Source organism: Pseudomonas sp. PDM19 (genome assembly GCF_014852215.1).
Classification (GTDB): domain Bacteria; phylum Pseudomonadota; class Gammaproteobacteria; order Pseudomonadales; family Pseudomonadaceae; genus Pseudomonas.
This window is the reverse complement of the sequence record NZ_JACVBG010000001.1, coordinates 514,676-626,363: the sequence shown is the minus strand read 5'-3', so window position 1 is coordinate 626,363 and position 111,688 is coordinate 514,676. Positions and strand designations below refer to the sequence as shown.

At 67.0% G+C, this 111,688-nt stretch carries 103 protein-coding genes (2 of these 103 cut by a window edge); 48 read left to right on the top strand and 55 right to left on the bottom strand.

All coding sequences use genetic code 11. The annotated features are described in order from the left end of the window. From IB273_RS02780 to IB273_RS02770, 3 genes are all read left to right on the top strand, one after another. On the top strand, nt 1-280 hold the 3' portion of the coding sequence (locus IB273_RS02780; RefSeq protein WP_192223161.1) for an NAD(P)/FAD-dependent oxidoreductase. The gene continues 1,106 nt to the left of window position 1, outside the view; only the last 280 of its 1,386 coding nucleotides appear in the window; the start codon falls outside the window, past its left edge; its stop codon occupies nt 278-280. An 11-nt stretch (nt 281-291) separates the two neighbouring features. Next, on the top strand, nt 292-651 hold the full coding sequence (locus tag IB273_RS02775) for a cupin domain-containing protein (RefSeq protein WP_081516861.1): 360 nt from the start codon (nt 292-294) through the stop codon (nt 649-651). A gap of 289 nt (nt 652-940) precedes the next feature. Next, a complete protein-coding gene (locus IB273_RS02770; protein WP_081516860.1) occupies nt 941-1,765 on the top strand; it encodes a lytic transglycosylase domain-containing protein in 825 nt (274 codons plus the stop codon). Between the two features lie 203 nt (nt 1,766-1,968). On the opposite strand, the gene IB273_RS02765 is transcribed toward IB273_RS02770, so the two are convergent. From IB273_RS02765 to IB273_RS02740, 6 genes are all read right to left on the bottom strand, one after another. Further along, nucleotides 1,969-3,063, bottom strand: a complete 1,095-nt coding sequence (locus IB273_RS02765; protein ID WP_192223160.1) for a hypothetical protein — start codon at nt 3,061-3,063, stop codon at nt 1,969-1,971. A gap of 105 nt (nt 3,064-3,168) precedes the next feature. Beyond that, nucleotides 3,169-4,320: a M24 family metallopeptidase gene (locus tag IB273_RS02760; RefSeq protein WP_192223159.1), complete on the bottom strand. Its 1,152-nt coding sequence runs from the start codon at nt 4,318-4,320 to the stop codon at nt 3,169-3,171. Between the two features lie 88 nt (nt 4,321-4,408). After that, entirely contained in the window at nt 4,409-5,245 is an 837-nt protein-coding gene (locus IB273_RS02755; protein ID WP_139791503.1) for an ABC transporter permease, read from the bottom strand. Then, the gene (locus tag IB273_RS02750; RefSeq protein ID WP_192223158.1) at nt 5,242-6,093 is read right to left on the bottom strand and encodes an ABC transporter permease; all 852 of its coding nucleotides are present in this window, start codon (nt 6,091-6,093) and stop codon (nt 5,242-5,244) included. The genes IB273_RS02755 and IB273_RS02750 overlap by 4 nt, the downstream gene beginning before the upstream one ends. Nucleotide 6,094: 1 nt before the next feature. Further along, on the bottom strand, nt 6,095-7,228 hold the full coding sequence (locus IB273_RS02745; protein ID WP_168190476.1) for an ABC transporter substrate-binding protein: 1,134 nt from the start codon (nt 7,226-7,228) through the stop codon (nt 6,095-6,097). A 39-nt stretch (nt 7,229-7,267) separates the two neighbouring features. Next, nucleotides 7,268-8,347, bottom strand: a complete 1,080-nt coding sequence (locus IB273_RS02740; RefSeq protein WP_192223157.1) for an ABC transporter ATP-binding protein — start codon at nt 8,345-8,347, stop codon at nt 7,268-7,270. 131 nt (nt 8,348-8,478) lie between these two features. On the opposite strand from IB273_RS02740, the gene IB273_RS02735 reads away from it, so the two are divergent. Further along, nucleotides 8,479-9,372, top strand: a complete 894-nt coding sequence (locus IB273_RS02735) for a LysR substrate-binding domain-containing protein (RefSeq protein ID WP_081516854.1) — start codon at nt 8,479-8,481, stop codon at nt 9,370-9,372. A 271-nt stretch (nt 9,373-9,643) separates the two neighbouring features. Here the strand turns inward: IB273_RS02735 and IB273_RS02730 are convergent, their stop codons facing one another. The 5 genes from IB273_RS02730 to IB273_RS02710 form a co-directional block, all read right to left on the bottom strand. Continuing rightward, entirely contained in the window at nt 9,644-12,079 is a 2,436-nt protein-coding gene (locus tag IB273_RS02730; RefSeq protein ID WP_081516853.1) for an efflux RND transporter permease subunit, read from the bottom strand. Nucleotides 12,080-12,138: 59 nt separating this feature from the next. Then, the gene (locus IB273_RS02725) at nt 12,139-13,215 is read right to left on the bottom strand and encodes a WD40/YVTN/BNR-like repeat-containing protein (protein WP_192223156.1); all 1,077 of its coding nucleotides are present in this window, start codon (nt 13,213-13,215) and stop codon (nt 12,139-12,141) included. 101 nt (nt 13,216-13,316) lie between these two features. Then, complete coding sequence (locus IB273_RS02720; protein ID WP_192223155.1) at nt 13,317-14,675, bottom strand: DUF1329 domain-containing protein; 1,359 nt, start codon at nt 14,673-14,675, stop codon at nt 13,317-13,319. Between the two features lie 41 nt (nt 14,676-14,716). Next, nucleotides 14,717-16,555 carry a DUF1302 domain-containing protein gene (locus IB273_RS02715; protein ID WP_081516850.1) on the bottom strand — a complete coding sequence of 613 codons (1,839 nt, stop codon included), beginning with the start codon at nt 16,553-16,555 and terminating at the stop codon, nt 14,717-14,719. Between the two features lie 147 nt (nt 16,556-16,702). After that, complete coding sequence (locus IB273_RS02710) at nt 16,703-17,236, bottom strand: alpha/beta hydrolase (protein WP_225606139.1); 534 nt, start codon at nt 17,234-17,236, stop codon at nt 16,703-16,705. Nucleotides 17,237-17,611: 375 nt separating this feature from the next. Between IB273_RS02710 and IB273_RS02705 the strand changes: the two genes are divergently transcribed. Next, complete coding sequence (locus IB273_RS02705) at nt 17,612-18,616, top strand: AraC family transcriptional regulator (protein ID WP_081516849.1); 1,005 nt, start codon at nt 17,612-17,614, stop codon at nt 18,614-18,616. 1,145 nt (nt 18,617-19,761) lie between these two features. Here IB273_RS02705 and IB273_RS02700 read toward each other — a convergent pair. The 10 genes from IB273_RS02700 to IB273_RS02655 form a co-directional block, all read right to left on the bottom strand. Next, on the bottom strand, nt 19,762-20,772 hold the full coding sequence (locus IB273_RS02700) for a YeiH family protein (protein ID WP_081516848.1): 1,011 nt from the start codon (nt 20,770-20,772) through the stop codon (nt 19,762-19,764). Then, on the bottom strand, nt 20,769-21,095 hold the full coding sequence (locus tag IB273_RS02695; protein WP_081516847.1) for a Rieske (2Fe-2S) protein: 327 nt from the start codon (nt 21,093-21,095) through the stop codon (nt 20,769-20,771). Before IB273_RS02695 ends, IB273_RS02700 begins: the two co-directional genes overlap by 4 nt. Continuing rightward, nucleotides 21,092-21,757 carry a DsbA family protein gene (locus IB273_RS02690; protein WP_192223153.1) on the bottom strand — a complete coding sequence of 222 codons (666 nt, stop codon included), beginning with the start codon at nt 21,755-21,757 and terminating at the stop codon, nt 21,092-21,094. Before IB273_RS02690 ends, IB273_RS02695 begins: the two co-directional genes overlap by 4 nt. Continuing rightward, a complete protein-coding gene (locus tag IB273_RS02685; protein WP_081516845.1) occupies nt 21,757-23,046 on the bottom strand; it encodes an MFS transporter in 1,290 nt (429 codons plus the stop codon). Before IB273_RS02685 ends, IB273_RS02690 begins: the two co-directional genes overlap by 1 nt. Before the next feature lie 90 nt (nt 23,047-23,136). After that, on the bottom strand, nt 23,137-24,189 hold the full coding sequence (locus tag IB273_RS02680) for a 3-keto-5-aminohexanoate cleavage protein (RefSeq protein ID WP_081516844.1): 1,053 nt from the start codon (nt 24,187-24,189) through the stop codon (nt 23,137-23,139). A 44-nt stretch (nt 24,190-24,233) separates the two neighbouring features. Further along, entirely contained in the window at nt 24,234-25,082 is an 849-nt protein-coding gene (locus tag IB273_RS02675) for a TauD/TfdA dioxygenase family protein (RefSeq protein ID WP_081516843.1), read from the bottom strand. A 10-nt stretch (nt 25,083-25,092) separates the two neighbouring features. After that, a complete protein-coding gene (locus IB273_RS02670) occupies nt 25,093-26,073 on the bottom strand; it encodes a quinone oxidoreductase family protein (RefSeq protein ID WP_192223152.1) in 981 nt (326 codons plus the stop codon). Between the two features lie 231 nt (nt 26,074-26,304). After that, a complete protein-coding gene (locus IB273_RS02665) occupies nt 26,305-26,976 on the bottom strand; it encodes a DUF3313 domain-containing protein (protein ID WP_151186763.1) in 672 nt (223 codons plus the stop codon). Nucleotides 26,977-27,111: 135 nt separating this feature from the next. After that, nucleotides 27,112-28,071, bottom strand: coding sequence for an HlyD family secretion protein (locus IB273_RS02660; RefSeq protein ID WP_192223151.1), 960 nt, complete (start codon nt 28,069-28,071; stop codon nt 27,112-27,114). Between the two features lie 3 nt (nt 28,072-28,074). After that, a complete protein-coding gene (locus IB273_RS02655) occupies nt 28,075-28,443 on the bottom strand; it encodes a DUF3302 domain-containing protein (protein ID WP_081516839.1) in 369 nt (122 codons plus the stop codon). A gap of 222 nt (nt 28,444-28,665) precedes the next feature. On the opposite strand from IB273_RS02655, the gene IB273_RS02650 reads away from it, so the two are divergent. Beyond that, complete coding sequence (locus IB273_RS02650) at nt 28,666-28,851, top strand: hypothetical protein (RefSeq protein WP_192223150.1); 186 nt, start codon at nt 28,666-28,668, stop codon at nt 28,849-28,851. A gap of 27 nt (nt 28,852-28,878) precedes the next feature. Here the strand turns inward: IB273_RS02650 and IB273_RS02645 are convergent, their stop codons facing one another. Then, nucleotides 28,879-29,109: a hypothetical protein gene (locus tag IB273_RS02645; RefSeq protein ID WP_081516838.1), complete on the bottom strand. Its 231-nt coding sequence runs from the start codon at nt 29,107-29,109 to the stop codon at nt 28,879-28,881. 168 nt (nt 29,110-29,277) lie between these two features. Between IB273_RS02645 and IB273_RS02640 the strand changes: the two genes are divergently transcribed. From IB273_RS02640 to IB273_RS02615, 6 genes are all read left to right on the top strand, one after another. Continuing rightward, on the top strand, nt 29,278-30,279 hold the full coding sequence (locus tag IB273_RS02640) for an HlyD family efflux transporter periplasmic adaptor subunit (RefSeq protein ID WP_081516837.1): 1,002 nt from the start codon (nt 29,278-29,280) through the stop codon (nt 30,277-30,279). Then, entirely contained in the window at nt 30,279-32,075 is a 1,797-nt protein-coding gene (locus tag IB273_RS02635; protein WP_192223149.1) for an ATP-binding cassette domain-containing protein, read from the top strand. Before IB273_RS02640 ends, IB273_RS02635 begins: the two co-directional genes overlap by 1 nt. Continuing rightward, nucleotides 32,072-33,214, top strand: coding sequence for an ABC transporter permease (locus IB273_RS02630; protein WP_081516835.1), 1,143 nt, complete (start codon nt 32,072-32,074; stop codon nt 33,212-33,214). The genes IB273_RS02635 and IB273_RS02630 overlap by 4 nt, the downstream gene beginning before the upstream one ends. A 5-nt stretch (nt 33,215-33,219) precedes the next feature. Then, complete coding sequence (locus IB273_RS02625) at nt 33,220-34,323, top strand: ABC transporter permease (RefSeq protein ID WP_081516834.1); 1,104 nt, start codon at nt 33,220-33,222, stop codon at nt 34,321-34,323. 68 nt (nt 34,324-34,391) lie between these two features. Further along, nucleotides 34,392-34,700: a hypothetical protein gene (locus IB273_RS02620; protein WP_192223148.1), complete on the top strand. Its 309-nt coding sequence runs from the start codon at nt 34,392-34,394 to the stop codon at nt 34,698-34,700. Nucleotides 34,701-34,745: 45 nt separating this feature from the next. Further along, nucleotides 34,746-36,239, top strand: coding sequence for an efflux transporter outer membrane subunit (locus IB273_RS02615; RefSeq protein WP_192223147.1), 1,494 nt, complete (start codon nt 34,746-34,748; stop codon nt 36,237-36,239). A gap of 2 nt (nt 36,240-36,241) precedes the next feature. Here IB273_RS02615 and IB273_RS02610 read toward each other — a convergent pair whose 3' ends face one another. Further along, the gene (locus tag IB273_RS02610; RefSeq protein ID WP_192223146.1) at nt 36,242-36,862 is read right to left on the bottom strand and encodes a DUF4157 domain-containing protein; all 621 of its coding nucleotides are present in this window, start codon (nt 36,860-36,862) and stop codon (nt 36,242-36,244) included. A 272-nt stretch (nt 36,863-37,134) separates the two neighbouring features. Here IB273_RS02610 and IB273_RS02605 point away from each other — a divergent pair, with 272 nt between their 5' ends. The 8 genes from IB273_RS02605 (at nt 37,135) to IB273_RS02570 (ending at nt 48,630) form a co-directional block, all read left to right on the top strand. After that, entirely contained in the window at nt 37,135-37,551 is a 417-nt protein-coding gene (locus IB273_RS02605; protein ID WP_192223145.1) for a YybH family protein, read from the top strand. Next, on the top strand, nt 37,548-38,039 hold the full coding sequence (locus tag IB273_RS02600) for an AAA family ATPase (protein WP_081516829.1): 492 nt from the start codon (nt 37,548-37,550) through the stop codon (nt 38,037-38,039). Before IB273_RS02605 ends, IB273_RS02600 begins: the two co-directional genes overlap by 4 nt. Before the next feature lie 59 nt (nt 38,040-38,098). After that, complete coding sequence (locus IB273_RS02595) at nt 38,099-39,040, top strand: class I SAM-dependent methyltransferase (RefSeq protein WP_192223144.1); 942 nt, start codon at nt 38,099-38,101, stop codon at nt 39,038-39,040. A 265-nt stretch (nt 39,041-39,305) separates the two neighbouring features. Further along, complete coding sequence (locus IB273_RS02590; protein WP_192223143.1) at nt 39,306-40,946, top strand: VRR-NUC domain-containing protein; 1,641 nt, start codon at nt 39,306-39,308, stop codon at nt 40,944-40,946. Continuing rightward, a complete protein-coding gene (locus IB273_RS02585) occupies nt 40,943-43,258 on the top strand; it encodes an ATP-dependent DNA helicase (RefSeq protein ID WP_192223142.1) in 2,316 nt (771 codons plus the stop codon). The genes IB273_RS02590 and IB273_RS02585 overlap by 4 nt, the downstream gene beginning before the upstream one ends. A gap of 256 nt (nt 43,259-43,514) precedes the next feature. Continuing rightward, nucleotides 43,515-44,129 (top strand): translesion DNA synthesis-associated protein ImuA, encoded by a 615-nt coding sequence (gene imuA / locus IB273_RS02580; RefSeq protein ID WP_081516825.1) that lies wholly within the window; start codon nt 43,515-43,517, stop codon nt 44,127-44,129. 2 nt (nt 44,130-44,131) lie between these two features. Beyond that, nucleotides 44,132-45,547, top strand: coding sequence for a Y-family DNA polymerase (locus IB273_RS02575; RefSeq protein WP_192223141.1), 1,416 nt, complete (start codon nt 44,132-44,134; stop codon nt 45,545-45,547). Further along, the gene (locus IB273_RS02570; RefSeq protein WP_192223140.1) at nt 45,544-48,630 is read left to right on the top strand and encodes an error-prone DNA polymerase; all 3,087 of its coding nucleotides are present in this window, start codon (nt 45,544-45,546) and stop codon (nt 48,628-48,630) included. Before IB273_RS02575 ends, IB273_RS02570 begins: the two co-directional genes overlap by 4 nt. Before the next feature lie 264 nt (nt 48,631-48,894). Here IB273_RS02570 and IB273_RS02565 read toward each other — a convergent pair whose 3' ends face one another. After that, complete coding sequence (locus tag IB273_RS02565) at nt 48,895-49,269, bottom strand: hypothetical protein (protein ID WP_192223139.1); 375 nt, start codon at nt 49,267-49,269, stop codon at nt 48,895-48,897. Between the two features lie 111 nt (nt 49,270-49,380). On the opposite strand from IB273_RS02565, the gene IB273_RS02560 reads away from it, so the two are divergent. After that, complete coding sequence (locus tag IB273_RS02560; RefSeq protein ID WP_151186750.1) at nt 49,381-50,316, top strand: LysR family transcriptional regulator; 936 nt, start codon at nt 49,381-49,383, stop codon at nt 50,314-50,316. 79 nt (nt 50,317-50,395) lie between these two features. Next, entirely contained in the window at nt 50,396-51,640 is a 1,245-nt protein-coding gene (gene lysA / locus IB273_RS02555; RefSeq protein WP_192223138.1) for a diaminopimelate decarboxylase, read from the top strand. Nucleotides 51,641-51,779: 139 nt separating this feature from the next. On the opposite strand, the gene IB273_RS02550 is transcribed toward lysA, so the two are convergent. Continuing rightward, nucleotides 51,780-52,208 carry an Lrp/AsnC family transcriptional regulator gene (locus IB273_RS02550; RefSeq protein WP_081516819.1) on the bottom strand — a complete coding sequence of 143 codons (429 nt, stop codon included), beginning with the start codon at nt 52,206-52,208 and terminating at the stop codon, nt 51,780-51,782. A 225-nt stretch (nt 52,209-52,433) separates the two neighbouring features. On the opposite strand from IB273_RS02550, the gene IB273_RS02545 reads away from it, so the two are divergent. After that, entirely contained in the window at nt 52,434-54,116 is a 1,683-nt protein-coding gene (locus tag IB273_RS02545) for a flavin monoamine oxidase family protein (RefSeq protein ID WP_192223137.1), read from the top strand. A 102-nt stretch (nt 54,117-54,218) separates the two neighbouring features. Next, a complete protein-coding gene (locus IB273_RS02540) occupies nt 54,219-55,004 on the top strand; it encodes a carbon-nitrogen hydrolase family protein (protein WP_081516817.1) in 786 nt (261 codons plus the stop codon). Nucleotides 55,005-55,162: 158 nt separating this feature from the next. On the opposite strand, the gene IB273_RS02535 is transcribed toward IB273_RS02540, so the two are convergent. The 10 genes from IB273_RS02535 to IB273_RS02490 form a co-directional block, all read right to left on the bottom strand. After that, complete coding sequence (locus tag IB273_RS02535) at nt 55,163-55,534, bottom strand: cytochrome c3 family protein (RefSeq protein ID WP_192223136.1); 372 nt, start codon at nt 55,532-55,534, stop codon at nt 55,163-55,165. Continuing rightward, nucleotides 55,531-56,235, bottom strand: coding sequence for a ferric reductase-like transmembrane domain-containing protein (locus IB273_RS02530; protein ID WP_192223135.1), 705 nt, complete (start codon nt 56,233-56,235; stop codon nt 55,531-55,533). The genes IB273_RS02535 and IB273_RS02530 overlap by 4 nt, the downstream gene beginning before the upstream one ends. Before the next feature lie 240 nt (nt 56,236-56,475). Continuing rightward, nucleotides 56,476-57,426 carry a PDR/VanB family oxidoreductase gene (locus IB273_RS02525; RefSeq protein ID WP_192223134.1) on the bottom strand — a complete coding sequence of 317 codons (951 nt, stop codon included), beginning with the start codon at nt 57,424-57,426 and terminating at the stop codon, nt 56,476-56,478. Nucleotides 57,427-57,762: 336 nt separating this feature from the next. Then, the gene (locus IB273_RS02520) at nt 57,763-58,503 is read right to left on the bottom strand and encodes an SDR family NAD(P)-dependent oxidoreductase (protein ID WP_151186743.1); all 741 of its coding nucleotides are present in this window, start codon (nt 58,501-58,503) and stop codon (nt 57,763-57,765) included. A gap of 10 nt (nt 58,504-58,513) precedes the next feature. Then, on the bottom strand, nt 58,514-59,011 hold the full coding sequence (locus IB273_RS02515; RefSeq protein WP_081516812.1) for an aromatic-ring-hydroxylating dioxygenase subunit beta: 498 nt from the start codon (nt 59,009-59,011) through the stop codon (nt 58,514-58,516). Then, nucleotides 59,008-60,291 (bottom strand): aromatic ring-hydroxylating oxygenase subunit alpha, encoded by a 1,284-nt coding sequence (locus tag IB273_RS02510; RefSeq protein ID WP_192223133.1) that lies wholly within the window; start codon nt 60,289-60,291, stop codon nt 59,008-59,010. The genes IB273_RS02515 and IB273_RS02510 overlap by 4 nt, the downstream gene beginning before the upstream one ends. Nucleotides 60,292-60,301: 10 nt before the next feature. Then, complete coding sequence (locus tag IB273_RS02505; RefSeq protein WP_192223132.1) at nt 60,302-61,465, bottom strand: amidase; 1,164 nt, start codon at nt 61,463-61,465, stop codon at nt 60,302-60,304. Continuing rightward, on the bottom strand, nt 61,462-61,962 hold the full coding sequence (locus tag IB273_RS02500) for a nuclear transport factor 2 family protein (protein ID WP_412548056.1): 501 nt from the start codon (nt 61,960-61,962) through the stop codon (nt 61,462-61,464). The genes IB273_RS02505 and IB273_RS02500 overlap by 4 nt, the downstream gene beginning before the upstream one ends. 3 nt (nt 61,963-61,965) lie before the next feature. Continuing rightward, nucleotides 61,966-62,337, bottom strand: a complete 372-nt coding sequence (locus tag IB273_RS02495; protein ID WP_017516776.1) for a hypothetical protein — start codon at nt 62,335-62,337, stop codon at nt 61,966-61,968. Nucleotides 62,338-62,368: 31 nt separating this feature from the next. Continuing rightward, nucleotides 62,369-63,520: an acyl-CoA dehydrogenase family protein gene (locus tag IB273_RS02490; RefSeq protein ID WP_192223131.1), complete on the bottom strand. Its 1,152-nt coding sequence runs from the start codon at nt 63,518-63,520 to the stop codon at nt 62,369-62,371. A 226-nt stretch (nt 63,521-63,746) separates the two neighbouring features. On the opposite strand from IB273_RS02490, the gene IB273_RS02485 reads away from it, so the two are divergent. After that, nucleotides 63,747-65,222: an ATP-binding protein gene (locus IB273_RS02485; protein ID WP_192223130.1), complete on the top strand. Its 1,476-nt coding sequence runs from the start codon at nt 63,747-63,749 to the stop codon at nt 65,220-65,222. Nucleotides 65,223-65,316: 94 nt separating this feature from the next. Here IB273_RS02485 and fusA read toward each other — a convergent pair whose 3' ends face one another. Further along, the gene (fusA, locus tag IB273_RS02480; RefSeq protein ID WP_192223129.1) at nt 65,317-67,425 is read right to left on the bottom strand and encodes an elongation factor G; all 2,109 of its coding nucleotides are present in this window, start codon (nt 67,423-67,425) and stop codon (nt 65,317-65,319) included. 258 nt (nt 67,426-67,683) lie between these two features. On the opposite strand from fusA, the gene IB273_RS02475 reads away from it, so the two are divergent. The 4 genes from IB273_RS02475 (at nt 67,684) to IB273_RS02460 (ending at nt 72,577) form a co-directional block, all read left to right on the top strand. Further along, a complete protein-coding gene (locus IB273_RS02475) occupies nt 67,684-68,187 on the top strand; it encodes a sigma-70 family RNA polymerase sigma factor (protein WP_192223128.1) in 504 nt (167 codons plus the stop codon). Beyond that, nucleotides 68,187-69,122 carry a FecR domain-containing protein gene (locus IB273_RS02470; RefSeq protein ID WP_192223127.1) on the top strand — a complete coding sequence of 312 codons (936 nt, stop codon included), beginning with the start codon at nt 68,187-68,189 and terminating at the stop codon, nt 69,120-69,122. Before IB273_RS02475 ends, IB273_RS02470 begins: the two co-directional genes overlap by 1 nt. 210 nt (nt 69,123-69,332) lie before the next feature. After that, nucleotides 69,333-71,744 (top strand): TonB-dependent receptor, encoded by a 2,412-nt coding sequence (locus tag IB273_RS02465; protein ID WP_081516804.1) that lies wholly within the window; start codon nt 69,333-69,335, stop codon nt 71,742-71,744. Between the two features lie 173 nt (nt 71,745-71,917). Next, complete coding sequence (locus IB273_RS02460; protein WP_192211239.1) at nt 71,918-72,577, top strand: DsbA family oxidoreductase; 660 nt, start codon at nt 71,918-71,920, stop codon at nt 72,575-72,577. 272 nt (nt 72,578-72,849) lie between these two features. On the opposite strand, the gene IB273_RS02455 is transcribed toward IB273_RS02460, so the two are convergent. Further along, nucleotides 72,850-73,185 carry a ribonuclease E inhibitor RraB gene (locus tag IB273_RS02455; RefSeq protein WP_192223126.1) on the bottom strand — a complete coding sequence of 112 codons (336 nt, stop codon included), beginning with the start codon at nt 73,183-73,185 and terminating at the stop codon, nt 72,850-72,852. Between the two features lie 207 nt (nt 73,186-73,392). On the opposite strand from IB273_RS02455, the gene ptrC reads away from it, so the two are divergent. Continuing rightward, complete coding sequence (ptrC, locus tag IB273_RS02450; protein WP_081516802.1) at nt 73,393-73,584, top strand: type III secretion system co-regulatory protein PtrC; 192 nt, start codon at nt 73,393-73,395, stop codon at nt 73,582-73,584. 55 nt (nt 73,585-73,639) lie between these two features. Here the strand turns inward: ptrC and IB273_RS02445 are convergent, their stop codons facing one another. The 3 genes from IB273_RS02445 to IB273_RS02435 all read right to left on the bottom strand — a co-directional run bounded on the left by IB273_RS02445 (nt 73,640) and on the right by IB273_RS02435 (nt 77,813). Then, nucleotides 73,640-75,883, bottom strand: coding sequence for a xanthine dehydrogenase family protein molybdopterin-binding subunit (locus IB273_RS02445; RefSeq protein ID WP_192223125.1), 2,244 nt, complete (start codon nt 75,881-75,883; stop codon nt 73,640-73,642). 11 nt (nt 75,884-75,894) lie between these two features. Further along, a complete protein-coding gene (locus IB273_RS02440) occupies nt 75,895-76,353 on the bottom strand; it encodes a (2Fe-2S)-binding protein (RefSeq protein WP_081516800.1) in 459 nt (152 codons plus the stop codon). A 440-nt stretch (nt 76,354-76,793) separates the two neighbouring features. Then, on the bottom strand, nt 76,794-77,813 hold the full coding sequence (locus IB273_RS02435) for a zinc-dependent alcohol dehydrogenase family protein (protein ID WP_081516799.1): 1,020 nt from the start codon (nt 77,811-77,813) through the stop codon (nt 76,794-76,796). 313 nt (nt 77,814-78,126) lie between these two features. Between IB273_RS02435 and IB273_RS02430 the strand changes: the two genes are divergently transcribed. From IB273_RS02430 to IB273_RS02405, 6 genes are all read left to right on the top strand, one after another. Further along, entirely contained in the window at nt 78,127-79,041 is a 915-nt protein-coding gene (locus tag IB273_RS02430) for a LysR family transcriptional regulator (RefSeq protein ID WP_017517481.1), read from the top strand. A gap of 256 nt (nt 79,042-79,297) precedes the next feature. Continuing rightward, nucleotides 79,298-80,533, top strand: a complete 1,236-nt coding sequence (gene mexE, locus IB273_RS02425) for a multidrug efflux RND transporter periplasmic adaptor subunit MexE (RefSeq protein ID WP_192223124.1) — start codon at nt 79,298-79,300, stop codon at nt 80,531-80,533. A gap of 109 nt (nt 80,534-80,642) precedes the next feature. Beyond that, the gene (locus IB273_RS02420) at nt 80,643-83,846 is read left to right on the top strand and encodes an efflux RND transporter permease subunit (RefSeq protein WP_192223123.1); all 3,204 of its coding nucleotides are present in this window, start codon (nt 80,643-80,645) and stop codon (nt 83,844-83,846) included. Between the two features lie 5 nt (nt 83,847-83,851). Further along, nucleotides 83,852-85,279 (top strand): efflux transporter outer membrane subunit, encoded by a 1,428-nt coding sequence (locus IB273_RS02415; protein ID WP_192223122.1) that lies wholly within the window; start codon nt 83,852-83,854, stop codon nt 85,277-85,279. A gap of 265 nt (nt 85,280-85,544) precedes the next feature. Beyond that, on the top strand, nt 85,545-85,739 hold the full coding sequence (locus tag IB273_RS02410) for a hypothetical protein (RefSeq protein WP_081516796.1): 195 nt from the start codon (nt 85,545-85,547) through the stop codon (nt 85,737-85,739). A 117-nt stretch (nt 85,740-85,856) separates the two neighbouring features. Beyond that, nucleotides 85,857-86,057, top strand: a complete 201-nt coding sequence (locus IB273_RS02405; protein WP_045207810.1) for a hypothetical protein — start codon at nt 85,857-85,859, stop codon at nt 86,055-86,057. 54 nt (nt 86,058-86,111) lie between these two features. On the opposite strand, the gene IB273_RS02400 is transcribed toward IB273_RS02405, so the two are convergent. From IB273_RS02400 to IB273_RS02390, 3 genes are read right to left on the bottom strand one after another with little or no spacing between them, the layout of a single operon-like run. Continuing rightward, nucleotides 86,112-87,320 carry a CynX/NimT family MFS transporter gene (locus IB273_RS02400; RefSeq protein WP_192223793.1) on the bottom strand — a complete coding sequence of 403 codons (1,209 nt, stop codon included), beginning with the start codon at nt 87,318-87,320 and terminating at the stop codon, nt 86,112-86,114. A gap of 8 nt (nt 87,321-87,328) precedes the next feature. Next, entirely contained in the window at nt 87,329-87,784 is a 456-nt protein-coding gene (locus tag IB273_RS02395) for a nucleoside deaminase (RefSeq protein WP_192223121.1), read from the bottom strand. 25 nt (nt 87,785-87,809) lie between these two features. Next, nucleotides 87,810-88,445 (bottom strand): ankyrin repeat domain-containing protein, encoded by a 636-nt coding sequence (locus IB273_RS02390; RefSeq protein ID WP_192223120.1) that lies wholly within the window; start codon nt 88,443-88,445, stop codon nt 87,810-87,812. Nucleotides 88,446-88,554: 109 nt separating this feature from the next. On the opposite strand from IB273_RS02390, the gene IB273_RS02385 reads away from it, so the two are divergent. Beyond that, the gene (locus IB273_RS02385) at nt 88,555-89,421 is read left to right on the top strand and encodes a LysR substrate-binding domain-containing protein (RefSeq protein WP_192223119.1); all 867 of its coding nucleotides are present in this window, start codon (nt 88,555-88,557) and stop codon (nt 89,419-89,421) included. Here the strand turns inward: IB273_RS02385 and IB273_RS02380 are convergent. Continuing rightward, on the bottom strand, nt 89,405-91,468 hold the full coding sequence (locus IB273_RS02380; protein WP_192223118.1) for a putative bifunctional diguanylate cyclase/phosphodiesterase: 2,064 nt from the start codon (nt 91,466-91,468) through the stop codon (nt 89,405-89,407). The two genes, IB273_RS02385 and IB273_RS02380, sit on opposite strands and share 17 nt — an antisense overlap. 211 nt (nt 91,469-91,679) lie before the next feature. Between IB273_RS02380 and IB273_RS02375 the strand changes: the two genes are divergently transcribed. Then, a complete protein-coding gene (locus IB273_RS02375) occupies nt 91,680-92,768 on the top strand; it encodes an FUSC family protein (protein ID WP_192223117.1) in 1,089 nt (362 codons plus the stop codon). A 31-nt stretch (nt 92,769-92,799) separates the two neighbouring features. Here IB273_RS02375 and IB273_RS02370 read toward each other — a convergent pair whose 3' ends face one another. Beyond that, nucleotides 92,800-93,558 (bottom strand): 3-oxoacyl-ACP reductase family protein, encoded by a 759-nt coding sequence (locus IB273_RS02370; RefSeq protein ID WP_192223116.1) that lies wholly within the window; start codon nt 93,556-93,558, stop codon nt 92,800-92,802. Nucleotides 93,559-93,681: 123 nt separating this feature from the next. On the opposite strand from IB273_RS02370, the gene IB273_RS02365 reads away from it, so the two are divergent. Together IB273_RS02365 and IB273_RS02360 are read left to right on the top strand one after the other, a co-directional pair. Further along, a complete protein-coding gene (locus tag IB273_RS02365) occupies nt 93,682-94,605 on the top strand; it encodes a LysR family transcriptional regulator (RefSeq protein WP_192223115.1) in 924 nt (307 codons plus the stop codon). Nucleotides 94,606-94,727: 122 nt separating this feature from the next. Further along, nucleotides 94,728-94,985, top strand: coding sequence for a hypothetical protein (locus tag IB273_RS02360; protein ID WP_081516788.1), 258 nt, complete (start codon nt 94,728-94,730; stop codon nt 94,983-94,985). Nucleotides 94,986-95,052: 67 nt separating this feature from the next. Here IB273_RS02360 and IB273_RS02355 read toward each other — a convergent pair whose 3' ends face one another. Next, complete coding sequence (locus IB273_RS02355; protein ID WP_192223114.1) at nt 95,053-95,379, bottom strand: I78 family peptidase inhibitor; 327 nt, start codon at nt 95,377-95,379, stop codon at nt 95,053-95,055. A gap of 226 nt (nt 95,380-95,605) precedes the next feature. Between IB273_RS02355 and IB273_RS02350 the strand changes: the two genes are divergently transcribed. Then, nucleotides 95,606-95,992, top strand: a complete 387-nt coding sequence (locus IB273_RS02350) for a hypothetical protein (protein WP_081516786.1) — start codon at nt 95,606-95,608, stop codon at nt 95,990-95,992. Between the two features lie 48 nt (nt 95,993-96,040). Here the strand turns inward: IB273_RS02350 and IB273_RS02345 are convergent, their stop codons facing one another. Then, nucleotides 96,041-96,913, bottom strand: a complete 873-nt coding sequence (locus IB273_RS02345; RefSeq protein WP_081516785.1) for a LysR family transcriptional regulator — start codon at nt 96,911-96,913, stop codon at nt 96,041-96,043. 108 nt (nt 96,914-97,021) lie between these two features. On the opposite strand from IB273_RS02345, the gene IB273_RS02340 reads away from it, so the two are divergent. From IB273_RS02340 to IB273_RS02310, 7 genes are all read left to right on the top strand, one after another. Further along, complete coding sequence (locus IB273_RS02340; protein WP_192223113.1) at nt 97,022-97,768, top strand: CTP synthase; 747 nt, start codon at nt 97,022-97,024, stop codon at nt 97,766-97,768. After that, the gene (locus tag IB273_RS02335) at nt 97,765-98,088 is read left to right on the top strand and encodes an antibiotic biosynthesis monooxygenase family protein (protein ID WP_081516783.1); all 324 of its coding nucleotides are present in this window, start codon (nt 97,765-97,767) and stop codon (nt 98,086-98,088) included. The genes IB273_RS02340 and IB273_RS02335 overlap by 4 nt, the downstream gene beginning before the upstream one ends. A 92-nt stretch (nt 98,089-98,180) precedes the next feature. Further along, nucleotides 98,181-98,642: a hypothetical protein gene (locus IB273_RS02330; RefSeq protein WP_081516782.1), complete on the top strand. Its 462-nt coding sequence runs from the start codon at nt 98,181-98,183 to the stop codon at nt 98,640-98,642. 20 nt (nt 98,643-98,662) lie between these two features. Next, nucleotides 98,663-99,088: a VOC family protein gene (locus IB273_RS02325; RefSeq protein WP_081516781.1), complete on the top strand. Its 426-nt coding sequence runs from the start codon at nt 98,663-98,665 to the stop codon at nt 99,086-99,088. Between the two features lie 126 nt (nt 99,089-99,214). Then, a complete protein-coding gene (locus IB273_RS31710; RefSeq protein ID WP_318652459.1) occupies nt 99,215-99,877 on the top strand; it encodes a C40 family peptidase in 663 nt (220 codons plus the stop codon). 145 nt (nt 99,878-100,022) lie between these two features. Continuing rightward, nucleotides 100,023-100,619, top strand: a complete 597-nt coding sequence (locus tag IB273_RS02315) for a C40 family peptidase (protein ID WP_192223112.1) — start codon at nt 100,023-100,025, stop codon at nt 100,617-100,619. 26 nt (nt 100,620-100,645) lie between these two features. Further along, a complete protein-coding gene (locus IB273_RS02310) occupies nt 100,646-100,939 on the top strand; it encodes a hypothetical protein (RefSeq protein ID WP_151186726.1) in 294 nt (97 codons plus the stop codon). 7 nt (nt 100,940-100,946) lie between these two features. Here the strand turns inward: IB273_RS02310 and IB273_RS02305 are convergent, their stop codons facing one another. From IB273_RS02305 to IB273_RS02270, 8 genes are all read right to left on the bottom strand, one after another. Beyond that, nucleotides 100,947-102,422 carry an efflux transporter outer membrane subunit gene (locus tag IB273_RS02305; RefSeq protein ID WP_192223111.1) on the bottom strand — a complete coding sequence of 492 codons (1,476 nt, stop codon included), beginning with the start codon at nt 102,420-102,422 and terminating at the stop codon, nt 100,947-100,949. Beyond that, on the bottom strand, nt 102,419-105,535 hold the full coding sequence (locus IB273_RS02300) for a multidrug efflux RND transporter permease subunit (protein WP_192223110.1): 3,117 nt from the start codon (nt 105,533-105,535) through the stop codon (nt 102,419-102,421). The genes IB273_RS02305 and IB273_RS02300 overlap by 4 nt, the downstream gene beginning before the upstream one ends. Further along, the gene (locus IB273_RS02295; RefSeq protein ID WP_192223109.1) at nt 105,535-108,657 is read right to left on the bottom strand and encodes an MdtB/MuxB family multidrug efflux RND transporter permease subunit; all 3,123 of its coding nucleotides are present in this window, start codon (nt 108,655-108,657) and stop codon (nt 105,535-105,537) included. Before IB273_RS02295 ends, IB273_RS02300 begins: the two co-directional genes overlap by 1 nt. Further along, complete coding sequence (locus tag IB273_RS02290; protein ID WP_192223108.1) at nt 108,654-109,952, bottom strand: MdtA/MuxA family multidrug efflux RND transporter periplasmic adaptor subunit; 1,299 nt, start codon at nt 109,950-109,952, stop codon at nt 108,654-108,656. The genes IB273_RS02295 and IB273_RS02290 overlap by 4 nt, the downstream gene beginning before the upstream one ends. 216 nt (nt 109,953-110,168) lie before the next feature. Then, a complete protein-coding gene (tpx, locus tag IB273_RS02285) occupies nt 110,169-110,669 on the bottom strand; it encodes a thiol peroxidase (protein ID WP_081516774.1) in 501 nt (166 codons plus the stop codon). Between the two features lie 145 nt (nt 110,670-110,814). After that, the gene (locus tag IB273_RS02280; RefSeq protein WP_081516773.1) at nt 110,815-111,099 is read right to left on the bottom strand and encodes a hypothetical protein; all 285 of its coding nucleotides are present in this window, start codon (nt 111,097-111,099) and stop codon (nt 110,815-110,817) included. Between the two features lie 144 nt (nt 111,100-111,243). Next, entirely contained in the window at nt 111,244-111,633 is a 390-nt protein-coding gene (locus IB273_RS02275; protein WP_192223107.1) for a VOC family protein, read from the bottom strand. Between the two features lie 28 nt (nt 111,634-111,661). Then, nucleotides 111,662-111,688, bottom strand: the 3' portion of a protein-coding gene (locus tag IB273_RS02270; protein ID WP_081516771.1) for a VOC family protein. 474 nt of this gene lie beyond the right edge of the window; only the last 27 of its 501 coding nucleotides appear in the window; the start codon falls outside the window, past its right edge; it ends in the stop codon at nt 111,662-111,664.

Here is a 111,688-nt window from a genome sequence, read left to right as displayed (position 1 = left end):
GCTCGGCGGGCGCGTCGCCTATGCGCTGGGCTTCACCGGCCAGGGCGTGGCGGCCAGCCGCTTCGCTGCGCTGAACATGCTCGACCAGCTGGGCGGCGAAAGCACTGAGCGCACCCGACTGCGCATGACCTCGCAGAAGCCCTTCCCCTTCCCTCCCGAGCCGCTGCGCTACCTCGGCGTGCGCCTGGCTCAGCGTTCGCTGGCCAAGGAAGACCGCACCGGCCGCCGCGACCTGCTGCTCAAGACCTTCGATGCCTTCGGCGTCGGTTTCGATTCCTGATGGAGAACCTCATGTCCACCCTGCCCCGCCACGTCATCGATTTCGCCAACCCCGACCTCGCCCCGCAGGAGCGCGAGATCAACGACCCGGCGATCGTCGATGCGCCGTACCAGAGCCGCAGCTGGCGGCACTTCAGCGCCCCGGAAAAGAACGCCATTGCCGGTATCTGGGAAGCCGGCGTCCACCTGGAACGCTGCGAGTGTGACTACGACGAGCTGTGCCACATCCTCGAAGGCAGCGTGCGCCTGACCGACGCCGATGGCGTGGCGAAGACCTTCGGGCCGGGGGATTCCTTCGTGGTCGCGGCGGGATTCAAGGGCACCTGGGAAAACCTCACGCCGGTGCGCAAGGTGTATTTCATTCTCGGTTGAGTTCGGCGTTGCAGGTGTTCGCGAGCAAGCTCGCTCCTACAAGGGAGTGCCACACGCACTGCGTAGGAGTGAGCTTGCTCGCGAGTCTGCGGACCTGCACCCTGACCTGGAACGTCGGTAAGCCGTACGTCCCCCCAAGCTCCACAACCGTTTGAAAGGGCTATAACTAGCGAAACGAAACGGCAGGTCACCCGGGATCAACCGGCTACGACCGCCCCTGATGGCCCTTTTCCTTTACCCGGATCAGGCTTCCCCAGCCTGATCGGCGCCCGCGGCGCGGAGCGGTTTGATGAGTTCCAGAACCTGGCGATGGGCTCGCAGGAGCCTCCCTGGCTGCATCGGACTGGCACTGCTGGTCGCTCCGCTCTACGCCAACGCCCTGTTCAAATGCCAGGCCCGCGACGGGACCGTCAGCCACACCAGTCACGCCGTTGCCGGGGCGCGCTGCACGCTTCAGAACAGCAAGACAAGCCAGACCAGCAAGTCGGGCGCGACTGCCAGCGCCAGGTCGAAGGCCGCGCCAGCGAGCGAGCGCGGGGACGAGCCTGGCGCAGGGCGGGTTCGGGTTTACACCTTCGTCCACAAGGGCGTTCGCCAGTACGTGAGCCGTCGCCCGGTCGGGATCTCCGCGCGGGTCGATGTGATCGATGTGTATTACATCAAGGGCTGCTACCTGTGCATGGCGCCGAAGGATTTCAACGTCGCCACGCTGCGCCTGGACACCCGTTCCTATCGCCGCGAGATCGAGGCCGCGTCGCTGCGCTACGGTGTCGACCGAGCGCTGGTGCGCGCGGTGATCCATGCCGAATCGGCGTTCCAGCCCAACGCCATTTCCGTCGCCGGCGCGCAGGGGCTGATGCAGTTGATGCCCGACACCGCTGAGCGTTTCAATGTCAGCAACCCCTTCGATGCGCGGCAGAACATCCGTGGCGGAGTGCGCTACCTGGCCTGGCTGCTCAAGCGCTTCAACGGCAATCAGCGGCTGGCGCTGGCGAGCTACAACGCCGGTGAGATGACCGTCGACAAGTACAACGGAATACCGCCCTACGCCGAGACGCAAACCTACGTCGCCCGCGTGCAGTCGCTGACCGAGCGCTATCGCAATCATCGCTAGCCGGTTGAATGTCGAGGTCAGAGAGAGTTCGTAGGATGGCGTGGAGCGCAGCGATACCCATCCTACAAAGAGCGCAGCGGCATGCCGGCCCGACTCGTAGGGCGCATAACCTGGAACAGGTTATCCGCCGGGGCATCCGCGGCGGATAACGCTGGCGCGTTATCCGCCCTACCGGTCAGCCCGACCCTGCCAGAGCTGATGGCTCAGCCGAACTTCCACCCCGCCGTCGCCAGCCGGGTGTCCAGCGCGGCGAGGTCGGCTTCCACCCGCGCAGCCGGTTCCGGCATGTAGGCCAGCGGGTCGGGCAGCGTGGACGGCTGGCCGAGGAAGCCTTCCGTCGCGGCATGCAGGCAGTACGCGCTGTAGGCCGGGTTGTAGCCGCCCTCCTGCACCACCAGCAACCGTCCCTGGCAGAGTTCGTCGGCCAGCGCGCGGGCGCGGCGGGCCAGGCGGTTGAAGCCCTGCATGGTCACCAGCTGGCGGCCGTTGGGGTCGAACTGCGAGGCGTCCAGGCCGTTGGCGATGATCAGCAGGTCCGGCTTGAAGGCGCGCAGGGCCGGCTCGACGAAGCGGCTGAAGACCATCTCGTAGAGCTGGTCGCCCGAACCCATGGGCAGCGGCAGGTTGAGGTTGCTGCCCAGCCCCGCGCCGTAGCCGCGCTCATCGGCCGCACCGCTCTGCGGGTGGCTCGGCCCCCAGGCGCCGTGGTCCATGTGCAGGGACACGGTGAACACCGAAGGATCGTCGTAGAAGCCTTCCTGGGTGCCGTTGCCGTGGTGCACGTCCCAGTCGACGATGGCCACCCGCTCCAGCCCCGCCGCCTGCGCGGCGCGCGCGGCAACTCCGACGTTGTTGAAGAAGCAGTAGCCGTCGGCCATGGCCGGCGCGGCGTGGTGGCCCGGCGGGCGTACCAGGGCCATGGCAGGGTTGCCGGTGGCCAGCACGCTTTCCAGTGCCAGCAGGCTGGTGCCGGCGGCGGCCAACAGGCCGGCGAGGCTGCCGGCAGACATCAGCGTGGTGCTGCTGAAGCGCTTGCCCTGGGCGTCCGCCGCGAAGATGCCGCGCAGGTAATCGGCATCGTGGAAGCGCAGCAGTTCCTCTTCGCTGGCATGGCGGCCTTCGTGCCAGTTCAACGAGCTGGCGACCGGCCCGCGCTGAAGGATGGCGCGCATGTTGAGCAGCCGGGGATTGCTCTCCGGGTGCAGCAACTGCTCGGCCAGCAGGTCGCTGGGCGGCGCCTCGAACACGCCGGCAGCGGTGTCGTGGCGCAGCACGTCGTCGTGCCAGAAAATATCCATCGTGTGACTCATCAGAAACCCTCGGATTCCATCACTGCGCCCGCAGGCGCAGACACGCAACACGGATTCGCCCCCGGCAGTACACGGACCGGGGGCGAACCTCCATCAGTCGATGATCGTCAGCTCCGGCGGCAGCTCCGACAGGCTCGCCGAGCCCTTCTCGCCGCACAGCACGGTGTCGCCGAGCTTGATGCCGAAGCCTTCGTTGTACAAGGACAGGTTGGGCTCGATGGAGAACGACATGTTCGGCTGGAACACGTGGTCGTCGGCCTCGTCCACCATCATCGCTTCCAGCCAGGTCGGCGGGTAGGCCAGGCCCAGGCTGTAGCCGATGCGGTGCACGCGGGTGCGCGACAGGTCGATACGGTCGAGGATCTGGTTGCACACGCGGTTGGCCTCGCCCACCGGAGTGCCCGGCTTGGCGATGTCGATGGCCGCGTTGAAGGCTTCGGTGAGCAGGGTCGCCACTTCCTTCACCCGCGGGCTGGGTTTGCCGATCACCGCGGTGCGCATGAGTATCGCGTGGTAGCGGTTGCACACGCCGGCGTGCTCGAGGATCACCACGTCGCCGTGGCTGATGGTCTGGCGGTGCGGCATGGCGTGGGTCATGGTGCTGCGGCGGCCGGTGGCGCACATCGGGCTGATCGCCGAGTACTCGCTGCCGGCGCGACCCAGAGCGTTGGCGACGATGCCGGCCACTTCCACTTCCGAGATACCCGGACGCAGCGCTTCGAAGGCGGCCAGCATGCCCTGGTCGGCCATGCGCGCGGCGCTGCGCTGGTACTCGATTTCCTCGGCGGTCTTGATCAGGCGGTTCTCGGCGACCAGTGGGCCAGCGTCTTCGAAACGGGCTTCGGGCATATAGCCCAGCAGCGCGTTGTACTGCGCCGGGGAGAAGGTCGAGGCGGTCATTTCCAGGCCGATGCGCGCCTGGGACAGGCCGGCCTGGGCGAGCACGTCGGCGACGATCTTCAGCGGGTCCTGCTTGGCGATGTCATAGAAGATCGCCTCGTTGATGCACGACAGCTCCCAGGTGCAGGGCTCTTCGCTGGTACGGGTGAGGAACACCGGCTCCACCAGCTTCGGTGAGATGATCAGCGCCTGGTACCAGAGGAAGCCCAGGCTGTCGAAGCCGGTCAGGTAGTTGATGTTGTCCGGGTAGTTGACCACCAGGGCATCCAGGCCACGATCGGCCATGCGGCGTTTGACGGCTTCGACGCGTTGACGGTAGGTGCGCGCGGGGAAAGCGGTAAGCATGGGGATTCCCTCCTCAGGGACAGGCAGGTGCTTTGCTACAGAGTGGTTGGGGTCGCCAGCGCGGCGACCGGATGTGAGTCGGGGTGGATCAGGAAGGCGGTCGCTGTCGCTCCAGGACCATGCGCAGCAGCATCACCGCCAGGGTGAGGACGATCATCAGCGTGGACACGGCGGCAATCGCCGGGTCGAGGTTGTAGCGCAGGCCGTCCCAGATGCGCTTGGGCAGCGTCACCACGTTCAGGCCGCTGGTGAACAGGGTCACCACCACTTCTTCCCAGCTCATCACGAAGCCCATGAAGAAGCCGCCGAGAATGCCGCCGCGCACGTTGGGCAGCAGCACGTGCCAGAGCGTCGGCCAGAGCCCCGCGCCGAGCGAGCGCGAGGCCTTGTACAGGCTCTGGTCGAGCCGCGCGTAGGCCACCAGCATGGCGATCACCGAGTACGGCAGCGCCATCAGCAGATGGCCGAAGCCGACGCCCAGCAGGTTGTCGAGAATGCCCAGGCGCGCGTCGAGGTAATAGATCGACATCGCCGAGACCACCTGCGGGACGATCATCGGCAGCAGCACGATCAGCGTCAGCACGGTGCGGAAGCGCCGCTGCAGCCAGATGCCGGTGGCGAACAGGAAGGCCAGCGCGGTGGACAGCGCACCGACCACCAGCGCCAGGCCCAGGCTCTGCAGGATCGACAGCAGCCATGCGCCGTCGAACAGCGTTGCATAGTGGCGCAGCGACCAGCCGCCGTCCGGGAAGGCCAGGTAGCGCTGGTTGCCGAACGACAGCGGCACGATCACCAGGATCGGCAGCAGCAGGAACAGCGCGGACAGCACCAGTGCGGTCCAGGACAGCCAGCGCCCCAGCGCCGGGCGTGGCAGCTGCGGCTTTTTCACTGGCATGGCGGAGAGATAGGTTCCCTGCGGAGTCACAGCTCAGTCCTCCCGAGCAGGCGGCGGTAGCCGATGAGTTGTCCGAACAGCAGCGCGCAGCCCACCACCAGCAGCATCAGCACAATGCTCAGCGCCGCACCCAGGCCCCAGTTGGAGAGCTGGAACATCTGCACGTAGATGTACTCGGCGAGCATCGCGGCCTTGCCGCCGCCCAGCAGCGCCGGGGTGACGAAGCAGCCGAGGCTGAACACGAAGACGATGGCGAACGCGGCGACCACGCCCGGCAGGGTCAGCGGGATGAAGATGTCCTTGAGCGTCTGCCAGTGGCTCGCACCCAGGCTGCTGGAAGCGCGCAGCAGGCTGTCGTCCACCTGCTTCAGCGAAGACAGCAGCGGCAGCACCGCGTAAGGCACCATGAAGTGCACCATGCCGATCAGCGCGCCCAGTTCGTTGCGCACCAGCGGCGGCGGCGCGTCGAACCAGCCGGTGGCCATCAGCCCCTGGCTGACCAGCCCACCGTTGCGCAGCAGCACCAGCCAGGCGAAGGCGCGGATCAGCATCGACAGCCAGAACGGCAGCAGCACGAACAGCTCGATCAGCTGCCGGCCGCGCGGCGTCGCGAAACGCCAGCGGTAGGCGATCAGGTAGGCGATGGCGACGCTGATCGCGGTGGTCAGCAGGCAGATGCGCAGGGTGCGCCAGATCACCGCCTGCAGGTTGGCGTTGTCGGCGATGGCCGCGTAGTTCTGCGTGCCCCACTCCGGCAGGCTGAAGCTCCAGCCGAGCACGCCGAGGGTCGGCAACAGGTAGCCGACCACGACGAGCACAGGCAGGGGCAGGATCAGCAGGCCGTAGACCGGCAGCACGCCCGGTGCGAAACGTCGCATCTCAGCCACCGATCAGCGCGAGGTAGCGCTCCAGGGTTTCGCCGTAGTGTTCGGCGTGCCACTTGTTGTTCAGCGACACCTGCTTCTTCAGGTTGTCCGGTGCGGTGGGGTTGATCGCCTGCAGCTGGGCGCTGAGCAGGTCGTTGGCAGCAAGGTTCACCGGGCCCATGTTGTAGACCTCCATGAGCTTGGCCTGAACTTCAGGACGAAGGGCATAGGAGATGAAGTCCATGGCCGCCTTGGCGCCGGCCGGATTGCCCTTGGGCACCATCCACACCGAAGGCGAGACGATGCCGCCGTCGAAGCTCCAGTCGATCTTGCCGGCGGTGTCGTTCTTCACCAGCTCGGCACGGGTGTGCCACATCTGCGCCATGCTCACCTCGCCATCGCGGATCAGCTGCTGCGACTCGGCGCCGGTGGACCAGTGGGTGGCGATGTGCGGCAGCAGCTCCTCGATCTTGCGCAGCGCGCGGTCCACGTCCAGCGGGTAGAGCTGTTCCGGCGGCACGCCGTCGGCCAGCAGAGCGCATTCGAGGTTGGCGCTCATCCACTTGTAGAGGGTGCGCTTGCCCGGGTACTTCTTCACGTCCCAGAAGTCGGCCCAGGACTTGGGCGGGTTCTTGCCGAACTGCTCGTGGTCGTAGCCGATCACGTAGCTGTAGGTGTAGTTGGCGAGGCCGAAGTCATGCACGTCGCCGTAGCCGATCAGCGATTTGTCGACGATGCCGAAGTCGATGGGGGTGAGGAACTTGTCCTTGCCCAGCCGGTAGGACGAATACATCTCGCCGTCGCACACGTCCCAGCGCACCGCGCCGCTGCTCACCTGGGTCTTCAGCGCGCCCTCGGTGGGGCCGCTGCCGTCGACTTTCAGGGCCAGGCCGGAAGCCTGGTCGAAGCCGCCGAAGCTCTTCTCGAAGGCCGGCACCGCATCGCCGCCCCAGTTGGCCAGCACCAGGTTGCCGCCGGCTGCGAAGGCCCGGCCGCCGGCGCCGAACGGCAGCGCACTGGCGGCGGCGAGCAGCAGCAGGCTGCGGTTGAAATCGCGGCGGCTGATGCCGGCGCGCTCGCCCTTCTGGGCGGCGATCTCGATGGCGTCTTCGATGAAGCCTTGGCCTGCTTTTATAGAGTCGCTCATGTGATTGCTCCCCGATCGTTTGTTTTCGTTATGGGTTAGTCAGGCGGACAACAGGTGGCAGTGCTGCGGCGACCAGCTGCACCAGTAGCGCTGGCCGCTGCGCAGGCTGCCCAGCAGCGGGTGCGACACCGGCAGGCGCAGGTCGAGGCGATCGCCCTGCTCCAGGGTCAGTTCGAGATTGACGTGGGCACCCTGGTAGGTCGCGGGGCCTGCGGTGACGCAGAGGCCGTTGTCGCGGCCGGCGTCCTGCAGCGGGCGCAGGTCGATGTGTTCCGGGCGCACCGCCAGCCAGCTCTTGCCGCCCTGGCCGGCATTGGGCGTATTGGCCACGCGCAGGTGCTGGCCACGGAAATCGCAGAGCGTGGCTTCGGCCTCGCGCCGCACCACGCCGACCTCCAGCAGGTTGGTGTCGCCGAGGAAGTTGGCGACGAAGCGGCTGGCCGGGCGTTCGTAGACCTCGCGCGGGGTGCCGACCTGTTCCAGGCGGCCCTTGTTGAAAACGGCGATGCGGTCGGACAGCGCCAGGGCTTCTTCCTGGTCGTGGGTGACGAAGACGAAGGTGGTGCCGAAATCCTTGTGCATGCGCGCCAGCTCGCCTTGCATCTCCTGGCGCAGGCGGCGATCGAGGGCAGACAGCGGCTCGTCGAGCAGCAGCAATTTCGGCTTGAACACCAGCGCGCGGGCCAGCGCCACGCGCTGTTGCTGGCCGCCGGACAGTTGGCTGATGCCGCGCTCGCCCATGCCGGCCAGGCCGACGCGTTCCAGCACCTCGGCGACCCGGCGCTCGATCTCCGCGCCCGGCACCTTGCGGATGCGCAGCGGGTAAGCGACGTTCTGCGCAACGCTCATGTGCGGGAACAGCGCGTAGCCCTGGAACACCACGCCGAACTCGCGCTGGTCGGGGGACAGATGGGTGATGTCGCGGCCGTCCTGCTCGATGCGCCCTTCGCTGGGCTCGACGAAGCCGGCGAGCATCATCAGCGTGGTGCTTTTACCGGAGCCGGATGGGCCCAGAAGCGTGAGGAATTCGCCCTGGCGGATGCTCAGGCTGAGGTCGCTCAGGACCTGCAGGTTGCCGTAGCGCTTGCCCAGGCCGAGCAAGTCGACGAAATGCTGCATGGCGGATCTCCAGCCGTTTTTTCTTGTTGATCGGTGTTGGCTTGGGCTCATCTTCTGTGCAAATTTAACTAACGACAATTCAATAGATTTCCGCCTGAATCGTTAGTCAAATTCACGAAAGAAGGTCCTTCATGCGTCAGAACAGTGCGTTTCGCATGCCCTCGCTCATCGCCCTGCGCGCTTTCGAGGCGCTGGTTCGCCAGGGCAGCATCAGCCGCGCGGCGCTGGAGCTGCACGTCACCCACGGAGCGGTCAGCCACCAGGTGAAGAAGCTCGAGGAAGAACTGGGCATGGCGCTGGTGGAGCGCCAGGGCAAGGGCGTCAAGCTGACCCCGGCCGGGCGCCAGCTGAGCCAGCAGATCAGCAGTGCCTTCGACCAGCTGCGCGACATCCGCCGCGCGCTGCCCACCGAGGAGCCGGCAGGCGAGCTGCGCATCGCCTGCGCCCCGGCGCTATTGGCACGGGTGTCATCGCTGCTGGAGAAATTCCTGCGCAACTACCAGGAAGTCGCCCTGCACCTGCTGCCAATGAGCAGCGACCTGGGCCAGGTAGACATGGTGATTTCCTTCGGCGAGACGCACATCGAAGGCCAGCGCTTCGCCGCACTGGGCGATATCCGCTACTTCCCGGTGTGCAGCCCGCGACTGCTCAACACCCAGGAACACCTGCGCAAACCCCGCGACCTGGCGCGCCAGGTGCTGCTGCATGAGGACGACGGCTTCGACTGGAGCCGCTACTTTCTTGCCGCCGGCGTGCCCGGCCTGCAGGCACGGCAGAACGTCTTCCTGCCCGACGCCTACCTGACCATCCGCGCCGCCCTGGCCGGCGGCGGCGTGACCATCAGCGACCACATCCTCGCCGGCGAGGAGCTGCATCAGGGACGGTTGGTGCGCCTGTTCGACATCGACTTCCCGGCGCCCCACCCCTACTTCCTGATCATCCCGCCCCACGGCAACCAGGCGCTGGCGCGGGAGTTCGCCGACTGGCTGCTGCATGAGCTGGAGGCGATTCCGGCGTTTGATTGATGGGGTGTTGCCTTTCACAGAAGCGACAGGAGGAACACCTCGTAGGATAGCGTGGAGCGCAGCGATACCCATCGATTCCGTACGGCGACAGCATGGGTATCGCTGCGCTCCACCCATCCTACGTTCGAGGCTTGCCTGTTGCCTCTTCAGGACCGTAGGGCGGATAACGCGCCAGCGTTATCCGCCGTCGTGGGAGCGGCGGATAACCCGTTCCGAGTTATCCGCCCTACGGGGGAACCTGAGCGCGACGGTGAGCGCGCCCAAGGCTGGCTCAGAGCTTCTTCCCACCCAGCAGGAAATGCGACAACGCCGGAATCAGGATCAGCGCCCCGAGCATGTTCCACAGGAACATGAAGGTCAGCAGAATCCCCATGTCGGCCTGGAACTTGATCGGCGACCAGGCCCAGGTGATGACGCCCGCCGCCAGGGTCACGCCGACCAGCGCGACGACCTTGCCGGTGAAAGCCACGGCCTGTTTGTAAGCCACCGACAGCGGCAACCCGGCGCGCTGCATCTGTAGCTGCACACTGAGCAGGTACAACGCGTAGTCCACCCCGATCCCCACGCCCAGCGCGATCACCGGCAGCGTGGCGACCTTCACGCCAATGCCCATCATCACCATCAGCGCCTCGCAGAGGATCGAGGTGAGCACCAGCGGCAGCAGCGCCACGAGGGTTGCGCGCCAGCTGCGGAAGGTGATCAGGCAGAAGATGCCCACTGCCGCGTAGACGTAGAACAGCATGCGGTGGTTGGCCTCGCGCACCACGCGGTTGGTCGCCGCTTCGATCCCGGCGCTGCCGGCGGCCAGCAGGAACTGGCGGTCCGGCGTGCTGTTGGCGCGGGCGAAGTTCTCGGCGATGCCGGCCACTTCGTCGAGGGTCTGCGCCTTGTGGTCCTTGAGGAAGGCGATCACCGGCATCAGCGAGCATTCGGTGTTGAACAGCTCCGGCGTGTTCACCGAAGCCTGCTGGGCGGCGTAGTTGAGCACGTCCTGGTTGCGCTGCAGGCTGGCGAACTTGGGGTTGCCCTCGTAGGTGCCGGCGGTGATCTGCCGTACCGCGGTGACCAGCGAAGTGGTCGCCTGCACGCCTTCATGCTGTTGCAGCGCCCAGCCCAGGCGATCGGCGAGGATCAGCGTGCGGTAGTTCAGGCAGCCTTCCGGCGCGGTCTTCACCATCACCGCGAAGAGGTCGCTGGAGAGTGCGTAGTGGCTGGTGATGTAGGCGTTGTCACGGTTGTAGCGCGAGTCGGCGCGCAGCTCCGGAGCACCGGCGTCGAGGTCGCCGATCTGCAGGTGCTGGCTGACCAGCAGACCGCCGGCACCCAGCAGCGCGGCGATGATCAGGGTGACGCTGGCCCAGCGGCGCTCGGTGAAGCGGTCCAGCAGGTCCCACAGTTTGCCCAGGCCGGCATGCTGGTCCACCTGGCGATCCTCGCGCAGGGCACGCGCGGCGGCCTTCGGGCTGACGCCAACGTAGGACAGCGCCACCGGCATCATCAGCAGCGAGGTGAAGATCAGCACCGCCACGCCGATGCTGGCGGCGATGGCCAGGTCCTGGATCACCGGGATGTCGATCAGCATCAGCACGGCGAAACCCACGGCGTCCGACAGCAGCGCGGTGACGCCGGCCAGGAACAGGCGGCGGAAGGTGTTGCGCGCGGCCACCTGCTTGTGGGTGCCACGGCCGATGTCCTGCATGATGCCGTTCATCTTCTGGGTGGCGTGGGACACGCCGATGGCGAAGATCAGGAACGGCACGAGGATCGAATACGGGTCCAGCGCGTAGCCCAGCCAGGCCACCAGCCCGAGCTGCCAGACCACCGCCAGCAGCGAGCAGCCGATCACCAGCAGACTGCTGCGCAGGCAGCGGGTGTAGAAGAAGATGATGACGAAGGCGGTGACCACCGCCAGGCCGAAGAACAACATCACCCGCACCAGGCCGTCGATCAGGTCACCCACCAGCTTGGCGAAGCCGATCACGTGCAGGCGCACCGGACCTTTACCCTCCTCTCCGGCAGCGAAGGCGCGGGCGTCGCCCAGGTATTCGTACTTCAGCCGCAGGTCGTCGAGGGCGCGGGAGAACTCGCGGTAGTCGATGCCCTTGCCGGTGGCCGAGTCGCGGTCCAGCAGCGGCACCACCAGCATGCTCGAGCGGAAGTCGTTGCCCACCAGGCTGCCGACGATGCCGGCGCGGGCGATGTTCTGGCGCAGCTGGCCGATGGACTCGGGCTTGCCGTCGTAGCCGTCGGGCATCACCGGGCCACCCTGGAAGCCTTCCTCGGTGACCTCGGTCCAGCGTACCGCCGGCGACCACAGCGATTTCATCCAGGCACGGTCGACGCCGTGGCTGAGGAACAGCTGGTCGCTGATCTGCCGCAGGCTGTCGATATAGGCCGGGTCGAAGATGTCGCCGTTGGGGTTCTCCACCACCACCCGCACCGAGTTGCCCAGGCCGCGCAATGCGGCGCGGTTGTCCAGGTAATTGCGGATATAGGGATCGCTGTGCGGGATCATCTTCTCGAAGGCCGGACGCATCTCCAGGCGGGTCACGGCCATGTAGCCCAGCACCAGGGTGACCAGCGCGATCAGGGCGATGAACAGCGCGCGGTGGTTGAACACCAGGCGCTCCAGCAGGTTGCCGCTGTGGGTGTCAAAGTCCCGCAGTTCGCGGACTACAGGCATCTCGCCTTGCTTCAGGTCGACCATGAGGCTGTCTCTCTATCTCTTGTTCTTATGGTTCTTGAACGGGTGAAACACCGGTGCGCTCAGCGCACCGGCATCGCGTTCTCGCGTACGCCACGAGCGCCGACCAGCAGCAGGCGTCCGGGACCGGCCACTGCGCCGCTGACAGGCAGGCGCTCGGCCAGGTCCAGGGCTTTGAAGCTGGCGCCGCTGTCATCGCTGACCAGGCCCTGGCCGGCCTGGCTGAACAGGTACAGCCGGCCGTTGGCGTCGAAGCTGGCGGCGGTCAGGCTGACCGGCAGGCCCGTGTCCACGGTTTTCCAGCTTTCGCCGCCGTCGAGGCTGCGGATCGCGTGGCCGCGCAGGCCGTAGGCGAACACCAGGCCCGGCCGCGCGACCACACCGAAGAAGCTGCCGGCGTAGGGCGACTGCAGGGCGACGAAGCGCTGCTGTTGGCCCTCCTGTTGCGGGGAAAGGCGCAACAGCAGGCCCTGCTCGCCGACGACGAACAGGTCATCGCCGCTGGCCGCCATGGCGGTCAGGTGCAGTGCCTGCGGGTTGTCGATGCGGTGGTTCCAGGGCTCCCAGGTGCGCCCGCCGTCACTGGTGTGCAGGATCAGGTTGAAGGCGCCGACCACGAAGCCTTCCTTCGCGTCGCGGAACCACAGGTCGAGGAACGGCTTGTCGGCGCCCTCCTCCTGGTACCGGCGCGCCTGGTCCAGCCAGGTGGCGTTGTCCGGCTGCGGGTGGGCGGCGTAGTAGTCGAGCATCAGCTGGCCGATCTGCCGGCCGTCGAGCTGGCGCTCCCAATGCTTGCCGCCGTCGGCGCTGTGCAGCACCACGCCGTCGTGGCCCACCGCCCAACCGTCCTGCGGCGTGGGGAAGCGCACGGCGGTGAGGTCGGAGCTGACCGGCACCTCGGCCTGCAGCCAGCTGGTGCCGCCGTCATCGGAATAGAGAATGTGGCCGCGCTGGCCGACGCTCACCAGGCGCTTGTCGACGCGGGTGACGGCCAGCAGCGGCACATGGCAGGGAACGGCGCTGTGGGGCGCCGGCTGGTCGAGCACATCGACGAACTCTGCGACCGTTGCGCCGGCTTGAGCGCCGCCCGCCAGAAGCAAGGCGCCCAGGAGCATCAGGCGCTTGAAGGGGATCTGCATGGTGCTTTCCTCACATCTCTCTTCGCATCTTTTCCGGCAGCTTTCGCTGCAGGAGCCGCGGCGACCCCGCTTGGCATCAAGCCGGGCCGCCGCGCCCTTCATCAGCGAATGCCGCTACCGGCCAGCGCCTCGGGGGACCACTGGGTCTTGGCCAGCGGGTCGATGTAGCTGATGCCGCCGTACGGGCCGACGACGCCGTTGATGTTGTAGGAGCCGGCAGTCAGGTCGTAGATCATGAACGGCGTGGCGTCCGGGATGCGCTTGTCGTAGCTCTGGCTGAGGAAGGCGAAGGAGCCGCGATAGAGTTGGCCACGGGCGTCGTACTGGTCAGAGGCCACGGCCACCCAGCTGTCTTCATCGAGGTAGAAGCGACGCTTGGCGTAGATGTGCCGCGCGCCGGACTTCAGGGTGCCTTCGACGACCCACACGCGGTGCTTCTCCCAGCGCACATAGTCCGGCGACAGGTGGTTGGGCGTGACCACCGGCTTGATGTCGCTGGCGTAGGTCAGGCGGTAGGTGTTGTAGGGCACGATCATTTCCTGCTTGCCCACCAGCTTCCAGTCATAGCGGTCCAGCGCACCGTTGAAGACGAACACGTCGTCGTAGGTGCCGGCGCCGGCCATGCCGGGGTTCGGGGTGTCGTAGGCCAGGTTCGGTGCCAGCTTCACGCGGCGCTGGCCGGGCAGGTACTGCCAGGCGCGGCGCGGCTGCTGCAGCGGGTTGGCGGCGTCCTTGAGCATCATTGCCTCGCCGGCACGGCGGGCCGGGCCGCTGTAGTACAGCTTCATCTGGTAGTAGACCTCGGAGCCCTTCACCGGCTGGGTGAGGTCTTCGTACACCGGGTAGTTGATGAAGGCCTGGCCGGTGGTGGCGAGGTTGGCGCTGCCGGAGGCATCGACGTTCCAGGAGTCGTACTTGGCCTTGATGTTCACGCCCTGGTAGCGCAGCAGGAAGTTCCACATCGCCTCGGCGCCGGTCTTCGGAATCGGGAACGGCACGCCCGGCAGGGCGTTGTCGATGGCGGTGCCGCCTTCCAGGGACTGCGCGGTGACGGCGTTCTTCCTGCTGTTCTCCAGCACGGTGTCCGGCAGCGCGGCGCTGCGGTGAGTCGGGTAGACGTCGACGCGGAAGGTAGGATAACGCTTGGCCAGCTCGACGGTGGTGGCCGACAGCTGGTTCTTGTACTGGTCGACGTTCTTGCCGTCGATCACCAGCACCGGCTTGTCGCTGGCGAACGGGTCCGGACGCATGCTGTCGCCGGCCTTGAAGCTGGCCGGGGCGGTGGTCAGGCCGCCGGCATAGGCGGGAATCGCGCCATCGCTGCTGGCGGCTTTCTCGGCGCCGACCAGGGTCAGGGTGCTGCCCAGCTGGGCGGCGTCCTGCGGGGAAACGGCGGCCTGGGCCAGACCGCAGAGGGTCAGGCCGAGGGCGGTGGCGATCAGGGTGGGCTTGAAGTTCATGCTGTTTTTCTCCTGCCCCGAAGTCGAGGCCTTACGTGAAATCAGAAGGTGGCCTTCAGGGAAGCGGTAACCATGCCGCGGTCCTTCAGCAGGGGCGCGAGGCCGCCTTGCGAGGTGATCTGGCCGGGGATGCACTGGTACTGGCCGTTGGCGCCGGGGGTGTTGTTGTCGCGGCCGCTCTCGCAGGTATCGAAGGGGCCGAAGGCGTCGACGTATTTCAGGTCCAGGCGGTATTTCTGGTGGAAGTCCGCGGCCACGCCGACCGAGTAGCTGCCGGCGTCTTCGTTGCCGCCCAGCTGTACCGCCGAGTTGCCGTGCAGGCCGACGTTGTAGGCCATGGGCATGGACAGATCGACGCCCGGGAAGGCCTGGTACCAGGTCGGGGTGAAGTTGGCGGACATGGCGTAGGCGTTGGTGGTGACCTTGTCGACACCGCGGTAGCTGGAGTCACCCTTGAAGGTCTGCTCGCCTTCGGTGACGTCGATCAGGTGCGTCAGGGTGCCTTCCACGGCCAGCGACGAGGCGTCCCACAGCGGGGTGGCGCCGAAGGTCACCAGGCCGTTGAGGACGACGTGGAAGGTCTTGCCGCGGGCCAGGCCGGTGTCGCCATCGCTGGGCATCTCGCCGATCAGGTTGGCGCCGTTGACCGCGCCGCGCTTGGAGGCTGCATAGAGCGTGGAGTTGACCGTGGTGAAGTTGCTCGCCAGCGGCATGTTCTCGCGGTAGTTCAGGTCCATGCCGACGCTCACGCCGCCGATTTCCTTGGACAGGCTGATGCCATAGATGTCGATGTCGTCGGCGTAGGCGGTGACATAGTTCATCCCCTGCAGGCCGGCCAGGCCGGGCTTGTGCAGGTTCGGCGCATTCACCAGTACCGCCGGCAGGGTGTCGGAGGTATTGCGGTAGTAGAAGCCCAGGGTGCCGTCGAGCCATTCCGGGCTCCACTTGGCCATCAGGCCGAAGTCGCCGGTGTTGTCCGGCTCGCGATCATGGCCGCGCGGCGCGCCGTAGAAGGCGTTGAGCGCGGGCAGCGGCAGCCAGAAGACGTTGCCGCCGTCGTTGAGCATGTCGTAGGGGCCCATGTAGGTGCCACCTTCGGGGAAGCGCGAGTTCTCGAACTCGAGGAAATACTGCGCGGCCAGGGTCAGCTCGGGGTTGACCGTCAGCGAGGCGGACAGCTGGTTGCGCGGCATGAACAGCTCTTTGGCCTCGGTGCCGGGCACGTTGTACAGCTTGCCCAGGTCCAGGGCCGACTGGCCGTAGTTGATGCCGTTGGCGGCGCTGAACAGGGTCTCGCCCCAGTAGATGGTGTGGCGACCGAGCTTGCCGCTGAGCTGCATGTCGTCGCCGACCTGGTGGCTGGCGAAGACGAAGGCATCGAGCAGCTCCCCGGACGGGCCGTTGTAGTAGCGGTCGGCGAAGTTGCTCAGGCCGTGGGTGGCCGGTTGCGCGCCACGCGGGGCGATCACCGTGCCGTTGCGGCTGACCAGGTGGCCGGCGTTGCCCTTCTGGCCGGGGAACGGGTTGTCGGAGCCGACATCATCGTAGGCGTGGTCGTACCAGCCGGCGGCAGACAGGCGGAAGCCCATGCTGTCGCGGTAGACGAAGTCCAGTTCGCTGAGCAGGTCGAAACGCTGGGTCACCGGGGTTCCGGAGGAGAAGTTGCGGTCGCCGTCGTTGGTGTTGGCGGTGCCGGCGATCTTGCTGTTGGGCGACTCGACGCGCTGCCCGTAGCTGAGCTTGACGGTGTTGTCGAAGCGGATCGAAAAGTCCGGGTTGCCGGTGTCCAGCTCGAAGGCCTGCAGCGGTTGGCCGGCCATGGCAGCGAGGACTGCGGTCGCCAGCAGGCAGCGTTGCAGGGGGTTGCTCTGATGATGCATTCGTGTGCTCCGTTTCTTGTTGTGGTCGGGACGCTTTCCGGGCCCGTCCCGCAGCCCCTTTGGCCGTGCGCCAGGGCGCACGGGGGCCTGCCCCGGCGCGAGCGCCGGAACCGGGGGTTGCTTGGTTGAGTGAGTTGCCTGGGTGAATCAGCTATCCAGCATCTGGATCAGCGCCTCGGCCTCTGGCCAGTCGCCGAATCCCGAAGCGGGGTTGAGGTGGCCGACCCGGCCCAGCTCCACCACGCTGGCGCGCCAGTGGCGGGCCATGCGCTGGACTGCCTCGGGGCTCGCCAGCGGGTCGTTGTCGCTGCAGGCCACCAGTGTGGGGAACGGCAGCGGCTCCAGCGGTAGCGGCGACCAGCCCATCTCGGCCAGGACCGCAGGCTTGGGGTAGTGCGCCGGCCAGTCACCGTCGAGATCCGGCGGAGTAGCCAGCAACGCGCCCTTGATCGGCCGGCTGTAGCGTGCCGCCCAGTGAGCGACCATCAGTACACCGGCACTGTGGGCAACCAGGATCACCTCGCCGTCGATGCTTTCCAGCTCACGCTGGATGGCTTCGATGCGGGCATTCAGGTCCAGCTTGTTCTCGGTCAGCGGCGGTACGCTGCGCACATTGGGCAGGCGCTGCTCAAGCAGGGTCTGCCAGTGCTCGGCGACGTGGTCGCGCAAGCCGGGGACCATGAGGACGGTGGTGGAAGTCTTGTTGTTGCTCACCGGTTCACCTTTGGGTGATTTCGAACTTGTTGGACAGACAGTAGAGGTGCACCGGTGAAGGTGCTTTGCATTGAGCGTCAGGCACTTCGCATTTGATGACAGGCCCCGGCCAGCCTGCTGTCCCGCCGACTCCACGCGTGGCGGGCCTACCGGGACGTACGGTGCATTCCAGAGCGCCGCAGGCACTGGCCGAAGTGAGAACTTTCGTACACGATTGGTAACAGCTGTCGCTAGAATCTGACGTCATCGACCCAGCCAGCGTGCACTCTGGCCACAAGGCGTCCACGGACCCCTTCGGCACGGAGCAACCACAAGAACAAGAAGGCGATCGGCATGACCCCAATGGTTCGCATTGCGGCCCTCACCAACTACCTGGAAGTGGCCCGCCACCTGGGCCTCAACCCGCATCAGCAGCTGAGCGCGGTGGGCCTGTCCCAGTCCATGCTCGAGCACCCGGAGCAGCGCATCCCCGTTGCCACGGCGGTGACCCTGCTGGAGGAATCGGCGCGCATCAGCGGCTGCGAGACCTTCGGCCTGCGCATGGCCGAATCGCGGCAGCTCGCCGACTTCGGCGTGATCAGCCTGCTGCTGTCGCACCAGGCGACGCTGCGCGAGGCCATCGACACCATCATTCGCTACCGCCATCTGCTCAACGAATCCCTGGCCCTGTACATCGACCAGGAAGGCAAGCTGGCGATTCTGCGCGAAGAACTCCTCACCGTGCCGCCGATGCCCATGCGCCAGGGCCTGGAACTGGCCCTGGGCACCCTCTACCGCCTCTGCGCCGCCCTCCTCGGCCCGCACTGGCGGCCGGTCAGCGTGAACTTCAGCCACGACGCTCCGGCGGACATGCAGGTGCATCGCCGGGTGTTCGGCTGCAAGATCGAGTTCGGCAGCGAGTTCAACGGCATCGTCATCCCCGCCGCCGACCTCGACGCCGCCAACCCCATGGCCGACCCGGCCATGGCGCGGCATGCACGCAGCTTCGTCGACTCCCTGCCCGGCGCCACCGACGGCAGCACCCTGAACGAGGTGCGCAAGTCCATCTACCTGCTGCTGCCCATGGGCCGCGCGACCATCGAACAGATCGCCCAGTCGCTGGGGCTGAACGTGCGCACGCTGCAACGCCGGCTGGAAGACAACGGCGTGACCTTCTCCGACCTGATCAACGAGGTCAGGCGCGAGCTGGTGCTGCGCTACATGGAAAACCCGCGCTATTCGCTGGGGCGCATCGCCGACCTGCTGGGGTACTCGATGCCCAGCTCCTTCACCCGTTGGTTCGCGGTGCAGTTCGGCGTCTCGCCGGCGGCGTGGCGCAAGGAGCATCTGGGGCGGGAGACGGAGTGAGTTTCTCCTGAGAAGGATGGTGCCGTGCGGTTCGCGAGCAGGGACGGGCGCCCCCCTCAGTCCAACGCAAGTTTCCCTGTAGGAGCGGGCCATGGGGCGCGCCCCACAGGTTGATAGCGGCATTCCCGGCCAAGTCGAGAACCCGTCTGAAACGCCGGCCCTGCCGGCGGATCGCGGGCATGGCCCGCTCCTACAAAAGCGCGCCGCCGCGCACTCTGTTTTTTTGCCCCTGGAGACTTCCAGAGAGACATCCGCACGCGCCGAATGCCCCGTTCAGGAGGCCTCGTTGAAGCGGAGTTTCAGGGGTTGAGCGACATGGATGTCGCGAGAGCCGCGATGGGCCAGGGATGGCCCTTCGTGGGGGGACGCCTAGTTCGGGCCCCTGAAACTTCGTTTCAACGAGGGAATTTTTCGCCTAAGCGAAAAACCGGATGTCCGGGGCAAGCCTTTTGGTTACTTTTCGGGGGGCGGCCTTCCGTTGTTTGGAAAAGTGACTCGCCCGAGGGGGCGAAACCCCATACATCCGAACACACAACTGCGACGCTGAACACCAGAACTCAAAGCGTCTCGGTTGGGCGTTTCTGCGCCGCCTCGGCGTGCGCGCGAACTTCGTGTTTCGCCCCCTCGGGCGAGTCCCTTTTGTCAAACGTCGGATAGCCGCCCTCCCAAAAGGAACCAAAAAGTCTCGCCCCTACATCCGGCTTTTCGCTTCGCGAAACGTACCCTCGGTTCTTCGGAGTTCCAGGGGCCCGCGTTGACGGGCCATCCCTGGCCCGACAACGCTCTCGCGACATCCATGTCGCTCAACCCCTGAAACTCCGATCACCTTCGGCCTCCTGAAAGGGGCACTCCGGAGCGTGCGGACGTTTCTCTGGAAGACTTAAAAATACAGAGCCAGAGCCAGAGCCGGTGCCTGAACGTAGGGCGCATAACCCGGAACGGGTTATCCGCCGATACCACGTCGGCGGATAATGCTGGCGCGTTATGCGCCCTACGCACTGCCATTGGCGCACGGCTCTCGATGGGTATCGCTGCGCTCCACGCCTTCCTACGTTCGTGCGCCACCGCAATTCCGGTGGCAGCGGAAACGCCAATCGGCGCGTAGGAGCGGACTCCGTCCGCGATGGTCATCCGCAACGCACGAATCAACCGGCGAAGCGCAACATCCCCAACACCAGCACTGCGAGGAATGCGGTCTCCCCCAGCATCAGCAGGATCGGCTTGATCCCGACTGTCGCCAGCGCCCGCAGCTGGGTCTTCATGCCCAGCGCCGCGATGGCGATCACCAGGCACCACTGCGACAGCTTCCCACCCGCCTCCACCACCACTGTCGGCAGGTAGCCGGTGCTGTTCACCGCCGCCAGCAGCACGAAGCCCACGGCGAACCACGGCAGCAGCGGCGGACGCTGCTCGCCCGGTTCCACACCGCGGGCACGGGTGATCATCGCCGCGCAGAGGATCACCGGCAGCAGCATCGCCACGCGCATCAGCTTGACCACCGTGGCGCTGTCGCCGACTTCCTTGGAGATGCTGTAGCCGGCGCCGACCACCTGGGCCACGTCGTGGATGGTGCCGCCGAGGAAGATGCCCGCCTGCAACGGCGGCAGGCCCAGCGACTTGACGATCATCGGGTAGAGGATCATCGCCAGGGTCGACAGCGCCGATACGCCGAGCACGGTGAACAGCGTGGCCTTTTCCTTCTGCGTGTGCGCCGGCAATGCCGCCGCCAGGGCCAGCGCCGCAGAGGCGCCGCAGATGGCCGTGGCGCCGCCGGTGAGCAGGCCGAAGAGGAAGTTGAAGCCCATGGCGCGGGCCGCGGCGATGGAGACCAGGATGGTTACCGTCACCAGCACCACCACCATGATCACCGGCTGCCAGCCCAGCTCGGCGATCTGCCCGAAGGTGATGCGGATGCCCAGCAGCGCCACGCCCAGGCGGAGGATTTCGCGGGCAGTGAACTCGATGCCGGCCTTGCACACGCTGTCGGCCGAAAGGAAGTTCATCGCCAGGCCGAGCAGCAGCGCGAAGAGCATCACCGGCGCGCCGTAGTGCTCGGAGAGGAAGGTCGCGGCGGCCGCCACCATGGCGCTGACCAGCAGACCCGGCAGCAGGGTGCGGCTGCGGGTGCCGAGGGCGGAAAGGGTCAGCGTGGTCATGCCGGCACCTCCTGCCGGGCCAGCACCACGTAGCACTCGTTGGCGCGCCATTCGATCTCATAGCGCTGCAGGCCGAAGCCCTTGATGCCCGCCGGGCAGCCTGTAGCCAGGTCGAAGCGCAGGCCGTGGGCCGGGCACTGCAGCCAGCGGCCGTCCAGGCGGCCGCTGAATAGCGAGGCGCCGGCATGGGGGCAACGGTCGTCGATGGCATGCAGTTCGCCGTCGATATCGAACAGCAGGATGATGCCCTTCTCGTGATGCAGCAGGCTGCGGCCGCCGCGCGCCGGCAGGCGGTCGGCGGGAATACGGATCGAGCAGCTCATGCCGGGATCGCCTCGGGGTGCTGTCGATCAATCGCTCGATGGAGGGCCGCCAGCAACTGCTCGGGGCTTTGCCCGCCGAGGGCGAAGGCGCGGCCTTCGAGGAGGAACATCGGCACGCTGGAATCGGCCAGGGCCACGCGGCGGCCGATGAACTGGCGCGCGCCGTCGGCCAGGGCGTCGTCGAAGTCGGCCACGTTGAAATCACAGGCACGCAGCAGGCGGCAGAGGGTTTCGCGGTTGCCGATATCCTGGCCCAGCTGGAAGTGCGCGCGGAAGATCATCTCCAGCAACTGCTCCTTCTGGCTCTCGCTGCCCACATGCACGGCGCGCTGGAATACCCGGTGGGCATAGGTGGTATTGGGCATGGTGAGGATGCGTTCGAGGTCCAGGTCGACCCTGGCGCCCTCGGCCGCGCGACGCACTTCACCCATCCGCGCACGCACGGCGCGCTTGTCGCCCAGGCGGCGCTGGTAGAACTCGGCGAAGGGTTCGCCTTCCATGGAAATCTGCGGCAGCAGCTGCAGGCCGAGCCAGTTCACCCGCACGTCCAGTTCCGGACGCTGGCGGGCCAGCAGGCGCAGCGCGACGTCAAGGTTGCGCTTGCCGATCAGGCACCAGGGGCAGATGAAGTCAAAGGTCATGTCCAGATTGAGAGTCGGCATCAGGCGCCCTCCTCTTCGCCGCGCAGGCGGCGGATATCGCTGTGGTAGTGGCGCCGGGCGTAGAGGAAGACCAGCGCGGCGAGAATGCTCAGCAAGGGTATGAGCTGGAAGGCACGGTCCAGGCCGATGCGGTCGGCCAGCACACCGGTGAGCAGCGGGCCGGGCGCCAGGCCCAGCAGGTTGTTGGCCAGGGTCAGGGTGGCGAAGGCGGTGCCATGCACGGCCGGCGCGGTGAGGTTGGCGACCATGGCGCCGGACGGCCCGGAGGTACCGGCCGCGACCAGCATGCCGAGGGCGATCAGGCTCAGTTGCGCAGTGCCCGGCGGCAGGTGGAAGGCCACCAACAGCAGCAGGCAGCTGGCCAGGCAGAAGCCGATGGCGAGGATGATCTTGCGCGGCGGGTTGCTGCGGCCCAGGCGGTCGCAGAGGATGCCGCAGAGCACCATGCCGCTGCCGCCGACCAGTACGATCACCGCGGAGATCATCCCGGCCTTGCCGGTGTCCAGGTGGTAGTAGCGGTTCAGGTAGCTGGGAATCCACACCATCACGGCGGCGGCGACGAACAGCTGCAGGCCGCTGCCCAGGTAGGCGGCGATCACCGAGCGGCTGCCGAACAGGCTGCGCAGCGAGCGCCCGCCGGCCTGGCGCGGCGCTTCGGCAGCGGCCACCGGGGCAATGCGCTTCTCGCTCACCACCAGCGGGTAGAGCAGCGCCAGCAGCAGGCCGAACAGCGCCATGCCGGCGAACGCCCAGCGCCAGCCCAGGTGCGCGGCGAGCACGCCGCCCAGGCCCATGCCGAGCACCGAGCCGAACATGCCGCCGGCCATGAAGGCGCCGGTCAGGGTGGCGCGCAGGTGCGCCGGGAATACCGAGATGACCACGGCGATACCGACGCTGCCGTAGGCGGCCTCGCCGACGCCGACGAAGAAGCGCGCGGCGAACATCTGCGGGAAGGTCTCAGCCACGGCGCAGCCAAGCGTTGCGAGGCTCCACAGCATGGCCATCAGCGCCAGGCTGCGTACGCGCCCCCAGCGGTCGGCGAGCAGCGAGAGCGGGAAAGTCAGCAGGCCGACCATCACCGCGACGATGCCGCTGAGCAGGCCCAGCTGCGCATCGCTCAGGGCCCATTCGACCTTGAGCAGCGGGAAGACGGCATTGAGCACCTGACGCGACATGTAATCGGAGATCAGCAGGCCGAAGGTCAGAGCGAACACCACCCAGGCATAGCGGCGCGGCACGCTGGGCACGGTGGCAGGGATGTCGCCCAGGGCGACGGAGTGGATGGCCATGGTGCTAGCTCTCCAGGTGGGTCAATGGATTCTTGTTGTTCTGGGATAAAAGCCGTGGCGCGGTACTGGCAGACCGCGCCACGGAGCCTGTCACGCGCGAAGCGGAACGGACTTCTGGCCCGGCTGGCGGTTGGGCGCCATGCCGTTCATGCGCAGGGTTTCTTCCACGCTGTCGTACTGCACGCCGATCTTGTAGATGGCGCGTGCTTCCTTGCCGCTGGCGACCTCGCGGCCCAGTTCATGGGCGACGCGGACGCACTGCTGGATCTGTTCCACCGAGGTCATGCGCTGGCCGTGCTGGCCGATGATGGTGTCCTCGATGCCGCAACGCGGGTGCAGCCCCATGGCCATCGCCATCATGTTGAACGGCAGGACGTTCTTGAGCAGCGACTCGGCGGTGACGGTGGCGCCGTCCGGTGCGCGGTGCACGAAGTTCATGAAGTTGAACGGGTTGGGGCCGTCGAAGCCGCCGCCGATGCCAATCCAGGTCAGGTTCAGCGGGCCCTTGTAGACGCCCTTGCGCACCAGGCGCTCGAGGGTTTCCAGGGCATGCATGCCGGTCAGCTGGAAGTGCGGCTGGATGCCGGCGGCCTGCAGGCGCTTCAGGTGCTCCTCGACCCAGGCCGGGCCGGCCGGCACGGTCATCTCGCTGTAGGCCGCCTGGTAGAGCGGGTTCTCCAGGGAGGTACCTTTCAGATACTCCGGATAGAGCAGCTCCATGATGTTCATCTGGGTGGTGTTGATCGCCACCGTCACCTGGTCGGGCTTGGGAGTCAGCTCGGCGAGCATGTGGCGGGTGTCGTCGGACAGCCACTTGGCCGCTTCGCCGTCGCTTTCCGGGGCGAAGGAAATCGAGCCGCCGACCTGGATGATCATGTCCGGCACGGCTTCGCGCACGCCAGCGATCAGCTCGTTGAACTTGGACAGGCGCTTGGAGCCCTTGCCGTCCAGCTCGCGGACGTGCAGGTGGAGCACGGTGGCGCCAGCCTCGTAGCAGTCAACGGCCTTCTGGACCTGCTCGTCCATGGTCACCGGGATGTCTTCGGGGAAGTCCTCGGGCATCCATTCGGGGCCGTAGGGAGCGGTGGTGATGACCACCTTGTCCTGGTTCTCGGGGTGCAGCGAATCGTCGAAGAATTGCATGTCGGTCTCCGTAATTGTTCTTGTCAGAAGTCTTTCTTCAGGGATCAGAACGGCTTGTCGCCGATGATTCCGGCGCGTTCCATGCGGCGCACGCAGGGCGGGTAGTCCATCACCGCGTAGTGCTGGGTACAGCGGTTGTCCCAGATCGCCACATCGTTCTTCTTCCAGCGCCAGCGCACCTGGAATTCGGGGATGTACACCTGGCTCACCAGGTAGCGCAGCAGGTCGGCAGCGCCGGGGTTGGCGTCCTGGCCGAAGCGCACGTTCTGTGGCGTGTGGTAGTTGCTGAAGTGGGTGGTGAAGGCATTGACGAACAGCACCTTCTCGCCGGTTTCCGGGTGAGTACGCACCACCGGGTGCTCGGCGTCGGGGTACATGGCCTTGAGCGCCAGGCGCTTCTCGATGGGCATCGCCGCGCCGAAGCTGGCCTCGATGCTGTGGCGCGCGCGCAGCTTGGCGATGCGCTCCTTGATCTCGGCCGGGAGCATGTCGTAGGCCAGGGCCATGTTCGCCCACATGGTGTCGCCGCCCACCGGCGGGCACTCCACGCAGCGCAGGACGCAGCCCAGGGGCGGCACCTCGCGCCAGGTGGCGTCTGTGTGCCAGGCGTTCTCGTAGCGGTCGTTGGGCAGGTCCGGAGTCTTGTAGATGCGCACCAGGCCCGGGTGCTCCGGGTCACTGCCGGCCACGGGGTGGTCCTCCAGTTCGCCGAAGCGGCGGGCAAAAGCCACGTGCTCGGCACGGGTGATGTCCTGGTCACGCAGGAACAGCACCTTGTGCTTGAGCAGCAGCTCGCGCAGCTCGGCGAACAGGCCTTCATCGCGGGAGGCGTCGCCCAGGTTCACCCCGGATATTTCGGCGCCGATGCTGCAGGTCAGACGTTCTACGTGCATGGCGGCGCCCTCAGATGACGAAGATCGACGAGCCGGTGGTCTTGCGCGACTCGAGGTCGCGGTGGGCCTGCACGGCATCTTCCAGCGCGTAGTGCTGGTTGATCTCGATGCGGATGTCGCCGTTGCCCACGTGGGTGAACAGCTCGTCCAGCAGCGCCGCCTTTTCCGCCGGGTCGGCGATGTAGTCGGCCAGGGCCGGGCGAGTGAGGAAGAGCGAGCCCTTCATCGCCAGCAGCACCGGATCGAACGGCGGGATCGGGCCCGACGCGGTGCCGACGCAGACCATCAGGCCACGACGCTTGAGCGACTCCAGGGAGGTCATGAAGGTGTCCTTGCCGACGCTGTCGAAGACCACGTCCACACCACGGCCATCGGTCAGTTCGCGCACGCGCTCGGCGACGCCTTCCTGGCTGTAGTTGATGACGTGCTCGCAACCGTGGGCGAAGGCGATCTCGGCCTTGGCGTCGCTGGAGACGGTGCCGATCACCCGCAGGCCGAGCAGCTTGGCCCACTGCGAGACGATCAGACCGACACCGCCGGCGGCGGCGTGCAGCAGGATGCTCTGGCCCGGCTTGAAGTCGTGTATGCGACGCAGCAGGTAGGCCGAGGTCAGGCCGCGCATGGTCATGGCGGCGGCGGTCTCGAAGGCGATGTTCTCCGGCAGACGGATCAGCGGCGCCGCCGGTACCAGGCGCTCGGTGCTGTAGGCGCCGAGGGTGTTGATGAAGCCGGTGTAGGTGACTCGGTCACCGGGCACGACGTTGGTCACGCCCTCGCCCACCGCCACCACCACGCCGGCGGCTTCCACGCCCATGCCGCTGGGCATCGGAACGGCGTAGGTGCCATTGCGGAAATAGGTGTCCGCGTAGTTCAGGCCCACCGCCACATGGCGAATGCGCACTTGCCCCGGGCCGGGCTCGCCGACCTCCACGTCCTCGTAACGCAGGACTTCGGGTCCCCCTGTTTCATAGAAACGAACGGCTTTGGCCATGGCCGGAATCTCCAGTTGTCTTGTTGTCTTGGGCGCCCCGTTTGGAGCAGGCAAGCGCCCTTTGAGCGGACAATAGGCAGGGGCCGGGCGGGAAGCTTCACATCGTGCGACAGGGGCTTTTCATTTCATGACAGGCCGATGCGGCGCCACGCTGGGCGCCGCATGGAGAGCAGGTTTGTCGGTGCTGGTGCAGGTCCTGGCGGACGAGCGGGATTGCTTGAATGACGAGAACTACTTGAGTTCGCGCAACTTGCTGTAGGTCAGGCGCATGTCGCGGGCCCAGCCGTCGAGCACGCCCTTGAAGTCGCTGGCGGCCATGGCCTGGCTGTCGTTCTCCAGCGCATGCCCGGTGCCTTTGCGCACTACCTGGGCGACCACACGGCTGGAGGGGCCGTCGAGAATCGCCGCTTCGGTGGCAATCTGGGTGTCCTGGTCGCGGATGCCGGTAGCGGTGCTGACCCCGGCGGCGATCAGGGCGATCGGGATGACTTCATAGGGTTTGAGCGACTGGGTGTGGCTGCTCACCGCGGTGATCGCCGGACGTAGCACCAGGGTGCCCGGGCCGGGCTTGTCGACGACCTGCAGCACCTGGCCCAGCTCGCGGCGCAGCGCCTTGTCGTAGTAGTCGGTGATCTGCGTCATGGTCGCTTGCGAGAGCTGATCGGTGGCCTTGGGCGCCGGGTAGAACTGCGAGCGCTCGATGACGATGCTGCGGTAGTTCATCAGGTTCAGCTTGGGGTCGATCCAGGCCAGGACCTTGGTGCCCGCGGCGTTTTCCTGTTCGGTGAGACGGGAGTAGTCATACAGGAAGCCGGAGTATTCCTCCGGCTGGACCTGTTTTTCCGCGCAGCCTTGCAGAAACGGCAACAGCAGCAGGGACAACAACGCGACATAGGACTTCATAGGGTTCTCCAGTTGAGCTATCGATGTCGCCAGGTTGTACGGCAGGAGACTGCGCTTCCCCCTCCCCCGTATTGTTCGCGCGCAGACGGACGCCCACGCGCAGGCGCCCCCGTGGGGGCGCCGCAATGCCGCGAATCAGTGGAACGGGAAGATGTAGTTCATCCAGGCCGCCATGCGCAGGAGGATCTTGCGCATGATCGCCACATGGTGGAAATGCTCGCTGTAGAGCGCCGCCTGGCCGTAGGAGCCGCCGGGCATGATGCTCGCGTACTGGGCGAAATCCGGGTCGGTGATCTTGATCAACACCGGTACCCGCCCCGGCGGCGGGGAGCCGGTGTAGCTGATCAGGGTGCCGGAAGGCTGCACCTGGCCCTCGCCGATCACCGGCAGGACCTTGTCCACGGTGCCGGCGAAGACCCTGCCGGGTATGCCGTCGAAGGCGACTTCAGCCTCGTCGCCGACGGTCAGGCGCAGCTGGCTGTTCTGGCGCATCCAGGCGGTGAAATACGGGCCTTCATCCGGCACGAAGACCATCGAGGGGCGCAGCGGCAAGCGGCTGGCCATCATCCCGGGGCGTAGCGACACGTGGCTGACGAAGCCCCGCGAGGGCGCGCGCACCACGGTGTTGTCCAGGTTGAACTGGGCCAGGGCCGCCTGCGCATTGAGGTCATCGACGCGGGCGGTGGTCAGGTCCACGTCGCGTTTGTTGCCGACGTTGCGCAGCGCCAGCTCACGGGCGCGGGCCTGGTCGGCACGCGCCGAGACCAGTTGCGCCTTGAGCGAATCCAGCTTGAGCTGGAAGGGTTTGGGATCGATGCGGAACAGCACGGCTCCCTTCTCGATGATCTCGTTCCCTTTGACCGGCACCTCCACCACTTGCCCGGTGACCACCGGGATCACCGGCGTAGTGACGAAGTAGGTACGCGCCACCTCGGAATACGGGTGGTTGTAGTTCATCAGGAAGATCAGCGTACCGATCAGCACGATGCCGCCGAGCGCGGCGGTGGGCACCGTCCACTTGTTCAGCGGGATGCGGAAGATCTTGAAGATGGCGACGCAGAAGGCGGTGTAGGTGAGGATCAGCAACAGGTCCATGGCTCAGCCCTCCCCGCCCGGTTGAGTGGTCGCCGGTGCGGCAGGCGAGTTCTGGCGGCCTTCCAGCGCATCCAGGCGCTGACGCAGCTCGGCCAGCTGCTGTTCCAGGTATTGCGCCTCCTGCGCCGGCGTCTTGCCGTGATGGAAGCCCCAACCCCGGTCCTCGCGGTACAACATGGCCCAGATCCACAGGAACGGCCACAGCGCATGCAGCGTGAAAAGGCTTACCCAGCCGGCCGCGTGGATCGCGTCCTGGTGGGGATGGTTGCGGTGTACCGCAATCTCATAAGGAATGTCGTGCAGCACGATGATCCCGTAGAACAGTACCAATCCGACAAAGATCAGTACCCCCAGCGCAAAATAGTCGAGCATCCCGCCCTCCTTGTTCCCCCGAGCACAACGCCGGAGCGAGTCGCCTGAGTATGGTTGATCCATGGCAATCTGCACGATCGTAACCGCGCGAAAACAGCGGGATTTCAAGCGATTGCCAGGGAAACCGGCGGGCCGGTTGCGACGCCCCCACTCGTCCGACCGGCCGGCTCACCGGCGGGTTTTCGTTTTCACTGGAAGGACGGCTCACCAGGAGCAACCACCATGGGAAAAACCACCGTTCTACTCATGATCGGCGCGCTGGCCGTGCTGCTGGGCGGCTCGTCCTGCGGCAGCCACAACGACCACGACGCACCACGCCCGCCGCCCATGGAAGAGGGCCAGATGGGCTACCGGAACATCCCGCAGCAGCAGATGCAGCCGCAGGTGCAGTCCATTCCGCGGCGCTGAGCCGTATCGGCCCAGCACCGGTGGCTCCTACACAGGCTTCGGCCGCATCAGGATGAACCGCGCCACCACCAGCGCCAGCGCGCCGACCACAGCGAAGGCGACAATGGTCGCCACACCGCCATCGCGCTGCAGGAAGTCGGTCAACGCCGCAAGCCCCACGGCCAGGAACAGCAGCACCAGGCCGAACCATTGAATCCGCTGGGCGCGCAGGTACAAGGACGCCCGGTGCGCGCTCGTGGTGTTTTCGTCTTTGCCCATGGCGGCATCTCCATCGGGATGTCTCTCCACGCTAACAGGCGACGCCCCCAGCGACACGGCAGCTGACGAAGGGCAGGCTCTGCGACGCGGGGTAGCGGCCTGCGTCAGAGTCCTGGGGCGAATAACTGTCTATCCTTCTCCGGGCTGTCATGAATCAGGGATGGGCCGATGCCTAAGAAGCTGGTGCTGGTGGCGCTCGTTGCGCTGCTGCTGGGGGGCGGACTGTGGTGGTACCTGCAGTCCCGCGAAAGTGATGACAAACGCCTGGTGCTCTACGGCAACGTGGACATCCGTCAGGTGTCGCTGGCCTTCACCGGCAGCGAGCGCATCGCGAAGATGAATGTCGAGGAAGGCGACGTGGTGAAAGCCGGCGACGTGCTGGCCAGCCTGGACACCCGCGCCCTGCGCCTGCAGATCGACAAGGCCCGGGCACAGATTGCCGCCCAGGAGCAGAACCTGCTGCGCCTGAAGAACGGCTCGCGCCCCGAGGACATCGACCGGGCGAAAGCTCAGGACAAGGCCGCCCGCGCCCAGCTCGACCTTGCCAACACCCAGTTGCGCCGGCTGCAGAGCATCCGCGCCAACAGCCCCGGTGGCCGCGCCGTCAGCCAGCAGGATATCGACAGCGCCACCTCGCAGCAGAAGGTCGCCCAGGCCGAGCTGGAAGACCGGCAGAAATCCCTGCGCCTGGCGCAGATCGGCCCGCGCGCGGAAGACATCGCCCAGGCCGACGCCCAGCTCGCCGCCGCCCGTGCGGACGTGGCGCTGCTGCAGCACAACCTCGATGAAGCCGACCTCAAGGCGCCGCAGAACGCCACCGTGCGCTCGCGCCTGCTGGAGCCCGGCGACATGGCCTCGCCGCAGCGCCCGGTGTACTCCCTGGCGCTGACCGATCCGAAATGGATCCGCGCCTACGTCAGCGAAACCAACCTGGGCCGCATCAAGCCCGGCCTGAAGGCCCAGGTATTCACCGACAGCCACCCGGACCAGGCCATCGACGGCCACGTCGGCTTCATTTCCTCGGTGGCCGAGTTCACACCCAAGTCGGTGCAGACCGAGGAACTGCGCACCAGCCTCGTCTACGAGGTGCGCGTGCTGGTGGCCGACCCGGACAACCGCCTGCGCCTGGGCATGCCGGCCACGGTGCGCTTCGCCGACGAGCCGCGCTGATGTCTGACGCTCCAGTAATTCGCGCCGAGGGCCTAGCCAAGCACTTTCTGGTGAAAGAGTCGGGCAAGACCGTGCAGGCGCTCAAGGACATCAGTCTGGACATCCCGCGCGGCCAGCTCACCGCGCTGGTGGGCCCGGACGGCGCCGGCAAGACCACCTTCCTGCGTCTGGTCGCCGGGCTGCTGCAGGCCGACGCAGGCACGCTCACGGTGCTGGACGTGGACGTCCACGCCCACCCGCAGCAGGTGCAGGACCGTATCAGCTACATGCCGCAGCGCTTCGGCCTCTACGAGGACCTGAGCGTGCAGGAGAACCTCGACCTCTACGCCGACCTCCACGGCGTGCCGCACAAGGAGCGCCAGGAGCGCTACCAGCGCCTGCTGGAGATGACCGACCTGGCACGTTTCACCGATCGCCCGGCGGGCAAGCTCTCCGGCGGCATGAAACAGAAGCTGGGCCTGGCCTGCACCCTGGTGCGTTCGCCGGACCTGCTGCTGCTCGACGAGCCCACCGTCGGCGTCGATCCGCTGTCGCGCCGCGAGCTGTGGGAGATCATCCAGCAGCTGATCGAGCAGGAGCAGCTCAGCGTGCTGGTCTCCACCTCCTACATGGACGAAGCCGAGCGCTGCGCCGAAGTCTTCCTGCTGCACCAGGGCCAGCTGATGGCCAAGGGCGACCCGGCGTCGATCCGCGAACACGCCGACAACCTCTGTTTCATCGCCACCCCGCCCGCCGACGAGCCCGCGCGCACCCTGCAGGCGCGGCTGCTGGACGACCACCAGAACATCGTCGACGCGGTGCCGCAGTCCGGCGAGGTGCGTTTCATCCGTCAGCCGGACGCCGACCAGGGCAAGCTCGAGCAGATGCTCGACGGCGCACCGGTACGCCAGGTGGACGCGCGCCTGGAAGACGGCTTCATGTTCCTGCTGCGAGCCCGCAGCGATGCCGAAGCCGTCGACATGGAGTCGCTCAAGGCCGGCACGCACCGTCACGACGACAGCAACGAAGCGGTAATCGAAGTAAAGGACCTGGTGCGCAAGTTCGGCGACTTCACCGCCGTGGCCAGCACCAGCTTCAGCGTGCGCCGGGGGGAAATCTTCGGCCTGCTCGGGCCCAACGGCGCCGGCAAGACCACCACCTTCCGCATGCTCTGCGGACTGCTGCCGGCCACCAGCGGCACGCTGCAGGTCGCCGGGGTCAACCTGCGCCACGCGCGGGCCCAGGCGCGGCGCAAAGTCGGCTACGTGTCGCAGAAGTTCTCCCTCTACGGCAACCTCTCGGTCGCCGAGAACCTGCGCTTCTTCGGCGGCGCCTATGGCCTGGGCGGCAAGCGCCTGAGCCAGCGAATGGACGCGGTGTCCCGGCAGTTCGACCTCAGCGGCCAGGAGGACTCGCCCAGCGGCCAGCTGCCCGGCGGCTTCAAGCAGCGCCTGGCGATGGCGGTCGGGCTGCTCCACGAGCCGGAAATCCTCTTTCTCGACGAACCCACCAGCGGCGCCGATCCCCTCGCCCGCCGGGGCTTCTGGCAGCGCATCACGGCGCTGGCGGCCTCCGGCACCACCATCATCATCACCACCCACTTCATGGAAGAGGCCGAGTACTGCGACCGCATCGTCATCCAGGATGCCGGCAAGCTGCTGGCCATGGGCACCCCGCAGGAAGTCCGCGAACAGGCCGGCGGCAAGGGCAGCACGCTGAACATGGAGCAGGCTTTTGTCCAGATCGTTGAAAGCAATCGCCTTGAGAGCAATCGCGTCGAAAGCAACAGCCATCCGGCCAAGGCGGGCGCGGCATGAGCGCTGGCGGCTTCTGGCGGCGCCTCGCCTCGCTGACGCGCAAGGAAGTGCGGCAGCTGGTGCGCGACCGCAGCAACCTGCTGATCGGCATCGGCCTGCCCATCGCGCTGATCCTGATCTTCGGCTACGGCCTGTCGCTGGATGTGAAGCGCGCCATCGTCGCCATCGTCCTCGACGACCCGTCCCCCGTGGCCCGCGACGTGGCTGCCGGGATCAGCCGCACCGAGTACCTGGAGCCTCACCTGGTGCGCTCCTTCGCCGAAGGCGAGGCGCTGATGAAGGCGCGCGAGGTGGACGCGCTGGTGCAGTTCCCTGCCGATTTCACCCGCCGCCTGAACGACGGCAACGCGCAGGTCCAGGTACTCGTGCAGGGCTCGGATGCCACCCGCGCCGCCAGCGTCTCCACCTACGTCAGCAGCGCCCTGGCCGGCTATGGCGAGAAGCAGGCCGACCGCAGCGCCGGCAGCACGGCCCAATCCACGGATCAGCGCGGCGCGGTCACCATCGTCCAGCGCATGTGGTTCAACGCCGCCAACACCAGCACCTGGTACCTGGTGCCGGGGCTGATCGTGCTGATCATGACCCTGGTCGGCGCCTTTCTCACCGCGCTGGTGATGGCTCGCGAATGGGAGCGCGGCACGCTGGAGGCGCTGTTCGTCACGCCGGTGCGGCCGGTGGAAATCCTCCTGGCGAAGATCATCCCCTGCTTCGGCATCGGCATGATCGGCCTCGCCTTGTGCCTGCTCGCCGCGCGCTTCCTGTTCGACGTGCCGATCTACGGCTCCTTCGTCGTGCTGGTGATCGCCTCGATGCTCTACATGCTGGTGGCGCTGGGCATCGGCCTGCTGATCTCGGCGGTGACCAAGAACCAGTTTCTCGCCAGCCAGATCGCCCTGCTCGCCAGCTTCCTGCCGGCGATGATGCTCTCGGGCTTCATCTTCGACCTGCGCAACGTGCCCACCGCGATCCGGGTGATCGGCAACCTGCTGCCGGCAACCTACTTCATGGAGCTGGTGAAATCCCTGTTCCTGGCCGGCGACTTCTGGCCGATGATCCTCAAGAACTGCGCCATCCTCGCCGCCTACGCCGTCGCCCTGCTGGGCCTGGCGCGGATGGTGACGCGCAAGCGGCTGGACTGAATCCCATGGAATTTCTCTGGCGCATCCTCAACCTGTGGCGCAAGGAACTGCTGGTGATCCTCAAGGACCCGGCCAACCGCATCGTGCTGGTGGCGCCGGTGCTGATGCAGAGCGTGCTGTTCGGCTACGCGGTGACCTTCGACCTCAACGATGCGCCCTACGCCATCCTCGACCTGAGCCACAGCGAATCCTCCACCCGCCTCGCCTCGCGCCTGGACGGCAGCGGTATCTTCCACCGGGTGGCGACGCTGACCCGCGTGGAGGAAATCCAGACGGTGATCGACGAGCAGAAGGCCCTGCTGGTGATCCATATCCCGTCGGATTTCCAGACCCGCCTGGCGCAGGGCGACCCGGCGCCGATCCAGGTCATCCTCGACGGGCGCAACTCCAACACCGCCGGCTCCGCCGCTGCCGGGCTGGCCGTGGTGGTCGGGCAGTTCAACCAGGAACAGGGCCTGGCCTCGGCGCCCATCAGCGTGGTCAGCCGCTCCTGGTACAACCCCAACCTGGAGACCCGCTGGCCGCTGATCCCGGCGCTGATCGCCACTCTGAGCATGATGCAGACGCTGATGCTCACCGCGCTCTCGGTGGCCCGCGAACGCGAACAGGGCACCTTCGACCAGTTGCTGGTGACGCCCTACACGCCGCTGGAGATCATGCTCGGCAAGGCCATTCCGCCCCTGCTGATCGGTATGCTGCAGGCCACACTGGTGCTGCTGATGGCGCTGTTCTGGTTCCGAATACCCATGGCCGGTTCGCTGTTCAACCTCTATGCCGGGCTGGCGGTATTCACCATCGCCTGTGTCGGGCTGGGCATGTCGATCAGCGCGGTGTCGCTGAACATGCAGCAGGCAATGCTCTACACCTTCGTGCTGATCATGCCGCTGACGCTGCTCTCCGGCCTCGCCACGCCGGTGCGCAACATGCCCGAATTCCTGCAGGTGGTGACCTACGCCAACCCGCTGCGCTTCGGCATCGACCTGATCCAGCGCGTCTACCTCGAAGGCGCGACCCTGGCCGATGTCTGGCACAACCTGATTCCCATGCTGGTGGTGGCCGCCGTCACCCTGCCGCTCGCCTCGTGGCTGTTCCGCCACCGGCTTGCGTAGTCGATCACTGGAGATGGCCCCGCGATGCAATACCCTCACCCGGAACCCCACTTCAGAAGCCGCCACCCATGAGCGAAACCAGCCAGTTCATCGTCTTCGCCGTCACCCAGCTCGCCCTGCCGTTCGGGCTGGGCTACCTGTACTGCCGCCGCAAGGGCATCCCGACCGACACCTGGCGAGCCGGAGGCATCTACCTGATCGCCCTGTCGCTGGCGATGCTGTTCTTCATCGGCCTGCTCGGTCTGCCGACCCATGTGAAAAACGTCGGCATGGTCAGCAACCGCTCCATGGGCCTGACGCTGGGCCTCGTCGGTATTGCCGCAGGCCTGCTGCTGGGCTACGTCGCACGGCGTTTCGAGGGCTCGTCCGATGACTAGCGCCCAGCGAATCTGAAAAGGTGCAATTCTGAAAAGGTGCCATCGATGAACCGCACGTCTCGCCTCGTCTCCCTCGCCCTGCTCGGCACCGGCCTCGCCGGCTGCGCCGTCGGCCCCGACTACGAAGCGCCGCGAACCCAGGCGCCGGCCAGCTGGCAGGCCGCGCACTCGGGCGATGCGCAGTTGCACCCCACCCAGGGCGATGTCCACCTCAGCGAAGACTGGTGGACGCTGTTCAACGACCCGGTGCTGAACAACCTGCAACGCCGCGCCGACAAGGCCAGCCCCGACCTCAACAGCGCCGTGCTGCGCTTCGCCCAGAGCCGCATGCAGCGGCAAATGGTGGCGGCCCAGCGTGGCGTGGATGTCAACGCTTCCGGCGGCGTGACCCGCCAGCGCATGAGCGAGAACGGCGCCAACGCGCTGATGATCCAGCGCATCGCCCCCGGCGCCAGCAGCGACGAGATCAGCAAGGTGCTGGCGCAGCCCTTCACCCTTTACCAGGCCGGTTTCGACGCCTCCTGGGAGCCCGACCTGTGGGGCCGCGTGAGCCGCTCCATCGAAGCCGCCGATGCCAGCGTGGCGGCGCAGCAGGCGATGTTCGAGGAAACCCGCCTGGGCGTCTCGGCCGAACTGGCCCGCGCCTACTTCGAGCTGCGCGGCGTACAGCAGCAGATCGTCGTGGCCAACCAGGACATAGTCGCCACCGAGCAGTCCCTGCAACTGATCCAGGTGCGCGCCGACGGCGGCCTGGTGGACGACTTCGACGTCGAACGCCAGCGCGGCCAGCTCGCCGACCTGCGCTCCAGCCTGCCGCAGCTGCACGCCAGCGAGAGCGCGGCGATCAACCAGATCGGCGTGCTGATCGGCGCCGAGCCCGGCAGCCTGCGCGATGACCTGAAGCCCGTCGCGCAGACCACTGCGCAAACGCCCGACCTGAGCCTCGGCCTGCCGTCGGAAGTGGCCCGCCGTCGCCCGGATATCCGCGCCGCCGAGGCCCAGCTGCACGCCGCCACCGCCAACATCGGCGTGGCCGTGGCAGACCTCTACCCGTCCATTCGCCTGGGCGCGAGCTTCGGCTACGAGTCCGCCGACGATGGCAAGTTCAGCGACTGGGGCAGCCGCACCTGGAGCGTTGGCCCGAGCCTGTCGCTGCCGATCTTCGACAACGGCCGGCGGCGCTCGCAGATCAACCTGCGCAAGCTGGAGCAGCAGGAAGCGGCGGTGTCCTACCAGCAGACCGTGCTCAAGGCCTGGCAGGAAGTGGACGATGCGCTGACCCACTACGGCGCTGAGCGCCAGCGCAACCAGCGCCTGCAGGAGAAGCTGCACAGCAGCGACGTCGCCTATGGCATGGCCAAGGCGCGCTATGCCGGCGGCATGACCGACTTCCTGGTGGAGCTGGACGCCCAGCGCGCGTTCCTGCAGTCGCGCCGCGACGTGGTGGACAGCGATACCCAGCTGCGCCTGACGCTGATCGCCCTGTGCAAGGCGCTCGGCGGCGGCACGCCGGCGCCGGAGGCCAGCGCCAGCCGCTGAGGTCAGTTCTGCTGTGCGGTGACCTTGCCGTCGCGCAGGTCCTTGGCGACCCGGCGCTGCATCTCGTAGGCCGGTGCCTCCACGGCATAGAAGTCCTCGGAGTAGCGCGTGGCAAAGCCCTGTACGCCCCACTCCTGGTACTGCTTCACGTGCCACAGTTCATGGGCCCAGAGGGCAACGTCATTCTGCGCGTCGTCCTCGCTGCGGAAGACGATCACGTCCACCAGGGTGACCGCCTCGGTGTCGGGATTCTGCATGATCGCCTGGGCAGCGTTCAGCTCGTCCAGCGCACCGGTGGAATAGCGCGCGGCCATCAGCACGTCGTCAGAGAAGTACGGCTGCAACTGGGCGCGGATCTCCAGCGGGATCGGCTCGGTGCCGCCCTGCGCCGCCTGTTCGCGGGACTGCTGCAACCACACACCCAGCGCCTGGGCGGCCATCTTGCGGGTATCCGACAGCACCGGGCCGAGCACGGCGCCCAGGTCCGGCAGGCAGGTGCAGGTATCCAGGCAGACCTGGCGCTGCCCCGGCGGGCAGGTCGCGGCAAGGGCATCGACGGACGCGGCCAACCCGGCGAGCAGCGCCAGGGCGTGCAGGAAGCGGGTTGCGAGGGGGGATGGCATGAAAAGACTCCGCTACAGCGTGGAGAAAGGCATGGTGCTCAGACCATGGCGCGGCGCGATCATGCCATGCCGCCAGCAAAAAAAGAGCGCTGGCGCGACGTATGAAACTTCTGATAGCTTCTGAGCCATGAATGCCGCCAATCGCACCTTCCAGCAGATTATTACCACCATCGTTCCGATGGTGGGTTAGCGCATTCCGCGAACAACCAAACCCGCCTCCCGGCGGGTTTTTTAATGCCCGCCGTCCGAGGCTCCCGATCGAGGAGACACTGATGGACCAGGCACCTTCCCCCGCTCTTTCCCCGGAGCTGCACCCCCTGCAAGCGCTCATCCAGGCCGCCGACGAAGCCATCGGTCGCGAGGACTTCGACGCGCTGCTCGGGTTCTACACCGAAGACGCCCTGCTGGTGGTCAAGCCCGGCCTGCTGGCACGCGGCAAGGCGCAGATCCGCCAGGCCTTCGTCGCCATCGCCGAGCACTTCGGGCACAACCTGCGGGTGCGCCAGGGGCGCCTGGACATCCTCGAAACCGGCGACACCGCGCTCGTTGTCGCGCAAACCCTGCTGGATACCAGTCACGGCAAGCTGAGCCGCCGCGCCACCTACGTGTTCCGCCGCGAAGCCGACGGCGCCTGGCGTTGCGCGGTCGACAACTCCTACGGCACCGACCTGCTGGAGGCCACCACATGAATACACAGACAGGCACGCTGCACCTGCTGTGCGGCAAGGCGGCGTCGGGCAAATCCTGCCTCGCCCGCGAACTGGCGGAGGCACCGGGCACCGTGATGCTGGCCGAGGAGCAGTGGCTGGCCGAGCTGTTCCCCTGGGGCATCAGCAACCCCGACGACTACCAGCTCTACGCCCGCCGCGTGCGCAAGGTCATGGGCCCGCACGTGGTCGGCCTGCTCCGCGCCGGTACCAGCGTGGTGCTGGACATCCCCGCCAACACCCTGGCCGACCGCCGCTGGCTGATCGACCTGGCGCAGCAGGCCGGTGCGGCGCACTGCCTGCACTTCCTCGACGTCGACCCGGCCACCTGCCGCAGCCGCCTGCTGGCGCGCCACGCCATCGCCCCGCTGGCTGCGCCGCTGGACCCGGCCGGCTACGAGGCGCTCAACCGCTACTTCGTCGCCCCGCGCCCGGAGGAAAAACTGCAGGTGCAGCGCCATGGCGCCTGAGCGCGTAGAATCGCCGCCCCGATTTGCCCCAATCGCCTGAATTCAGAAAGACCGGATAGATGAACACCGAAGCCATCGCCACCCTGCGCGAGCAACTGCTCACCGCCCTGAACCCCGCCCCTGCGGAAACCCGCCGCCTGTTCCACGGCCGCGGCCGCCGCTGGCCGGGGCTGGAGCAGGTCACCGCCGACTGGCTGGAAGGCGTGCTGCTGGTGTCGCTGTTCCGCGAGCCCGCCGAAGACGAGCTGAGCGCGCTGCGGGCAATGCTGTTGGAACTGGCTCAGGGCGACATCTGGCGCGCCACCGGCGCCCGCAGCCTGATGCTGCAGCACCGCTACACACTGGAAAGCACCATGGAAGTGCTCCACGGCGAAGCCTTCGACGGCTGGCAGATCAGCGAGCATGGCCTGCGCTACCAGCTGGACCTGGGCCGCAAGCAGAACAACGGCCTGTTCCTCGACATGCGCTACGGCCGCCAGTGGGTGCAGGCCAACTCCGCCGGGTTGCGCGTGCTCAACCTGTTCGCCTACACCTGCGGTTTCTCGGTGGCGGCGATGGCCGGCGGCGCGCAGAAGGTGGTCAACCTCGACATGGCCCGTGCCGCCCTCAGTCGTGGCCGCGACAACCACCGCCTGAACGGCCACGACCTGTCGAAGGTGAGCTTCCTCGACCACGACCTGTTCAAGTCCTGGGGCAAGGTGAAGAAATCCGGCCCGTACGACCTGGTCATCATTGACCCGCCGAGCTTCCAGAAAGGCAGCTTCGTCCTCGACAAGGACTACGCCCGCGTCCTGCGCCGCCTGCCGGAACTGCTGGATGGCGCCGGCACCACCGTGCTGGCCTGCGTGAACGACCCAGGCATCGGCGTGGACTTCCTGCTCCGTGGCATGGCCGCCGAGGCGCCGCAGCTGCGCTTCATCGAACGCCTGGAAAACCCGCCGGAGTTCGCCGACATCGAGGAAGACAGCGGCCTCAAGGCGCTGGTGTTCCGGTTGGACTGATCCACCACTTCACCACGCCTGGCATTGAACGGCGGATAACCGTGAACGGTTATTCGCCCTACGAACGAGCGCTCCGACTGAATCACCCGTAGGGCGCATAAAGCCTACAGCGTTATCCGCCGCCCTACCGCAAACCCGGCGTCCACTGTAGGAGCGAGCTCCTACAGAAAAGCCCAACTTCTCCCGATGAAAGGCCGTACCAACCCTTGCGGCCAAGCCACCATCACGCCATCCTTGCCACTGTATGTAAAACCAGTGCCTGCAGATGCCCGCGCCGCTCGACCCCAACCTCTATTACCTGACCAACTTCCACCGCGCCCTCGACTGGATCGACGAACGCTACGCCGACCTGCTCGACGCCGAGGAAGCCCGGTTCATCGCCGATTTCCGCGCGCTGCCGCTGCCGTCGCGGGCGCTGCTGGTGCGGCTGGTAATGCGCAAGGGGCCGCACTTTCGCGCCGGCAAGCTGAGCTACGCGGAAATCGGCGACATCCCCAGCGCCGCCGCGCCGCTGCTGGAGCTGGGCTGGCTCGACAATGCCTACCCGCTCGCACTGGAAGAGCTGCTGCCACTGCTGCTCAAGGACGAACTGCTCACGCGCTTCCGCGCTGACCTGCCGCGCGGCGCGCTGAAGAAGGCCGAGCTGTACGAGCACCTGCACGCCTACCACGAGCAGGTACAACCCTTCGCCGGCTGGTACCCGGAGCTCGACCACCTCTACACGCTGATGGCAACGCCGTTGTGCGATCGCCTGCGCCTGCTGTTCTTCGGCAACCTGCAGCAGGATTGGTCCGAATTCGTCCTTGCCGACCTCGGCATCTTCCGTTACGAAACCGTCCCTTTCACTGCCGACTCCCGAGCCTTCCGCCGCCGCGATGACCTTGAGGCCTACATCCACCTGTGGAACGGCGCGGTGCGCTTCGAAACCGGCGAACCCATCGCCGAGCTGCTGGCCGAACTGGGTGACTTCCACAGCGACAACAGCTACCTGCAAGCCCGCCACGGCCGCCTGCTGTACCGCATGGCCTACCAGCTGGAGCGCGAAGGTGAGCTGGACGCCGCGCTGGCGCTTTACCAACGCACCACCGCCGGGGGCTCGCGGCAGCGGCAGATTCGCGTGCTGGAACGCCTGCAACGCTTCGAGGAAGCCCATGCGCTGGTGCAAGCCGCCCTGGCCGCGCCGGAAAGCGACGGCGAGCTGCAGTTGGTCGAACGTGCGCTGACCCGGCTGATCCGCCAGCTCGGGCTGCCGAAGGAAAAAGTCGCCAAGGCTGCGCCGCCGCTGCGCATCGACCTGGAGCTGGCGCGCCCGGACGTCAACGTCGAATTCGCCGTGCAGGCCGTGCTTCACGAAGACGAAGCGCCGGTGTACTACGTGGAGAACGCGCTGATCTGCAGCCTGTTCGGCCTGCTCTGTTGGGAGGTGATCTTCGCCCCGCTGCCCGGCGCCTTCTTCCACCCCTTCCAGGTCGGGCCCAGCGATCTCAACCGCAGCGACTTCGTCAGCCGCCGCGCGGAAGCCTTCGCCGCACGCCTGGCGTTGCTGGACAGCGATGCGTACCTGAAGGCGATCCGCGAAACCTGGGCCGCCAAGACCGGCATCCTCTCGCCCTTCGTACACTGGGAGCTGCTCGACGAAAACCTGCTGGAGCAGGCCCTGCACTGCCTGCCGGCGGCGCACCTGAAGCTGTGGTTCGAGCGCCTGCTGGCCGACCCGAAGGCCAACCGCGCCGGCATGCCCGACCTGATCCAGTTCTGGCCCGCCGAGGCGCGCTACCGGATGATCGAGGTGAAAGGCCCCGGTGACCGTCTGCAGGACAACCAGAAGCGCTGGCTGGCCTTCTGCGCCGAGCACGGCATGCCAGTGGAAGTCTGCTACGTGCGCTGGCAGGGCGAGGCCGAATGAGCTACGCCATCGCCGTGCGCGCGCTCTGCGAATTCACCGCCAAGGAAGGTGACCTCGACCTGCGCTTCACCCCCGCCCCCACCGCCCAGGAAGGCATGGCCGGCCACGCTACGGTGGTCTCTCGGCGTGGCCTGGGCTACATCGCCGAACTGCCGCTGCGCGGCGAATACCCGGGGCTGGTGGTCAGCGGCCGCGCCGACGGCTACGACCCGAACGAAAACCTGCTGGAAGAGATCAAGACCCACCGCGGCGACGTCGCGCGCATCCCACAGAACCACCGGCTGCTGCACTGGGCGCAGGTGAAGGTATACGGCTGGCTGCTGTGCCAGACCCTGGAGATCGACGCCATCGATCTCGCCGTCGTCTACTTCAACGTCATCACCCAGAAGGAAACCGAGTTCCGCGAGCGCTTCGCCGCCGCCGAGCTGCGCGCCTTCTTCGAGCTGCAATGCCAGCGCTTCGTGCAATGGGCCGAACAGGAAAGCGCCCACCGCGTCGAACGCGACCAGGGGCTGGAGGCGCTGCGCTTCCCTTACGCCGATTTCCGCCAGGGCCAGCGCATGCTTGCCGAGTCGGTGTACCGCGCTGCCCGCGACGGCCAGACGCTGATGGCCCAGGCCACCACCGGCATCGGCAAGACCCTCGGCACGCTGTTCCCGCAGCTCAAGGCCTTCCCCGGCCAGCAGCTGGACCGCCTGTTCTTCCTCACCGCCAAGACCCCCGGCCGGCGCCTGGCGCTGGACGCCCTGGCGACCCTGCGCCAGCAGGAGGCCGCCCAGCCGCTGCGGGTGCTCGAGCACGTCGCCCGCGACAAGGCCTGCGAGCACCCGGACAAGGCCTGCCACGGCGAATCCTGCCCGCTGGCCAAGGGGTTCTACGACCGCCTGCCCGCCGCCCGCGAGGCCGCGCTCAAGCAGTGCTGGCTGACCCAGGAGGCGGTGCGCAAGGTGGCGCTGGAGCACCAGGTCTGCCCCTACTACCTGAGCCAGGAACTGTGCCGCTGGTCCGACGTGGTGGTGGGCGACTACAACTACTACTTCGACATGACCGCCCTGCTCTACGGCCTCACCGTGCTCAACGACTGGAAGGTCACGCTACTGGTGGACGAGGCGCACAACCTCATCGAGCGCGGCCGCGGCATGTACAGCGCCGAGCTGGATCAGGGCGAGTTCAACGCCCTGCGCAAGGTCGCCCCGGCCAAGCTGAAGAGCGCGCTGGAGCGCGTCGGCCGGCACTGGAACCAGCTGCATCAGGACCAGGACGTCGATTACCAGATCTACCCGACCATCCCCGACCTGTTCATCGCCGCGTTGCAGAAGGCCGTCAGCGCCATCACCGACCACCTCACCGACCAGCCCACCGGCAACGAGGCCGAGCTGTTGAGCTTCTATCTCAACGCCATGCTGTTCTGCCGGCTGGCCGAGGCCTACGGGCCGCACTCGCTGTTCGACATCACCCGCCACGACGTCAGCGCGCGCCGCGTGCTCTCGACCCTGTGCCTGCGCAACGTGGTGCCGGCGCCCTTCCTCGCCGAGCGCTTCAAGGTGGCCCACAGCACCACGCTGTTCTCCGCCACCCTGACCCCGGCCCACTACTACGCCGACCTGCTCGGCCTACCCGAAGACACCGGCTGGCGCGAGGTGGAGTCACCCTTCCACGCGCAGCAGCTGGAAGTCCACGCGCTGAGCAACCTCTCTACTCGCTACCAGCACCGCGAGGCCAGCCTCACGCCGATCAGCACGCTGATGGCCCGACAGTTCCGTGCGCGCCCCGGCAACTACCTGGCCTTCTTCAGCAGCTACGCCTACCTGCAACAGGCGCTGGACCGCTTCACCGCCGAGCACCCGGACATCCCGCACTGGGCACAGTCGCGCAGCATGAACGAACTGGAGCGCCAGGCCTTCCTCGACCGCTTCACCACTGGCTCGCGCGGCATCGGTTTCGCCGTGCTCGGCGGCGCTTTCGGCGAAGGTATCGACCTGCCGGGCGAGCGCCTGATCGGCGCCTTCATCGCCACGCTGGGGCTGCCGCAGGTCAACGAGGTCAACGAAGAGATCAAGCAGCGCATGCAGGGGATGTTCGGCGACGGCTACGACTACACCTACCTGTTCCCCGGCTTGCAGAAGGTCGTCCAGGCGGCGGGCCGGGTGATTCGCACGCCGACGGATTCGGGGGTGATCTATCTGCTCGACGACCGTTTCAACCAGCCGGCGGTGCGGAAGTTGCTGCCGGGGTGGTGGAAGCCGGAGCGACTGAAGTTCATCGCCGATCCGCCACGCTCGAAAGCGCCGCAGGGGTATCTGTTGCTGTAAACCGTTGGGTGGCGCTCTTTGTGCTCCGCCGTGATGCAGGCACGAGCGTAAACTTGGGTCGCGGGCATGGCCCGCTCCTACAGTGAGCCACCCAACGTCCGTCAGTCCAACCGCCATTGACGGCGCCTTCCCACCGGATAAACTGTATATCCATACAGCATTATCCGAGTCATCCCATGCCCCGCCACGCCAGTTCCCTCCCCCGGCCCTCTCGCCGGGCGCATGACCGTCGCCGTTCGCCGGCCGGGAGGCCGTGATGGGCAGCGTGGTCGCACTCGACACCCTGTTCCACCAGCGACAGGTCTGGAAGGGCCAACCGCAAGGCCTGCCGCCCAGCCAACAGCCCACCGGCCATGCGCTGCTGGACGCTGCCCTGCCCAGCGGCGGCTGGCCGGAAGCGGCGCTCAGCGAAATCCTCCTGGCCGCCGAAGGCACCGGCGAGCTGCAACTGGTCTGGCCGACCCTCGCGCGGCTCAGCGCGGCGGGCGAGCGCATCGTGCTGGTCGCACCGCCCCACGTGCCCTACCCGGCCGCCTGGCAGGCAGCAGGCGTGGCGCTGGAGCAGCTCGCCATCATCCAGGCGCGCGGGCGCGATGCGCTCTGGGCCGCCGAACAGTGCCTGCGCTCGGGCAGCTGTGGTGCCGTGCTGTGCTGGCCGCAGCAGGCCGACGACCGCGCCCTGCGCCGCCTGCAGGTGGCCGCCGAAACCGGGCAGACCCTGGCCATCGCCTACCGCTCGCAGCGCGAAGCGCTCAACCCCTCGCCCGCCGCGTTGCGCCTGGCGCTGGACGCCAACCCGGCGCAGCTGCGCGTGCTCAAGTGCCGGGGTGGCCTGGCGCCGGCGCGGCCCATCCCGCTGCCCTGGCACTGACCATGCTCTGGGCCTGCATTCTCCTGCCACAGCTGGCCATGGACGGCGTGCTGCGCGGCCGTCCCGAGCCGGACGCCGCCCTGGCGCTGCTCGCCGGGCCGACCCAGCGCCGCGTGCTGCAGGCGGTGAACCCGGCTGCGCGGGCGCTGGGGCTCAAGCCCGGCCAGTCGCTCACCGCCGCCCAGGCCTTGAGCCGCGACTTCGCCACCGCCGAGTACGACCTGCGCGACGTGCAGCGCTGGCAGAACCTGCTGGCCGCCTGGGCCTACGGCTTCAGCTCGCAGGTCAGCCAGCACTACCCGCGCGCGCTGCTGCTGGAGGTGCAGTCCAGCCTGCAACTGTTCGGCCCCTGGCCGCGCTTCGAGGCACGCCTGCGCGAGGAGTTGAACGGGCTGGGCTTCCGCCACCGCATCACCGCCGCGCCCAACCCGGCCGCCGCGCGCATCCTCGCCAACGGCCACGACGGCCTGGCGATCCACGACAACCAGCAGCTGCGCCAGTACCTGGGGAAGATGCCGCTGGAGCGCCTGGGCCTGGAGCGCGACGCCGCCACGTCGCTGGGGCGCATGGGCCTGCGCAGCCTGCAGCAACTGCTCGCCCTGCCGCGCGAAAGCCTGGCCCGGCGCTTCCCGCCACAGGTGCTGCGGCAGGTCGACACCCTGCTCGGCCAACGCCCGCTAGCCCTGGAGTTCTACCGGCCGCCGGACTGTTTCGAGTCGCGTATCGAGCTGAATTTCGACGTGGAGTCCACCCAGGCGCTGCTGTTCCCGCTGCGCCGCCTGACTGCTGATCTCGCCGCCTTCCTCGCCGGACGCGACAGCGGCGTGCAGCGCTTCGTCCTCCATCTGGAGCACCACGAAGGCAGCGACACGCTGATGCCGGTCGGCCTGCTCAGCGCCGAACGCGAGGCGGCGATGCTCTTCGAGCTGACCCGTGGCCGTCTGGAGCAACTGCAACTGCAACTGCGCGCCCCGGTGCACAGCGTGCGGCTGCTGGCCGACGACCTGCCGGCCTTCGTGCCGCAGCACCGCGAGCTGTTCGACGACCGCCCGCAGCAGTCGCTTCCCTGGGAACAGCTGCGCGAACGCCTGCGCGCGCGGCTGGGCGACGACTCTGTGCATAGCCTCGGTGGCCGCGCCGACCATCGCCCGGAGCGCGCCTGGCAAGGCAGCCCGACGCCGCTGCAGGCCATCATCGAAGCCCCGCGCCCCGGCTGGCTGCTGGCCGAGCCCCAGCCACTGCGCGAGTTCGCCCCGGCCCTGCTGGCCGGCCCCGAGCGCATCGAATCCGGCTGGTGGGACGGCGAAGACATCCGCCGCGACTACTACCAGGTGCGCACCCGCAGCGGCCAGCGCGCCTGGGTGTTCCGCCCGGTGGGCGACGACGGCCCGCTGCTGCTGCACGGCTGGTTCGCATGAGCGCGGAAAGTGAAGGCATCGGCTACGCCGAATTGCACTGCCTGTCCAACTTCAGCTTCCAGCGCGGCGCCTCCAGCGCCGCCGAGCTGTTCGAGCGGGCGAAGAAGCTCGGCTACCGCGCCCTGGCGATCACCGACGAATGCAGCCTGGCCGGCATCGTCCGCGCCTGGCAGGCGGCGAAGAAACACGAGATCGCGCTGATCACCGGCAGCGAACTGAGCATCGAGCAAGGCCCGAAGCTGGTGCTGCTGGCGGAGAACCTGGCCGGCTACGAGAACCTCTGCCGCCTGCTCACCCACGCCCGCCGCCGCGCCGAGAAAGGAAGCTACCGCCTGGTGCGCACGGACTTCGACGGCAACCTCGACCACCTGCTGGCAATCTGGCTGCCTCGGGATGATCAGGACGACGACGGATTCTGGCTCCGCGAACTGTTCCCCGAGCGCCTGTGGCTGGGCGTCGAACTGCACAAGGGCCCGGACGACGCCGGCAAGCTGCGCCGTCTACAGGAACAGGCCGCACGCCTGGAGATTCCCGCCGTGGCCTGCGGCGACGTACACATGCACGCCCGCGGCCGCCGCGCCCTGCAGGACTGCATGACCGCCATCCGCCAGCACCTGCCGGTGCACGAGGCCGGCCAGCACCTCTATCCCAATGGCGAACGGCATCTGCGGCCGAGGGAGGCGCTGGCGTCGATCTACCCGGCCGAGCTGCTGGCGGAGACATTGAAGATCGCCGGGCGCTGCACCTTCGACCTGGGCGATCTGAAGTACCAGTACCCGCGCGAGCTGGTACCCGAAGGCCATACGCCCACCTCCTGGCTGCGCGAGAAGACCGAGGAAGGCATCCGGCGCCGCTGGCCGGATGGTGAGACAGAAAAAGCGCGCGCACAGGTGGAATACGAGCTGGAGCTGATCGCCGAGCTGGGCTACGACAGCTACTTCCTCACCGTCCACGATATAGTCGCCTTCGCCCGCCGCCAGAGCATCCTCTGCCAGGGGCGCGGCTCGGCGGCCAACTCGGTGGTCTGCTTCGCCCTCGGCATCACCGAGCTGGACCCGTCCAAGGCCAGGCTGCTGTTCGAACGCTTCATCTCCCGCGAGCGCAACGAGCCGCCGGACATCGACGTCGACTTCGAACACGACCGCCGCGAGGAAGTCATCCAGTACGTGTTCCAGCGCTACGGCCGCAGCCGCGCCGCGCTCACCGCCGTGGCCAGCACTTACCGCGGCGCCGGTGCGGTACGCGACGTGGCCAAGGCGCTGGGCCTGCCGCCGGACCAGGTCGGCGCGCTGGCCGACTGCTGTGGCGCCTGGAGCCGCGAGGCGCCGCCGCCCGAGCGCCTGCTGGAGGCCGGCTTCGACCCGGAAAGCCCGATCCTGCGCCGCGTGCTGGCCCTGACCGGGCAACTGGTCGGCTTCCCCCGGCACCTGTCGCAGCACCCCGGCGGCTTCGTCATTTCCCAGCAGCCACTGGAAACCCTGGTGCCGGTGGAGAACGCGGCAATGCCCGAGCGCACCCTGATCCAGTGGGACAAGGACGACCTCGACGCCGTCGGCCTGCTCAAGGTCGACGTCCTCGCCCTCGGCATGCTCAGCGCCCTGCGCCGCTGCTTCAACCTGGTCGCCGGCTATCGTGGCCAACAGTGGACCCTGGCGACGCTGCCGCAGGAGTGCGCGAAGACCTACGAAATGATCAGCCGCGCCGACACCGTGGGCGTGTTCCAGATCGAGTCCCGCGCGCAGATGGCCATGCTGCCGCGCCTGCGGCCCGAAACCTTCTACGACCTGGTGATCGAAGTGGCCATCGTCCGTCCCGGCCCGATCCAGGGCGACATGGTCCATCCCTACCTGCGCCGGCGGAACAAGGAGGAAAAGGTCGAGTACCCGCACGAAGAGCTGATCCCGATCTTCGAACGCACCCTGGGCGTGCCGCTGTTCCAGGAACAGGTGATGGAGCTGGCGGTGGTTGCTGCCGAGTACACGCCCGGCGAAGCCGACCAACTGCGTCGTTCCATGGCTGCCTGGAAACGCCATGGCGGGCTGGAGCCGCACCGCCAGAGATTGTCCGAACGCATGGGCGCCAAGGGCTACAAGCAGGAATACATCGACCGCATCTTCGAGCAGATCAAGGGTTTCGGCAGCTACGGCTTCCCCGAATCCCACGCCGCCAGCTTCGCCCTGCTCACCTACGCCAGCTGCTGGCTGAAATGCCACGAGCCGGCGGCCTTCACCTGCGCGCTGATCAACAGCTGGCCCATGGGTTTCTACAGCCCCGACCAGCTGCTGCAGGACGCCCGCCGCCATGGCCTGGAGATTCGCCCGGTGGACGTGCGCCACAGCCACTGGGACTGCACCCTGGAACCCATCGCCGAACGCCAGCCGGCGATCCGCCTCGGCCTGCGCATGGTCCGCGGGCTGCGTGAGGACGTCGCCAACGCCGTGGCCCGGGCGCGCGAACAAAGCCCCTTCGCCGATGTCGCCGACCTCTGCCTGCGTGCCCATCTCGACGGCCGCGCCCGCGAACAACTGGCCGACGCCGGCGCCCTGCGCGGCCTCGCCGGCCACCGGCACAAGGCACGCTGGGCGATCGCCGGAGTCGAGCCGCAGCTGCCGCTGTTCGCCGGCCAGGCCACCGAGGAAGCGCCGGTCAGCCTGCCGCTGCCCAGCCGCGGCGAAGACCTGCTCACCGACTACGCGACCCTCGGCACTACCCTCGGCCCGCACCCCATGACCCTGCTGCGCGGCGCCCTCAAGGCCCGTCGCTGCCGCAGTTCAAGGGAACTGGTCAGCCTGGAAGCCGACCGCCCGGTGCGCGTCGCCGGCCTGGTGGTCGGTCGCCAGCGCCCCGGCACGGCCAGCGGCGTCACTTTCATCACCCTGGAAGACGAGTTCGGCATGATCAACGTGATCGTCTGGCGCGACCTCGCCGAACAGCAGCGCCGCCCCTTCCTCAGCGCCCGCCTGATGCAGGTGGACGGCACCCTGGAAGCCAAGGACGGCGTACGTCATGTGATCGCCGGACGACTGACGGACCTGAGTGAGCTACTGGAGGGGCTGGATGTGCGGAGTCGGGATTTCCATTGAGCCAGCAAAACGAATCTCGCAGGAATGCGGCTTCGTAGGATGGCGTGGAGCGCAGCGATACCCAACAGCCCCCGGCACCATCAGCATGGGTATCGCTGCGCTCCACCCATCCTACAAAGAGCGCTCAGCTTCCCAGCAGATGTAGTGTCAGCCCCCGACAGCAAATTCAGCCTCGTAGGATGGCGTGGAGCGCAGCGATACCCATCAGATCCCGGCACCATCAGCATGAGGATCGCTGCGCTCCGCCCATCCTCACCAGAGCACTCAGCCTCCCAGCAGGTATATGACCAGCTCCCCCACCGACAACGAAAACAGATACGGCCCGGTAAACCCCACCCAGATAAGCAACGCCACAGGCGTATAGAGCAGCACCAACGCCAGGCGAGCCCGTCGGCCACGCAGCATCAGCCAGAAGATGTGTCCCAGTGCGAACAACGCACCGCACACCAGCGCAGGATCGAAGATGGCGTGGAAGCGGCCGTAGGCGCTCAGCACCCAGATGTCGCTGCCCATGACCAGGAACATCACCAGCGCCATGCCCGCCGCACCGAGCGCCAGGGCCAGCGCAGCTCCCAGCAGGACCCAGCACGCCAGACGGACGAGCCCGGGTTCGCCGGAAACGGATTGTTCGCCTTCCATCAGTCTTGTCGCTCCTTTGCATGACCGCCCGACACTACACAGCCCCGGCCGATTTGCGAAAGACCGCGCCAACGCCTTACGCTGCCGCCATTCCTCTTTCCGGCCCCGAGCATGATCACCCTCCGCCACATCGAAGTCTTCCGCGCGGTCATGACCACCGGCAGCGTCACCCGCGCGGCGGCGTTCCTGCATACCAGCCAGCCCACCGTCAGCCGCGAGCTGGCGAGGCTGGAGCAACTGGTCGGCTTCGAGCTGTTCCTGCGCGAGCGTGGGCGGCTGGCGCCGACGGCGCGGGCGCTGATGCTGTTCGAGGAGGTGGAGCGTTCCTTCACCGGGCTGGATCGCATCGTCGCCTTCGCCGACAGCCTCGGGCAGTTCGCCGAGGGCAAGTTCTCCATCGGCTGCCTGCCGGCGCTGACCCAGGCGTTGCTGCCCGAAGCCTGCAAGCGCTTCAGCCGGGAGAACCCGGCCATCAGCCTGGAGGTGGCGGCGCTGGAGTCGCCGCACCTGGAAGAGGCGCTCAGCGCCCAGCACCACGACATCGGCCTGATCGAGAACGACGACGCCCCGCGCGGCACCGAGCTGCAACCGCTGCTGGCGGTGGACGAGGTGTGCATCCTTCCGGACGGGCATCCGCTGCTGGCCCGCGAGCGCCTGGCGGCGGCGGACTTCGCCGGCCTGCCCTTCGTCAGCCTGGCCACCAGCGACCGCTACCGGCACCTGATCGACGCCGTGTTCCTCGGCGCCGGCGTGCAGCGGCAGATGCAGGTGGAAACCCACAGCGCCGTCTCGGTGTGCAGCATGGTCCGCGCCGGGCTGGGCCTGGCCGTGGTCAACCCGATCACCGCGCTGATGTTCCAGGGCCAGGGCATCCAGCTGCGCCCGCTGGCCTTCTCGCTGCCGTTCCAGGTCAGCGTGGCGAAACCGCTGTACCGCCCCGCTACGCCACTGCGCGAGCGCTTCGTGGCGGCACTTCAGGCAGAGGCTGGCGTGCTGGTACAGCGCCTGCGCGAAGCCGGCGTGGGCTGCACCCTATATCAAAATTGAATTGACCCGATAACAAGCGGCATTATTCAGCCATGCAAAGGGCCGGTAGACTAGCGCCATCTACCTTCGGAGCCCATTCATGACTTTCCTCGCCCTGCCCCGCGCCGAACAGCTCGCCCTGCAATTCGGCACCCCGCTGTGGATCTACGACGCAGCCACCATCCGCGGCCAGATCGAGCGCCTGAAAAGCTTCGACATCATCCGCTTCGCCCAGAAGGCCTGCTCCAACCTGCACATCCTGCGCCTGATGCGCGAACAGGGGGTGAAGGTCGATGCGGTATCCCAGGGCGAACTGCTGCGTGCCCTGGCCGCCGGCTACTCGTGCCGCGAGGATGAATCCGAGATCGTCTTCACCGCCGACCTGCTGGACCGCACCACCCTGGAAACCGTGGTCGAGCACGGCATCCCGGTGAACGCCGGCTCCATCGACATGCTCCGCCAGCTGGGCGAGGTCGCCCCCGGTCATCCGGTGTGGCTGCGCATCAACCCCGGTTTCGGTCACGGCCACAGCAACAAGACCAACACCGGCGGCGAACACTCCAAGCACGGCATCTGGCACAGCGACCTGCGCGCCGCCCTGGACGTGATCCGCGAGCGCGGCCTGCGTCTGGTCGGCCTGCACATGCACATCGGTTCGGGCGTCGACTACGGCCACCTGGCCCAGGTCGGCGAAGCCATGCTCGGCCTGGTGCAGCAGGTGAAGGACGCCGGTCATGATCTGTCCGGCATCTCTGCCGGCGGCGGCCTGTCCATCCCCTACCGCGCCGGCGACCCGGAAGTGGACACCGCGCACTACTTCCAGCTGTGGGACAAGGCGCGCAAGGCCGCCGAGGCCGTGGTCGGCCACAAGCTGCACCTGGAGATCGAACCGGGCCGCTACCTGGTCGCCCAGTCCGGCTGCCTGCTCAGCGAAGTGCGCGCCACCAAGGACGCCGGCCGCAACCACTTCGTGCTGGTGGACGCCGGCTTCAACGAGCTGATGCGCCCATCCATGTACGGCAGCTACCACGGCATCCGCGTGCTGGCCGGCGACGTCGCCAGTCGCGAGGTGATCGATACCGTGGTGGCCGGCCCGCTGTGCGAATCCGGTGACGTGTTCACCCAGGGCGATGGCGGCGTGGTCATCCCCCGCGCCCTGCCGCGCGCCCAGGTCGGCGACCTGCTGCTGATCGAGGACACCGGCGCCTATGGCGCGTCCATGTCGTCGAACTACAACAGCCGCCCGCTGATTGCCGAGGTGCTGCTCGAAGGCGCCGACGCGAAGCTGATCCGCCGCCGCCAGCGCGTGGAAGAGCTGCTGGCCCTGGAAGAAGATCTGGGCTGATCCCCGCCGTCACGATCCGCCGGCCCTGCCGGCGAGTCGCGGGCGTGGCCCGCTCCTACAGTCAGTGCTCAACCTGTAGGAGCGTGCCCTGCACGCGAAAGGCGGGCAAAGCCCGCCCTCTGCCGGAAGCGTCCGCCCCTCACCGATCGATGCGCGTCGACAGAATGATCGACGACATCGTCCGCTCCACCCCGTCCAGCGCGCCGATGCGGTCCAGCACCGCGTCCAGGTCGCGGATCGACAGCGCCTCGACTATCACGATCATGTCGAAGTTGCCGCTCACCGAATGCAGTGTCTTCACCTCGGCGATCTTCTCCAGTGCCTGCACCACCTGGTGCGACAGCTTGGGCAGCGCCGTCACCAGCACGTGGGCGCGCACCAGCGACTGCGCGTAGCTGTCCGACACCTTGATCGAATAGCCGGTGATGACGCCCTGCTGCTCCAGCCTTTCGATACGGCTCTGCACCGTGGAGCGCGACACCCCGAGCTTGCGCGCCAGCTCGGAGATCGACTCGCGGGCATTGGCGCGCAGCAGGTTCAGCAAGGCCGTGTCGGCATTTTTCGTCATATTGCTCATGGTATTGGTCAATCTGCCTGAAAGCTCCCGACAATCTTGCAGATTGTCAGGTTCATTTCAACGACGTCCTTTGCAATAGTGGACGCCACGGCGAGCCCTCACAGCTCGCCATTTCTTTGCCCGCGCGCCATCCATCGACTGGCCCCGGCGGGTCGCAGAAAGCCTTGCCAAGCTGGTGCTACAAGCCGGCACGTCGAACAAGAAGGAAATACCCCAATGCACAAGAACCGCCACCCCCACACCCCCGGCAAGAAACCGGTGACCATCTTCGGCCCCGACTTCCCCTTCGCCTTCGACGACTGGATCGAGCACCCCGCCGGCCTGGGCAGCATCCCCGCCGAGAAGCACGGCCAGGAAGTGGCCATCGTCGGTGCCGGCATCTCCGGCCTGGTGGCGGCCTACGAGCTGATGAAGATGGGCCTCAAACCCGTGGTCTACGAGGCCTCGAAGATGGGCGGCCGGCTGCGTTCGGAGACCTTCGAAGGCGCCGACGGCATCATCGCCGAGCTGGGCGGCATGCGCTTCCCGGTCTCCAGCACCGCCTTCTACCACTACGTCGACAAGCTCGGCCTGGAAACCCGGCCCTTCCCCAACCCGCTGACCCCGGCCTCGGGCAGCACCGTGGTCGACCTGGAAGGCACCAGCCACTACGCCGAGAAGATGGCCGACCTGCCGGAAATCTTCCGCGAAGTCGCCCAGGCCTGGGCCGAAGCGCTGGAAGACGGCGCGCGCTTCTCCGAGGTGCAGGATGCGTTGCGCGAGCGCGACACGGTCAAGCTCAAGGCCCTGTGGGACGAACTGGTGCCCAAGTGGGACGACCGCACCTTCTACGACTTCGTCGCCACCTCCAAGGCCTTCTCGCGTCTGTCCTACCGTCACCGCGAAATCTTCGGCCAGGTCGGCTTCGGCACCGGCGGCTGGGACTCGGACTTCCCCAACTCCATGCTGGAAATCTTCCGCGTGGTGATGACCAACTGCGACGATCACCAGCATCTGGTCGTGGGCGGCGTCGAGCAGGTGCCACGCGGCATCTGGAGCCATGTGCCGGAGCAATGCGCGCACTGGCCGGCCGGCACCTCCCTGGCCACCCTGCACAACGGCGCGCCGCGTCCGGGCGTGAAGAAGATCGCCCGCGCCGCCGACGGCACCTTCGCCGTCACCGACTACTGGGGTGACACCCGCCACTACGCGGCCGTCCTCGCGACCTGCCAGACCTGGCTGCTGACCACCCAGATCGAGTGCGAGGAAGCGCTGTTCTCGCAGAAAATGTGGATGGCCCTGGACCGCACCCGCTACATGCAGTCCTCGAAGACCTTCGTGATGGTCGACCGGCCGTTCTGGAAGGACAAGGACCCGCAGACCGGCCGCGACGTGATGAGCATGACCCTCACCGACCGCCTCACCCGCGGCACCTACCTGTTCGACAACGGCGACGACAAGCCGGGGGTGATCTGCCTGTCCTACTCCTGGATGAGCGACGCCATGAAGATGCTCCCGCATCCGGTGGAGAAGCGCGTGCAGCTTGCGCTGGATGCATTGAAGAAGGTCTACCCGAAGGTCGACATCGCCGGCCACATCATCGGCAACCCGATCACCGTGTCCTGGGAGGCCGACCCGCACTTCCTCGGCGCCTTCAAGGGCGCGCTGCCGGGCCACTACCGCTACAACCAGCGCATGTATGCGCACTTCATGCAGGACGACATGCCCGCCGAGCAGCGCGGCATCTTTATCGCCGGCGACGATGTGTCCTGGACCCCGGCCTGGGTGGAAGGCGCGGTGCAGACCTCGCTGAACGCCGTGTGGGGCATCATGAAGCACTTCGGCGGCGCGACCCATCCGGACAACCCCGGCCCCGGCGACCGCTTCGCCGAACTGGGCCCGATGGAACTGCCGGACTGATCCGCGCCGCTCCCCTGCCTTGACTGAACAGTGGCTCGCGCGGGGCCGGGATCGGGTGCAAACTGCCTGATCCCGGCCTTGCGCGTTTCGAAGGAGAACCCCATGTACCTCGCCCTCTACCAGTGCCCTCCCGGCCCCGACGACGTCGCCGGCAACCTGCGCCGCCTGGAGCAGGCCGCGCAACAGGCGGTGCAGAACGGTGCGGACCTGCTGGTGCTGCCGGAGATGTACCTGTCCGGCTACAACATCGGCGCGAAGCGTGTCGCGGAGCTTGCGGAAAGCTGCGACGGCCCGTCTGCCCTGCGCATCGCCGAGATCGCCCGCGAGCACAAGCTCGGCATCCTCTACGGCTATCCCGAACGTGACGGCGACGCCATCTTCAACAGCGTGCAGCTGATCGACCGGCAGGGCGAACGCCGCGCCAACTACCGCAAGACCCACCTCTACGGCGACCTCGACCGCAGCCAGTTCAGCGCCTCCGATGAGCCGCCGGCGATCTTCGAGCTCGACGGCTGGAAGGTCGGCTTGCTGATCTGCTTCGACGTGGAATTCCCCGAGGCCGTGCGCACGCTCGCTTTGGCCGGCGCGGATGTCGTGCTGGTGCCCACTGCGAACATGCGCCCCTACGAATTCGTCGCCCAGGTGCTGGTGCCGACCCGCGCCTACGAGAACCAGGTGTTCCTGGCCTACGCCAACTACGTCGGCAGCGAGGGCGAGATCGAATACTGCGGCCTGAGCAGCATCGTCGCCCCGGATGGCCAGGTGCTGACCAAGGCCAAGCAAGGCGAGGAATTGCTGGTGGCCGAACTGGACCCGCACCGCATCGCCCTGGCGCGTGAGGGGTACAGCTATGTGCACCTGCGGCGGCCGGTGCTGTATCGCAGCTGAAAAAAGGCCCGGCTTGATGCCGGGCCAGCTTTTGTAGGAGCGGGCCATGCCTGCGACCAGCCCGAAAGCAGCGCCATCCTTTTCCAACTGCGAAGGGCGGACCTTGTCCGCCGTTCGCGGGCATGGCCCGCTCCTACAGGTGTGTGCTCTCCGTGGTGCTACGGGTACGACTTCCCGGCTGTATCACGGTGGCACGCCTGGCAGCTGCGCACCGGTCCGCTGGCATGGAAAGACTGCAGGCGCTGCAGGTGGCAGCTCTGGCAGAGCTGGTGGAAATCCGCCTCGATGCGCGCGGCCAGCGCCGGGCTCTGCTTGTGGCAGAGGATGCAGGTGCGGTTGCCGGAGACCGAGGGCGACTGGTCCTGGTAGTCGTGGTGGCAGGTGATGCAGTTCACCGAGGCGTGCGGCTCATGGGGGAACGCCAGCGGCAGCAGCGGGCGGCTGCGCTGCCAGTGCTCATGGGCGAACCACGCCCCTGCCGACAGCACGATGACTGCGGTAACTGAAAACCCGATCCAGACGCGCCTCACAGTGGCAGCTCCAGATTCGCCAGCACGCTGTAGAGCGCCGACAGGCCGATGATCAACACGCTGGCCGCCAGCACCAACCAGGTGGCGCGCTGCGCGGTGTTGCGCTTGCGACCGCTGACGCCGTTGGCAGGCTTGGGCAGGCGTGGCCAGAGGGCCACCGCCAGCATCAGCGCCACCAGCAACGCGCCCTTCCAGACTCCGCCGCTGTAGTAGCCCGCGCCGAGCACATGGACAGCCATCAGCGACAGGGCGAGCAGGCTGCCGCCGTAATGCCAGCGGCGGAACGAAGCGGCGCTGCTGCTCCAGCGCGGGCGGACGCGGCTCAGGCTGGATACCGCCAGCACCAGCATCAGGATGGCCGACGCCAGCCCGGCCTGCATGTAGCCGGGCGCGGATGGCAGCAGCTCTTCGATCAGTAGCGGCTCATCGACCAGCAGCACAACGATGTGCACCAGCAGCAACGCAACGGCGGCAAAGCCCAGGTCGCGGTGCAGGCGCAGGAAGAACTTGCCCTCGTAGAGCGGCCGCGGTTGCGGGCGGCCACCGATAACGAACAGCAGCCCCAGCAGGCAGGCCCCGAGCAGCCCGGCGGCGTTGGCGAAATCCCAGGCATAGCCGAGCCCCGGCATGGCGCCGAGGCCGAGGAGGACGGCGACCGGCAGCAGGCAGCCAAGTGCCAGGCGCGCGATCAACGCAGGCATGGGGGACTCCGAACGTGGGGCTATTGCCGGAGGCTAGCAAGTGCAGGCGGCATGTGGGTGTCGCTGTCTGCCAGACGGATTGCCAGCTGTGCCATCCCCTGCAGAAGCGAACCCACGGGGCGCTCCGCGCGCCAGGAAACACCACGCAGGATGGCGTGGAGCGAAGCGATACCCATCAATCCGCGCACCAGCAGCATGGGTATCGCTGCGCTCCACCCATCCTACGAAGAGCAGTCCGGATTACAGGTCCAGCACCAGCCGCGCCGATTTGGCACGAGACACACAAGCGCAGATCTGCTTGTTGGCAGCCTTCTCCTTGTTCGACAGGCAGTTGTCGCGGTGCTCCGGCTCGCCCTCCAGCACTTCGACGATGCAGGTGCCGCAGATGCCCTCGCGGCACTCGGTATCGATGTCGCAGCCATGGGCCTGCAGCACGTCCACCAGCGTCGAGTCCGCCGGTACGTGAAGCACCACGCCGGAGCTGGCCAACTCCACTTCGAAGGAACCGGTCGGCGCCGCGTTGGCGGCCGGGTCGGCCTGGAAGTGTTCCAGGTGGATGGCGTCTTCCGGGCGGCTGCGCGCGGCGATTTCGACCACCTTGTTCATGAACGGCGCCGGGCCGCAGGTGTAGACGTGGGCCTGTTGCGGCGCGCGCTCCAGGCACTCGCCCAACACGCGGTCGAGGTCGGCGGGTTCGACGCCGTAGTGCAGCTCCACCTTGCCGGCGAAGGCCTCGCTGGCCAGCAGCTCGACGAAGGCCGCGTGCTCGGCCGAACGGGCGAAGTAATGCAGGCGATAGGACTCGCCCCTGGCGTTCAGGCGGTAGGCCATGCTCAGCAGCGGCGTGACGCCGATGCCGGCGGCGAACAGCACGTGCTCGCGGGCTTCCGGCGCCAGGCGGAACAGGTTGCGCGGCGCGCCGATGTCCAGCTCCATGCCTTCGCGCACTTCGTGCAGCGCGCTGGATCCGCCACGGGAGGCGCCTTCCTTCTTGATCGCTACCAGATAGGCCGCGCGGTCATCCGGCGGGCTGCACAGCGAATACTGGCGCGTCACCCCGGTGGGGCCGGTGACGTCGACGTGGGCGCCCGGCTCGTAGGCGTCGAACGGCTGGCCATCACAACGTACGAGGCGCAAGGAACGGATGTCCTGCGCTTCCTCGACGATCCTTTCGATTCTGACCTTCATCATGGCGTTACCTGCAAGGCGTTGAGTGCGGGCTCTGTGGCCCCTTTCCGGCCTCTTTTTCACGAGCGGACGGGTTGTCGATGTTGCTCTGGAGAGAGGTTTCCTCTCTCCGTTTGATTGATTTCGGAGCAAGGGCACTGCCCTCACCCCAGCCCTCTCCCGGAGGGAGAGGGAGCAGAATGTGCCGGCTGACGATGCGGTTTCATCCTGCTCCGGACGGTCCCCTCTCCCTTCGGGAGAGGGTTAGGGTGAGGGGGCTTGAAGCCCATCACCCATGCCAGGACCGAGCGCAGGGCGGATAACGCGCAGCGTTATCCGCCGATCACTCAGCCCGAAGCCTCAGCGCATGAACAACCCGCCATTGATATCCCAGCAGGCGCCCGTCACCGATCCGGCGTTCTCCGCGCAGAGCAGCAGCACGCTGTCGGCGATGAAGGTCGGGTCGCCCAGGCGGCCGGTGGGGATGGTCTTGAGGATCAGTTCCAGGCGCTCGGGCGCCACGCTCTCGTAGACCACCGGCAAGTCCAGCGGCCCCGGCGAGATGGCATTGACGGTCACGCCCTGGCCCGAGAGTTCGCGGGCGAACACCTTGGTCAGGGTCGCCACGCCGCCCTTGGCTGCCGCGTAGTGGCCGCCGGTGGCGGTGCCGCCGTTCTGCCCGGCCAGCGAGGCGATGTTGACGATGCGGCCATAGCCGCGCGCCGCGAAGTGCGTGCCGAAAACCTGGCAGGCGACGAAGGTGCCGCGCAGGTTCACCGCCATGGAGGCGTCGAAGTCCTCCGGGCTGATGTCCATGAGCGCGGCCACCTTGGACATCCCGGCGTTGTTCACCAGGATGTCGGTGCCGCCCCAGCGCTCGGCGAGCAGGTCACGGGCACGCTCGAAATCGGCTTTCTCCCGCGCGTCCAGCTTCAACCCGACAGCCGTGCGGCCCTCGGGGTCAAGCTCGTCGGCCAGGCGTTGCACCGCTTCTTCATTCAGGTCGGCGAGCGCCACGCGCAGACCGGCAGCGTGCAGGCGGCGCGCAATGACCTCACCCAGCCCGCGTGCGGCGCCGGTTACCAGGGCTACTCGTTGCATGGCGCGGCCCTCAGAGCAGGAAGCCGAGCGCGTTGAGCGCGTCTTCGGCGTTGATCAGGCGGATCACCTTGCGCTCCAGTCGCGGCTGGCCGTCGACGAAGCGGATACGGTGGTTCAGGTCGGCAATGAACGGAGTCGCCACGCCGCGCTTGTAGGCGTAGAGCACCTGCGCCGAGTTCACCTCGACCAGGTCGCCCGCCGCTTCCACCAGGGAAAAGCGCGAGATGGTGCGCACGGTCTTAGCCGCATCCACTGCCGACGGCGAGTGGCCGCCGGTGAGACGTTCGATACGCAGGGCGCGCATACGCGCATCGTCGAAGACGTAGTTCAGTCTCGAGGCGAAGTCATCGTCCTCGCCGTCGATCGGCACCACGTAGACGCCGTCCTCGCTCCACAGCTGCGACCACTGTGCGTAGTCCTTGCGGTCCAGCAGTTCGGCTTCGCGCCAGACGAACTCGATGGCCTTGGCCAGCGGGCCGGAGAAGCCGTTCAGGGTGTCGTTGCTCATTGGCTCATCATCCTTTTCCACATCTGGTATGCCTCGCGCATGCCGCCTTCGTCGGTGGCGTGGGAGACCTTGTCGCCGTTTTCGGCGACCACTTCGCGGTTCAGGCCGCGGTTGACCAGGATCGGCGCGTCGACGCCGGCGTAGGAGCCACGCTGCACGCGGTCCCAGGCCTCGGCGTCATCCGGGCTGCCGAAGCCGAACGGGCCCTGGAAGTGCTCGTGGATGCGCATGCGCTCGCGGTTGGCGATTTCCGGGCCGCCGTCCATGCCCAGCGCGACATGGCGAATCTCGGTCTCGGTGACGGAGATCGGCCGCAGCACGCGGAAGAACGACATGGACATGGCCACGTTGGGGAACAGGTTGAGGTTGAAGCCGGCGCCGTGCAGCGAACGGACGATGCGGCGCACCTGTTCCGGCGGCATGGTTTTCGACAGTTCCTCGGTGACGTGGGCGAAGCGCTCCTGGAGCTGCTCGGTGCCGTCGTCGTGGTCGAGGTCGACGTGCTCGGGAACCATCACCATCACGCTGTGGCCGTTGCCCAGGGCGTGGGTGACTGCCTGCTCGTCACTCATGAACGAGAGCATCTCTTCGGTCTCTTCATCCACCGAGGACATGAACGACTTGTGCACGATGGGGAAGTGGTAGCCGTCGGTGGTGTTTTCCAGCTGGATCTTCCAGTTGCCGCGGAAGGTGAACTTGTGTTCGCCCTGGGTCTTGATCGGGTAGCCGGCGCCCTGCTTCATGAACAGGTCCATCCAGTGCTTGGCGCCGCCGAGGAAGTCTTCCAGCGGCTCGATCTCGTCGTTGTAGGTGGCGAACACCATGCCGGCGTAGCTCTCGACCCGCAGGCTGGTCAGCGGCAGCTCGGATTTGTCGAGGATGTCCTCGTAGCCGTCCGGGTACGGCAGCGCGCGCAGCTTGCCGTCCAGCGCATAGGACCAGCTGTGGTACGGGCAGGTGAAGCCGGTGGCATTGCCCTTGTGCTTCTCGCACACGGTGGCGCCGCGGTGGCGGCAGCGGTTTTCCAGGACGTTGATAGTGCCCTTCTTGTCGCGCACCACGATCACCGGGCGGCGACCGACGCTGGTGGTCTTGAAGTCGCCGGCGTTGCGCACTTCGCTTTCGTGGGCGACCCACACCCAGGTGCGGTAGAAGATCTTGTCCATCTCCGCTTCGAACAGCTGCGGGTCGTTGTACAGCGAAACATCGACGCGGTCGTCGCCGACCAGCTCTTCGACGCTGCGCGACCGGGCGATCAGCCGGTATTCGTGAGCGCTCATGCCCATCTCCTCATGCCGATTTCTTATGTTTTTGCGCAGGCCGCGTGGCAGCCAGGCTGTGTTCGAGTTGCGCGCCGAAGGCACACACACGTTCGTCGTCGCCCTTGCGGCCGACGATCTGCAGGCCGACTTTCAGCCCGCCGCAATCCAGGTCCACCGGCACAGTCAGCGCCGGGTGTCCGCTCAGGTTGAAAGGCCGCACCAGAGGCGTCATGCCGGCCACGGACTTGCCGTTGCGCGCATCGCTGAGCAGCGGCGGCAGGTCGGGCATGGTCGGCAACAGCAGGACTTCGAAGTCCTCCAGCGCAGCGTCGATAGCGCGGGTGAAACCGTCGCGCACCTTCTGGGCCTCGGCGCGCTCGGCGTCGGTGGTGCGGCTGGCCAGCAGCAGGCGCTGCTCGACGTCGGCGCCGATCAGGCCCTTGCCGGTCAGCGCCGCATAAGCGGCCCAGTTCTCGTGGTTGATCACCACCAGCCCGGCCTGGAAGGCCGCCTCGAACTCGCCGAGGAACAGGTGGCTGCGGCGCCAGCCGGCGCGGTCGGCGGCGGCACCCAAGCAGGCCTGGATGTGCGGCGCCGATGGCACTTCGAGGAAGGCCACGCGGGCACCCTCGCCCGGCATCCGCACCTCGCCGAAGCCGGGGCAGATGACCTGCATGGCGGCGATCAGGTCGGCCATGTTGGCGGCGAACGGGCCGACGCAATCCAGGCTGCTCTGCGCCGGATGCACGCCGTCGCGGCTGACCCGGCCGAAGGTCGGCTTCAGCCCGGCGATGCCACAGCAGGCCGCCGGTACGCGGACCGAACCGCCGGTATCAGTGCCCAGGGCGATATCCGCCAACCCGGCCGCCACGGCAGACGCGGAACCGCTGGACGAGCCGCCCGGCACGCGGTCGGGCGCCATCGGGTTGATCGGCGTGCCGGTCCAGTCGTTGATGCCGGTGACGCCGAAGGCCAGTTCGTGAAGGTTGGTCTTGCCGACGATCTGCCAGCCGGCGTTGAGCACAGCGTCGACCACGAAGGCGTTGCGCTCGGCTGGCGCGGCGTCGGCCAGCGCACGGGTGCCGCAACGGGTCGGGTAGCCGGCGATGTCGATGCTGTCCTTGACCGCGACGCGCTTGCCGTCGCCGTTATCGTTGCGGCCGAGGAGGAACTCGCTGACGAAGGTGCTCATGGACGGGTCTCCTCTGCGCTGCCCAGCAGGCGCTGCGACAGGCGCTGGGTGCGGAAGTGGCTGATCTGCCAGCGCCCGTCGATCTCGCGGAAATCGATGTCCAGGCGCGTGCCGAACAGCTCGGTGTGGCCCTCGGCGTAGGTCGAAAGCTGCTGCATGATCCATTGCCCACGAGCGGTGCGACCGTCGACGCGGATCGACTCGCTGGTGAGGAAGTGCAGGTTCAGCGCGAAGTGCGGCGACGGCGGCAGGTAGCCGAAGACGAACGCGGCAATCGCCTCGCGGCCCTGGTGATGACCGAAGGTCTGCGCCGTGGAAGAGCCGATGCCCTCCCACACCGCGTCCTCGCTGAACAGCTCGGCCAGCTCGCTCATCGCCACCGGCGCGTGCGGCACGTCGCAGAGGTCCATGTAGCGGGCCATCAACCGGCGCACCTGGCTTTCCCCTTCGAGGGTCTCCAGGCGGCGGTTCAGCTCGGCCATGCTCAGGCTGCTCATGGCTCAGGTCCGCGCGGCTTCGGGAATGGTCAGCGGGCGGCCGATGCGCGCCTCGACCTTGGCGTACTTCCACAGGCTGTACTCGCCCACCGGAGTGGTGCGGAACAGGTTGCAGGCGTCGATCACGGTCTGGTGGCAGTCCACGTCGGCCATGATGTAGACGGTCCAGGGCGAGGTGGTGGACGGGCCGACCATCAGGCGGTCGTCATCCAGCACGCCGAGCACGTTCATGCCCGGCAGCGCGCCAAGGTCACTCATCATCTGCGAGAAGCCCTTCCACACAGTGATGCCTTCACCGGTGGGCAGGTCGAAGAACGGCTGGGCGATGCCGATGCAGAACAGTACGCGCAAGGGTTCGGTGGTCGGACGGGTCATGTTTCTGGGTCCTTGTTCTTATGGGTTCGAATCAGATGTATCCGGGGAACGGCGGCACATCGAGCAGCACCGCGCCGGCGCCGTCGTACATGCCATCGCTGAGGAAAGCGTGCTGGGTGACCACCATGGCGTCGCGCAGATAGCGCTGCAGCGGGTGGTGCAGGTAGATCGCCGTGGTGCCGGCCAGGGTGTAGGCGCGGCGCACCACGTCGGCGCCAGCGCGGGACACGTGCACGGCGGACAGGCGCAGCTGGCTGACCTGCTCCGGGCTGACCGCATCGCCGGCAAGAATGGATGCCCAGACGGCCTCGGTGGCGTCATAGAAGAAGCCGCGCGCGGCCTGAAGTTCGGCTTCGGCCTTGCCAATCTCGATGCGCACGTAGGCCCGATCACCCAGCTTGGGCGCACCGGTCACGCCGCTGGACGACGCCATGCGGGTGATCTCGTCCAGCGCCGCGCGGGCCAGGCCGAGGTTCACCACGGCGAGTACCTGGGCGGCGTAGGCAATGGTCGGGTAGCGGTACAGCGGCTCGTCGATGTTCGATTGGCCGCCACGGATGAAGGTCCAGTCGTCCGCGACGAAGGCGTTGTCCAGCTTCAGGTCGTGGCTGCCGGTGCCCTTGAGGCCGACCACGTTCCAGTTCTCGACGATCTCCACATCCTTTGCCCGCAGCAGCGCGGTGCGCGGCTTGCCGCCCGGCCCGCCGATACCGATGCCGACGCCGAGCACGTCGGCGCCCTTGCAGCCGCTGGCGAACTTCCAGGTACCGCTGACACGCCAGCCGCCTTCCACCTGGGTCGCCGGCTGGATCGGGAACAGGCCACCGGCGAACACCAGGTCCGGGCCGTCGGCATAGAGTTCAGCAAGGGTGTGACGCGGCAGCGCGGTGAGGTAGGTGCTGGCGCTGCCGAAGCTGGCAACCCAGCCGGCGGAGCCATCGGCTTCGGCGATGCGCTCGACCAGACGCAGGAACTGGGCCGGCGGCAGCGCGTCGCCACCGAAGCATTTGGGCGTGGCGGCACGGTAGATGCCCACGTCGCGGAAGCGTTCGATCATGTCGCGCGGGACAAAGGAGCGGGTGTCGAACTCCTCGCGGCGCTGGCGGACTTCATCCAGTACGCGCTGGAATTCGAGGGCACGGCCGTCCGCATCGAGCGGTTCGGCGAGAGCGGCACGCAGCATGGCGTCATCTCCGGTTGTTCTTGTAGGGCCAGCCCGTTCGATGCGGGTCGGTCGTCGTTGGGGCCAGTGTATGAACCGCCCTGCCCGCCCAACTATTGGTGCGTGCAGCCCCATGCCTAAAGAAATCCCCTAGTCGGCGCCGGGTTACTCCGCAGTCCCTTCGCGCTACGCTGCGCGGTATAAAGACGCCACTGCCAATCCGAACCTGCCTCCGAGAGCACGCTCGATGTTCCAGCCCAAGCCCGACGACTTCCTCGCCCTGCTCCAGGCCATGCCGCTGTGCGTGATCCTCCACGACGCGCAGACCAAGGAAATCCTCTGGGCGAACAACGCAGCGCTGGCCGTGCTCGGCTTCACCCTCGAAGAGCTGGTGCCGCTGAAAGCGCCGGACATGACCGCCAAGGCCCCGCAGTACCGCCGCTCGGTCGGCCTGCGCTGGCTGGAAGGCGCTGCGCGCACCGGGCAGCGCACCATCGAGTGGTGCTACCGCTCCAAGCAGGGCGTGGAGATTCTTTCCGAAGCCGTCGCCACCCGCGTCCACCTGCAGGAGCGCGATGTGCTGATGGTGCAGTTCCGCGATATCTCGAAGGAGAAGCAGGTCGAGCGCGACCTGCAGCGTTTCGAGAGCCGGCTGAAGGCCTTCATGCAGGACCTCGCCGAAGGCGTGGCGGTGCTGGATGCCAACGGCAACCTGCGTTTCTTGAGCGAATCCGCTCTGCCCCTGCTGGGCGGCAGCCAGGACGACTGGCTGGCGCACAACTTCCTCGGCCGCTGCGACACCGCCACGCGCCCGCGCCTGGAACACCACCTCGCCATGCAGCCGCCGAGCCGCGAGCCCTATTCCGTCAGTTACCAGTTGCAGCGCCTGGACGGCGAATGGCGCTGGCACCACGCGACCTGCCGCTACATCGAGATCGAGGACGACCTGGTCGGCCACCTGCTGCTGTTCCGCGACGTCACCGAGCAGGTGCGCGCGGCCCAGGCGCAGCGCCAGAGCGACCAGAAGCTGGAGTACCTGGCGCGCTACAACGCCATGGGCGAGATGGCCCTGGCGATTGCCCACGAGCTCAGCCAACCGCTGGCGGCCACGCGCAACTTCATCGAGGGCGCGCTGATCCGCCTGGACCGCGAACAGAAGACCGAAGCCTCCGCCGCCTGGGGCCTGGACAGCGCGGTGCGGCAGATCGAGCACGCCTCGCTGATCATCAAGAGCGTGCGCGAATACGTGGTGAAGCTGGAGCAGGCCGAACAGCGCATCGACCTCAACGAACTGCTCGGCGAAACCCTCTACTTCATCAGCCTCAAGGCCCAGCCGAGCAACGTGCGCGTGGAGCTGGAGCGCTGCGCCGAACCTCTGTGGGTGAGCTGCGAGAAGGTGCTGGTCGGCCAGGTGATCCTCAACCTCGCCTTCAACGCCATCGAGGAGATGCTCAACCTCCCCGAAGAGCGCCGCCTGCTGCGCATTCGCACTTCTAGCGAAGGGAACAACGCGCGATTGTCAGTCCTCGACCAGGGCCGGGGCATCGATGCCGGCGCCAAGGAACGGCTGTTCGATGGCTTCTTCACGTCGAAGGTGAGCGGCAACGGCATTGGTTTGGCGCTGTGCCAGAGCATCGTCTCGCGGCATCGCGGTGATATCTGGGCGGAGAATGTCGAGCCGTGTGGCGCGATGTTCTGTTTCGAGTTGCCGTTGGCGGAGTGACGCCCCCGTGTAGGAGCGGGCTCAGCCGGCCGCTGCGCAACAACTGCAAAAAAGAAACGGCGCCCGTGGGCGCCGTTATCGGTTCAGGAACAACTCACCCCTGGGACTTCTTGATGATCGCCTCGGCGATGTTCGCCGGCGCCTCGGCGTACTTGGTGAACTCCATCGAATAGCTCGCCCGCCCCTGGGACATCGAACGCACGTCCGTGGCGTAGCCGAACATCTCGCCCAGCGGCACCTCGGCGCGGATGACCTTGCCCGCCGGGGTGTCTTCCATGCCCTGGATCAGTCCGCGCCGGCGGTTGAGGTCGCCCATTACGTCGCCCATGTAATCCTCCGGCGTCACCACCTCGACCTTCATCACCGGCTCAAGCAGCACCGCGCCGCCCTTCTGCGAGAGCTGCTTGGTGGCCATGGAAGCGGCGATCTTGAACGCCATCTCGCTGGAGTCGACGTCGTGGTAGGAGCCGTCGAACACCGAGGCCTTCAGGCCGATCAGCGGGTAGCCGGCGAGCACGCCGTTCTGCATCTGCTCCTCGATGCCCTTCTGGATCGCCGGGATGAACTCGCGCGGGATCACGCCGCCGACCACCTCGTTGACGAACTCCAGCCCGTCCTTGCCCTCGTCGCCCGGCTCGAAGCGAATCCAGCAGTGGCCGAACTGGCCACGGCCACCGGACTGGCGGACGAACTTGCCTTCGATCTCGCACTTCCTGCGGATCGCCTCGCGGTAGGCCACCTGCGGCTTGCCGATGTTGGCCTCGACGTTGAACTCGCGGCGCATGCGGTCGACGATGATGTCCAGGTGCAACTCGCCCATGCCGGAGATGATGGTCTGGCCGGTTTCCTCATCGGTTTTCACGCGGAACGAGGGGTCTTCCTGGGCCAGCTTGGACAGGGCGATGCCCATCTTCTCCTGGTCGGCCTTGGTCTTGGGTTCCACGGCCACGGAGATCACCGGATCGGGGAAGTCCATGCGCTCGAGGATGATCGGCTTGTCGATGGAGCACAGGGTGTCGCCGGTGGTGACGTCCTTCATGCCGATCAGCGCGGCGATGTCGCCGGCGCGCACTTCCTTGATCTCTTCGCGCTGGTTGGCGTGCATCTGCACCATGCGGCCGACGCGCTCCTTCTTGATCTTTACCGAGTTGAGCACAGCGTCGCCGCTGCTCAGTACGCCGGAATAGACACGGGCGAAGGTCAGGGTGCCGACGAAGGGGTCGGTGGCGATCTTGAAGGCGAGCGCGGAGAACGGCTCGCTGTCGTCGGCTTGACGCTCCAGGTGCTTCTCTTCGTCGTCCGGATCGGTGCCGTTGATCGCGGGGATTTCCGTGGGCGCCGGCAGGTAGTCGATCACCGCGTCGAGCACCAGCGGCACGCCCTTGTTCTTGAACGAGGAACCCAGCACCGCCGGGACGATCTGGTTGGCCAGGGTGCGCTGGCGCAGGCCGGCCTTGATCTCCTCGATGGTCAGTTCCTGGCCTTCGAGGTACTTGTTCATCAGGTCGTCGTTGGCTTCGGCCGCGGCCTCGACCATGTGTGCGCGCCACTCGTCCGCCAGCGCCTGCAGTTCGGCCGGGATGGGTTCCTCGGTGTAGCTGGTGCCCTGGTCGGCGTCGTTCCAGACGATGGCCTTCATCTTCACCAGGTCGATCTGCCCGGCGAAGGTTTCCTCCGAGCCGATGGCCAGCTGGATCGGCACCGGGGTATGCCCCAGGCGCTGCTTGATCTGCGCCACCACGCGGAGGAAGTCGGCGCCCTGGCGGTCCATCTTGTTGACGTAGGCCAGGCGCGGCACGTGGTACTTGTTGGCCTGGCGCCAGACCGTCTCGGATTGCGGCTCGACACCATCGGCGCCGCTGAACACCACCACCGCGCCGTCGAGCACGCGCAGGGAGCGTTCCACCTCGATGGTGAAGTCCACGTGGCCGGGGGTGTCGATGATGTTGAAGCGGTACTTGTTGGGGTACTGCTTGGAGGAGCCCTGCCAGAACGCCGTGGTGGCCGCCGAGGTGATGGTGATGCCGCGCTCCTGTTCCTGCACCATCCAGTCCATGGTCGCCGCGCCGTCGTGCACCTCGCCCATCTTGTGGTTCACACCGGTGTAGAAAAGGATGCGCTCGGTTGTCGTGGTCTTGCCGGCGTCGACGTGGGCGACGATGCCGATGTTGCGGTAAAGCTCGATGGGCGTGGTGCGAGCCATGGTGTGCTCCGTATCTGCTGGGTGACTGCCGGGCCTGCTGCTGCGGGTCCGTTGCCTGCGCGGGACGGCGAGAGGAAGTGCGGCGTCAGAAATTTCTGAGCGCAACAGGCTCAAGGTAGCGCGTCTTCGTGGCAATTCCAGTGTCGGAGGGTCGCGGGCGGTGTCGTCCGACCGGCTGCGCCGCCGTGCCATTGCGCTATGCGGCGGGAAAACCATAAAATGATAGGCATTCTCAAATGAAAACCTGACGCACACACTGTGGCCCTCGTCGAAACCCCGTCCCCGCAGCATCTGCACACCCTCTACAACGAGCACAACGGCTGGCTCCAGCAGTGGCTGCGCGGCAGGCTGGGCAACGCCTGGGATGCCGCCGACCTCGCCCATGACACCTTCCTGCGCCTGCTGCGGCGGCCGCTGGAGGACCTCGGCGAGCGCCCGCGCGCCCTCCTCACCCACATCGCCAAGGGCCTGCTGGTGGACCGCTGGCGGCGTCAGGAGATCGAACGCGCCTATCTGGAAAGCGTCGCCGCGCTGCCCGAAGAGCAGGCGCCCGGCCCGGAAACCCGCGAGCTGATCCTCGAAGCGCTGGAGCGCATCGATGCCGCCCTGAGCGAGCTGCCGGCACTGACCCGCGAGGCCTTCCTGCTGTCGCAACTGGATGGCCTGACCTACCTGGTGATCGCCGGGCAGCTGGGCATCTCCCTGGCCAGCGTAAAGCGCTACATGCGCGCCGGCTTCGTCGCCTGCCTGAGCATCGCCTGATGCGCGAGCAACCGCTGGACCCCGGCATCCTCGGCGAAGCCGCCGACTGGCTGGTGCGCCTCAACGAACACCCGGCCAGTAGCGCCGACCTGCAGGCCATCGAGCAATGGCGCGCGCGCAGCGCTCAACACGCCGAAGCCTGGCGCCGCGCCGAAGCCCTGCTGGGCCTGCGCCAGCTGCCGCCGGGCCTTGGCCGGCAGAGCCTGCAACGCAGCGGCCTGAGCCGCCGGCAGATGCTCAACCGCCTGGGCGTGCTGATGGCCGTGGCGCCGGCCGCCTGGCTGGCAGCGCGGCAGCTGCCCTGGGCGGAATGGAACGCCGACCTGCGCACCGCCGTGGGCGAGCGCAAGCACCTGCGCCTGCCCGACGGCAGCCAGCTGACCCTGAATACCGACAGCGCGGTGAACGTGGCCTTCAACGCCCGCGAAAGGCGCCTGAGCCTGCTCGAAGGCGAAATCCTCGTCGACGCCCTGCCCGACCCGCGCCCCTTCCTCGTCGACAGCCGCCACGGCCAGCTGCGCACCCCGGCCGCACGTTTCAGCCTGCGCGACCTGGGCGATGCATGCCGCGTCGCGGTGCTCGACAAGGAGGTCAGCGTCGAGCTGCCGGGCTATGCGAGCCAGACAGTCGGCACCGGCCAGCAACTGGTGTTCGGCGCGCAGGGCTTCCAGCCGCTGCAGACAGCGGATGCCAACGCCAGCGCCTGGGAAAACGGCATGCTGCTGGCCCAGGGCATGCGCCTGGACGACCTGCTGGGCGAGCTGGGCCGCTACCGCAGCGGCTTCCTGCGCTGCGACCCGCGCCTGGCGAACCTGCGCGTGACCGGGGCGATCCCACTGGGCGACAGCGACGCCGGCCTCGCGCTGCTGGCGGACATGCTGCCGGTGAAGCTGCGGCGGATGACGCGCTACTGGGTCACGGTGGAGCCGGCGTGACTGCCAACCGTCCTCGCCATCAGCACCTTTGCAGGATGGGAGGAGCCTAAACGATACCCCTGCTGTTTCCGCACGAGCCGATGGGTATCGCTGCGCTCCACGCCATCCTACAAATGGCCTCTCTGAAATTTTTTCGCCCACCCCTGACACCTTTTTCGACTTCGCCCGGTGAAGAGGAAGACAACCTCCATTCGCCGACAGGAACACTCCATGCTCCTCCGCTCCCGCCTCCGCCCGCACTCCCTCGCCCTGGCCGTCGGCCTGGCCCTGACCGGCGGCGTCGTGCTGCCCAGCCTGGCCGCCGAAGCCGCCAGCCAGCAGCGCCAGTACGACATCGCCCCCGGCCCGCTGGGCGAGGTGCTGGCGCGCTTCGCCGCCCAGGCCGGCGTGCCGCTGGCGTTCGAGGCGCAGGCGCTGAACCGCCAGCAGAGCGCGGGCCTGAAAGGCAGCTTCGCCCCCGAGCAGGGCCTGGAGCAGTTGCTTGAAGGCAGCGGCTACCGCCTGGTGCGCAAGAGCAGTGGCTACGGCGTGGAGGCCGCCCCCGATGACAGCGGCGCCCTGGAAATGGACGCCACCACCGTCAGCGGCGCCGCCCGGCAACCCGGTGACCTGCCGCCCGCCTATACCGGCGGCCAGGTCGCACGGGGCGCGCAACTGGGCATGATGGGCAACCAGGATATCCAGGACGTGCCCTTCAGCTTCGCCAGCTACACCGCCAAGACCATCCAGGACACCCAGGCGCAGACCGTCGGCGACGTACTGCTCAACGACGCCTCGGTGCGCCAGGGCAACGGCTACGGCAACTTCTCGCAGATCTTCGTCATCCGCGGCCTGCCGCTGAGCACCGACGATGTCTCGCTCAACGGCCTGTACGGCGTCACCCCGCGGCAGATCATCGGCACCGAGTCGCTGGAGCGCGTCGAGCTGTTCAAGGGCCCCAACGCCTTCATCAACGGCGTGACGCCCAGCGGCAGCGGCATCGGCGGCGCGGTCAACCTGCAGACCAAGCGCGCCGAGGACACCCCCACCCGCAGCGTGACCCTGGGCTACGGCAGCGACAACCAGATCGGCGAGCACCTCGACCTCGGCCAGCGCTTCGGCGAGGACAACCGCTTCGGCGCACGGGTCAACCTGGCCCAGCGCGAGGGCGAGACCGGCGTCGACGACGAGAACCAGCGCTACAAGCTGGCCACCGTCAACCTCGACTACCGTGGCGAGCGCCTGCGCCTGAACACCGACTTCGGCTACCAGAAGCAGCGCATCAACCAGGGCCGCCCGGTGGTCTACGTCGGCAGCGGTGTCACCAGCATCCCCCACGCCCCGGATGCCGACCACAACTACGGCCAGTCCTGGAGCTACTCGCAGCTGGAAGACACCTTCGGCATGTTCCGCGCCGAGTACGACCTCAATGACAACTGGACGGCCTACCTCTCCGGTGGCGCCAAGCACACCCGCGAGAACGGCGCCTACTCCGCGCTGACCCTCAACGACAACAGCGGCGACGCGGGGGGCGGCATGATGGACGCCACCCACGACGAGGACAACAAGAGCGCCATGGCCGGCCTCAATGGCCACTTCGCCACCGGCCCGGTCAGCCACCAGATGAACCTCAGCGTCGCCGGCATCTGGGCCGAACAGCGCAGCGCCTACACCATGACCACCAAGCGCTACCCGACCGACCTCTACAACCCGGTGCAGACGCCCAAGCCCGCGCCGACCCTGGCCGGCGGCGACTACAGCGACCCTGGCATCGTCGGCAAGACGCTGAACAGGAGCGTGGCCGCCGCCGATACCCTGGGCTTCCTCGATGACCGCGTGCTGCTGACCGTCGGCGTGCGCCGCCAGAGCATCGGCACCGACGGCTGGAACTACGTCGGCAAGCGCACCGCCAGCTACGACGAGTCCATCACCACGCCGGTCTACGGCCTGGTGGTGAAACCCACCGAGTACCTGTCGCTCTACGCCAACCGCATCGAAGGTCTGGCCGCCGGCCCGACCGCACCCAGCAGCGCTTCGAACTTCGGCGAAGTCTTCGCGCCGAACCGCTCCAAGCAGGTGGAAGTGGGCGCCAAGCTGGACTTCGGCAGCTACGGCGGCAACCTGGCCTTCTACCGCATCGAGCAGCCGTTCAGCACCACCGACCCGGACTCGAAGATCTTCAGCGTCGACGGTGAGCAGGAGAACCGCGGCATCGAACTGAACGTCTTCGGCGAACCGGTCGACGGCCTGCGCCTGCTGGCCGGTGGCACCTGGATCGACACCGAGCTGAAGAACACTGCCGGCGGCAAGACCGACGGCAACCGTGCCGTGGGCGTGCCGACCTTCCAGTACAACCTGGGCGCCGACTGGGACGTCCCCGGCATCCAGGGCGCCGCCCTCAACGGCCGCGTGCTGCGCACCGGCGGTCAATACCTGGACGCGGCCAACGACCTGAGCATCCCGGCCTGGACCCGCTTCGACCTCGGCGCCCGCTACGCCTTCAAGGTGGACGAGCGCGACGTGACCCTGCGCGCCAACCTGGAAAACGTCGCCAACAAGTCGTACTGGGCCTCCACCATCGGCGGCTACCTGACCCAGGGCGACCCGCGCACCCTGAAGCTGTCGATGACCGTCGACTTCTGATTTCCCCATCGCGACAAGGAAGTCGCACCCCATCCCCCCGCCGCCGGCGCTTCAGCCCGGCGGTGCAGGCCCCCGGCAATCAGGCGAAAAGCACTCCCGGCCGTCTCGCCACTGGATCGAAACGCCCTTCCGGGTCCATGCTGGAAGCTCGCCCAATTGCCGGAGTTCGCCCCATGAGCGACGCCATCACCATCGATTTCGTCTCTGACGTGGTCTGCCCCTGGTGCGCCATCGGCCTCAACGGCCTGTTGGCCGCCATCCGCCGGGTAGACGGCGAACTGACCGTGGAACTGCGCATCAAGCCCTTCGAGCTGAATGCCGACATGCCCGCCGAAGGGGAAGACCTGGTGGAGCACCTGCAGCGCAAGTACGGCAGCAGTGCCGAGGACATCGCCCGCAATCAGGAGCACCTGCGCTCCATGGGCGAGGAAGTCGGCGTGCACTTCGACCTGAAGAAGCGCAGCCGCATCTACAACACCTTCGACGCCCACCGCCTGCTGCACTGGGCGGGTGAATCGCACCGCGACATCGCCCTGAAGCAGGCGCTGCTGCACGCCTACTTCGGCGAAGGGCGCGACCCGAGCGACCCGGAAGTGCTGCTGGAAGTGGCCGTCAGCGTCGGCCTGGACGCGGTGCGCGCGCGGGAAATCCTCGACAGCGACGCCTACGCCGACGAGGTGGTGGCCGAGGAGGATTTCTACACCAGCCATGGCATCCGCGCGGTGCCGGCAGTGATCCTCAATGGTCGCCAGCTGATCTCCGGGGCGCAGAGCACCGACTACTACGAGCAGGCGCTGCGCCAGGTGGCGCGTAATGCACCGTTGCCGGAGTGAGCCTTCCTCCGCAGTGAAAAGGCCCGCTTCGCGCGGGTCTTTTCATTTGGCACGGTCGTTTCCTGCGAACGCGGTGCTCCCCTGTAGGAGCGGACATTATCCGCGAAGGACTGCAGGACCGTAGGGCGCATAACCTGGAACAGGTTATCCGCCGGCACCCGCACGGCGGATAACGCTGGCGCGTTATGCGCCCTGCAAGGGCCGCCCGCCTGCATTTACCACCAAAGAAAAACGGCGCCCGAAGGCGCCGTTTTTCGTGCAGCATCAGCCGATCAGAGCGCCGACCAGCCGTCCATCTGACCGCCCAGGTCAGCGGAGTGCTCGGACAGCAGCGCCACGTAGCCGCTGATGTGCTCGTGGGAGAGCTCCATCACCGGGTAGGCCAGGACCTGCCAGGGCAGCTTGTCGTTGCCGTCGTACTCGGAGTACGCCACCTTCTGCCCGTTCTGCAGCAGCATGATGGCGAAGTCCAGGGCGGACTGCTCGTCCGGGAAGATCACCGCGAACTCCACCTCATGCTCAAGGGAGAGGTCTTCGCCGTCTTCCTGCAGGGCCCACAGGGCATCGCCGATTTCGTCTTCCGGGAAAAGCTGCTTGTCGCGGCTCATGTCACTGCTCCAATTCGATTTACAAAGTGCCCGGTGTGGGCACGCCCGCGCAGGATACCCGTCCTGCATGACAACTGCCGGAAAATCTCGCCGGCACCATCGCCTTTCGTGATGTTCACCATCACGGCGTTTCACTTCCGAGCTTGCCCGCCTGGCGCGAGGATGTGTCCATCGGGCCTGCGCCCTCCCCTCATCGAGCCTGCGACCATGCACAGCACCGAGGCCTACCGCATCACCTATATCACCCTGGACGAGGTGCAACTGCACTTCGAGACCGAAATCGCCATCCCCGACGAGGACGGTGGCCTCGCCCTGCTCCGTGCCGCCACGCCGCCAGCCGAACGCCGGGCGCTGCGCGAACTGATCTGCGAGCAGGCCCCGGCGGTTCTTTCAGCGTAGACCCTGCAAAGCAATAGCCCCGCATTCGCGGGGCTATTGCTTCAGGCTTAGAACCTCACGCCTGCAACTGATTGCCGATCGGTAGCGTGCGGATACGCTTGCCGGTCGCCGCGAACAGCGCGTTGGCCAGCGCCGGCGCCAGGGGCGGCACGCCGGGCTCACCGACACCGGTCGGCGGTTCGGCGGACGGCACGATGTGCACCTCCACTACCGGCATCTCGTTGATGCGCAGCACCTGGAAGTCGTGGAAGTTGGACTGGTCGACCTTGCCGTCGGTCAGCGTGATGGCGCTGTGCAGCGCCGCCGACAGGGCGAAGCCGATGCCTCCCTCCATCTGCGCCTTGATCACGTCCGGGTTGATCGCCAGGCCGCAGTCCACCGCGCAGACCACGCGGTCCACCTTGAAGCTCTTGTCGGCCTTATAAGTCACCTCGACCACCTGGGCGACGAAGCTGCCGAACGACTCGTGCACGGCGATCCCGCGACCGCGCTGTTCGCCGTCCTTGCCCTTTTCCAGCGGCGCCAGCCAGTTCGCCCGCTGCGCCACCAGCTCCAGCGCGCCACGATGACGCGGGTGCTTTTCCAGCAGCTTGCGGCGGAACTCGTACGGGTCCTGCTTGGCAGCAATGGCCGCTTCGTCGACCAGGGTCTCGGTGGAGAACGCCGTGTGGGTATGGCCCACCGAACGCCACCACTGGGTCGGCACCGTGACGTTCTCCGCCAGCGCCTGTTCGACGCGCAGATTCGGCACGGCGTAAGGCAGATCGGCGGCGCCCTCGACGGCGATCTTGTCGACACCGTCCTTGACCATGAACTTCTCGAACGGCGTGCCGACGATGAAGGATTGCCCCACCAGCCGCTGCTCCCAGCCCACCAGGTTGCCCTGGGCATCCACCGCCAGCCGCGCGCGGTGCAGGAAGGCCGGACGGTAGTAGCCGGCGCGGGTGTCGTCCTCGCGGGTCCAGACCATCTTGATCGGCACCTTCACGCCCTGCTCGCGGGCCGCCTTGGCAATGGCGACCGCCTCCAGCACGTAGTCCGAATGCGGATTGGCACGGCGGCCGAAGCTGCCGCCGGCGTATAGCTGGGTGATGCTCACCTGCTCGGGCGGCATGCCCAGCAGCTGCGCCACCGACATCTGGTCGCCGGTCTGCCACTGCTCGCCGTTCCAGATCTGGCAGCCGTCTTCCTTGAGGAAGACCACACAGTTCAGCGGCTCCATGGCCGCGTGGGCAAGATAGGGGAACTGGTATTCCGCCTCGATCAGGTGCGCCGGTTTCTCCAGCGCCTTGCCGATGTCACCTTCGTTGCGCGCCACCAGGCCTGGCTTGCTGGCCATGTCGCGGTACTGGGCGAAGATTTCCTTGCTGCCCATCTTGAAGGCCTTGCTCTCGTCCCACTCGACCTGCAGCGCGTCACTGCCCTGGCGCGCGGCCCAGGTGTTCTTCGCCAGCACCGCGACGCCGGCGAAACGCCGCTCGCTGCCGGGGAACTGCACCACGTCGACCACGCCGGGCACGGCCTTGGCCTTGCTCGCATCGACTTTCGCCGGCACGCCACCGAAGCGCGGCGGATGGGCAACCACGGCCACCAGCATGTCGGGCAGGTGTACGTCCTGGGTGAACTGCGCGGTGCCATCGGTCTTCGAGGGGCTGTCCTTGCGTGGCAGCTTCACCTGGCCGATCAGCTTGAAGTCCTTCGGGTCCTTGAGTTTCACGTCCGCCGGCACCGGCTGCTTCGCCGCCGCCTCGGCCAGTTCGCCGAAGCCGGCCTTGCGCCCGGAAGCCGGATGGGTGACGACGCCGTCGTGCACTTCGATCTGCGCCGCCGGCACCTTCCACTGTTCCGCCGCTGCGCCGACCAGCATGGCGCGGGCGCTGGCGCCGGCCTTGCGCATCTGCTCGAAGGAGTTGGCCATGGCGTTGCTGCCGCCGGTGCCCTGCAGGTTGCCGAAGGCCAGGTTGGCGTAGCGCTTGGCGTCGGCGGGCGCGCCTTCGACCTGCACGTGGCTCCAGTCGGCGTCCAGTTCCTCGGCCACCAGCGTGGCCAGGCCGGTGTAGCTGCCCTGGCCCATTTCCACATGCTTGGCGATCACGGTGACGGTGCCGTCCGGGGCGATGCGCACGAAAGCGTTGGCCTCGAAATCGCTGGCCGCCTGGGCGTCGCCCAGCTTGCCCAGCAGCGGCGCGAAATAGATACCCAGGGCCAGGCCGCCAGCGCCACGCAGGAAGCCGCGGCGGCTGACGTTGAGGATGCTGCCGGGCTGCGCCGGCTGTTCGTCGGTACGGGGTTCGAGCATGACTTCGGTCCTCAAGCCAGGGTCTGGGCGGCGTCGTGGATGGCCGCGCGGATCCGCGCATAGGTGGCGCAGCGGCAGATGTTGCCGCTCATGGCGGCGTCGATGTCGGCGTCGCTGGGCTTCTTGTTCGAAGCCAGCAGCGCAGTGGCCGACATGATCTGCCCGGACTGACAGTAGCCGCACTGCACCACGTCGAGCTTGCGCCAGGCCTCCTGCACCGCCTTGCCGGCGGCCTGCTCGGCCACCGCCTCGATGGTGGTGATCTTCTTGCCGGCCACCGCCGCCAGCGGGGTGACGCAGGAGCGCGTCGGCTGGCCGTCGATGTGCACGGTGCAGGCGCCGCACAGCGCCATGCCGCAGCCGTACTTGGTGCCGGTCAGCCCGGCGACGTCGCGGATGGCCCAGAGCAGCGGCATCTCACCGGGGGCGTCGAGCTCGTGGTCCTTGCCGTTCAGGTTCACGGTAATCATCAGGAATTTCACCTCTTTCACTGGGTGATAAAAAACAGGGTCTTGAAAGGGAGCCAAGCGCAGCGGCTCCGGCACGCAATGGATTCAGCCTAGGCGCAGCGGCTGGCAGGTGCCGCGACGATACGCGAGGAAGGCGCCGAGCGGTTTGCCTGGTTCTCCCGAGGCTTGCCTGATACTGCGGGGGATATGGCGGTGTATAGAGGCCTCTACTCCGAAGCTTTGCGGCGGACGAGTACAACTCGGAAAACCCATGCTGCTTCTCGCAGGATGGCGTGGAGCGCAGCGATACCCATCAATCCTGCGCGGCGACAGCATGGGTATCGCCTAGGCTCCACCCATCCTACATTTCAGCAAGCCTTTAACCGTCGCCGGGGTAGCGATAATGGGCGCGCACAAAAAAGCCACTCCGAAGAGTGGCTTTTTCAGCTACCGATGACGGATCACTCCGGCATCTTCATCACCACACGGCCGCCGCCCGGGCAGGTTTCCATGTAGTAGTTGGCGTCGCGGTACTGGGCGAAATCGAACACCCGGTCAATGCTCGGCTTGAGCAGCTGGTCGGCGGTCATCTGGTTGATCGCGGTCAGCGCCCGTTGCACGGCTTCGTCGTTGCGGGTCAGGCCGATCTCCGGTTGCCCGGTGAAGTCCAGCACGCAGTGGCGGTAGAACTGCAGGTGCTTCTTGAACGCCGCGCAGGCCGGGAAGGCTGCGTCGTTGCCGCCATTGATGCCGTAGAGGATCAGCTTGCCGCGCGGCGCGGCGACGTCACCCAGCAGTTTCATCTGCGGGCCGGCGCACTGGTCGAGGACGATCTCCACGCCTTCACCCTTGGTGAAGCGTTCGACTTCCAGCACCAGGTCCTGCTCCTCGGTGTAGATGATCTTGTCCGCACCCAGGCCCTTCAGAAACTCGCGGGTTTCCTCGTGACTGGTGGTGGCGATCACCTGGGCGCCGAGCGCCTTGGCCAACTGCACCGCCTGCGGGGCGAGGCAATGACCGGCCTCGGTGATCAGCACGCGCTGGCCGGGCTTGATCTGCGCCAACTCCACCAGAGCGAAGTAGGAATACAGCAGGCCGGTGTAGTGCACGGCGGCTTCGACCGGGGTCAGCACCTCGGGATAACGGGTCAGCGAGGTGCGCGGCACGATGACGTGGTCGCCCCAGGCCGGGTACAGGTTCGGCGAGTTCGCCGGGAAACTGGCCACCGCCACGCCGGGCTCGAGGTCTTCAACGCCCTCGCCCACGGCTTCGACGATGCCGGAGAGTTCATAGCCGATGCCCGCCGGCAGCTTGGCCTGATCCGGGGCGAGGTTCTGCCGCCAGAGCACGTCGCGCCAACTGACGCCCAGTGCCTGGGTACGGACCAGCACTTCACCCGGCCCCGGCTGCGGGGTCGGCATTTCCTCGATCTTCAGGACCGAGGCGTCACCGAACTGGTGGAAACGGATCATGCGGGACATCACATACCTCGCCTTAGTAGTGCTCATAGCCACGGACTCTATCCGGGCTTTAGGGGTGACGCCACCGTTCACCATTGATAATTGACATAAACGCCGATGATTCGGCCCGCGTTGAAAGCCTTGTCCGACGCGGCTGCAAGGCTCTGCGACGGGGCTGCGGGAGGGACCGGGGCGGCTCTGTTCCTACAGAGTCTGACCACACTGCCGTGGCGAGATTCTCATTAAAAAAGTGGAAATTGATCAAGGACTTATCTGACAGACTTGACTCAGGACACGCTCGGCCCCACTTTTCCCCCATCGCCAGGGAGTCCCTATGAACCGCAACGACCTCCGCAAGGTTGATCTCAACCTGTTGATCGTTTTCGAGACGCTGATGCACGAACGCAGCGTGACCCGCGCCGCCGAGAAGCTGTTCCTCGGCCAGCCGGCGATCAGTGCGGCCCTGGCGCGCCTGCGCGGTCTGTTCGACGATCCGCTGTTCGTCCGCACCGGGCGCAGCATGGAGCCTACCGCGCGGGCGCAGGAAATCTTCGGCCACCTCTCGCCGGCGCTGGACTCCATTTCCACCGCCCTGAGCCGCGCCGCCGACTTCGACCCGGCCACCAGCAAGGCGGTGTTCCGCATCGGCCTGTCCGATGACGTGGAGTTCGGCCTGCTGCCGCCGCTGCTGCGCCGCCTGCGCTCCGAGGCGCCGGGGATCACCCTGGTGGTGCGCCGCGCCAACTACCTGCTGATGCCGCAACTGCTGTCGTCCGGGGAAATTTCCGTAGGCGTGAGCTACACCGACGAGCTGCCGGCCAACGCCAAGCGCAAGACCCTGCGCCGCAGCACCTGGAAGATCCTCCGTGCCGACTCGATCCCCGGTGCGCTGACCCTCGATGACTACTGCGCGCGGCCCCACGCGCTGGTGTCCTACGCCGGCGACCTGGACGGCTTCGTCGACCAGACCCTCGCCGAGATGGACCGCAAGCGCCAGGTGGTGCTGGCCGTGCCGCAGTTCGTCGGCCTCGCCCAGTTGCTGGCCGGCACCGACATCATCGCCACCGTGCCCGAATACGTGGCCCTGGCGCTGACCGCCGCCGGCGGCCTGCGCGCCGAGGAGCCGCCCTTCCCCACCCGCCTGGCCGAGCTGTCCATGGTCTGGCGCGGCGCCCAGGACCAGGACCCGGCCGAGCGCTGGCTGCGCTCGCGCATCACCATGTTCGTGGGTGATCCGGACAGTCTCTGACACCCGACAACCGATTCAACCTGCAGGAGCGCGCCATGCGCGCGATCGCGGGCATGGCCCGCTCCTACAGGGGAACGCGCGCTCGCGGCAATCCCCGTGCCCACTCCTTCTATCTATTCCTGCGCATAGTGCAAAAGCATTTATCACTGCGCGTGATAATCAAAATCTGCTCGTTCGATTAGTTCCCGGGCGCCCCCTTGCGCAGACTCCGCTCCATCAGAAATCCCAAAACCAATTAGATCGCCGGAGTATTTCCATGGAGCGAAATCTGAACACCTTGCGTATTCCGTTGGCGTTGGCCGCCGTGCTGGTTCTCAGCGCCTGCGGCAAGGGCCAGGAAGCGGCGCAGAACATGGCCGCCCCCAAGGTCAGCGTGGCGGATGTCATCGAACAACCGATCAACGAATGGGACGAGTTCACCGGCCGCCTGGAGGCTCCCGAGTCCGTCGAACTGCGTCCGCGCGTCTCCGGCTACATCGACCGCGTCGCCTTCCGTGAAGGCGCGCTGGTGAAGAAAGGCGACCTGCTGTTCCAGATCGACCCGCGGCCGTTCCAGGCCGAGGTCCATCGCCTGGAGGCCCAGCTGCAACAGGCTCGCGCCAACCAGACCCGTACCGTCAACGAAGCCTCCCGTGGCGATCGCCTGCGCGCCACCAATGCCATTTCCGCGGAACTCGCCGACGCCCGCACCGCCGCCGCCACCGAGGCGAAAGCCGTGGTCGCCGCGACCCAGGCGGAACTGGACAACGCCCGCCTGAACCTGTCGTTCACCCAGGTCACCGCGCCCATCGACGGCCGCGTCTCGCGCGCCGAGGTCACCGCCGGCAACCTGGTGAACAGCGGCGAAAGCGTGCTGACCACCCTGGTTTCCACCGACAAGGTCTACGCCTACTTCGACGCCGACGAGCGCGTCTACCTGAAGTACGTCGACCTCGCCCGCAAGGGTGGCCCGGACGCCCGTGGCACCAGCCCGGTGTACCTGGGCCTGACCGGCGAGGATGGCTTCCCCCACCAGGGCCGCCTGGACTTCCTCGACAACCAGGTCAACCCCAAGACCGGCACCATCCGTGGCCGCGCCGTGTTCGACAACGACGCCAACCAGTTCACCCCCGGCCTGTATGCCCGCATCAAGCTGGTCGGCAGCGGCACCTACCCCGCCGCGCTGATCAAGGACGAAGCGGTCGGCACGGACCTGGGCAAGAAGTTCGTGCTGGTGCTCGACAAGGACAGCAAGGTGCAATACCGCGGTATCGAGCTGGGCCCGAAACTCGAAGGCCTGCGCATCGTCCGCAGCGGCCTGGTGAAGGGCGACCGCATCGTGGTCAACGGCCTGCAACGGGTTCGCCCGGGCGCCCAGGTCGATGCCCAGGGTGTCGAGATGGCCAGCAAGGAAACCCTCGCCAACCTCGAGAGCCAGCGTCGCGCGCTGGAGAGCTTCGAGGCACCGAAGGTCGCCGAGAAATCGGCCAAGCCGGGTGCGCCGCGCGGCTGACCCCAACCCGTAATCCATGAACTGATGTACCAGGCCCTGTCCCACCAGGGCCTTGGGTGACCTTTGTCCCGGGTTTGGCGAACCGCAGCGTTCGCGACAGGAACCAGCCATGAACTTTTCGCAATTCTTCATCCAGCGGCCGATCTTCGCCGCCGTGCTGTCGCTGATCATCCTGATCGGCGGGGCCATCTCGCTGTTCCAGCTACCGATCAGCGAATACCCCGAGGTCGTGCCGCCCACCGTGGTGGTGCGCGCCAACTTCCCCGGCGCCAACCCCAAGGTGATCGGCGAGACCGTCGCCGCACCGCTGGAACAGGCCATCACCGGCGTCGAGAACATGCTCTACATGTCCTCGCAGTCCACCGCCGACGGCAAGATGACCCTGACCATCACCTTCGCCCTGGGCACCGACCTGGACAACGCGCAGGTGCAGGTGCAGAACCGTGTGACCCGTACGCAGCCCAAGCTGCCCGAGGAAGTCACGCGGATCGGCATTACCGTCGACAAGGCCTCGCCCGACCTGACCATGGTCGTGCACCTGACCTCGCCGGATAACCGCTACGACATGCTCTACCTGTCCAACTACGCCATCCTCAACATCAAGGATGAGCTGGCGCGCCTGGACGGCGTGGGCGACGTGCAGCTGTTCGGCATGGGCGACTACTCCCTGCGTGTCTGGCTGGACCCGAACAAGGTCGCCTCGCGCAACCTGACCGCCACCGACGTGGTCGCCGCGATCCGCGAACAGAACCGCCAGGTCGCCGCCGGTTCGCTGGGCGCCCCGCCCTCGCCGAGCGACACCAGCTTCCAGCTGTCGATCAACACCCAGGGTCGCCTGGTCACCGAGGAAGAGTTCGAGAACATCATCATCCGCAGCGGCCCGGACGGCGAGATCACCCGCCTGAAGGACATCGCCCGCGTCGAACTCGGCTCCAGCCAGTACGCCCTGCGCTCGCTGCTGGACAACCAGCCGGCGGTCGCCATCCCGATCTTCCAGCGCCCCGGGTCCAACGCCATCGCCATCTCCAACCTGGTGCGCGAGAAGATGGCCGAGCTGAAGAAGGACTTCCCCCAGGGCGTGGACTACTCCATCGTCTATGATCCGACCATCTTCGTTCGCGGCTCCATCGAAGCAGTGGTGCACACCCTGTTCGAAGCCCTGATCCTGGTGGTGCTGGTGGTCGTGCTGTTCCTGCAGACCTGGCGCGCCTCGATCATCCCACTGGCCGCCGTGCCGGTGTCGCTGATCGGCACCTTCGCGGTGATGCACGCCTTCGGCTTCTCGCTCAACGCGCTGTCGCTGTTCGGCCTGGTACTGGCCATCGGCATCGTGGTGGACGACGCCATCGTGGTGGTGGAGAACGTCGAGCGGAACATCGGGCTGGGCCTCACCCCCATCGAGGCGACCAAGCGCGCCATGAAGGAAGTGACCGGCCCGATCATCGCCACCGCGCTGGTACTGTGCGCCGTGTTCATCCCTACCGCGTTCATCTCCGGCCTCACCGGGCAGTTCTACCGGCAGTTCGCCTTGACCATCGCGATCTCCACGGTGATCTCCGCGTTCAACTCGCTGACCCTGTCGCCAGCGCTGTCCGCCGTGCTGCTCAAGGGGCACCACGAGCCGAAGGACCGCTTCTCGGTGCTGCTGGACAAGCTGCTGGGCGGCTGGCTGTTCCGTCCGTTCAACCGCTTCTTCGACCGCGCCAGCCACGGCTATGTCGGCACCGTCACCCGCGTGCTGCGTGGCAGCTCGATTGCGCTGCTGCTGTATGCGGGGCTGATCGGCCTGACCTACCTGGGCTTCTCCAGCACCCCGACCGGTTTCGTGCCGCAGCAGGACAAGCAGTACCTGGTGGCCTTCGCGCAACTGCCCGACGCCGCCACGCTGGACCGCACGGAAGCTGTGATCAAGCGCATGTCGGAAATCGCCGGCAAGCACCCGGGCATCGAGCACACCGTGTCCTTCCCCGGCCTGTCGATCAACGGCTTCACCAACAGCCCCAACAGCGGCATCGTCTTCACCCCGCTCAAGGACTTCAGCGAGCGTAAAGGCCCGGGCATGTCGGCCAACGAGATCGCCGCCGAGCTGAACAAGCAGTTCGCCGATATCCAGGACGCCTACATCGCGATCTTCCCGCCGCCGCCGGTACAGGGGCTGGGCACCATCGGTGGCTTCCGCCTGCAGATCGAGGACCGTGGCAACGCCGGTTACGAGGAGCTCTACGCGCAGACCCAGAACATCCTCAACAAGGCCCGCGCGCTGCCGGAGCTGAACCCCATGTCGGTGTTCACCAGCTACCAGGTGAACGTGCCGCAGGTGGATGCCGCCATCGACCGCGAGAAGGCCAAGACCCACGGGGTGGCGATCAGCGACATCTTCGACACTCTGCAGGTCTACTTAGGCTCGCTGTACGCGAACGACTTCAACCGCTTCGGCCGCACCTACCAGGTGAACGTCCAGGGCGAGCAGCAGTTCCGTCTCGAACCCGAGCAGATCGGCCAGCTGAAGGTGCGCAACAACCTGGGTGAAATGGTTCCGCTGGCGACCTTCATCAAGATCAGCGACACCTCCGGCCCCGACCGCGTGATGCACTACAACGGCTTCATCACCGCCGAGATCAACGGCGCTGCCGCACCGGGCTACAGCTCCGGCCAGGCCGAGGCTGCCATCGAGCGCCTGCTCAAGCAGGAGCTGCCCAATGGCATGACCTACGAATGGACCGAGCTGACCTACCAGCAGATCCTCGCCGGCAACTCCGCGATCTACGTGTTCCCGCTCTGCGTGCTGCTCGCCTTCCTGGTGCTGGCCGCGCTGTATGAGAGCTGGGGCCTGCCGCTGGCGGTGATCCTGATCGTGCCGATGACCCTGCTGTCGGCCATCGCGGGCGTGATCCTGTCCGGTGGCGACAACAACATCTTCACCCAGATCGGCCTGATCGTACTGGTGGGTCTGGCGTGCAAGAACGCGATCCTGATCGTCGAGTTCGCCAAGGACAAGCAGGACGAAGGCATGGACCGCCTGAGCGCGGTACTGGAAGCCTGCCGCCTGCGTCTGCGGCCGATCCTGATGACCTCCATCGCCTTCATCATGGGCGTGGTGCCCCTGGTGCTGTCGTCCGGCGCCGGCGCCGAAATGCGCCATGCCATGGGTGTCGCGGTGTTCTCCGGGATGCTCGGCGTGACCTTCTTCGGCCTGTTGCTGACCCCGGTCTTCTATGTGCTGATCCGCCGCTTCATGGAAGCCCGTGAGGCGAAGAAACAGGAACGCGCCGCCCTGAGCCACACGACCCATAACGAGGCCCACCAGGCATGAGCGTCATGACCATCAATGCTGTGAGCAAGAGTGCCGTGAAACTGTTCGTCCCTTCCCTGCTCGCGCTGGCCCTCAGCGCGTGCATGGTCGGCCCCGACTACCAGAAGCCGGACACTGCGCCGGCCCAACTGGACAGCAACGCCCAGGCGCAGAACTACGACCGCACCCGCTTCGAAGACGCCTGGTGGAAACAGTTCGATGACCCGGTGCTGACCCAGCTGGTCGACCAGGCCCTCAAGGAAAACCGCGAGCTGCGCGTGGCCTATGCCCGCGTGCTGGCTTCGCGGGCGATCCGCGACGACGTTGCCAATGACCGTTTCCCCACGGTCACCAGCCGCGCCGAAGGCCAGGTTGGCAAGGGCCAGGTGCCCGGCCAGACCGAGGACCGGGTGAACCAGGAGCGCTACGACCTGGGCCTGGACATGATCTGGGAAGTCGACCTGTTCGGCCGCGTGCGTCGCCAGCTGGAATCCAGCGACGCGCAGAGCGAAGCCATAGTCGCCGACCTGCAGCAGTTGCAGGTCAGCCTGATCGCCGAGCTGGCCGATGCCTATGGACAGCTGCGCGGTGCGCAACTGCGCGAGAGCATCGCCAAGAGCAACCTGGACAACCAGCGCGAGTCCCGTGATCTGACCATCCAGCTGCGCGACGCCGGCGTCGGCAGCGAACTGGACGTGCAGCGTGCCGAAGCGCGCCTGGCTTCCACCGAAGCCAGCGTGCCGCAACTGCAGGCCGAGGAAGTACGCCAGCACAACCGCATCGCCACCCTCCTCGGCCAGCGCCCGGACGCGCTGAGCGTGGACCTGTCGCCGAAGAAACTGCCGGCCATCGCCAAGGCCCTGCCCATTGGTGATCCGGGCGAGCTGCTGCGTCGCCGGCCGGACGTCGCCTCCGCCGAACGCCGCCTGGCGGCCGCCACCGCGGACGTGGGCGTGGCCACCGCCGACCTGTTCCCGAAAGTCAGCCTCGGCGGCTTCCTCGGCTACACCGCCGGGCGTGGTTCGCAGATCGGCTCGTCCGCCGCCAGCGCCTGGGGCGTGGCCCCGAGCATCACCTGGGCGGCCTTCGACCTGGGCAGCGTGCGGGCCCGCCTGCGTGCCTCCAAGGCCGATGCCGACGGCGCCCTGGCGACCTACGAGCAGCAGGTCCTGCTGGCGCTGGAAGAGTCGTCGAACGCCTTCAGTGACTACGGCAAGCGCCAGCAGCGCCTGGTGTCGCTGGTGCGCCAGTCCGAAGCCAGCCGCAATGCCGCGCAACAGGCCGGCCTGCAATACCGCGAGGGCACCGTGGACTTCCTCAACCTGCTGGACGCCGAGCGCGAACAGCTGGCCGCAGAGGACGCCCAGGCCCTGGCGGAAGTCGACGTGTATCGCGGCATCGTGGCGATCTACAAGGCCCTTGGCGGCGGCTGGCAGCCGACGCCGGCAGCCTGATCGATCCTCCCCGGTCGGGAATCTCCCGACCTTCTGACCCCGCGGTCTGACGCTCCGGACCGCGGGGCTTTTTTATGCCCGCCGCCAGGCAGTTCCCGCGCAGCCGGTCACTTTCTGCCCCACGCAGGCAAGCCCCAAGGACGCCGGTTCGAGAATCTGTCAGAAACCCAGATGTCGATCAGTGTTTTCCGATAGCAAATAAAAATAAGCTGAAGCCGGTTCGAATTCAGAATTCACTGACATCAAGAATCAGGGAAGCCGCTCAGTGCTCAACAACGAGGTCGAGAGAAGTCCACCATCCTCCGGCGACAGCGAGCTGTGCCGGCTCCTCCTCGGCGTCAGACGCGGCGAGGTCATCCACCCTCGTTTGAAGTGGCTGCTGGTACACCTCGGATTCGCCGAACGGCGCGGCCTGCAGCTTGCCCTCACGGGCAAGGGCCGGCTCCTGCTGGAGACCTGAGCTTGGGCTGAGCGCCGCGGGCCGCTATGATCCGGACCGACTTGCCAGGGATCAAAGGAGTTCGGTCCTGCTCTGGCCTAGACTCTCTATATCGGATATTTCAGACAAGGACACGCCGTGGACGCCACTGCCCATTTCATCCCGCTGGACCCCACGTCTCTCTTCATCACCCTCGGCATCATCGTCTTCGGCATGTTCATGCTGGGCATCGGCTTCACCATCCGCCAGCGCCCAGTGGGCGTGTTCCTGATGTGGGTCGGCACGCTGAGCATGCTGTCGATCATTGCCTACCGCATCTACATCGCTACCTCGGTGTAACGATGCAGGCAAAAAAATGGCGCCCTCGGGGCGCCATTTTCGTTTCAGCCAGCCTCAGTGCTGCATCGCCCGCGCATAGCCTTTGGGCGAGAAGCGCAGGGTCACGCCCAGCATCAGCACCACCGACACCGCCAGCAGGACCCAGGAAGCCTGGAAGCTGCCGGTACTGTCGCGCAGCCAGCCGGTGACGTAAGGCACGATGCCGGTGACGATGAAGCCAATGCCCTGCACGAAGGCCGCCAGGCGCCCGGCTGCGCCGGCGTCGGCAAGGTGGTCCAGGGTCAGGGTCAGGCTCAGGGCGAAGCAGGCGCCCAGGCCGTAGCCGATCATCGCCACCCAGATGCCCGGCAGGTGCAGCGGCGCGCAGATCAGCCCGACGAAGCCGGCGAGTTGGATCAGCAGGCACAGGCACAGCCAGCCACGGCGATCCAGCGAGCGGCGGATAAGCAGCGGGATGGCCAGCGCGGCGATCACCTGGAAGATGGTCATCAGGCCGATCAGCTGGCCGCTGGCCTGGGCCGTCCAGCCAAGCTGGCGGTAATACACCGGCAGCCAGGCCACCATGCTGGTGTAGCCGCCGTTGATCAGGCCGAAGTACAAGGCCAACAGCCAGGCGCGACGGCTGCCGAAATAGTGCTGCACCTTCTGCCTGGGCGGCGCGGCCACCGGCGTCTCGCGCGGGCGGGCGACGGACCACAGCAGCAGGCCGACGACAGCCAGCAGCAGCCAGGCGCCAAGGCCGTCCTGCCAGCGGTGGAAGTGCTCCGATACCACCGGCGCCAGTACGGCCGCGCTGCCGCCGCCGGCCATCAGCGATGCCGAGTACAGGCCCATGGCGGACGGCACCTTGTGCGGGAACCAGCGCTTGATCACGCCCGGCACGAACGCCTGGATAACCGCCACGCCGCAGCCCGCCAACACCGCGCTGGCGATCAGGGCGAAGCCGCTGTCCAGCAGCAGCCGCCAGAAGCAGGCCGCGCCAATGGCCAGCAGGCCGAGCACCATGCCGCGGCTCTCGCCCAGGCGCGGGCCGACCCACGGCAGGCCCAGGGCGAACAGGCCCATGCACAGCACTGGCAACACCGTCAGCATCGACAGGCCCTGGAAGCCCAGGCCGGTGGCATCGTGGATATCGGCCAGCAGCGGGCCGATGGAGGTGAGGATCGGCCGCAGGTTGATGCCCAGCGCGACTATCACCAGCAGGCCGATCCAGCCGGCGTGGCTGCTCTGCTCCGCCGACTCTCCCTGCGCCGGCAGGCTCATGCCGCGGCTCACGAGCGCTGCTCCTGCCAATGGTTGTAAAGACCCTCTTCACCGCTCGGACGCAGAACGCGCAGCGGTACCGACTGCCACTGCGGCGGCTGGGTCATCTGCTGGTACACGGCGGCGGTCGACAGCCCGAACGGCTCGCCATCGTCGTTGGAATAGGCGAAGTACGCGCCCTCCACGCCGCACAGGTGCATGGCCGCCAGGCACATCGGGCATGGGTGGCCGCTGGCGTAGATCACGCAGCCGTCCAGCCGCGACATGCCCAGCACCGCCGAGGCACGGCGGATCGCCAGCAGCTCGGCGTGGGCGGTGGGGTCGAAATCCAGGTGGATGGAGTTGGCGGCGCGGGCGATGACCCGGCCGTCCTTGACCAGCACGGCGCCGAACGGGCGGCCGCCGGCCTCGATGTTGTCGCGGGCCAGTTGCAGGGCCTCGCGCATGAAGACTTCGTGTGACATGGCAGTTTCCAGCGAATCGGTTCGATCAATGCGCGCCGGCGACTTCCAGCATCCTGGCGATGGTGGTCTGGTTGCGCTGGCGGGCGTGTTGCAGCGGCGTGACGCCGTCGTTGTCGGCCAGGTTCAGGTTCGCCCCGGCTTCTATGAGTTGTTTCACGATGGCCTGGTGACGCGGGCCGCCGTCGCTGAGCAGGATGGCTTCGAGCAGCCCGGTCCAGCCCAGCTTGTTGACGTGATCGGGGGCGACGCCGGCCTTGAGCAGTGTCGCTACCACCTCCACATGGCCGCGCTCGCAGGCCGGGATCAGTGCCGTGCCGCCATAGCGGTTGGTGCTGCGCAGGTCGGCGCCGTGGGCCAGGGTCAGCCGGAGGATCTCCAGGCGCCCCGCCGCACCGGCCAGCAGGTAGGCGCTGTCATGGATACGGTTCTGCCGGTTGACGTCGGCGCCAGCGGCAATCAGCAGCCGCGCGACTTCCACACGGTTGCCGGCGGTGGCCAGCAGCAGCGGCGTGTTGCCCTGCCCGTCACTCACATCCACCGGTACGCCGCGTTTGAGCAGGGCCGCCACCTCGGCTTCGCGACCGTCGCTGGCAGCGCCCAATAGCGAGTCTGCGGCGGCACGGCTGTGCACGTCCTCGGTCTGAACAATCGGCATTTCCATGGGCGCTCCCCCGTGATGGCTGTCGTGCCTCTAATCAATGCAGCCAGTATGACGAAGGGATGTTCTATGCTGAAATTAAATAGAAACATGACTTTCAGTGGGAATCGCAATGCTTGATCCCAACCTGCTGCGCAGCTTCGTGATGGTGGTGGACGCCGGCAACTTCACCCGCGCCGCCGAGTTGCTGCACCTCACCCAGTCCACCGTCAGCCAGCAGATCCTGCGGCTGGAGCAGAGCCTGGACTGCCGCCTGCTGGACCGCAGCCAGCGCCAGGTGCTGCCCACCGAACAGGGCGAGCAGCTGCTGGGCTACGCGCGGCGCATCCTCGAACTCGGCTCGGAGGCACGCGAGGCGCTGAGCAGCGAGCACAGCGAAGGCGTGCTGCGCCTGGGCATGCCGGAGGACTTCGCCGGCGAACGGATGATGCCGCTGCTGGCGGCCTTCAGCGCAGAACGCCCGAGGCTGCGCCTGGAAGTCTCCAGCGGTCTCAGCCAGGAACTGCTGCGCCAGTACCGCAGCGGCGAACTGGACCTGGCGCTGGTCAAGCAATGGGGCGCGGACAGCGACTGCCTGGCCCACTGGCCCGAACCCCTGGCCTGGCAGGACAGCGCCGCCACCCCTGCCGCCACCCGTGATCCGCTGCCGCTGGTGGTCTTCCCGCTGGGGGCGCTGTATCGCCAGGAGATGATCCACGCCCTGGAAGCCAGCGGCCGGCGCTGGCGCATCAGCTACAGCAGCGCCAGTCTGGCGAGCCTTTCAGCGGCGGTGGCGGCGGGCATGGGCGTCAGCCTGCTGCCCCTGCGCGGCCGTCACGAAGGCCATCGCGTGCTGACCGCCGAGGAAGGTTTCGCCCCCATCGAGGGGCTGGAACTGGCGCTTTATGCGCGCCCGGAGCTAGGCAGCGCCGGGCGCAGCCTGTGCGAGCAGCTACGCGCCTTGTGCACGCAACTGGCGACGCTTACGCCGGAGCGTTGAGGTGTTCGAGGAATTGCTCGGCCGGCACCGGCTTGCCAAGCAGGAAGCCCTGCAGCGAGTCGCAGCCCAGGCGGGTGAGGAAGTTCTGCTGGCCGGAGGTTTCCACGCCCTCGGCGACGATGCGCAAATCCAGCGCCTGGCCCAGGGCGACGATGGCCGAGACGATGGCGGCGTCGTCGCTGTCCTGCTCCAGGTCGCGGACGAAGCCGCGGTCGATCTTCAACTCGTTGGCCGGCAGGCGCTTGAGGTAAAGCAGGCTGGAGTAGCCGGTGCCGAAGTCGTCGATGGACAGGTCGACGCCCATGTCCGACAGCCTGCCGAGGATTTCCAGGCTGGAGTCGGCGTCGCGCATGGCGGTGGTCTCGGTGATTTCCAGGGTCAGGCAGCGCGCCGGCAGCTGGTGGCGCTGCAGCGCGTCGGCCACCGACTGCACCAGGGCCGCATGGCAGAACTGCAGCGCCGAGAGGTTCACCGCCACACGCCAGCTTTCATGGCCCTGCAGGTACCACTCGCGCATCTGCCGGCAGGCTTCGTCCAGTACCCAGTCGCCGATGGGGATGATCAGCCCGGTGCGCTCGGCCAGGGCGATGAAGGTGTCAGGCATCAGCAGGCCGCGCTGCGGATGCTGCCAGCGCAGCAGCGCCTCGGCGCCGATGGGCTCGCCGCTGGCGGCGAACTTGGGCTGGTAATGCAGGATGAACTCGCGACGCTCCAGGGCCGCGCGCAGGTCGTGCAGCAACTGCAGGTGGTTGCGCGCGTTGGTGTTCATCGACTGCTCGAAGAAGCTGTAGCCGTTCTTGCCATTGCCCTTGGCGTGGTACATCGCCGCGTCGGCGTTGCGCAGCAGTTCGTGCTGGCTGGCGCCGTCGCCGGGATAGACGACGATGCCGATGCTGGCAGCGATGCGCAGCTCCTGCCCGGCGACCTGGAACGGCTGGGCCAGCAGGCTGATCTGCTGCCCGGCGACGGTCACCGCGTCCTCGGCCTCGGCCAGCTCGGCGAGCACCACGAACTCGTCGCCGCCGATGCGCGCCACGGTGTCTTCGCTGCGCAGGCTGTCGCGCAGGCGCTGGGCCACAGCCTTGAGCAGCAGGTCGCCGACATGGTGGCCGAAGGCATCGTTGACCGGCTTGAAGCCGTCGAGGTCGAGGAACATCAGCGCGAAGTGCCCGCCGCCACGCTGTACCTTGCCGATCATCTGCTCGATGCGGTCTTCCAGCAGGATGCGGTTGGGCAGGCGCGTGAGGTTGTCGTGCAGGGCGAGCTGGGTCAGTTCCTGGTTGGCCAGGGCCAGCGACGAAGTGAGCTGCGCCGTGCGCGACTCCAGCCGTGCGTCCAGCACCGAGGTGAGCAGCGCGATGCCGATCACCGCCAGGGTGACGATGATGATGAGCAGCGCCAGCCAGTCACTGTTCAACCCGCTGGGGGAGGCGCCGCAGAAGCTGCCCGCGGGGAAACGCGCGGCCGCCATGCCGGTGTAGTGCATGCCGACTATGGCCACACCCATCACCAGCGCCGCGCCAGCACGGGCCAGGCGCACGTAGGGCGTGTTCTGCCGCAGTTTGAAGGCAATCCACAGTGCCGCGCCGGAAGCCGCCACGGCGATCGCCAGGGACAGGCCGAACAGCGCCGGGTCGTAATCGATACCCGGCTGCATCAGCATCGCGTACATGCCCAGGTAGTGCATGCAGCTGATCCCGGTGCCCATGGCCAGCGCGCCGCAGATCAGCTGCCAGAGCGGCAGGCGATCCTGGCTGACCAGCGCCAGGGCGAAGCCCGAGCTGAGCACGGCAATGGCCAGCGACAGCAGCGTCAGGGTGAGGTCGTAACCCAGTGGGATGGGCAGGCTGAAGGCGAGCATGCCGATGAAGTGCATCGACCACACGCCGATGCCCATGGCCACCCCGCCGCCGCCGATCCACAGCAGCACCGGCCAGCCACGAGTGGTCGCGATGCGCCCGGCCAGGTCCAGGGCCGTGTAGGACGCCAGCATGGCGACACACAGCGAAATCAGGACAAGGGAGGGATCGTAACTACCGGCAAGCATGGGAAATCTCGGTGCCCGTGGGGCGGGCGCAAAAGTGCGGAATTCTAGCGAAGACCGGTGAAGAGGAACCAGCGCTTCCGGTGGAATTTCTATCGGCGTGCCCGCAGCTGCCTTGAGCCCGTTCGGCGGCTCGCCAGAATGATCCACCGCAGGCTCTGGCCGGCGCAACCGGCTACCCTTGCAGAGTCCCCCACAACCGGAGCCGCTTCCCTTGGCGAAGCAACCCTCGATCCTCACCCTGCCGTTCCGCCGCCTGGCCAACCCCTACACCCGCTACCGCTACGCCGCCTGGATTCACTGCGTGCGCGTCGGCCTCGCGCTGCTCGCCTCGATGCTGCTGACCAGCGCGCTGAAATTACCCCACGGTCTCTGGGCATCGGTGACGGTGCTGGTGGTGATGGGCGGGCTGGTGCACCAGGGGACGATCCGCGGCAAGTCCTACGAGCGGGTGATGGGCACTCTGGTGGGTGCGGCGCTGGGGCTGTGTGTGATCGCGATCTACGACCAGACCCGTTCGCTCACCCTCACCTACCTGGCCATGTCGGTGCTGGGCGCGGCCTCGGCCTTCTATGCGATCCGCCGGCCCGGCTACGTAGCGCTGCTGGCGGGGATAACCCTGTGCATCGTCGCCGGTCCCGGTGAGACGGGCTTCACCGAAGGGCTGTGGCGTTCGGCCAACGTGCTGATCGGCGTCGCCGTGGCCCTGCTGTTCTCGCAGATCTACCCGCTGCGGGCGGTCTATGTCTGGCGCTACCTGCTCTCGGACAACCTGCGCGCCTGCGCGCGGATGTACGGGCAGCTGTCGTCCAACCACGACTTCACCCCCGAGCATTTCGCCCGCCAGCTGGAGGAGCTGGACCACCGTCTGGTGGCATCGCGTGCGCACCTGGGGCCGGTGTCGCGGGAGACCGGCATGCCGCTGCGCGAGCTGGAGATTCTCCAGCGCATCCACCGCGCGATCATGGGCACCCTGGAATCGCTGATCGCCTCACGGCAGTTCGCCGCCGAGGCCGGGGAGATAGAACCGGTGCCGGCCAGCCTCGACAGCCACCGGCAGATCATCGGCCGCCTGCTGCTGCAATCGGCCCATGCCCTCAAGTTCAGTCGCACCAGCAAGCTGGTGCAGGCCTGCCAGGGTCTGGAAAACCTCCCGGTGCGGCCGCACAACCTGACCGACTCCTTCGAGAAGCAGGGCTTCTACTGGCTCACGCTGCGTCTCTATGAACAGGTGGAGATGCTTTCGGAAAAGCTCGCCGCCACCTCCGGGCACTGGAACATCCAGAGCCGCGACCGGGCCTGAGCCCGGCCGCGCTGCTGTCATCGACTGCCCGTCAGGCGCCGAAACCACCATCGATGGTCAGGCTGGCACCGGTGATGTAGCCCGCTTCCGGGCCGGCCAGGTAGGCGACGAAGGCGGCGATTTCTTCCGCACGGCCATAACGACCCACCGCCATCAGGTCCATCAGGGAGGCCGCGAAGTCGCTGTCGGCCGGGTTCATGTCGGTATCCACCGGGCCGGGCTGCACGTTGTTCACGGTGATGCCGCGCGGGCCGAGGTCACGGGCCAGGCCCTTGGTCAGGCCGACGATGGCCGACTTGCTCATGGCGTAGACCGCGCCGCCGCCGAAGGGCATGCGGTCGGCGTTGGTACTGCCGATGGTGATGATGCGCCCACCCTGCCCCATGTGCCGCGCGGCGGCCTGGGTGGCGACGAAGACGCTGCGCACGTTCACCGCCAGGGTGCGGTCGAGGTCTTCCAGGCTGAACTCTTCCACCGGGGCGATGGCCAGCACGCCGGCGTTGTTCACCAGGATGTCGACGCCGCCCAGGCGCTGGGCTGCGGTGTCGATGGCCTGTTGCACCGAAGCTGCATCGCCGCTGTCGGCTTTCAGCGCCAGGGCGCGGCCGCCGGCGGATTCGATGCTGGCAGCGAGGTCTTCGGCCTTCTGCGCCGAGCTGACGTAGGTGAAGGCCACGGCAGCGCCTTCGCGGGCCAGGCGCTGCACGATGGCGGCGCCGATGCCGCGGGAGCCGCCCTGTACGAAAGCGACTTTGCCGGCGAGAGGTTGATGAGTTTGCGTGGTGGTCATTTCGTGTCTCCAGGAATCCAGTGGGGGAGTAAGTTCGACGGGGCCAGTTTCCCTCGCGGACTCGTTACTCGGTAGCCAGCAATCGCTATATTCAGTCGATACCAAACGTCCGGAATACCACCCATGGAAAGCCTGATCAGTATCGAATGCTTCGTCCGCAGCGCCGAGGCCGGCAGCTTCGCCGCCGCCGCGAGAAACCTGGGGCTGACGCCCGCGGCGGTGAGCAAGAACGTGGCAAGGCTGGAGAGAAACCTGGGCGTGCGGCTGTTCCAGCGTAGTACCCGCAGCCTGACACTGACCGAATCCGGCGCGCGATTTCTCGACGAAGCCAGCGGTGGCCTGGCCAGCCTGCAGAGCGCCATCGCCAATCTCGCCAGCGCCGACGGCCAGCCCAGCGGCATGCTGAAGGTGAGCATGGGGCTGGTGTTCGGCCGCGACTACATATTGCCGCTGCTGGGCGACTTCCTCGGGCGCTACCCGGCGATCCGCCCGGATTGGCACTTCGACAACCGCCAGGTTGACCTCATCGCCGAAGGCTTCGACGCGGCCATCGGCGGCGGCTTCGAGCTTCCGCCCGGCGTCGTGGCGCGCAAGCTGAGCCCGGCGCACCTGGTGCTGCTGGCCTCGCCAGCCTACCTCGACGGCCGCCCGGCAATCCGCTATCCGTCGGACCTGCCCAGCCACGACGGCATCCGCATCCGCTCGCCGCAGACCGGCCGCGTGCGGCCCTGGCCGCTGACCAACCGCCAGCAGGCCCAGGCGCCGATCTCACTGAAGGAACGCATGACCTTCAGCGACCCGGAAGCCGCCTGTGTCGCCGCGCTGATGGGCCTGGGCGTGACCCTGGTGAGCATGCAGCACGCCGTGCCCTACCTCGACAGCGGGCGCCTGGTGCGCGTGCTGCCGGAGTGGTATGTGGACGCCGGCAACACCGCGCTCTACTACGCCGCGCAGAAACTGCTGCCGGCCAAGACGCGGGTCTTCGTCGATTACGTCATCGAGCACTTCCGCAGCCAGGGCCTGGAGCAGCGCTTCAGTGCGCTGTGAAGCGCTACGACCTCGACCCTTGTTGCGAAAATTGAAATGAATCTTGCCGGTCGCCAGCGGGTCGATACTTAGCAAGCTACGCAGACCAGAAGCTTGCGCATCAAGAATCGAGGAGAACCTGGATGAAAAAATATGCCCTGCTCCTGGCCATGATGTTTTCCGTACCGGCCTTCGCTGACAGCGCGCTGTGCGACGGCAACCTGCAGCAGATCAACGACTTCCTCAAGACCGCCAGCAAGAACGCGACCGGCGTGAAGGTCAATGCGGTCCACGAGTACGTCGCCAAGGCCGAGGCGGCGAAGAAGGCCGGCAACTACGAGGAGTGCGTCAACCAGTCGAGCCAGGCGCTGCGCGTGATCAAGAAGCCCGCCAATCGCTGATCCGCACTGGCAACGAAAAAGCCCCGCCTAGGCGGGGCTTTTTCATGGGCGTCGGCCGGCGAAGGACTCAGCCGCAGGAGACCTGCTTCACCACCTGGTTGTCATCGACATCGATGTTCAAGCGCTGCGAGTTGTACTCCATGGTCACCGGCTGGTGCGGGGTGAGCACGCGGGCAACGCTGGCGCCGGCGTCGCGGCGGGCTTCCTCGGTCAGGGTCGGGTTGACGACCTTGCCGATGATCGATTGCACCGCCTTGGCGTTGCAGGTGCCGGTCATGGCCGGCGCGTCGCCCGCGGCCGGCTGGGCGGCATCGGACGAGGAATCCTTGGAACTGCAACCGGCAAGGGCGGCAACAGCAAGAAGCGACAGGAGCGTCACTCGGTTGAAGGGCATGGAAGGTCTCCCTGGTTCTGCATGGAAAAAACGCGAAAGGCGCCACCTTACCAGCCCGGAGGCTGCGGCAGCGCGATGGATGTATTGCAGGCTGATACATGCAATACCCGTCGCAGAGCCGTACGGCGCCATTTACACAACCTTTACACCGGCGGCGTTACGATTCTTTCGAGGCCGATGTCTCATAGATACCTGGTTCCTCGCCGGGTTCCTCAGGAGGTGCATCATGCTTCACCGTCTCCCCCAGATCGCCCTGCTCTGCGCCGGCCTTGCCCTCGCCGGCCAGGCCGCGGCCAACAGCAACACCGATGCCGCGGCAATCGGCGCGGTGGTCGGCGCCGTTGTCGGGGGTGCCGTGGTCGCCGGCTCGCAACCCGCGCCGGCGCCCTATTACGCTCCGCCGCCACCGGTCGCCTATTACCCGCCGCCACCGGTGTACTACCAGCCGGCGCCGGTCTACCAGCCCGTGTATCAACCGGTGTACCAGCCGGTCTACCGCCCGGTCGTGGTGGTGCCCGGCCCGCGTTACTACGGCCCGCCGCGCTACTATGGTCCGCCACGCTATTACGGCCCCGGCTACTACGGCCCGCCGGGGCACTACCGCCACTGGTAGGTACAGCTACAGACCAAAGACCCCGCTTTTCTGGCGGGGTCTTTTCATTCAGGCCGGCAGACGAATGCTCCCGGCCAGTTCCTCGAACAGCGTCACCACCGCCCGCAGCGCCCGGCAGTCCGGCCGGGTCAGCAACCAGAGATGGATGCTGCAACCGGGCAGTTCCGGCTCCAGCACCTGCAGCCCGTCGTCCGGGCGCAGCAGGAACGCCGGCAGCGCAGCGAGCCCCAGCCCCGCGCGGCACAAATCGAGCACCGACAGCATGCTGTTGCAGCGGTAGGCCGGAAGCACCGTCGGGAACGCCTGGCGGCGCCAGGCGACGCTGGAGTGGTCGGGCAGAAAGTCGTCCGGGGCGATCCAGCTCATGTCCTGCCAGGGGCGGTCGCCCTGCTCGGCCAGGTAATCGCGATGGGCACAGAGGACGTAGTGCACCTCGCCCAGCTTGCGTCCGACAAGATGCTCCGGCGGCGCATTGGTCAGGCGCAGGGCGATGTCGGCGTCACGGCGGCTGAGGTTGGCGAAGGCGTTGGAGGTGGTCAGCTCCAGGTTCAGCGCCGGGTAGCGCTTCATGAAGCGCGCCAGGGCCGGCAGCAGCAGGCCTTGCAGCACCGTGTCGGAACAGGTCAGGCGCACGGTGCCGCTGAGCACGTCGTGGCCCTGCTCCAGGCCCAGGCGCGCCGCTTCAAGCGCCTGTTCGGCCAGTTCCGCCTGGGTCGCCAGTTGCTGCGCGGTGGCTGTCGCCAGGTAGCCGTTGCGGCCCTTTTCGAACAGCGCGGTGCCCAGTGCCTTCTCCAGCCGACGCACAGCACGGAATACGGTGGAGACGTCTACCTCGAGCAATTCCGCGGCGCGCGCAAGGCTGCCTCCGCGTACCAGCGCCAGCACCAGGGCCAGATCGGCGTATTCCAGACGGTATTGCATCGACGCACTCCAAGGTTGCGCAGTTGCCCATTTTCGCTTGCGCCTGCGCAACTATAAATTGCCTCCCAGGGGCCCGCCAATGGGCCACGACGCCAGGGGGAACAAAAGATGGGGAAACGTCGTAAAGCACTGCGCATCGGCCTGATCGGCGACCGCGATAGCCGCGTCACCGCCCACTGGGCGATTCCCCTGGCCCTGCAGCAATCGCTGCTGCCACATTCAGGCACCTTGCGCGTGGACTGGCTGGACACCCCGCGCCTGGCACAGGGGATGGACCTTGAGCCGTACTCCGGCTTCTGGGCGATCCCCGGCAGCCCCTACCAGAACACCGAAGGCGCCTTGCGGGCGATCACCTTCGCCCGCGAGAACCAGGTGCCCTTCCTCGGCACCTGCGGCGGCTTCCAGCACGCCCTGCTGGAGCGCGCCCGCAACGTCCTCGGCTGGAGCGACGCGGCCCACGCCGAGACGGACCCGGAAGCGGCGCGCCCGGTGGTGCATGCCCTGCCCTGCTCACTGGTGGAAGTCAGCGAGACCATCCGCCTCACCGCCGGCTCGCACCTGGCGGCAATCTACGGCTTGCCGGATATCCGCGAGGGCTATCGCTGCAGCTACGGGGTGAACCCGCAGTTCCAGGACGAGCTGTTCGGCGGCTCGCTGCGCGCCTGTGCTCACGGCGAGGACGGCAGCATCCGCGCACTGGAAGCGACCGACCATCCGTTCTTCGTCGCCACCCTGTTCCAGCCCGAACGCAAGGCCCTCGCCGGCATCGCCGTGCCCCTGGCCGAAGCGTTCCTGTCCGCAGCCTTCCGCCATCAATCCAGTCAAGAGCCCACTCGCATCGGGAGTCCCGCATGATCGCCAGCACACCGCAACCGCCCTACTACGCCGTGACCTTCACCTCCTACCGCACCGAGCTGGACGAAGGCTATGGCGCCACCGCCGAACGCATGCTGGAACTGGCCGCGCAGCAGGACGGTTTCCTCGGCGTCGAGTCGGCCCGTGGCGCTGACGGCCTGGGGCTGACCGTGTCCTACTGGCGCGACGAGGCCGCCATCCGCCAGTGGAAGCAGCAGACCGAGCACCGCATGGCCCAGCAGGCCGGCCGCCGCGACTGGTACAGCGCCTTCCGCGTACGTATCAGCCGGGTCGAGCGCGAATACGGTTTCGAACGCTGAGCGACCCGTTCTGGCCCAGACACGACATGCCGGGTTCGATGCCCGGCGCACATCGTCTAGGCTGGTCCCCATTGAGCACGGGGGACCGACGCATGCACCGACAAGCCAGTGAACTGCAGGCCGCCTACCTGGGCGAAGTCCGCGGTGAAAACTTCTTCCTCGGCCTGGCCGAGCAACTGCCGGAGGGGGCATCCTCGATGCTCCTGCTGGCGCGACTGGAGCGCCAGACCGGCCTGCGCATGGCGCGGCTGCTGCAGCGCCACGGCCTGCCGCTGGGCGACACCGCGCACGCCGCCGCCCAGGGTCGCCAGCGCGCCGCCGACTGGCTCGGGCTCGACTGGCCGCAGACCCTGGAAAAACTCGAAGTGCTGGTGGAGCCCTACGTCCAGCGCTACGACAGCCTGGCCATCGAGGGCGACGACGATGACCGCGACATCCTCGACGACCTCGCCGAGCATGAACACGCCCTGCTGGACTTCACCCGCCTCGCCCGCGAGGGCCAGATGAGCGCGGCCAAGGCCACCATCAGCCGCCTGCTGGCCGTACCGGCCTGAACCTGACAGGGAGCACGTCCATGGCGCTGTCGCCCTTCCACCTGGCCATTCCCGTTTACGACCTCGCCCTGGCCCGGCGTTTCTACGGCGAGGTGTTCGGCCTCGCCGAGGGCCGCAGCAGCGCCCAGTGGGTAGACTTCGATTTCTTCGGCCACCAGTTGGTGATCCACGAGCACCCGCGCACTGCCAGCCAGGAGGCGGCGCACACCAACGCCGTCGATGGCCATGACGTGCCGGTACCGCACTTCGGCGTGGTGCTGCCGTGGGAAGACTGGGAGCGCCTGGCGCAAAGGTTGCGCGAGCGTGGCACGCAGTTCGTCATCGAGCCCCATGTGCGCTTCCAGGGCCAGGTGGGCGAACAGGCCACGCTGTTCCTCTTCGACCCCTGCGGCAACGCTTTGGAGTTCAAGGCCTTCAAGGACATCGGCCAGCTGTTCGCCCACTGAAGGCGGCGACCACTGATCCACGCATGGAATCCACCTTCAAGCCAACTAGAAAACTCCTACATAGATTTTCCCACTCCCTTCCTAGGATGACGCCCGTCCCGATTTCTCACCGCGAGGTGATGCGACGTGCGCATCCGCTGCTGCCTTCCTCTCTACCTGGCCCTGGCACTCGCCGGCCCCGTGGCCCTGGCCGATGACTTCGACGCCCCGGCCTGGCGCCGCTTCGATGCAGCCCTGATCGCGAACCAGACGCAGAGCAGCAGGCTCGTCGACGCCCGACTCAAAGTCCCACCCAGCCTGGGTCAGCAGAGCACGGCGAAACCGGCCGAAGCCCTGAACGGCAGGCAGCGCTTCGCCATGCTTAAACTCGATCGGTTGCGCAGGCAATTTGGGCAGCAGAGTCCGGTCGACACCGACCGCATCGTCGCCCGCGCCCACGAACTGATCGGCACACCCTACCGTTGGGGCGGCGAATCGGAGAAAGCCGGCTTCGATTGCAGCGGCCTGCTCGTCTACCTCTACAGCAGCATCGCCAAGCGACAACTGCCGCGCACCACCGGCCTGATGGTCGCGCAACAGCGCAACCTGGTTGCCCAGCGCGACCTGCAGCCCGGCGACGCAGTGTTCTTCAACCACAACGGTCGCGGCCGCACCAGCCACGTGGGCCTGTACATCGGCGCGGGACGGTTCATTCACGCCCCCAGCACCGGCAAGACGATCCGCATCGACTCTCTGGACAACAGTTATTGGCAACGCCGCTACACCACCGCACGACGCTTCAGTGGCTGATGGCTGAGAAATGCACGGGAAGTCACCGCAGCGGTAAAAACGGGAAAATTCCCACGCCTGCATGGCGTTAGTCCACGTTCCTGAAAGCAAGGAGATTCATACGATAGCGCCCCGTTTTTCACGTTAGACACACGATGTACCCCAAATGCGCTTCCTCCCTACCCTGCTGGGCACCGCACTGCTGCTCGCCTTGACTTTCCCTGTCGCCGAAGCCCGTGAGGTGAAGCACCCACCCGCCCACAAGGTCGCGCCCAAGCCGACGCGCGCCGCCCAGACCAAGCTCGTCATTCGCAAGAACGCCCGCCCCCTTCGGAGCATGAAGCGCCCGCTGCAGTCGAGCTTGCGCAGGCCCCAGCGGACGACCAGTACACGGGTAGTCAACCGCGCCCGTGAGCTGATCGGCATGCCCTACCGCTGGGGTGGTACCACCCTTGCCAGCGGCTTCGACTGCAGCGGGCTGCTGGTCTACCTGTTCCGTACCGAGGCCGGCATGAAGCTGCCACGCACCACCGGGGAGATGATTGACAGCGACAGCAAGCGCGTCGGCCGCCACGACCTCAAACCTGGCGACGCGGTGTTCTTCAACCGCAATGGTCGCGGTGATGTCAGCCACGTCGGCCTGTACATCGGTAACAACCAGTTCATCCACGCCCCCAGTTCAGGTGAACGTATCCGCATGGACTCGCTGGACAACAGCTACTGGGAACGCAGTTTCACCACCGCCCGCCGCTTCAACGGCTGACTCCACGTCACAGGATTTCCCGAACGATGCCCAGCCTGCTGGTCGAGATAGTGCGCTACACGCAAGAGTGCTTCCCCGGTTGGGCCGAATGCCGCCTGGTCGATGCTAGAGGGCGCGACTGGCATTTCCTCAAGCCACGCGCGCGGCTGCATACCCCGAACCAGGACGATCAGCTGCCCGCGATGGGCCGGATCGACTGCGAAGTGCTCGAACGCCAAGGCGGCACGGCGCTGGTCAGCACCGAGCAACCCCGGGGTATTCGCTCATTGGAAGGGGAAAACCGGTTTCGGATTCCCCTCAGCGCCCTGATCGAGGACTGACGCGGGCTCAGTCCCGCGTCACCTGTCCTTCCTCGGCGATCTTCGCCGCATCCCAACCGCCACCCAGCGCGGCGATCAGCTGCACGCTGGCAGTCAGCCGGCTGCCCGTCAGGGTCAACAACGTGCGCTCGTTGGACAGCGCGCTGGTCTGGGTGGTGACCACGTTGCTGTAGTCGATGGTACCGGCCTTGTACTGGTTGGTGGTCAGGCGCAGCGCCTCGCGGGCGGAATCCAGCGCTTCCTGCTGCACGCCGCTTTCCTCTTCCAGCACCTTGAGCTGGACCATGTAGTCCTCGACCTCGCGGAAGCTGTCCAGCACGGTCTGCCGGTAGCTGGCCACGGTCTGGTCGTAGCTCGCCTCGGCCTGCTCGACCTGGGAGGCGATCAGCCCGCCGTCGAACAGGGTCATGGCGAACTGCGGGCCGATGGACCAGTAGCGGTTGGGCGTCTCGATCCAGTTCTGGAAGCTGCCGCTGCGGTAGCCACCGGCGGCGGTGAGGGTCAGGTCGGGAAACCAGGCGGCCTTGGCCACGCCGATCTTGGCGTTGGCGGAAATCACCTGGCGCTCGGCGGAAGCCACGTCCGGGCGGCGCTGGAGTATCTCCGACGGCAGCAACGCCGGCACTGCCGGCAGGTTCGGCACGCCGTCCACGGCAGCCAGGGAGAACTGCGCCGGCGGCAAGCCGACCAGCACGGCGATGGCATGCTCCAGTTGCGCGCGCTGGTACTTCAGGTCGATGGCCTGGGCCTCGGTGCTTTTCAGCTGGGTACGCGCCTGGGCGACATCGGCCTTGGTGACGATGCCGGCGTTGTACTGGTTCTCGGTGAGCTTGAGCGAGCGCTGATAGGCCGTGACCGTGTCGTTGAGCAGCTTGATCTGCTGGTCCATGACGCGCAGTTGCAGGTAGTTCTGGGTCAGCTGCGATTGCAGCGAAAGCCGCGAGTTGGCCAGGTCGGCCGCGCTGGCGTCCATGCTCGCGTTGTCGGCTTCCAGCTGGCGGCGCAGCTTGCCCCACAGGTCCAGCTCCCAGCTCACACCGAGACTCGCCGAGTAGCTGTTGCTGATCGAGCTGCTGCCGCCGCCACTGCTGACGGTGGAACCGTCCGGCAGGCGCACGCTGCCGCCGCTGCCGGTGCCTTGCCCGGAGCGGGTCTTGCCGACGTCGGCGCTGATCGTGGGGAAGAAGGAAGAGCGCGCCCCCTTGGCCAGCGCCTGAGCCTGGCGATAGGACGCGAGCGACTGCGCCAGGGTCTGGTTGGCAGCCACCAGGCGGGTCTGCAGATCGTTCAGTGTGGCGTCGCCGTAAAGCTCCCACCAGGCACCGTGGTTGAAGCCGTCCTGCGGCTTCGCCAGTTGCCAGCCCTCGCCCTCCTTGAAGCTGGCGGGCACCGTCAGCTCGGGGCGCTGGTAGTCCGGGCCGATGGCGCAACCGGCCAGGGCCACGGCCAACGCCAAGGGAAGAAGTGAACGGGAACGGATCATACGGGTGTCTCCAGGGCGCCGTCGGTGCGCACGCCGCGCTTCTTGTTGACCCAATGGCGCAGGCGGTCGAGGTAGAGGTAGACGACGGGGGTGGTGTACAGGGTCAGCAACTGGCTGCCGATCAGGCCGCCGACGATGGTCATGCCCAGCGGGCGACGCAGCGCGGCGTCGCCGCCGATGCCGAAGATCAATGGCAGCGCGCCGAGGATGGCGGCCAGGGTGGTCATCATGATCGGCCGGAAGCGCTTCATCGCCGCCTCCAGGATCGCGTCCCGAGGGGACAGGCCCTGGGTGCGTTCGGCGTCCAGGGCGAAGTCGATCATCATTATGGCGCTCTTCTTCACGATGCCGATCAGCAGGATCACCCCGATCAGCGCAATCAGCGACAGCTCGGTGCGGAACAGCATCAGCGTGAGCAGCGCGCCGACGCCCGCCGAAGGCAGCGTCGAGAGGATGGTCAGCGGGTGCACATAGCTCTCGTAGAGGATGCCCAGCACGATGTAGACCGACACCAGCGCCAGCAGGATCAGCCAGGGCATGTCGTTCTGCGTGTCCTGCACCGCGCCGGCGTTGCCTTCGAAGGTGGCCTGGATTTCCATCGGCAGGTGGATGGGCTCCACCGCCGCCAGGATCGCGTCGCGGGCCGGGCCTATCTGCGCGCCCTGGGCGAGGTTGAAGGAGAAGGTGGTGGCGGCGAACTGGCCCTGGTGGTTGACCTCCAGCGGCGCGCGACTCGGCTCGATATGCGTGAAGGCCGACAGCGGAATGCGCTGCCCTTCGCTGTTGATCACGTACACCTGGCGCAGCTCCTCGGGCGTTTCCTGGTACGGCTGGGCGACTTCCATCACCACGTGGTACTGGTTCAGCGGGTTGAAGATGGTCGAGACCTGGCGCTGGCCGTAGGAGTTGTTCAGCACCGCGTCCACCTCGGCGACGTTCACCCCCAGGCTCGCCGCGCGGTCGCGGTCGATCACCAGGCGGCTCTGCACGCCCTTGTCCTGGGCGTCGCTGTTCACGTCGACGATCTGCGGCACCTTGTTCATCGCCGCCTCGACCTTGGGCGCCCATTCGCGCAGCAGGTTGAGGTCATCGCTGCGCAAGGTGAAGTCGTACTGCGCGTTGCCCTGGCGGCCGCCGATGCGCACGTCCTGGCCGGCAACCAGGAACAGATTGGCGCCGGGCACCTCCGCCAGTTTCTTGCGCAGGCGGTTGACGATGGTCTCGGCAGAGTCGCGCTCGGTGATGTCCTTCAGGGTGACGAAGAAGGAACCGGTGTTGCTCGACTGCCACTTGCCGCCGCCAACGAAGCCCACCACGTTCTCCACGCCGGGGTCCTCGGAGAGGATCTTGCGGAACTGCGCCATCTTCTTGTCCAGCGCCTGGAACGAGATGCTCTGGTCGGCCACCGCGAAACCGCGCAGGCGCCCGGAATCCTGCTGCGGCAGGAAGCCCTTGGGCACCACCACGAACAGGTACAGGTTCAGCGCGATACAGCCGAGCATGATCATCACCATCAGCCGCGAGTGCTCCAGCGCCCAGCTCAGACTGGCGCGGTAGCGCTGCATGAAGGCGACGAAATAGCGGTTACTCTGGCGCTCCACCGAGGCCTTTTTCGGCCCGCGCTCGACCGGCTTGAGCAGGCGCGCGCAGAGCATCGGCGTCAGCGTCAGGGAGACCACCAGCGATACCAGGATGGCCGCCGCCAGGGTCACCGAGAACTCACGGAACAGCCGCCCGGTGATGCCGCCCATGAGCAGCAGCGGGATGAACACCGCCACCAGCGACAGGGTCATCGACAGCACGGTGAAACTCACTTCCCGCGCGCCGCGGATCGCCGCCTGGATCGGCGGGTCGCCTTCCTCGATGCGCCGGGCGATGTTCTCCACCACCACGATGGCGTCGTCCACCACGAAGCCGGTGGCGATGATCAGCGCCATCAGCGACAGGTTGTTCAGCGAGAAGCCGCACAGGTACATGACCGCGAAGGTGCCCACCAGCGACACCGGCACCGCGAGGCTGGGGATCAGCGTGGCGCGGCCGTTGCGCAGGAACAGGTAGACCACCAGGATCACCAGCACCACGGAGATGATCAGGGTCAGCTCAGCCTCCTCCAGCGAGGAGCGGATCGACGGGCTGCGGTCGTCCATCACCGACAGCTTCACCTGCGGGCCGAGCACGTCCTGGATGATCGGCAGCTGCTCGTGGATGGCGTCGGTGGCCTCGATGATGTTGGCGCCGGGCTGGCGGGTGATGATCAGCAGCACCGCCGGCAGGTCGTCGGAGAAGCCGGCGTTGCGCACGTCTTCCACCGAGTCGGTGACCTTGGCCACGTCGCGCAGGCGCACCGCCGCACCGGTGTCGGCGTTGTAGTGGACGATCAGCGGGGCGTACTCGCTGGCCTTGCGCAACTGGTCGTTGGAGTCCACCTGCCAGTGCCGCTCGCCGAACTCCAGCGAGCCCTTGGGCCCATCGGCGTTGGTGTTGTTGATGGCGTTGCGCACCGTGTCCAGGGAAATGCCGTAGTGGCTGAGCTGGTCTGGATTCACGTCGACGCGCACCGCCGGCAGCGAGGAGCCGCCGATGCTCACCTGCCCCACGCCCTTCACCTGCGCCAGCTTGGGCGAGACGATGGTCGAGGCCAGGTCGTACATCTGCCCGCGGGTGTAGGTGTCCGAGGTCAGCGTGAGGATCATGATCGGCATGTCCGACGGGTTCGCCTTGCGGTACGTCGGGTTGTTCGGCATGCCCGAGGGCAGCAGGCTCATGGCCGCGTTGATCGCCGACTGCACCTCGCGCGCGGCGCCGTCGATGTCCTTGGACAGGTCGAACTGGATGATGATGGTGGTGTTGCCCAGGGAGCTGCTGGAGGTCATGTCGGTGACCCCGGCGATGCGCCCCAGCGAGCGCTCCAGCGGTGTTGCCACCGTGGAGGCCATGGTTTCCGGGCTGGCGCCGGGCAAGGAGGCCTGCACCAGGATGGTCGGGAAATCGACGTTGGGCAGCGGCGCCACCGGCAGCAGGCTGAACGACAGCGCACCGGCCAGCATCAGCGCCAGGGTCAGCAGGCAGGTGGCGACCGGGCGCAGGATGAACAGGCGAGACAGGCCGCCCATCAGCCACGCTCCGCCGGGTTGATGCTGTTCACGTCCAGGCCGTGGCGCTGCCGCCAGTTGGCCCAGCGCGTGGCCAGACGGTCGAAGTACAGGTAGATCACCGGCGTGGTGAACAGCGTCAGCAACTGGCTGACCAGCAGGCCGCCGACCATGGTGACGCCCAGCGGCTGGCGCAGCTCGGCGCCAGCGCCGCCGGCGAGCATCAGCGGCAGCGCGCCGAGCAGCGCGGCCATGGTGGTCATCAGGATCGGCCGGAAGCGCAGCAGGCACGCCTGGTAGATCGCCTCATGGGGCGGCTTGCCTTCGTTGCGTTCGGCGTCCAGGGCGAAGTCGATCATCATGATCGCGTTCTTCTTCACGATGCCGATCAGCAGGATGATGCCGATGATCGCCACGATGCCGATGTCCTGCCCCGAGAGCATCAGCGCCAGCAGCGCGCCCACGCCCGCCGAGGGCAGCGTGGAGAGGATGGTCACCGGGTGGATGAAGCTCTCGTAGAGGATGCCCAGCACGATGTACATGGTGACGATGGACGCCAGCACCAGCAGCAGGGTGTTGGACAGCGAAGCCTCGAAGGCCTGCGCCGCACCACGGAAGCTGCCCTGCAGGCTGACGGGCATTTCCATCTGCGCCTCGACGTCGCGGATCGCCTGCACCGCCTCGCCGAGGGCGACGCCCTTGGCCAGGTTGAAGGAGATGGTCGCGGCCGGGAACTGGGCGATGTGGTTGACCGCCAGCAGGGTGTGGCGCTCCTCCACCTTCGCCAGGCTCGACAGGCGCACCTGGGTGCCGTCGCTGGACGGCACGTAGAGGTTCTCCAGCGACTGCGGGCCGATCTGGAATTCCGGCGCCACTTCCAGCACCACGCGGTACTGCGTGGCCTGGGTGAAGATGGTGGAGATCAGTCGCTGGCCGAAGGCGTTGTACAGCACGCTGTCGATGCTCGACAGGCTCACGCCCAGGCGCGAGGCGGTATCGCGGTCGATGTTGATGTAGGCCTGCAGGCCCTTGTCCTGCCAGTCGGTGGCCACGTCGGCCAGCTCCGGCAGTTGTTGCAGGCGGTCCACCAGGCGCGGCACCCAGTCGGCGAGGACATCCGGGTCGGCATCCTGCAGGGTGAACTGGTACTGCGTGCGGGCGATACGGTCCTCGATGGTCAGGTCCTGCACCGGCTGCATGTACAACTTGATGCCGGCGATCTGGTCCAGCTCCGGCTGCAGGCGATGGATCACCTCGCTGGCGGTCACGTCACGCTCGGCGTGCGGCTTGAGGTTGATCAGCAGGCGCCCGGTGTTGAGGGTGGCGTTGGTGCCGTCGACGCCGATGAACGAGGACAGGCTGTCCACCGCCGGGTCCTTCAGCACGATCTTCGCCAGGTCCTGCTGGCGGCTGGCCATGGACTGGAAGGAGATCGACTGCGGCGCCTCGGCGATGCCCTGGATCACCCCGGTGTCCTGCACCGGGAAGAAGCCCTTGGGCATGAAGATGTACAGCAGCGCGGTGAGCACCACGGTGGCAATGGCCACCAGCAGGGTCAGCGGCTGATGGCGCAGCACCACGCGCAGGGCGGCGGCATAGCGCTCGATCATGTTATCGATGAAGCGCCCGGCGGCGCGGGCGAAGCGCCCTTCCTTCTCCGGCTCGACGTGGCGCAGCAGCTTGGCGCTGAGCATCGGCGTCAGGGTCAGGGAAACGAAGCCGGAGATCAGGATCGCCACCGCCAGGGTGATGGCGAATTCGCGGAACAACCGGCCGGCCACATCGCCCATGAACAGCAGCGGGATCAGCACGGCGATCAGCGAGAAGGTCAGCGAGATGATGGTGAAGCCGATCTGTTTCGAGCCCTTGAGCGCGGCCTCCAGCGGCTCGTCGCCCTGTTCCAGGTAGCGCGCGATGTTCTCCACCATGACGATGGCGTCGTCCACCACGAAGCCGGTGGCGATGGTCAGCGCCATCAGCGTCAGGTTATTGATCGAGAAGCCGGCGAGGTACATCACGCCGAAGGTGCCGATCAGCGACAGCGGCACGGCGAAGCTGGGGATCAGCGTCGCGGAAATATTGCGCAGGAACAGGAAGGTGACCATCACCACCAGGCAGACGGCGAGGAACAACTCGAACTGCACGTCCGCCACCGAGGCGCGGATGGTCGTGGTGCGGTCGGTGAGCACCGTCACTTCCAGGCTGCCGGGCAGGGTCGCCTGCAACTGCGGGAGCATCTTCTTGATGCTGTCGACCACCTCGATGACGTTGGCGCCCGGCTGGCGCTGGATGTTCAGCACCACCGCCGGCGAAGTGTTGGCCCAGGCGGCCAGGCGCACGTTCTCGGCGTCGTCTTCCACGCTGGCCACGTCGCGCACGCGCAGCGGCGAACCGTTCTTGTAGGCGATGATCAGGTCGCGGTAGGCGTCGGCGGACTTGAGCTGGTCGTTGGCGTCCAGGGTCGAGGAGCGGGTCGGGCCGTCGAAGCTGCCCTTGGGGCCGTTGAGATTGTTGTTGGTGACGGTGGTCTGCAGGTCTTCCAGGCTCAGGCCGGCGGCCGCGAGGGCGCCGGGGTTGGCGCGAATGCGCACGGCCGGGCGCTGGCCGCCGCTGATGCTGACCAGCCCGACGCCGGAAATCTGCGAAATCTTCTGCGCAAGGCGCGTGTCCACCAGGTCCTGGATCTGCGGCAGCGGCATGTCCGGGGACATCACTGCCAGGGTCAGGATCGGCGCGTCCGCCGGGTTCACCTTGCTGTACACCGGCTGGTTCGGCAGGTCCTTGGGCAGCAGGCTCTGCGCCGTGTTGATCGCCGCCTGGACTTCCTGCTCGGCCACATCGAGGTTGATCTGCAGGCTGAACTGCAGGGTGATCACCGAGGCGCCGCCGGAGCTGGTGGAGGACATCTCGTTCAGGCCGGGAATCTGCCCCAGCTGGTTCTCCAGCGGCGCGGTCACCGAGGAGGTCATGATGTCCGGGCTGGCGCCGGGGTACAGGGTCACCACCTGGATGGTCGGGTAGTCCACTTCCGGCAGCGCCGAGATCGGCAGGAAGCGGTAGGCGATGATCCCCGACAGCAGGATCGCCACCATCAGGAGCGTGGTGGCGACCGGCCGCAGGATGAACAGGCGCGACGGGTTCATTCGCTCTTACCGCTGTCCTGGACCGGGGTGTCCGAACCGAACGGCTTGGCGGTGGACTTGTCGCCCTCCTCGGTGGCGGCTGCGCGGGCCTTCTCGTCGGAGGTGGCGATGTTCATGCGGGTGCCGTCGCGCAGGCGGTCGGTGCCTTCGACGACCACGCGGTCGCCTTCTTTCAGGCCCTCGGTGACGACCACGCGCTCGCTCTCGCTGGTGCCCAGGGTGACCAGCTGGCGCTTGGCCTTGCTCTCTTCGCCCACCAGATAGACGTAGGTGCCGTCGTTGCCGCGCTGCACGGCGTTGGCCGGAATGGTCAACACGCCCGGCAGGGTCTCGGCGAGCAGGCGCACGTTGACGAACTGGTTGGGGAACAGCTTGTGGTCGTCGTTCTCGAAGCCGGCCTTGAGCTTGACGGTGCCGGTGGTGGTGTCGATCTGGTTGTCCAGGGTCTTCAGCACGCCGGTGGCCAGGGTCTGGTTCTGGTTGCGGTCCAGCGCCTCGACCGGCACCGGCTTGTTGCTGTAGAGCTCGCGGGCGATAGTGCCCAGCTGCTGCTGCGGCAGACTGAATACCACGGAGATCGGCTTGACCTGGGTGATGACCACCAGCGGCGTGGTGTCGCCGGAGGTGACCAGGTTGCCCACGTCCACCTGACGCAGGCCGACGCGGCCGGAGATGGGCGCGCGCACCTGGGTGAATTCGAGGTTGAGTTTGGCGTCGGCGACCTGGCCCTGGTTAGTCTTCAGGGTGCCTTCGAACTGGCGCACCTGGGCTTCCTGGGTGTCCAGGGTCTGCTTGGCGATGGAGTCCTCGGCGTACAGACCCTTGTAGCGGGCCAGGTCGATCTGTGCGTTCTTCAGTTGCGCCTGGTTCTGCAGCAGGGTGCCCTGGGCCTGGTCCAGCGCGGCCTGGAACGGACGCGGGTCGATCACCGCGAGGACATCGCCGGCCTTCACTTCCTGGCCTTCCTGGAACGGCACCTTGACCAGCTGGCCACTGACCCGCGCGCGGACGTTGACGGTGTTGTAGGCCGTCACCGTGCCCAGCGCGTGGTAGTGCACTGGCAGGTCGCCCTTGAGCACCGGCGCGACGCTGACGGTCACCGCCGTGCCGCCCTGCCCCGCGGCCATCTGCCCCGGCCCCGGTCGCCCGCCGCGCCCGCCCTGGGCTGCCGGCGTTCCCGAAGACGTCGAGTGCAGCCACATGATCAGCCCGACCACGGCGGCGAACAGCAGCGCGGTGATGAGCCAGGGGCGCAGGGTGCGAAGTTTCGAGGGCGATCCGTTGCTTGCAGTCATGGGACTCTGTCTTTTGAAAAGGGGGTTTGGCGCAAGGAAGTGAGAATACCGAGGCTGAACGATAAGCACAGCATGGCCGCAGGCAAAGTCTCTTTACCCGCTATTTACCTTTGATTTACCGGGAGTTACGAATTACCGGGGCATTGCGACCCGGAAATGGCGCGGGAGGTTCCGCGCCATTGGGGCCAGTCCTGATGGACCGGCCCGATCCTTCCATCAGGCCAGGGCGGCGATGGCGGCGGCGTAGTTCGGCTCGTCGGCGATCTCGCCTACCAGCTCGCTGTGCAGCACCTTGTTCTGCTCGTCCAGCACCACGACAGCACGGGCAGCCAGGCCGGCCAGCGGGCCGTCGGCGATGGCTACGCCGTAGTTGGCGAGGAACTCGCGGCCACGCAGGGTGGACAGGTTCACCACGTTCTCCAGGCCTTCGGCACCGCAGAAGCGCGCCTGGGCGAACGGCAGGTCGGCGGAAACGCACAGTACGACAGTGTTGGCCAGCTTGCTGGCTTCAGCGTTGAACTTGCGCACGGAGGTGGCGCAGGTCGGGGTGTCGACGCTGGGGAAGATGTTCAGCACCTTGCGCTTGCCGGCGTAGGTTTCCAGGGTGACGTCGGACAGGTTGCCGGCGACCAGCGACAGGGCCGGAGCCTGCTCGCCTTTCTGCGGCAGCTTGCCGTCGACGGAAACCGGGTTGCCCTTGAGGGTAACTTGAGCCATTGCTTGGGTCCTTCTGTGAGGGATGGCGGCGCTGGCGGGTTGCCAGCGCCGCAGGAGGATTCGGGGCCGGGGCAGATGCTAGCACGACTTTCCCGAGCTTAACGCTCGGGCATGCATCCGCTCGCTCCTCCTGCCCACGCCCGGCTCAGACGAACGGCTGGTCCTGGAACCCGCGCGGCAGGCGCTGGCTGCCCGGCATGGCGACGAGGCGTTTCTCCCAGAAGCTGCGCCAGTCGTTGTGCACGGCTTCGGCACGGGCCTTGCGCTGGGCGCGGCGGGCGGCGTTGCGCGCATCGCGGCGGGCTTCCTTGTAGACCTCGGTGTTGCGGCAGCTGCGGCATTTCACCCGGTTCAGCTCGGTGGTGGATTCCAGGTGCTTGCCCGCATGCCCGCAGGCCAGGTGCCCCTTGACCTTGTAGTGAGTGACCATCGCAGATTCTCCCTGTCCGGCGAGCGCACCCTCGCCGCTTGGCGGTGCCACAGTCGGGCAATCGGTGCGTACCCGGTGACTGCGACGCTCAGGGAGTTGGACGAGCCGCCGCGCTGGCAGGTTCGAAATTTCTGTCGCGCCGGCTCACTCCTGCAGATGGCAGACGCAACACAGCTTGTTGCCATCCAGGTCGCGTACGTAGGCGCCGTAGTAGGTCGGTGAGTAGTTCAGGCGCAGGCCGGGCGGCCCCTCGTCGACGCCGCCCAGTTGCACGGCGCGGGCATGGAAGCTGTCGACCTGGTGCCGCGTGCGCGCCTCGAAGGCCACCAGGCTGCCATTGCCGATGCTGGCTGGCCGGCCGTCGATGGGCTGGTAGACGCAGAACACCACGTCGCTGTCCGGGTGGGCGAAGATCGCCCGCTCAGGCGCATGGCGATGCGCCTTGAGGACGATCCCCAGCGCGCCGAGCACCCTGCCGTAGAACTCGATGGCACGCGGCAGGTCGTTGGTGCCGACGGTGATATGGCTGAACATGCCGCGCGCCCTCCTCTGCCTGTGGGAATCAGTTGCCGGCGTGAGCGCGCTCGAT

What these genes read in the sequence shown, in the direction of transcription:
- IB273_RS02635 (WP_192223149.1), top strand. Translation starts at nt 30,279, where the DNA reads ATGTCTGACGCTCCAGTAATTCGCGCCGAGGGCCTAGCCAAGCACTTT.
- IB273_RS02315 (WP_192223112.1), top strand. Translation starts at nt 100,023, where the DNA reads ATGCGCTTCCTCCCTACCCTGCTGGGCACCGCACTGCTGCTCGCCTTG.
- IB273_RS02485 (WP_192223130.1), top strand. Translation starts at nt 63,747, where the DNA reads ATGTTCCAGCCCAAGCCCGACGACTTCCTCGCCCTGCTCCAGGCCATG.
- IB273_RS02765 (WP_192223160.1), bottom strand. Translation starts at nt 3,063, where the DNA reads ATGGATATTTTCTGGCACGACGACGTGCTGCGCCACGACACCGCTGCC.
- IB273_RS02400 (WP_192223793.1), bottom strand. Translation starts at nt 87,320, where the DNA reads ATGAGCCTGCCGGCGCAGGGAGAGTCGGCGGAGCAGAGCAGCCACGCC.
- IB273_RS02435 (WP_081516799.1), bottom strand. Translation starts at nt 77,813, where the DNA reads ATGTCCCGCATGATCCGTTTCCACCAGTTCGGTGACGCCTCGGTCCTG.
- IB273_RS02445 (WP_192223125.1), bottom strand. Translation starts at nt 75,883, where the DNA reads ATGCTCGAACCCCGTACCGACGAACAGCCGGCGCAGCCCGGCAGCATC.
- IB273_RS02640 (WP_081516837.1), top strand. Translation starts at nt 29,278, where the DNA reads ATGCCTAAGAAGCTGGTGCTGGTGGCGCTCGTTGCGCTGCTGCTGGGG.
- IB273_RS02395 (WP_192223121.1), bottom strand. Translation starts at nt 87,784, where the DNA reads ATGTCACACGAAGTCTTCATGCGCGAGGCCCTGCAACTGGCCCGCGAC.
- IB273_RS02310 (WP_151186726.1), top strand. Translation starts at nt 100,646, where the DNA reads ATGCCCAGCCTGCTGGTCGAGATAGTGCGCTACACGCAAGAGTGCTTC.
- IB273_RS02360 (WP_081516788.1), top strand. Translation starts at nt 94,728, where the DNA reads ATGAAAAAATATGCCCTGCTCCTGGCCATGATGTTTTCCGTACCGGCC.
- IB273_RS02725 (WP_192223156.1), bottom strand. Translation starts at nt 13,215, where the DNA reads ATGCAGATCCCCTTCAAGCGCCTGATGCTCCTGGGCGCCTTGCTTCTG.
- tpx (WP_081516774.1), bottom strand. Translation starts at nt 110,669, where the DNA reads ATGGCTCAAGTTACCCTCAAGGGCAACCCGGTTTCCGTCGACGGCAAG.
- IB273_RS02305 (WP_192223111.1), bottom strand. Translation starts at nt 102,422, where the DNA reads ATGATCCGTTCCCGTTCACTTCTTCCCTTGGCGTTGGCCGTGGCCCTG.
- IB273_RS02380 (WP_192223118.1), bottom strand. Translation starts at nt 91,468, where the DNA reads ATGCTTGCCGGTAGTTACGATCCCTCCCTTGTCCTGATTTCGCTGTGT.
- IB273_RS02670 (WP_192223152.1), bottom strand. Translation starts at nt 26,073, where the DNA reads ATGGCCAAAGCCGTTCGTTTCTATGAAACAGGGGGACCCGAAGTCCTG.
- IB273_RS02520 (WP_151186743.1), bottom strand. Translation starts at nt 58,503, where the DNA reads ATGCAACGAGTAGCCCTGGTAACCGGCGCCGCACGCGGGCTGGGTGAG.
- IB273_RS02455 (WP_192223126.1), bottom strand. Translation starts at nt 73,185, where the DNA reads ATGAGCCGCGACAAGCAGCTTTTCCCGGAAGACGAAATCGGCGATGCC.
- IB273_RS02600 (WP_081516829.1), top strand. Translation starts at nt 37,548, where the DNA reads ATGAATACACAGACAGGCACGCTGCACCTGCTGTGCGGCAAGGCGGCG.
- IB273_RS02740 (WP_192223157.1), bottom strand. Translation starts at nt 8,347, where the DNA reads ATGCAGCATTTCGTCGACTTGCTCGGCCTGGGCAAGCGCTACGGCAAC.
- IB273_RS02505 (WP_192223132.1), bottom strand. Translation starts at nt 61,465, where the DNA reads ATGAGCACCTTCGTCAGCGAGTTCCTCCTCGGCCGCAACGATAACGGC.
- IB273_RS02515 (WP_081516812.1), bottom strand. Translation starts at nt 59,011, where the DNA reads ATGAGCAACGACACCCTGAACGGCTTCTCCGGCCCGCTGGCCAAGGCC.
- IB273_RS02630 (WP_081516835.1), top strand. Translation starts at nt 32,072, where the DNA reads ATGAGCGCTGGCGGCTTCTGGCGGCGCCTCGCCTCGCTGACGCGCAAG.
- IB273_RS02300 (WP_192223110.1), bottom strand. Translation starts at nt 105,535, where the DNA reads ATGGGCGGCCTGTCTCGCCTGTTCATCCTGCGCCCGGTCGCCACCTGC.
- IB273_RS02660 (WP_192223151.1), bottom strand. Translation starts at nt 28,071, where the DNA reads ATGGACCTGTTGCTGATCCTCACCTACACCGCCTTCTGCGTCGCCATC.
- IB273_RS02665 (WP_151186763.1), bottom strand. Translation starts at nt 26,976, where the DNA reads ATGAAGTCCTATGTCGCGTTGTTGTCCCTGCTGCTGTTGCCGTTTCTG.
- IB273_RS02645 (WP_081516838.1), bottom strand. Translation starts at nt 29,109, where the DNA reads ATGGGCAAAGACGAAAACACCACGAGCGCGCACCGGGCGTCCTTGTAC.
- IB273_RS02430 (WP_017517481.1), top strand. Translation starts at nt 78,127, where the DNA reads ATGAACCGCAACGACCTCCGCAAGGTTGATCTCAACCTGTTGATCGTT.
- IB273_RS02750 (WP_192223158.1), bottom strand. Translation starts at nt 6,093, where the DNA reads ATGCGACGTTTCGCACCGGGCGTGCTGCCGGTCTACGGCCTGCTGATC.
- IB273_RS02385 (WP_192223119.1), top strand. Translation starts at nt 88,555, where the DNA reads ATGCTTGATCCCAACCTGCTGCGCAGCTTCGTGATGGTGGTGGACGCC.
- IB273_RS02565 (WP_192223139.1), bottom strand. Translation starts at nt 49,269, where the DNA reads ATGGAAGGCGAACAATCCGTTTCCGGCGAACCCGGGCTCGTCCGTCTG.
- IB273_RS02610 (WP_192223146.1), bottom strand. Translation starts at nt 36,862, where the DNA reads ATGCCATCCCCCCTCGCAACCCGCTTCCTGCACGCCCTGGCGCTGCTC.
- IB273_RS02500 (WP_412548056.1), bottom strand. Translation starts at nt 61,962, where the DNA reads ATGAGCAGCCTGAGCATGGCCGAGCTGAACCGCCGCCTGGAGACCCTC.
- IB273_RS02530 (WP_192223135.1), bottom strand. Translation starts at nt 56,235, where the DNA reads ATGCCTGCGTTGATCGCGCGCCTGGCACTTGGCTGCCTGCTGCCGGTC.
- IB273_RS02770 (WP_081516860.1), top strand. Translation starts at nt 941, where the DNA reads ATGAGTTCCAGAACCTGGCGATGGGCTCGCAGGAGCCTCCCTGGCTGC.
- mexE (WP_192223124.1), top strand. Translation starts at nt 79,298, where the DNA reads ATGGAGCGAAATCTGAACACCTTGCGTATTCCGTTGGCGTTGGCCGCC.
- IB273_RS02295 (WP_192223109.1), bottom strand. Translation starts at nt 108,657, where the DNA reads ATGAACCCGTCGCGCCTGTTCATCCTGCGGCCGGTCGCCACCACGCTC.
- IB273_RS02350 (WP_081516786.1), top strand. Translation starts at nt 95,606, where the DNA reads ATGCTTCACCGTCTCCCCCAGATCGCCCTGCTCTGCGCCGGCCTTGCC.
- IB273_RS02595 (WP_192223144.1), top strand. Translation starts at nt 38,099, where the DNA reads ATGAACACCGAAGCCATCGCCACCCTGCGCGAGCAACTGCTCACCGCC.
- IB273_RS02355 (WP_192223114.1), bottom strand. Translation starts at nt 95,379, where the DNA reads ATGCCCTTCAACCGAGTGACGCTCCTGTCGCTTCTTGCTGTTGCCGCC.
- IB273_RS02490 (WP_192223131.1), bottom strand. Translation starts at nt 63,520, where the DNA reads ATGCTGCGTGCCGCTCTCGCCGAACCGCTCGATGCGGACGGCCGTGCC.
- imuA (WP_081516825.1), top strand. Translation starts at nt 43,515, where the DNA reads ATGGGCAGCGTGGTCGCACTCGACACCCTGTTCCACCAGCGACAGGTC.
- IB273_RS02620 (WP_192223148.1), top strand. Translation starts at nt 34,392, where the DNA reads ATGAGCGAAACCAGCCAGTTCATCGTCTTCGCCGTCACCCAGCTCGCC.
- IB273_RS02365 (WP_192223115.1), top strand. Translation starts at nt 93,682, where the DNA reads ATGGAAAGCCTGATCAGTATCGAATGCTTCGTCCGCAGCGCCGAGGCC.
- IB273_RS02470 (WP_192223127.1), top strand. Translation starts at nt 68,187, where the DNA reads ATGCGCGAGCAACCGCTGGACCCCGGCATCCTCGGCGAAGCCGCCGAC.
- IB273_RS02460 (WP_192211239.1), top strand. Translation starts at nt 71,918, where the DNA reads ATGAGCGACGCCATCACCATCGATTTCGTCTCTGACGTGGTCTGCCCC.
- IB273_RS02760 (WP_192223159.1), bottom strand. Translation starts at nt 4,320, where the DNA reads ATGCTTACCGCTTTCCCCGCGCGCACCTACCGTCAACGCGTCGAAGCC.
- IB273_RS02280 (WP_081516773.1), bottom strand. Translation starts at nt 111,099, where the DNA reads ATGGTCACTCACTACAAGGTCAAGGGGCACCTGGCCTGCGGGCATGCG.
- IB273_RS02720 (WP_192223155.1), bottom strand. Translation starts at nt 14,675, where the DNA reads ATGAACTTCAAGCCCACCCTGATCGCCACCGCCCTCGGCCTGACCCTC.
- IB273_RS02575 (WP_192223141.1), top strand. Translation starts at nt 44,132, where the DNA reads ATGCTCTGGGCCTGCATTCTCCTGCCACAGCTGGCCATGGACGGCGTG.
- IB273_RS02440 (WP_081516800.1), bottom strand. Translation starts at nt 76,353, where the DNA reads ATGATTACCGTGAACCTGAACGGCAAGGACCACGAGCTCGACGCCCCC.
- IB273_RS02550 (WP_081516819.1), bottom strand. Translation starts at nt 52,208, where the DNA reads ATGACGAAAAATGCCGACACGGCCTTGCTGAACCTGCTGCGCGCCAAT.
- IB273_RS02325 (WP_081516781.1), top strand. Translation starts at nt 98,663, where the DNA reads ATGGCGCTGTCGCCCTTCCACCTGGCCATTCCCGTTTACGACCTCGCC.
- IB273_RS02415 (WP_192223122.1), top strand. Translation starts at nt 83,852, where the DNA reads ATGACCATCAATGCTGTGAGCAAGAGTGCCGTGAAACTGTTCGTCCCT.
- IB273_RS02570 (WP_192223140.1), top strand. Translation starts at nt 45,544, where the DNA reads ATGAGCGCGGAAAGTGAAGGCATCGGCTACGCCGAATTGCACTGCCTG.
- IB273_RS02420 (WP_192223123.1), top strand. Translation starts at nt 80,643, where the DNA reads ATGAACTTTTCGCAATTCTTCATCCAGCGGCCGATCTTCGCCGCCGTG.
- IB273_RS02525 (WP_192223134.1), bottom strand. Translation starts at nt 57,426, where the DNA reads ATGATGAAGGTCAGAATCGAAAGGATCGTCGAGGAAGCGCAGGACATC.
- IB273_RS02345 (WP_081516785.1), bottom strand. Translation starts at nt 96,913, where the DNA reads ATGCAATACCGTCTGGAATACGCCGATCTGGCCCTGGTGCTGGCGCTG.
- IB273_RS02510 (WP_192223133.1), bottom strand. Translation starts at nt 60,291, where the DNA reads ATGAGCGCTCACGAATACCGGCTGATCGCCCGGTCGCGCAGCGTCGAA.
- IB273_RS02735 (WP_081516854.1), top strand. Translation starts at nt 8,479, where the DNA reads ATGCGTCAGAACAGTGCGTTTCGCATGCCCTCGCTCATCGCCCTGCGC.
- IB273_RS02540 (WP_081516817.1), top strand. Translation starts at nt 54,219, where the DNA reads ATGTACCTCGCCCTCTACCAGTGCCCTCCCGGCCCCGACGACGTCGCC.
- IB273_RS02545 (WP_192223137.1), top strand. Translation starts at nt 52,434, where the DNA reads ATGCACAAGAACCGCCACCCCCACACCCCCGGCAAGAAACCGGTGACC.
- IB273_RS02715 (WP_081516850.1), bottom strand. Translation starts at nt 16,555, where the DNA reads ATGCATCATCAGAGCAACCCCCTGCAACGCTGCCTGCTGGCGACCGCA.
- lysA (WP_192223138.1), top strand. Translation starts at nt 50,396, where the DNA reads ATGACTTTCCTCGCCCTGCCCCGCGCCGAACAGCTCGCCCTGCAATTC.
- IB273_RS02700 (WP_081516848.1), bottom strand. Translation starts at nt 20,772, where the DNA reads ATGACCACGCTGACCCTTTCCGCCCTCGGCACCCGCAGCCGCACCCTG.
- ptrC (WP_081516802.1), top strand. Translation starts at nt 73,393, where the DNA reads ATGCACAGCACCGAGGCCTACCGCATCACCTATATCACCCTGGACGAG.
- IB273_RS02625 (WP_081516834.1), top strand. Translation starts at nt 33,220, where the DNA reads ATGGAATTTCTCTGGCGCATCCTCAACCTGTGGCGCAAGGAACTGCTG.
- IB273_RS02290 (WP_192223108.1), bottom strand. Translation starts at nt 109,952, where the DNA reads ATGACTGCAAGCAACGGATCGCCCTCGAAACTTCGCACCCTGCGCCCC.
- IB273_RS02585 (WP_192223142.1), top strand. Translation starts at nt 40,943, where the DNA reads ATGAGCTACGCCATCGCCGTGCGCGCGCTCTGCGAATTCACCGCCAAG.
- IB273_RS02655 (WP_081516839.1), bottom strand. Translation starts at nt 28,443, where the DNA reads ATGCTCGACTATTTTGCGCTGGGGGTACTGATCTTTGTCGGATTGGTA.
- IB273_RS02690 (WP_192223153.1), bottom strand. Translation starts at nt 21,757, where the DNA reads ATGCCGACTCTCAATCTGGACATGACCTTTGACTTCATCTGCCCCTGG.
- IB273_RS02590 (WP_192223143.1), top strand. Translation starts at nt 39,306, where the DNA reads ATGCCCGCGCCGCTCGACCCCAACCTCTATTACCTGACCAACTTCCAC.
- IB273_RS02340 (WP_192223113.1), top strand. Translation starts at nt 97,022, where the DNA reads ATGGGGAAACGTCGTAAAGCACTGCGCATCGGCCTGATCGGCGACCGC.
- IB273_RS02605 (WP_192223145.1), top strand. Translation starts at nt 37,135, where the DNA reads ATGGACCAGGCACCTTCCCCCGCTCTTTCCCCGGAGCTGCACCCCCTG.
- IB273_RS02695 (WP_081516847.1), bottom strand. Translation starts at nt 21,095, where the DNA reads ATGAGCTGCTCGATCCGTATTCCCGCCGACCGCCTGCCGGCGCGCGGC.
- IB273_RS02495 (WP_017516776.1), bottom strand. Translation starts at nt 62,337, where the DNA reads ATGACCCGTCCGACCACCGAACCCTTGCGCGTACTGTTCTGCATCGGC.
- IB273_RS02685 (WP_081516845.1), bottom strand. Translation starts at nt 23,046, where the DNA reads ATGGCCATCCACTCCGTCGCCCTGGGCGACATCCCTGCCACCGTGCCC.
- IB273_RS02710 (WP_225606139.1), bottom strand. Translation starts at nt 17,236, where the DNA reads ATGGTCCCCGGCTTGCGCGACCACGTCGCCGAGCACTGGCAGACCCTG.
- IB273_RS02680 (WP_081516844.1), bottom strand. Translation starts at nt 24,189, where the DNA reads ATGCAATTCTTCGACGATTCGCTGCACCCCGAGAACCAGGACAAGGTG.
- IB273_RS02675 (WP_081516843.1), bottom strand. Translation starts at nt 25,082, where the DNA reads ATGCACGTAGAACGTCTGACCTGCAGCATCGGCGCCGAAATATCCGGG.
- IB273_RS02650 (WP_192223150.1), top strand. Translation starts at nt 28,666, where the DNA reads ATGGGAAAAACCACCGTTCTACTCATGATCGGCGCGCTGGCCGTGCTG.
- fusA (WP_192223129.1), bottom strand. Translation starts at nt 67,425, where the DNA reads ATGGCTCGCACCACGCCCATCGAGCTTTACCGCAACATCGGCATCGTC.
- IB273_RS02560 (WP_151186750.1), top strand. Translation starts at nt 49,381, where the DNA reads ATGATCACCCTCCGCCACATCGAAGTCTTCCGCGCGGTCATGACCACC.
- IB273_RS02330 (WP_081516782.1), top strand. Translation starts at nt 98,181, where the DNA reads ATGCACCGACAAGCCAGTGAACTGCAGGCCGCCTACCTGGGCGAAGTC.
- IB273_RS02465 (WP_081516804.1), top strand. Translation starts at nt 69,333, where the DNA reads ATGCTCCTCCGCTCCCGCCTCCGCCCGCACTCCCTCGCCCTGGCCGTC.
- IB273_RS02730 (WP_081516853.1), bottom strand. Translation starts at nt 12,079, where the DNA reads ATGGTCGACCTGAAGCAAGGCGAGATGCCTGTAGTCCGCGAACTGCGG.
- IB273_RS02775 (WP_081516861.1), top strand. Translation starts at nt 292, where the DNA reads ATGTCCACCCTGCCCCGCCACGTCATCGATTTCGCCAACCCCGACCTC.
- IB273_RS02335 (WP_081516783.1), top strand. Translation starts at nt 97,765, where the DNA reads ATGATCGCCAGCACACCGCAACCGCCCTACTACGCCGTGACCTTCACC.
- IB273_RS02615 (WP_192223147.1), top strand. Translation starts at nt 34,746, where the DNA reads ATGAACCGCACGTCTCGCCTCGTCTCCCTCGCCCTGCTCGGCACCGGC.
- IB273_RS02705 (WP_081516849.1), top strand. Translation starts at nt 17,612, where the DNA reads ATGGTTCGCATTGCGGCCCTCACCAACTACCTGGAAGTGGCCCGCCAC.
- IB273_RS02390 (WP_192223120.1), bottom strand. Translation starts at nt 88,445, where the DNA reads ATGGAAATGCCGATTGTTCAGACCGAGGACGTGCACAGCCGTGCCGCC.
- IB273_RS02275 (WP_192223107.1), bottom strand. Translation starts at nt 111,633, where the DNA reads ATGTTCAGCCATATCACCGTCGGCACCAACGACCTGCCGCGTGCCATC.
- IB273_RS02745 (WP_168190476.1), bottom strand. Translation starts at nt 7,228, where the DNA reads ATGAGCGACTCTATAAAAGCAGGCCAAGGCTTCATCGAAGACGCCATC.
- IB273_RS02370 (WP_192223116.1), bottom strand. Translation starts at nt 93,558, where the DNA reads ATGACCACCACGCAAACTCATCAACCTCTCGCCGGCAAAGTCGCTTTC.